At 71.5% G+C, this 115343-nt stretch carries 91 protein-coding genes and 1 pseudogene (2 of these 92 running past the window's edge); 40 read left to right on the top strand and 52 right to left on the bottom strand.

Going from position 1 to position 115343, the window contains the following annotated elements; translation table 11 throughout:
• Window positions 1-297, bottom strand: the beginning of a protein-coding gene (locus AC6CKD_RS15850) for an AIM24 family protein (protein ID WP_498327949.1). 378 nt of this gene lie to the left of the window's left edge; the window shows 297 of its 675 coding nt (coding positions 1-297); its start codon is at window positions 295-297; its stop codon lies beyond the left edge, outside the window.
• Between the two features lie 71 nt (window positions 298-368).
• Between AC6CKD_RS15850 and AC6CKD_RS15845 the strand changes: the two genes are divergently transcribed.
• The 5 genes from AC6CKD_RS15845 (at window position 369) to AC6CKD_RS15825 (ending at window position 6499) form a co-directional block, all read left to right on the top strand.
• Window positions 369-1118 (top strand): aminoacyl-tRNA hydrolase, encoded by a 750-nt coding sequence (locus tag AC6CKD_RS15845; RefSeq protein ID WP_498327948.1) that lies wholly within the window; start codon window positions 369-371, stop codon window positions 1116-1118.
• 136 nt (window positions 1119-1254) lie between these two features.
• On the top strand, window positions 1255-2622 hold the full coding sequence (locus tag AC6CKD_RS15840; protein ID WP_498327947.1) for an MbnB/TglH/ChrH family RiPP precursor modification enzyme: 1368 nt from the start codon (window positions 1255-1257) through the stop codon (window positions 2620-2622).
• Window positions 2619-3665: a TIGR04222 domain-containing membrane protein gene (locus AC6CKD_RS15835; protein ID WP_498327946.1), complete on the top strand. Its 1047-nt coding sequence runs from the start codon at window positions 2619-2621 to the stop codon at window positions 3663-3665. The genes AC6CKD_RS15840 and AC6CKD_RS15835 overlap by 4 nt, the downstream gene beginning before the upstream one ends.
• 84 nt (window positions 3666-3749) lie before the next feature.
• Entirely contained in the window at window positions 3750-4535 is a 786-nt protein-coding gene (locus AC6CKD_RS15830; RefSeq protein ID WP_498327944.1) for a TIGR04222 domain-containing membrane protein, read from the top strand.
• 83 nt (window positions 4536-4618) lie between these two features.
• Complete coding sequence (locus tag AC6CKD_RS15825) at window positions 4619-6499, top strand: alpha/beta hydrolase (protein WP_498327943.1); 1881 nt, start codon at window positions 4619-4621, stop codon at window positions 6497-6499.
• 105 nt (window positions 6500-6604) lie between these two features.
• On the opposite strand, the gene hemQ is transcribed toward AC6CKD_RS15825, so the two are convergent.
• On the bottom strand, window positions 6605-7318 hold the full coding sequence (hemQ, locus tag AC6CKD_RS15820; RefSeq protein ID WP_274550050.1) for a hydrogen peroxide-dependent heme synthase: 714 nt from the start codon (window positions 7316-7318) through the stop codon (window positions 6605-6607).
• Between the two features lie 4 nt (window positions 7319-7322).
• A complete protein-coding gene (gene hemG / locus AC6CKD_RS15815) occupies window positions 7323-8825 on the bottom strand; it encodes a protoporphyrinogen oxidase (protein WP_498327942.1) in 1503 nt (500 codons plus the stop codon).
• A gap of 175 nt (window positions 8826-9000) precedes the next feature.
• Here hemG and AC6CKD_RS15810 point away from each other — a divergent pair, with 175 nt between their 5' ends.
• Together AC6CKD_RS15810 and AC6CKD_RS15805 are read left to right on the top strand one after the other, a co-directional pair.
• Entirely contained in the window at window positions 9001-10044 is a 1044-nt protein-coding gene (locus AC6CKD_RS15810; RefSeq protein WP_498327940.1) for a DUF4349 domain-containing protein, read from the top strand.
• Between the two features lie 64 nt (window positions 10045-10108).
• Window positions 10109-11497 (top strand): FAD-dependent oxidoreductase, encoded by a 1389-nt coding sequence (locus AC6CKD_RS15805; protein WP_498327939.1) that lies wholly within the window; start codon window positions 10109-10111, stop codon window positions 11495-11497.
• A 67-nt stretch (window positions 11498-11564) separates the two neighbouring features.
• Here the strand turns inward: AC6CKD_RS15805 and hemE are convergent, their stop codons facing one another.
• On the bottom strand, window positions 11565-12629 hold the full coding sequence (gene hemE / locus AC6CKD_RS15800; protein WP_498327938.1) for a uroporphyrinogen decarboxylase: 1065 nt from the start codon (window positions 12627-12629) through the stop codon (window positions 11565-11567).
• A 91-nt stretch (window positions 12630-12720) separates the two neighbouring features.
• Here hemE and AC6CKD_RS15795 point away from each other — a divergent pair, with 91 nt between their 5' ends.
• The 13 genes from AC6CKD_RS15795 to AC6CKD_RS15735 all read left to right on the top strand — a co-directional run bounded on the left by AC6CKD_RS15795 (window position 12721) and on the right by AC6CKD_RS15735 (window position 33857).
• Complete coding sequence (locus AC6CKD_RS15795; RefSeq protein ID WP_243331447.1) at window positions 12721-13383, top strand: DUF3000 domain-containing protein; 663 nt, start codon at window positions 12721-12723, stop codon at window positions 13381-13383.
• Window positions 13384-13679: 296 nt separating this feature from the next.
• Window positions 13680-14342, top strand: a complete 663-nt coding sequence (locus AC6CKD_RS15790) for a response regulator transcription factor (protein ID WP_214956508.1) — start codon at window positions 13680-13682, stop codon at window positions 14340-14342.
• Window positions 14343-14475: 133 nt separating this feature from the next.
• A complete protein-coding gene (locus AC6CKD_RS15785) occupies window positions 14476-15795 on the top strand; it encodes an HRDC domain-containing protein (RefSeq protein ID WP_498327937.1) in 1320 nt (439 codons plus the stop codon).
• 139 nt (window positions 15796-15934) lie between these two features.
• Window positions 15935-16684 carry a ferritin-like domain-containing protein gene (locus AC6CKD_RS15780; protein ID WP_498327936.1) on the top strand — a complete coding sequence of 250 codons (750 nt, stop codon included), beginning with the start codon at window positions 15935-15937 and terminating at the stop codon, window positions 16682-16684.
• A 202-nt stretch (window positions 16685-16886) separates the two neighbouring features.
• Entirely contained in the window at window positions 16887-18113 is a 1227-nt protein-coding gene (locus AC6CKD_RS15775) for a thiolase family protein (RefSeq protein WP_112447308.1), read from the top strand.
• Complete coding sequence (locus tag AC6CKD_RS15770; protein WP_498327934.1) at window positions 18110-20242, top strand: 3-hydroxyacyl-CoA dehydrogenase NAD-binding domain-containing protein; 2133 nt, start codon at window positions 18110-18112, stop codon at window positions 20240-20242. The genes AC6CKD_RS15775 and AC6CKD_RS15770 overlap by 4 nt, the downstream gene beginning before the upstream one ends.
• A gap of 364 nt (window positions 20243-20606) precedes the next feature.
• A complete protein-coding gene (locus AC6CKD_RS15765; protein ID WP_498327933.1) occupies window positions 20607-21668 on the top strand; it encodes an LCP family protein in 1062 nt (353 codons plus the stop codon).
• Between the two features lie 262 nt (window positions 21669-21930).
• Complete coding sequence (locus tag AC6CKD_RS15760) at window positions 21931-22968, top strand: hypothetical protein (RefSeq protein WP_498327931.1); 1038 nt, start codon at window positions 21931-21933, stop codon at window positions 22966-22968.
• A 445-nt stretch (window positions 22969-23413) separates the two neighbouring features.
• On the top strand, window positions 23414-25108 hold the full coding sequence (locus AC6CKD_RS15755) for a stealth family protein (RefSeq protein ID WP_498327930.1): 1695 nt from the start codon (window positions 23414-23416) through the stop codon (window positions 25106-25108).
• 11 nt (window positions 25109-25119) lie between these two features.
• Window positions 25120-27858, top strand: a complete 2739-nt coding sequence (locus AC6CKD_RS15750; protein WP_498327928.1) for a bifunctional glycosyltransferase/CDP-glycerol:glycerophosphate glycerophosphotransferase — start codon at window positions 25120-25122, stop codon at window positions 27856-27858.
• A gap of 50 nt (window positions 27859-27908) precedes the next feature.
• Window positions 27909-29345: a glycosyltransferase family 2 protein gene (locus AC6CKD_RS15745; protein WP_498327927.1), complete on the top strand. Its 1437-nt coding sequence runs from the start codon at window positions 27909-27911 to the stop codon at window positions 29343-29345.
• A gap of 47 nt (window positions 29346-29392) precedes the next feature.
• Window positions 29393-32134 carry a bifunctional glycosyltransferase/CDP-glycerol:glycerophosphate glycerophosphotransferase gene (locus AC6CKD_RS15740; protein WP_498327925.1) on the top strand — a complete coding sequence of 914 codons (2742 nt, stop codon included), beginning with the start codon at window positions 29393-29395 and terminating at the stop codon, window positions 32132-32134.
• Between the two features lie 55 nt (window positions 32135-32189).
• Window positions 32190-33857 carry a phosphodiester glycosidase family protein gene (locus tag AC6CKD_RS15735; protein WP_498327923.1) on the top strand — a complete coding sequence of 556 codons (1668 nt, stop codon included), beginning with the start codon at window positions 32190-32192 and terminating at the stop codon, window positions 33855-33857.
• A gap of 83 nt (window positions 33858-33940) precedes the next feature.
• Here the strand turns inward: AC6CKD_RS15735 and AC6CKD_RS15730 are convergent, their stop codons facing one another.
• From AC6CKD_RS15730 to AC6CKD_RS15705, 6 genes are all read right to left on the bottom strand, one after another.
• The gene (locus AC6CKD_RS15730; protein WP_498327922.1) at window positions 33941-35455 is read right to left on the bottom strand and encodes an amino acid permease; all 1515 of its coding nucleotides are present in this window, start codon (window positions 35453-35455) and stop codon (window positions 33941-33943) included.
• 134 nt (window positions 35456-35589) lie between these two features.
• Window positions 35590-37506: a 1-deoxy-D-xylulose-5-phosphate synthase gene (dxs, locus tag AC6CKD_RS15725; RefSeq protein ID WP_389689615.1), complete on the bottom strand. Its 1917-nt coding sequence runs from the start codon at window positions 37504-37506 to the stop codon at window positions 35590-35592.
• Window positions 37507-37758: 252 nt separating this feature from the next.
• The gene (locus AC6CKD_RS15720; protein WP_498327920.1) at window positions 37759-39030 is read right to left on the bottom strand and encodes a sugar ABC transporter permease; all 1272 of its coding nucleotides are present in this window, start codon (window positions 39028-39030) and stop codon (window positions 37759-37761) included.
• Window positions 39027-39815: an ATP-binding cassette domain-containing protein gene (locus AC6CKD_RS15715; RefSeq protein WP_498327918.1), complete on the bottom strand. Its 789-nt coding sequence runs from the start codon at window positions 39813-39815 to the stop codon at window positions 39027-39029. Before AC6CKD_RS15715 ends, AC6CKD_RS15720 begins: the two co-directional genes overlap by 4 nt.
• Window positions 39816-39992: 177 nt before the next feature.
• On the bottom strand, window positions 39993-41108 hold the full coding sequence (locus AC6CKD_RS15710) for a substrate-binding domain-containing protein (protein ID WP_498327916.1): 1116 nt from the start codon (window positions 41106-41108) through the stop codon (window positions 39993-39995).
• 118 nt (window positions 41109-41226) lie between these two features.
• Window positions 41227-42441 carry an ROK family transcriptional regulator gene (locus AC6CKD_RS15705; RefSeq protein WP_498327915.1) on the bottom strand — a complete coding sequence of 405 codons (1215 nt, stop codon included), beginning with the start codon at window positions 42439-42441 and terminating at the stop codon, window positions 41227-41229.
• Window positions 42442-43029: 588 nt separating this feature from the next.
• Here AC6CKD_RS15705 and mgtA point away from each other — a divergent pair.
• Window positions 43030-45750, top strand: coding sequence for a magnesium-translocating P-type ATPase (gene mgtA, locus AC6CKD_RS15700; protein WP_498327914.1), 2721 nt, complete (start codon window positions 43030-43032; stop codon window positions 45748-45750).
• 34 nt (window positions 45751-45784) lie between these two features.
• Window positions 45785-46510, top strand: a complete 726-nt coding sequence (locus tag AC6CKD_RS15695) for an MgtC/SapB family protein (protein WP_498327913.1) — start codon at window positions 45785-45787, stop codon at window positions 46508-46510.
• 9 nt (window positions 46511-46519) lie between these two features.
• On the opposite strand, the gene AC6CKD_RS15690 is transcribed toward AC6CKD_RS15695, so the two are convergent.
• From AC6CKD_RS15690 to AC6CKD_RS15670, 5 genes are all read right to left on the bottom strand, one after another.
• Window positions 46520-47446, bottom strand: coding sequence for a carbohydrate ABC transporter permease (locus AC6CKD_RS15690; RefSeq protein ID WP_478688131.1), 927 nt, complete (start codon window positions 47444-47446; stop codon window positions 46520-46522).
• Window positions 47447-47458: 12 nt separating this feature from the next.
• Entirely contained in the window at window positions 47459-48403 is a 945-nt protein-coding gene (locus AC6CKD_RS15685; RefSeq protein ID WP_498327912.1) for a carbohydrate ABC transporter permease, read from the bottom strand.
• Between the two features lie 43 nt (window positions 48404-48446).
• Entirely contained in the window at window positions 48447-49898 is a 1452-nt protein-coding gene (ngcE, locus tag AC6CKD_RS15680) for an N-acetylglucosamine/diacetylchitobiose ABC transporter substrate-binding protein (protein ID WP_498327911.1), read from the bottom strand.
• 305 nt (window positions 49899-50203) lie between these two features.
• Window positions 50204-52933, bottom strand: coding sequence for an aconitate hydratase AcnA (acnA, locus tag AC6CKD_RS15675; RefSeq protein ID WP_498327910.1), 2730 nt, complete (start codon window positions 52931-52933; stop codon window positions 50204-50206).
• Window positions 52934-53072: 139 nt separating this feature from the next.
• Window positions 53073-54152 carry a LacI family DNA-binding transcriptional regulator gene (locus tag AC6CKD_RS15670; protein ID WP_498327908.1) on the bottom strand — a complete coding sequence of 360 codons (1080 nt, stop codon included), beginning with the start codon at window positions 54150-54152 and terminating at the stop codon, window positions 53073-53075.
• 92 nt (window positions 54153-54244) lie between these two features.
• Here AC6CKD_RS15670 and AC6CKD_RS15665 point away from each other — a divergent pair, with 92 nt between their 5' ends.
• On the top strand, window positions 54245-56206 hold the full coding sequence (locus AC6CKD_RS15665) for an amidohydrolase (protein WP_498327906.1): 1962 nt from the start codon (window positions 54245-54247) through the stop codon (window positions 56204-56206).
• A 79-nt stretch (window positions 56207-56285) separates the two neighbouring features.
• Here AC6CKD_RS15665 and AC6CKD_RS15660 read toward each other — a convergent pair whose 3' ends face one another.
• Window positions 56286-57155 carry a haloalkane dehalogenase gene (locus AC6CKD_RS15660; RefSeq protein ID WP_498327905.1) on the bottom strand — a complete coding sequence of 290 codons (870 nt, stop codon included), beginning with the start codon at window positions 57153-57155 and terminating at the stop codon, window positions 56286-56288.
• 97 nt (window positions 57156-57252) lie between these two features.
• Here AC6CKD_RS15660 and AC6CKD_RS15655 point away from each other — a divergent pair, with 97 nt between their 5' ends.
• The 3 genes from AC6CKD_RS15655 (at window position 57253) to AC6CKD_RS15645 (ending at window position 60460) form a co-directional block, all read left to right on the top strand.
• A complete protein-coding gene (locus tag AC6CKD_RS15655) occupies window positions 57253-57744 on the top strand; it encodes a MarR family winged helix-turn-helix transcriptional regulator (RefSeq protein ID WP_498327904.1) in 492 nt (163 codons plus the stop codon).
• Window positions 57745-57801: 57 nt separating this feature from the next.
• A complete protein-coding gene (locus tag AC6CKD_RS15650) occupies window positions 57802-59331 on the top strand; it encodes a helix-turn-helix domain-containing protein (protein ID WP_498327902.1) in 1530 nt (509 codons plus the stop codon).
• A gap of 250 nt (window positions 59332-59581) precedes the next feature.
• On the top strand, window positions 59582-60460 hold the full coding sequence (locus AC6CKD_RS15645; protein WP_498327901.1) for a trypsin-like serine protease: 879 nt from the start codon (window positions 59582-59584) through the stop codon (window positions 60458-60460).
• 62 nt (window positions 60461-60522) lie between these two features.
• On the opposite strand, the gene AC6CKD_RS15640 is transcribed toward AC6CKD_RS15645, so the two are convergent.
• Window positions 60523-61170 (bottom strand): ADP-ribosyltransferase, encoded by a 648-nt coding sequence (locus AC6CKD_RS15640; protein WP_498327900.1) that lies wholly within the window; start codon window positions 61168-61170, stop codon window positions 60523-60525.
• 293 nt (window positions 61171-61463) lie between these two features.
• Here AC6CKD_RS15640 and AC6CKD_RS15635 point away from each other — a divergent pair, with 293 nt between their 5' ends.
• On the top strand, window positions 61464-62066 hold the full coding sequence (locus AC6CKD_RS15635; protein ID WP_498327898.1) for an excalibur calcium-binding domain-containing protein: 603 nt from the start codon (window positions 61464-61466) through the stop codon (window positions 62064-62066).
• A gap of 128 nt (window positions 62067-62194) precedes the next feature.
• Window positions 62195-63598: a cytochrome P450 gene (locus tag AC6CKD_RS15630; protein ID WP_498327897.1), complete on the top strand. Its 1404-nt coding sequence runs from the start codon at window positions 62195-62197 to the stop codon at window positions 63596-63598.
• Window positions 63599-63664: 66 nt separating this feature from the next.
• Here AC6CKD_RS15630 and AC6CKD_RS15625 read toward each other — a convergent pair whose 3' ends face one another.
• Entirely contained in the window at window positions 63665-65242 is a 1578-nt protein-coding gene (locus AC6CKD_RS15625; RefSeq protein ID WP_498327896.1) for an MFS transporter, read from the bottom strand.
• 84 nt (window positions 65243-65326) lie between these two features.
• Here AC6CKD_RS15625 and AC6CKD_RS15620 point away from each other — a divergent pair, with 84 nt between their 5' ends.
• Window positions 65327-67405, top strand: coding sequence for a S9 family peptidase (locus tag AC6CKD_RS15620; protein ID WP_498327895.1), 2079 nt, complete (start codon window positions 65327-65329; stop codon window positions 67403-67405).
• Between the two features lie 87 nt (window positions 67406-67492).
• Here AC6CKD_RS15620 and AC6CKD_RS15615 read toward each other — a convergent pair whose 3' ends face one another.
• The 14 genes from AC6CKD_RS15615 to AC6CKD_RS15550 all read right to left on the bottom strand — a co-directional run bounded on the left by AC6CKD_RS15615 (window position 67493) and on the right by AC6CKD_RS15550 (window position 84142).
• Window positions 67493-68518: an ABC transporter ATP-binding protein gene (locus AC6CKD_RS15615; protein WP_498327893.1), complete on the bottom strand. Its 1026-nt coding sequence runs from the start codon at window positions 68516-68518 to the stop codon at window positions 67493-67495.
• Complete coding sequence (locus tag AC6CKD_RS15610) at window positions 68515-69549, bottom strand: ABC transporter ATP-binding protein (protein WP_498327892.1); 1035 nt, start codon at window positions 69547-69549, stop codon at window positions 68515-68517. Before AC6CKD_RS15610 ends, AC6CKD_RS15615 begins: the two co-directional genes overlap by 4 nt.
• Complete coding sequence (locus AC6CKD_RS15605; RefSeq protein WP_498327890.1) at window positions 69549-70535, bottom strand: ABC transporter permease; 987 nt, start codon at window positions 70533-70535, stop codon at window positions 69549-69551. Before AC6CKD_RS15605 ends, AC6CKD_RS15610 begins: the two co-directional genes overlap by 1 nt.
• Window positions 70532-71509, bottom strand: a complete 978-nt coding sequence (locus AC6CKD_RS15600) for an ABC transporter permease (protein ID WP_498328134.1) — start codon at window positions 71507-71509, stop codon at window positions 70532-70534. Before AC6CKD_RS15600 ends, AC6CKD_RS15605 begins: the two co-directional genes overlap by 4 nt.
• On the bottom strand, window positions 71506-73257 hold the full coding sequence (locus AC6CKD_RS15595) for an ABC transporter substrate-binding protein (protein ID WP_498327888.1): 1752 nt from the start codon (window positions 73255-73257) through the stop codon (window positions 71506-71508). Before AC6CKD_RS15595 ends, AC6CKD_RS15600 begins: the two co-directional genes overlap by 4 nt.
• Window positions 73258-73452: 195 nt before the next feature.
• Window positions 73453-74163 (bottom strand): GntR family transcriptional regulator, encoded by a 711-nt coding sequence (locus AC6CKD_RS15590; RefSeq protein ID WP_422519208.1) that lies wholly within the window; start codon window positions 74161-74163, stop codon window positions 73453-73455.
• Window positions 74164-74219: 56 nt separating this feature from the next.
• Window positions 74220-75140, bottom strand: a complete 921-nt coding sequence (locus tag AC6CKD_RS15585; protein WP_498328133.1) for an ornithine cyclodeaminase family protein — start codon at window positions 75138-75140, stop codon at window positions 74220-74222.
• A 23-nt stretch (window positions 75141-75163) separates the two neighbouring features.
• A complete protein-coding gene (locus tag AC6CKD_RS15580) occupies window positions 75164-76195 on the bottom strand; it encodes a proline racemase family protein (protein ID WP_498327887.1) in 1032 nt (343 codons plus the stop codon).
• Window positions 76192-77196: a proline racemase family protein gene (locus tag AC6CKD_RS15575; RefSeq protein WP_498327886.1), complete on the bottom strand. Its 1005-nt coding sequence runs from the start codon at window positions 77194-77196 to the stop codon at window positions 76192-76194. Before AC6CKD_RS15575 ends, AC6CKD_RS15580 begins: the two co-directional genes overlap by 4 nt.
• A 20-nt stretch (window positions 77197-77216) precedes the next feature.
• Window positions 77217-78146 (bottom strand): dihydrodipicolinate synthase family protein, encoded by a 930-nt coding sequence (locus tag AC6CKD_RS15570; protein ID WP_498327885.1) that lies wholly within the window; start codon window positions 78144-78146, stop codon window positions 77217-77219.
• An 87-nt stretch (window positions 78147-78233) separates the two neighbouring features.
• Window positions 78234-79697: an FAD/NAD(P)-dependent oxidoreductase gene (locus tag AC6CKD_RS15565; protein ID WP_498327884.1), complete on the bottom strand. Its 1464-nt coding sequence runs from the start codon at window positions 79695-79697 to the stop codon at window positions 78234-78236.
• On the bottom strand, window positions 79678-80013 hold the full coding sequence (locus AC6CKD_RS15560) for a (2Fe-2S)-binding protein (RefSeq protein WP_498327883.1): 336 nt from the start codon (window positions 80011-80013) through the stop codon (window positions 79678-79680). Before AC6CKD_RS15560 ends, AC6CKD_RS15565 begins: the two co-directional genes overlap by 20 nt.
• Window positions 80014-80506: 493 nt before the next feature.
• Window positions 80507-81658, bottom strand: a complete 1152-nt coding sequence (locus tag AC6CKD_RS15555; RefSeq protein ID WP_498327881.1) for an NAD(P)/FAD-dependent oxidoreductase — start codon at window positions 81656-81658, stop codon at window positions 80507-80509.
• 48 nt (window positions 81659-81706) lie between these two features.
• Window positions 81707-84142 carry a collagenase gene (locus AC6CKD_RS15550; RefSeq protein ID WP_498327880.1) on the bottom strand — a complete coding sequence of 812 codons (2436 nt, stop codon included), beginning with the start codon at window positions 84140-84142 and terminating at the stop codon, window positions 81707-81709.
• Between the two features lie 224 nt (window positions 84143-84366).
• On the opposite strand from AC6CKD_RS15550, the gene AC6CKD_RS15545 reads away from it, so the two are divergent.
• Window positions 84367-85695, top strand: coding sequence for an aminopeptidase P family protein (locus AC6CKD_RS15545; RefSeq protein WP_498328131.1), 1329 nt, complete (start codon window positions 84367-84369; stop codon window positions 85693-85695).
• A 54-nt stretch (window positions 85696-85749) separates the two neighbouring features.
• Here AC6CKD_RS15545 and AC6CKD_RS15540 read toward each other — a convergent pair whose 3' ends face one another.
• The 3 genes from AC6CKD_RS15540 to AC6CKD_RS15530 form a co-directional block, all read right to left on the bottom strand.
• Complete coding sequence (locus AC6CKD_RS15540) at window positions 85750-86106, bottom strand: hypothetical protein (RefSeq protein ID WP_498327879.1); 357 nt, start codon at window positions 86104-86106, stop codon at window positions 85750-85752.
• 172 nt (window positions 86107-86278) lie between these two features.
• Window positions 86279-86677, bottom strand: coding sequence for a RidA family protein (locus AC6CKD_RS15535; RefSeq protein WP_498327877.1), 399 nt, complete (start codon window positions 86675-86677; stop codon window positions 86279-86281).
• On the bottom strand, window positions 86674-87915 hold the full coding sequence (locus AC6CKD_RS15530) for an acyl-CoA dehydrogenase family protein (RefSeq protein ID WP_498327876.1): 1242 nt from the start codon (window positions 87913-87915) through the stop codon (window positions 86674-86676). Before AC6CKD_RS15530 ends, AC6CKD_RS15535 begins: the two co-directional genes overlap by 4 nt.
• A 162-nt stretch (window positions 87916-88077) precedes the next feature.
• Between AC6CKD_RS15530 and AC6CKD_RS15525 the strand changes: the two genes are divergently transcribed.
• Window positions 88078-89769: an AMP-binding protein gene (locus AC6CKD_RS15525; protein WP_498327874.1), complete on the top strand. Its 1692-nt coding sequence runs from the start codon at window positions 88078-88080 to the stop codon at window positions 89767-89769.
• Here AC6CKD_RS15525 and AC6CKD_RS15520 read toward each other — a convergent pair.
• Window positions 89732-90773 (bottom strand): annotated as a pseudogene (locus AC6CKD_RS15520) (RNA-guided endonuclease InsQ/TnpB family protein). The gene AC6CKD_RS15525 and the pseudogene AC6CKD_RS15520 overlap by 38 nt on opposite strands.
• A gap of 228 nt (window positions 90774-91001) precedes the next feature.
• Between AC6CKD_RS15520 and AC6CKD_RS15515 the strand changes: the two are divergent.
• The 3 genes from AC6CKD_RS15515 to AC6CKD_RS15505 are packed head-to-tail and all read left to right on the top strand — an operon-like array spanning window position 91002 to window position 93163.
• Window positions 91002-91811: a PaaX family transcriptional regulator gene (locus tag AC6CKD_RS15515; protein ID WP_498327873.1), complete on the top strand. Its 810-nt coding sequence runs from the start codon at window positions 91002-91004 to the stop codon at window positions 91809-91811.
• A gap of 57 nt (window positions 91812-91868) precedes the next feature.
• The gene (locus AC6CKD_RS15510; protein WP_498327872.1) at window positions 91869-92708 is read left to right on the top strand and encodes a GNAT family N-acetyltransferase; all 840 of its coding nucleotides are present in this window, start codon (window positions 91869-91871) and stop codon (window positions 92706-92708) included.
• Window positions 92705-93163 (top strand): hypothetical protein, encoded by a 459-nt coding sequence (locus AC6CKD_RS15505; RefSeq protein ID WP_498327871.1) that lies wholly within the window; start codon window positions 92705-92707, stop codon window positions 93161-93163. Before AC6CKD_RS15510 ends, AC6CKD_RS15505 begins: the two co-directional genes overlap by 4 nt.
• Window positions 93164-93171: 8 nt before the next feature.
• On the opposite strand, the gene AC6CKD_RS15500 is transcribed toward AC6CKD_RS15505, so the two are convergent.
• A complete protein-coding gene (locus tag AC6CKD_RS15500) occupies window positions 93172-95496 on the bottom strand; it encodes a bifunctional salicylyl-CoA 5-hydroxylase/oxidoreductase (RefSeq protein WP_498327870.1) in 2325 nt (774 codons plus the stop codon).
• 4 nt (window positions 95497-95500) lie between these two features.
• Window positions 95501-96328, bottom strand: a complete 828-nt coding sequence (locus tag AC6CKD_RS15495; protein ID WP_498327869.1) for an enoyl-CoA hydratase family protein — start codon at window positions 96326-96328, stop codon at window positions 95501-95503.
• Between the two features lie 262 nt (window positions 96329-96590).
• On the opposite strand from AC6CKD_RS15495, the gene AC6CKD_RS15490 reads away from it, so the two are divergent.
• Window positions 96591-97010 (top strand): ATP-binding protein, encoded by a 420-nt coding sequence (locus AC6CKD_RS15490; protein ID WP_498327868.1) that lies wholly within the window; start codon window positions 96591-96593, stop codon window positions 97008-97010.
• 34 nt (window positions 97011-97044) lie between these two features.
• Here AC6CKD_RS15490 and argF read toward each other — a convergent pair whose 3' ends face one another.
• The 5 genes from argF to AC6CKD_RS15465 all read right to left on the bottom strand — a co-directional run bounded on the left by argF (window position 97045) and on the right by AC6CKD_RS15465 (window position 104240).
• Window positions 97045-98055 carry an ornithine carbamoyltransferase gene (argF, locus tag AC6CKD_RS15485; protein WP_498327867.1) on the bottom strand — a complete coding sequence of 337 codons (1011 nt, stop codon included), beginning with the start codon at window positions 98053-98055 and terminating at the stop codon, window positions 97045-97047.
• 92 nt (window positions 98056-98147) lie between these two features.
• Window positions 98148-99374, bottom strand: a complete 1227-nt coding sequence (locus AC6CKD_RS15480) for an arginine deiminase (RefSeq protein ID WP_498327866.1) — start codon at window positions 99372-99374, stop codon at window positions 98148-98150.
• 95 nt (window positions 99375-99469) lie between these two features.
• Window positions 99470-99937 (bottom strand): hypothetical protein, encoded by a 468-nt coding sequence (locus AC6CKD_RS15475; RefSeq protein WP_498327865.1) that lies wholly within the window; start codon window positions 99935-99937, stop codon window positions 99470-99472.
• Window positions 99938-100137: 200 nt separating this feature from the next.
• A complete protein-coding gene (locus AC6CKD_RS15470) occupies window positions 100138-102756 on the bottom strand; it encodes a polynucleotide kinase-phosphatase (RefSeq protein WP_498327864.1) in 2619 nt (872 codons plus the stop codon).
• Window positions 102753-104240 carry a 3' terminal RNA ribose 2'-O-methyltransferase Hen1 gene (locus AC6CKD_RS15465; protein ID WP_498327862.1) on the bottom strand — a complete coding sequence of 496 codons (1488 nt, stop codon included), beginning with the start codon at window positions 104238-104240 and terminating at the stop codon, window positions 102753-102755. Before AC6CKD_RS15465 ends, AC6CKD_RS15470 begins: the two co-directional genes overlap by 4 nt.
• A gap of 68 nt (window positions 104241-104308) precedes the next feature.
• Here AC6CKD_RS15465 and AC6CKD_RS15460 point away from each other — a divergent pair, with 68 nt between their 5' ends.
• On the top strand, window positions 104309-104554 hold the full coding sequence (locus AC6CKD_RS15460; protein ID WP_498327861.1) for a hypothetical protein: 246 nt from the start codon (window positions 104309-104311) through the stop codon (window positions 104552-104554).
• Window positions 104555-104676: 122 nt separating this feature from the next.
• Here the strand turns inward: AC6CKD_RS15460 and AC6CKD_RS15455 are convergent, their stop codons facing one another.
• Both AC6CKD_RS15455 and AC6CKD_RS15450 read right to left on the bottom strand, forming a co-directional pair.
• Window positions 104677-106221 carry a phosphodiester glycosidase family protein gene (locus tag AC6CKD_RS15455; RefSeq protein WP_498327860.1) on the bottom strand — a complete coding sequence of 515 codons (1545 nt, stop codon included), beginning with the start codon at window positions 106219-106221 and terminating at the stop codon, window positions 104677-104679.
• Entirely contained in the window at window positions 106221-106976 is a 756-nt protein-coding gene (locus AC6CKD_RS15450; protein ID WP_498327859.1) for a peptidase inhibitor family I36 protein, read from the bottom strand. Before AC6CKD_RS15450 ends, AC6CKD_RS15455 begins: the two co-directional genes overlap by 1 nt.
• Before the next feature lie 542 nt (window positions 106977-107518).
• On the opposite strand from AC6CKD_RS15450, the gene AC6CKD_RS15445 reads away from it, so the two are divergent.
• Window positions 107519-107941: a hypothetical protein gene (locus AC6CKD_RS15445; RefSeq protein ID WP_498327858.1), complete on the top strand. Its 423-nt coding sequence runs from the start codon at window positions 107519-107521 to the stop codon at window positions 107939-107941.
• Here AC6CKD_RS15445 and mmuM read toward each other — a convergent pair.
• From mmuM to AC6CKD_RS15430, 3 genes are all read right to left on the bottom strand, one after another.
• Window positions 107928-108839, bottom strand: a complete 912-nt coding sequence (mmuM, locus tag AC6CKD_RS15440) for a homocysteine S-methyltransferase (RefSeq protein ID WP_498327857.1) — start codon at window positions 108837-108839, stop codon at window positions 107928-107930. The genes AC6CKD_RS15445 and mmuM overlap by 14 nt on opposite strands.
• A gap of 14 nt (window positions 108840-108853) precedes the next feature.
• Window positions 108854-109777: an LLM class F420-dependent oxidoreductase gene (locus tag AC6CKD_RS15435; RefSeq protein WP_498328130.1), complete on the bottom strand. Its 924-nt coding sequence runs from the start codon at window positions 109775-109777 to the stop codon at window positions 108854-108856.
• A 179-nt stretch (window positions 109778-109956) separates the two neighbouring features.
• On the bottom strand, window positions 109957-110430 hold the full coding sequence (locus tag AC6CKD_RS15430; RefSeq protein WP_498327856.1) for a nuclear transport factor 2 family protein: 474 nt from the start codon (window positions 110428-110430) through the stop codon (window positions 109957-109959).
• 105 nt (window positions 110431-110535) lie between these two features.
• Here AC6CKD_RS15430 and AC6CKD_RS15425 point away from each other — a divergent pair, with 105 nt between their 5' ends.
• Window positions 110536-110892, top strand: coding sequence for a hypothetical protein (locus AC6CKD_RS15425; RefSeq protein WP_498327855.1), 357 nt, complete (start codon window positions 110536-110538; stop codon window positions 110890-110892).
• Between the two features lie 366 nt (window positions 110893-111258).
• Window positions 111259-111537 (top strand): hypothetical protein, encoded by a 279-nt coding sequence (locus AC6CKD_RS15420; protein ID WP_478690259.1) that lies wholly within the window; start codon window positions 111259-111261, stop codon window positions 111535-111537.
• A 49-nt stretch (window positions 111538-111586) separates the two neighbouring features.
• On the opposite strand, the gene AC6CKD_RS15415 is transcribed toward AC6CKD_RS15420, so the two are convergent.
• The 4 genes from AC6CKD_RS15415 to AC6CKD_RS15400 form a co-directional block, all read right to left on the bottom strand.
• On the bottom strand, window positions 111587-112072 hold the full coding sequence (locus AC6CKD_RS15415) for a DUF6099 family protein (RefSeq protein ID WP_498327853.1): 486 nt from the start codon (window positions 112070-112072) through the stop codon (window positions 111587-111589).
• A 123-nt stretch (window positions 112073-112195) separates the two neighbouring features.
• The gene (locus tag AC6CKD_RS15410; RefSeq protein ID WP_498327852.1) at window positions 112196-112588 is read right to left on the bottom strand and encodes a nucleotide pyrophosphohydrolase; all 393 of its coding nucleotides are present in this window, start codon (window positions 112586-112588) and stop codon (window positions 112196-112198) included.
• Window positions 112581-113834 carry an AAA family ATPase gene (locus AC6CKD_RS15405; protein ID WP_498328129.1) on the bottom strand — a complete coding sequence of 418 codons (1254 nt, stop codon included), beginning with the start codon at window positions 113832-113834 and terminating at the stop codon, window positions 112581-112583. Before AC6CKD_RS15405 ends, AC6CKD_RS15410 begins: the two co-directional genes overlap by 8 nt.
• 706 nt (window positions 113835-114540) lie before the next feature.
• Window positions 114541-114936 carry a cell division protein SepF gene (locus AC6CKD_RS15400; protein ID WP_215026310.1) on the bottom strand — a complete coding sequence of 132 codons (396 nt, stop codon included), beginning with the start codon at window positions 114934-114936 and terminating at the stop codon, window positions 114541-114543.
• A gap of 192 nt (window positions 114937-115128) precedes the next feature.
• Between AC6CKD_RS15400 and AC6CKD_RS15395 the strand changes: the two genes are divergently transcribed.
• On the top strand, window positions 115129-115343 hold the start of the coding sequence (locus AC6CKD_RS15395) for a DUF2470 domain-containing protein (protein ID WP_498327851.1). 505 nt of this gene lie beyond the right edge of the window; the window shows 215 of its 720 coding nt (coding positions 1-215); it begins with the start codon at window positions 115129-115131; its stop codon lies beyond the right edge, outside the window.

The following is a 115343-nucleotide window of genomic DNA, read 5'->3' as shown; positions in this document are numbered from 1 at the left end:
GGGCTCGAACTCGATGACGAAGCAGTGGCCCGCCCGGTGCGCGAACCAGGCCTCGCCCTGCCCGCGTACGGACATCAGCGGGAGGCCCTCACCCGTGACGGCGCGCCTGAGCATGCGGCCGACGCCCTCGCCCTTGCGCTCGAACCGCAGGTTCCCCCGGAAGGCGACCATGGAACCCTGGCGGGCGAGCACCTCGCCGTCGACGGTGTACTTCACGGACTTGGCGTTCTGCAGGGTCATCCCGGGTACGGCGGACGCCTCGGCCAGGTTCTCGGACGCGAACAGGTCGCTCTTCATGCCGTCGATACTCCCCCGTCCCGGGCCCCTCGGGCATCAGCCTGGAGGCGGAAACTGGCATCCTTGGCCGGATGAGCACCCAGGACACGCGCCACGACACCCCGGTACCCGCAGTCGGGTCCGACAGCCCCTTCCGGCAGGAGCGGATCGCCCGCGACGAAGCACCGCAGTACGTCCTCCCGCTGGTGGTGCGGATCGAGAAGACGGAGCCGCCGGCCCGGACCGACGCCCTGGAGACGGCCGCCCGCGCGGTGCTCGTCCTGCTCACCGACGAGCGGTCGGCCGGCGAGGGCGAGTGGGCGGCGGCGGTCCGGGACTGGCAGGACGCGCGGATCCGCAAGGTGGTGCGCAGGGCGCGCGGGGCGGAGTGGCGCAAGGCCGGGACCCTGCCGGGCCTCACGGTGCAGGGCGCTGACTCGGAGGTACGGGTCTTCCCGCCGGTCCCGCTCGACGGCTGGCCCAAGGAGCTGGCCAAGCTCCAGGTGTCGGGCACCGATCTGGACGACCCGGAGCCGGTCGCACCGGCCGAGGCCGGCCTGCCGGTCCTCTGGCTCAACCCCGGCCTGGACATGTCGGCCGGCAAGGCCATGGCCCAGGCCGGACACGCGGCGCAGCTCGCCTGGTGGGAGCTGACCGGCCCGGAGCGGGCCGCGTGGCGGGATTCCGGCTTCCGGCTGGCCGTACGGACGGCCGCGCGCGAGCGGTGGACGGAGCTGTCCGGGAGCGGGCTGCCGGTGGTGCGGGACGCGGGGTTCACGGAGATCGCGCCCGGCTCGTGCACGGTGGTCGCGGACCATCCGGCGCTGCGGGCGCGGCTGTAGCGCGGATCGGCGGGGCCGCGGGGCCGCGGGGCCCGGAACCTCAAATGTTGCTCTGAACGTCCCCCTGGGCGGGTTGGCTCGACTCCGTCGGGGCCATGACATCGGCACACGGACCGATGAGAGGGGGCGAGGGGACATGAAGCCCATGGCACACCTGGGGGTGGGCATCGGCTGGCGGCCGGAGATCGCGGGAGCGGTGGAGGGCCTGCCGGGCTTGGACTGGGTCGAGGTCGTGTCGGAGAACATCTGTCCCGGCCACCTGCCCGAGTCCCTGCTGCGGCTGCTCGAACGCGGGGTCCGCGTGGTGCCGCACGGAGTCTCGCTGGGCATCGGCGGCGCGGACCGCCCGGACCAGGCGAAGCTGGCCGCGCTCGGGGAGCGGGCGGTGGCGCTGGGGGCTCCGCTGGTCACCGAGCACATCGCCTTCGTACGGACCTCCTCGGTGGCGCCGGGACCGGTGCTCGAAGCCGGGCACCTGCTGCCCGTGGCGCGGACCCGGGACGCGCTGGACGTGCTCTGCGAGAACGTGCGGATCGCGCAGGACGCGCTGCCGGTGCCGCTCGCGCTGGAGAACATCGCGGCGCTGGTGTCGTGGCCCGGGGAGGAGCTCACCGAGGCGCAGTTCCTGACGGAGCTCGTGGAGCGGACCGGGGTGCGGCTGCTGATCGACGTGGCCAACCTGCACACCAACCGGGTCAACCGGGGGGAGGACCCGCTCGCCGTACTGGACGGGATCCCGCTGGAGGCGCTGGCGTACGTGCACGTCGCCGGGGGCGTGGAGCGGGGCGGGGTGTGGCACGACACGCACGCGCATCCGGTGCCGGCGGCGGTGCTGGAGGTTCTCGCGGAGCTGCGCTCCCGGGTGGAGCCGGCGGGCGTGCTGCTGGAGCGGGACGACGACTTTCCGGCCGGCGCCGAGCTGGCGGGTGAGCTGGCGGCGATCCGCGGGGTGCTGGACGGCCCTGCGGGGGCTGTCCCCTACCCGCCCTTCCCCCGTTCCCCGGGCGCTGCCCGGACCCGCGCCGCGAACGCCGACGGGGCTGGGACCGGGGCCGACCCGATGCCCGTCGCGAAGGCCGGCGGGGCGGGGTTGGGATCTGCCCGGACTCGGGTCGGGATCGGGCAGGCTGCCCTGTTGTCGGCGCTGGTTGCCGGAACGCCCGTGCCCGAGGGGTTCGACCGGCAGCGGGTGCGCGTACAGGCGCGGGCGCTCGCGGCCAAGCGGGCCGGGGTCGTGGCCAAGCTGGCGCCCGAGCTGCCGGGCATCCTGGGCGGGGAGGACGCGTACCGGGAGGCCTTCCTCGGCTACGCCCGGCACCGGCCCATGGCCGCCGGATACCGGCGCGACGCGCTGGACTTCGCCGAGCACCTGCTGGTCCGGGACCTGCCGGCCGACCCCGCCGCCCGGCGCCGGCTCACGCTCTGGTGGCGGGACCGGGCCCGGGCCCGGCCGCCGCGCCGGGCCGTGCGCTGGGTCCGCGCCCTGGTGGGGAGGGCGGCGTGAGCTTCTTCGACTTCCTCGCCGTGGCCGTCTGGATCGGCGTCATCGCTTCCAGCGTCCTGCTCCTGCGCGGCCTGCGGCGGTCGCGGCGGCCCGCCCTGAGCCCCGCCCCCCGTCTGCACGACCTGTCCGAGGCCGCCTTCATGGCCGGCGGACCCGGCGCGGTGGTGGACGCCGCGCTCGTCTCGCTGCTCTGCGACGGACGGATGCTGGCCGGCGGGCCCGGCATCGTCCAGGTGCGGCCCGGGGTGCGGGGCGGTGACCCGGCCCAGCGGGCCGTGCTCCAGGCCTGTCAGGGTGCCCCGTCCGGATGGCTGTACCAGATCCGCTACGCCGCCATGCGGGACCCGGCCGTGCAGGAGACCGGCGACGCGCTGGCCGCCCGCGGGCTGATCGCCACCCCGGGCGGCCGGCACCGCTGGTTGCGCCACGGCGTGGCCCAGGCCGTGGTGTGCGGGGTGCTGCTGGTCCTCTCGCTGCCGCTGTCCTTCGTCGCCTTCGTGCTCCAGGAGGGGGCCGGATCCGTTCGTGTGCCGTTCATCGTCGAGGTCCTGCCCGTTCTGCTGGGCGGAATCGTCGTGGGCACCGTCGGCGCCTCCCGGGCCCGGCAGCGGATCACCCCGGCCGGGGCCGCGGCGCTGCGCGCGATCCGCGCCCACTTCGGGGCCGACCCGAGCCCGTACGTCCAGACCTCGCTGTTCGGGCTGAGGGGGCTGAGGGACCCGTACCTGCGCGAGCAGTTGGTGCCCGCGGCTCGCGGGACCCGGCTGGCGGCGGCCCAGCCCCGCGGGCGTTCCGGTGCCTCGGGGTCCTCCTGGGGGTCCGGGGACGAGGTGCTCCCGGTCGTCTGGTGCGCGGGTTCCGACGGCGGCGGGTCCGGCGGTTCGAGCTGCGGCTCCGGCGGGAGCGGCTGCGGGGGCGGCGGATCCAGCGGGTCGAGCTGTTCCGGCGGCTCCGGCGGGTCGAGTTGTTCGAGCGGCTCCAGCGGGTCCAGCGGTTCGAGTTGTAGCAGTTCGTCCAGTTCCAGCTGCAGCAGCAGTTCCTGACCGCCCATCACGGACCCGTCACGAGCCGCTCACACCTCGGCAGAGCCCTGTACCCGCCGGTTTCGCATCTTGTAGAACTCGGACATGTTCTGGGTCCTGTTCCTCCTCCTTGCCTGGGCAGGGCTGCTGGTCGCGTGCACCCGCCTCCTGAGGGCCGCCGCCGAACTGGCGGAGCCCCCGCCGGGCACCGCCGCGCGCCACCACCACGACGAGCTGAGCCTGTACGAGGCCGCCTACCTCGCCGGCGGCCCGCAGCGGGTGGCCGAGCTGACGCTGCTGTCGATGGAGCGCCAGCGGCGGCTGCTGCTCGCCCACACCGGCTGGGCGACGGTGGTGGACCCGGTGGGCCGCGATCCGCACGAGTGCTCGGTGCTCGGCGCGTTCGGGCCGGACGGGCAGGAGCCGGTGACCTCCGTACGGGCGGTCGCGGCGCGGGATCCGGCCGTACGGGCCCTCGCGGACCGGCTCGGAGAGGCTGGGCTCGCGCTGCGCGACGGGGCCCAGCGGGAGATCGACGCGGGGATCCGGTCGGTCCGGCAGGCCACCGCGCTGGTCCTCGGCATGGCGGCGGCCGCGCTGTGCGTACCCGATCCGGGGACCACGACCACGATGATCCTGTGCTGGTTCGCGCTGCCGCTGATCCTGTCCCTGGGATGCCTGGCCATAGCCCGCGTCGAGGGGCACGCGCAGTCCGCGTGGGCGTCCCCCGCCGGCCGGCGGCTCCTCGTGGAGCTGGGGCGGGAGCGCGGTGTGCGGGGCTCGCTGACCGCGGTGGCGCTGCGGGGGCTGCGCGCGGTCACCGATCCCGAGCTGCGGGCGGCCCTCACCTACGGCAGGCGGGGCCGGATTCCGGGCCAACGGGGGGATTGAGCGCGACACCGGCCGGCGGTCCTGTACAGGAGGCCGCCCGCCGGATCTCATCGGACGGTCCGATGAGATGAGAGAGGCCCGCCATGCGCCTGCCCCGGGTACCCGCCACGGTCGCGCTGGCCGCCCTCGCGCTGGCCGCTTCCCTGCCGCCGGCCTCCGCCGCGGGGTCTGCCGCAGGGCCTGCCGCCCAGGCCTCTCCCCCGGTCCCGCCCCGGCCGCCGTCCGTCGCCCGCTCCGCCGAGCCGCCCGGCGCCCGGCTCGTATCCCCGCGCGCCGCCGCGCCCCCGGGCTCCGTCGGCGCCGGCCCCGCGCCCGGCTCCACCGCCCGGGCGGCCGCCGAGGCTGCCGGGGCCGAGCTCGTGGCCCGGCGGGCCGCGGCCGCCGCCGCGCTCGCGGGGCTGCCGGGAGCGGGAGGGGATTCGGATTCGGCCCCGGGAGGGGGTTCGCCGCCGGGTCGTCAGGGTGCCCGCGGCGGGCTGGAGTTCGGACCGTGTCCCGTGGCCGAGGGGCTCGGGCCCGACGTGCGCTGCGGCACGCTGCGGGTCCCGGTCGACTACGCCCGGCCCTACGGGGCGCAGACCGGGGTCCTCGTGAGCCGGATCGCCGCCACCGGCGCGGGCGGGGCCCGGCGGCAGGGGGCGCTCGTGTACAACCCCGGCGGACCGGGCGGGAACGGGCTGTTCTTCCCGCTCGTCGCGGACCTGCCCGAGTGGCGCCGCGTCGGGGCCGCCTACGACCTCGTCGGCTACGCCCCGCGCGGGGTGGGCCGCTCGGAGCACCCGCTCTCCTGCCAGGACCCGGAGCGGTACGCCCGGGCCCCGGCCGAGGCCGTCGGCGCGCAGCCGGACGCCGCCGCCAAGGAGGACCGGATCGCGGCCGCGCGGGCCTATGCCCGCGGCTGCGCGGAGCGGGCCGGGGCGGCCCTCGGCTCGTACACGACCCTGAACAACGTCCGCGACCTGCACGTACTGCGCGCCGCCCTCGGCGAGGACCGGCTGACCTTCATGGGGGCCTCGTACGGCACCTACCTCGGCGCGGTCTACGCCACCCTCTACCCGGGCCACGTCCGCCGGATGGTCTTCGACTCGGCCGTCGACCCCGACCCGCGCAAGGTCTGGTACCGCAACAACCTCGCCCAGGCCCCCGGCTTCGAGCGCCGCTGGGCCGACTTCCGCGCCTGGGCGGCCCGCCACCACGCCGCGTACGGGCTCGGCTCCACCCCCGGAGCGGTGCAGGCCAGTTACGACCGGGTGCGGGCCGCGCTGGCCCGCGAACCGGCGGGCGGAGTGGTCGGCACCGGGCAGCTGCACTCCGCGTACCTGCGGGCCGCGTACTACGACGAGGTCTGGCCTGGCCGTGCGGCGGCCCTGGCGGCGTTCCTGCGCGGCGATCCGGGCCCGCTCGTCTCGCTCGCCGCCCCGGACCCGGCTGCGGCCGCCGAGAGCGAGAACGCGACGGCCGTCTACACGGCGACCCTGTGCAACGACGCCCCGTGGCCGGCCGACTGGGAGACCTGGGACCGCGACAACACCGAACTGGCCCGCACGGCCCCCTTCGAGACCTGGGCCAACGCCTTCCTGAACCTGCCCTGCGCCTTCTGGCCGGTGCGCGAGCGGCAGCGGCCGGTGGACGTGGGGCCACGAGCGGGCTCCCCGCTCCCCGGCACGCTGATCGTCGCGGCCGAGCGGGACGGCGCCACCCCGTACGGCGGCGCGCTGGAGCTCCAGCGGCGGCTCGGGCCGCTTGCCGGGCTGGTGACGGAGGTGGGGGCCGGCACGCACGGAGTGGTCGGCGGACGCAATGACTGCGTGGACGCTCACGTGGAGCGGTACTTGCTGACAGGTGACACCTCAGGGTGGCGTGTCACGTGTGCGCCGCATCCGGAGCCCGCACCGGTGTCGCTGGACGACCGGGCAGCGACCGCCCGGGGGCACCCCAGGGCACTGCTGCCGCCAGTCGTCTGAACTTCCGGGCGGGATCTCCGGCTGCGTCGATTCGGGGGCAGAACCTCCCGATCCCCGGAGGACGCCGGTCAGCGGCCCTCCGGTCCTTCCCCCCAGGGGAGGTCTCTAGGCGAGTCCGGCCACCAGATCGGCGACGGACTTGCGGCGCCCGGTGTAGAAGGGCACCTCTTCACGAACGTGCATGCGGGCCTCGGAGGCGCGCAGGTGACGCATGAGGTCGACGATGCGGTACAGCTCGTCGGCCTCGAAGGCCAGCAGCCACTCGTAGTCGCCGAGCGAGAAGGAGGCGACGGTGTTGGCACGCACGTCGGGGTAGCCGCGGGCCATCATGCCGTGGTCCTTCAGCATGCGGCGGCGGTCCTCGTCGGGCAGCAGGTACCAGTCGTAGCTGCGCACGAAGGGGTAGACGCTGACGTAGTCGCGCGGCGTCTCGTCGGCCAGGAAGGCCGGGATGTGGGACTTGTTGAACTCGGCCGGGCGGTGCAGGGCCATGTTCGACCAGACCGGCTCCAGGGCGCGGCCCAGCTTGGTGCGGCGGAACAGGTTGTACGCGGTCTGCAGCTCGTCGGAGGTCTCCGCGTGCCACCAGATCATGATGTCCGCGTCGGCGCGCAGGCCGGAGACGTCATAGGTGCCGCGGACGGTGATGTCCTTGGCGGCCAGCTGGTCGAACAGCTCCTGGACCTCGTCGGCGAAGCCGACGCGGTTCTCGGGGAGCACGTCCTTCAGCTTGAAGACGGACCACAGGGTGTAGCGGATGACCTCGTTGAGGTCCTTCGCCTTCTTCCCCGCGTTGGGAATCTTCTCTGGTGCAGTCATGCGTCTATTGTCCCGTGTGCTGATCAGTGGTCGGTGCCAGGGGTGCCCCACCGGTCCCCAACGTGGCGATCACCACGTCGGCGGCCTTGCCCGCGCTCGCGATGCAGGCCGGGATGCCGACCCCGTCGTACACGGCTCCGCACACCGCGAGGCCCGGCAGGGCCGCGACGGCGGAGCGGATCCGGGCCACCCGGCCGAGGTGGCCGACGGGGTACTGGGGCAGGCCGCCGTCCCAGCGGGTGACGGTGGCGGCCGCCGGGCGGACGGTGGGCGCGAGGCCCACGGCCTCGCCGAGGTCGGCGAGGGAGACCGCGACCAGTTCCTCGTCGGAGCGCTCGAGGTCGCCCTCGTCGCCGTGGCGGCCGACGGAGGTGCGGAGCAGGAAGAGGTCGGGATCGCCCCCGGCCCAGGCCCACTTGTTGCTGGAGAAGGTCGAGGCCTTGATCGTCCGGCCGTCCACGGGCGGTACGAGGAAGCCGCTCGCGCCGCCGTCGGCGATCCCGGCCGGCAGGTCGGAGCGGTGCAGGGCCATCGTGACCAGGGCCATGGAGGCGTACTCGACCCCGCGCAGCTCGGTGGCGGCGAAGGGTGCGACCCGGTCGAGCAGCCGGGCGGCGGGCCCGGCCTGGACGGCCACGACCACCCCGTCGGCCTCGATGACCTCGGCGCCGCCTGTGCCGTCTGGGGGGCCTGCGACCACGCGCCAGCCGGTGGCGGTACGGGTCAGCTCGCGCGCGGGGGTGTCGAGGAGGATCCGGGCTCCGGCCGCCCGGCAGGCCTCGGCGACGGCGAGCGGGAGCCTGCCGATGCCGCCGTCGATGCCGGAGAAGACGGGACCGGTCTGCCCCGCGCGGGCCGCCCGGGCCTGTAGTTCCCGTACGCCCTCGCCGAGGGAGGCGTGGGTACGGGCGGCCTCGAAGAGCTGCGGTACGGCGGCCCGCATCGAGATGCGGTAGGCGTTGCCGGCGTAGACCCCGCCGAGGAGGGGTTCCACGAGCCGGTCGACGACCTCGCGGCCCAGCCGGGCGGCGACGTACTCGCCGAGGGCCACGTCCTCGCCGATCTCCTGGGGTGCCAGGGCGTGTTCGGCTCCGGCGCGGGCCAGGCCCTCGGCGGAGAGCACCCCGGAGGCGGCGAGCGGGCCCAGGTCGCCGGGTACGCCCATGACGTGCCCGCCCGGCAGGGGCCGCAGCACGCCGCGGGTCCACAGGCGGGCGGTGGCGGTGGCCGGCGGCTGCAGGGCCTCGCCGAGGCCCACGGCGCGGGCCAGTTCGAGCGCTTCGGGGCGGCGGGCGAGTACGGATTCGGCGCCGAGGTCCACGCGCAGGCCGGCCAGTTCGCCCGAGCGCAGCTTGCCGCCGAGGCGCGGACCGGCCTCCAGCAGGGTGACGCGCAGGCCCTCGGCGAGCAGCCGGTGGGCCGCCGCGAGGCCCGCGATCCCGCCGCCGATGACGACGACGTGCCCGGCGGGGGCCGGCCGGTCCGTACGCGTGTCCGCTTCGTGCATGGACACATCGTCTCAGACCGCTCACGGGGCGGTCACCGAGGCCTGACCGTGACCGCTTCGGGATCAGCTCGGGACCGCGCGTACGAAACCCGGGACGGGTCCCGGCACGTCGGAACGTCGAGGCACGGACACAAGCGCATCCGACGATTCCGACACCTACCAGGGGGACCCAACGATGCACACCCGGCACAGACGTTACGGACGGTACGGGCGGCGTTCGGCGACGGCCCTGGCCGCGCTCTCGCTCACGGGGGCTCTCGTCCTCACCGGCTGCGGCGCCGACGGCACCGCCTCGGACAAGGCGGCGGTCGCGGAGGGCTCCCAGCGGCAGGACGCCGCCGGACAGGGCGGGGCGGCGGCTCCGGCCCCGGCCGCGTCGGGCGCTCCGGCTCCCGACGCGGACAAGAGCCTGCCGCAGGCTCCCGCCGTACGCACGCAGATCATCCGGACCGCGGCGCTGTCGGTGGAGACGGCCGACGTGCAGAAGGCGACGGCCGGGGCCCGGACGGCGGCGGAGAACGCGGGCGGGTACGTGGGCAACGAGGCCACCGCCCGCGAACCCGACGGGTCGATGACCTCGACGGTGACCCTGCGGGTGCCGGGCGATCGCTTCGACGCGGTGCTGGCCGCCATGGAGGGCAGCGGAAAGCTGCTCGGCCGCAAGGTCGAGGCGCAGGACGTGACGCAGAAGGTCGCGGACGTCGACAGCCGCGTCAAGTCCCAGCAGGCGAGCGTGGTGCGGGTGCGCGAGATGATGGAGAAGGCCTCGGGGCTGACCGAGGTGGTCACGCTGGAGGCGGAACTCGGCAAGCGGCAGGCCGATCTGGAGTCGCTGCTCGCCCAGCAGACGGCGCTGAAGGACCAGACCTCGCTCGGCACGATCACGCTGACGTTCTCGGAGCCGGGGAAGGCGGCCGTCAAGGAGAAGGAGAAGCCGGAACCGGGCTTCTCCGACGCCCTGTTCGGCGGCTGGAAGGTCTTCGCCGCCGCGGTCCTGTACCTGCTGATGGCGCTCGCCGCGGCCTCGCCGTTCCTGCTCAGCGGCGCGTTCCTGCTGCTCGGCTTCCGGCAGTACCGCAAGTGGCGTCCGGCGAAGGAGAAGCCCGGCACGGCGCGGCGCCTTCCCGCGCAGGGCGGGCCGGGGCGGCCGGGACACACGGCCCCCACTCCGGCGGATCCGGCGGACCCGAACCCGACGCCGCCCCAGCTCCAGGACTGACCACCCGTGCGCCCGTAGCGTGGGACCCGCAGGCACACGCGGCGGGGAAGGACGGTAGGGGCACATGGGGAACGGCACGGAACGGCTGGTGGTGGTCGGCGGTGACGCGGCGGGGATGTCCGCCGCGTCACAGGCCCGGCGGCTCAGGGGCCCGGCGGAGCTGGAGATCACCGCCTTCGAGCGCGGGCACTTCACCTCGTACTCCGCGTGCGGGATCCCGTACTGGATCGGCGGCCTGGTCGACGGCCCGGACGAGCTGATCGCCCGGACGCCCGAGGAGCACCGCGCGCGGGACATCGACCTGCGCACGCGCACGGAGGTCGTGGAGCTGGACCTCGCGGGACGGCGGGTGCGGGCCCGGGATCTGGAATCGGGCGCCGAGTACTGGACGGGGTACGACAAGCTCGTCCTCGCCACCGGCGCCCGCCCGGTCCGCCCCCGGCTGCCCGGCATCGGCGCGCACGGGGTGCACGGGGTGCAGACGCTGGACGACGGACAGCGGCTGATGGCGGATCTGGAACGGACGGAGGGCCGCCGGGCCGTGGTCGTGGGCGCCGGCTACATCGGCGTGGAGATGGCGGAAGCCCTGCTCGGGCGGGGCTTCGAGGTCACCGTCCTGCACCGGGGCGAGCAGCCCATGTCCACGCTGGACCCGGACATGGGCGGGCTGGTGCACAGCGCGATGAACGGCATGGGGATCCGTACGGTCGCCCGCGCCGAGGCGACGGAGATCCTCACCGACGGGGAGGGCCGGGCCCGCGCGGTGGCCACGGCCTCGGGCGAGGAGTACCCGGCGGACGTCGTGGTCCTGGGCATCGGCGTCGAGCCGCGCACGGCCCTGGCCCGCGCGGCGGGCCTGCCGCTGGGCGAGTCGGGCGGCCTGCTGACCGACCTCTCCATGCGGGTCCGCGGCCACGAGAACGTCTGGTCGGGCGGCGACTGCGTGGAGGTCCTGGACCTGGTGGCGGGCCGCATGCGGCACATCCCGCTCGGCACGCACGCGAACAAGCACGGCCAGGTCATCGGCTCGGGCGTCGGCGGCGGCTACGCGACCTTCCCGGGCGTGGTCGGCACCGCCGTGAGCAAGGTCTGCGACCTGGAGATCGCGCGTACGGGGCTGCGCGAGCGGGACGCGCTGGCCGCCGGGCTCCGCTTCGTCACGGCGACGATCAGCTCGACGAACACGGCGGGCTACTACCCGGGGGCGGCGGAGATGACCGTCAAAATTCTGGCGGAACGCCGCACGGGCCGGCTCCTGGGCTGCCAGATCGTCGGCGGCGCCGGCTCCGCGAAGCGGGTGGACATCGCCGCGGTGGCCCTGACGGCCGGCATGACGGTGGACCAGATCGTCTCCCTGGACCTGGGCTACGCCCCGCCGTTCTCCCCGGTCTGGGACCCGGTGCTGGTCGCCGCCCGCAAGGCGGTCTCCGCGGTCCGGGCGGCGGGGGTCTAGTCGGCCGAACCCGTCGCGGCGGGCGCGACGAGTTCGGAGCGGATCATCCAGCAGCAGGGTCTCGGGGCTAGACCGCCGTCTGCGTGTGGACGTAGTCCACCAGGCGGGTCAGGGCGTCCGGGTTCGTCGTCGGGAGGACGCCGTGGCCCAGGTTGAAGATGTGGCCCTCCAGGTCCGCCGCGGCGTCCAGCACCTCGCGGGTCTTGGTCTCCACCGCCTCGGTGGTGGAGAAGAGGACCGCCGGGTCCAGGTTGCCCTGGAGCGCCTTGCCGGGGCCGACCCGGTGCACGGCGTCCTTCAGGGAGACCCGGTAGTCGACGCCCATGACGTCCGCGCCGGCCTCGCCCATGAGGCCGAGCAGCTCGCCCGTGCCCACGCCGAAGTGGATGCGCGGGACCCCGTACGAGGCGACGGACTCCAGGACCTTGGCGGAGGCGGGCATCACCGAGCGGCGGTAGTCCGCCGGGGCGAGTGCGCCGACCCAGGAGTCGAAGAGCTGGATCGCGGAGGCGCCGGCCTCGATCTGGACCTTCAGGAAGGAGGAGGTGATCTCGGCGAGGCGGTCCAGCAGGTCGGCCCAGAGCTCCGGGTCCCCGTACATGAGGGCCTTGGTGTGCTCGTGGTTCTTGGACGGCCCGCCCTCGACCAGGTAGCTCGCGAGGGTGAACGGCGCGCCGGCGAAGCCGATCAACGGCGTGGAGCCGAGTTCACCCGTGAGCATGCCGATCGCCTCGGTGACGTACGAGACGTCCTCCGGGGTGAGGTCGCGCAGCTGTGCGAGGTCCTCGCGGCGGCGGATCGGCTGGGCGACGACCGGGCCGATGCCCGGCTTGATGTCCAGGTCGATGCCGATGGCCTTCAGCGGGACCACGATGTCGGAGAAGAAGATGGCCGCGTCCACGTTGTGGCGCCGGACCGGCTGCAGGGTGATCTCGGTGACCAGGTCGGGCCGCATGCAGGATTCCAGCATCTGCGTGCCCTCGCGCACCTTGCGGTACTCGGGGAGCGAGCGCCCCGCCTGTCGCATGAACCACACGGGGGTGTGCGGCACCGGCTCGCGCCGGCACGCCTTCAGGAAGGCGGAATCGTACGTCTGGCTCGGCGTGCCCGTGGGGCGGGTGTTGGCGCTCACGGCTCAAATCTTCGCACGTATGAAGAAGTGCCCGGCCCGGCGCGGGTGTCCCTGCGCCGTACGGGCGCTCGTTCCGCCTAGTCTTCCCCGCATGGCTGCGGCTCAGGGACGATTTTCAGATGGCGCTGACGGTACGGACAGCGCGAAGGACAGCTCCGTCCCACTCCCGTTCCGGCGGGCGGTCGACGGCTTGAAGAAGGCGAGGCTGCGGCAGGGGATCGAGATCGATCCCACCAAACCGCCACAGAGGCTGGCACCCCACGCGTACGCGCTGGAAGCGGCGGTCGTGGACGGCGACGAGGACCTGGCCGACGGCCGGCTCATCCTCTTGCACGACCCGGCCGGGCACGACGCCTGGCAGGGCACCTTCCGGCTGGTGACGCTCGTACGGGCGGAACTGGAGCCGGAGATGGCCGTGGACCCGCTCCTCCCGGAGGTGTGCTGGTCCTGGCTGACGGGGGCGCTGGACGCGCGCGGGCTGACGTACGGGGAGGCGAGCGGGACCGTGACCATGGCCGCCTCGCACTACTTCGGCGGGCTCGGAGAGCGGCGGCCGGCGACACAGATCGAGATCAGGGCCTCGTGGACGCCGCGCGAGGGAGTGGGCGGGGTGCCGGACACCGCCGCACACCTGTCGGCATGGTGCGAACTGCTGTGCCAGATCGCGGGGCTGCCGCCGGTCGGACCGACCGAGACGGTGACCGGCGTGGTCTCGCTGCCCCAGCGGCGCGGTCCGCATCACCCCCAGGGGTAATTCCGCAAGGCCGCGGGCGGCGCCGACCGCGCCGACCCGCGCCGACCTGCACCGATCCATGCCGACCCGCGCCCCGATATCGGGGCCGGATGTCGTTACGGGGCGTCACTTGCGGGCTTCTGATCACCCTATGATCGATCGTGCGTCCGAATTGCCCGAATTGTTACTCACCAAATCGTGATCATTCCCTAAAGCCGGGCGGGTGACGTGCCGAAGGAGTCATAGACCATCCGCACGGTTCGCACCGGCTTCCTTCCCCGAGCCGGCCGTCCCGCCACTCCCCCCAGGAGGCCTAGGTGTCCGTTCTTCTCGAGCAGCCCGCAAGCCTGGTCGCCTACCGCCCGAACAAGCCGACGGCCATGGTCGTCGTGGCCGACCCGCGCGTGCGTTCCACCGTGACCCGCCATTTGTGGGCCCTCGGAGTTCGCGACGTGATCGAGGCTTCGTCCATCGCGGAGGCCCGTCCACGCATCGGCAGCCCGCGCGACATCTGCGTGGCCGACGTACACCTGCCCGACGGCTCCGGTCTCACCCTGCTCTCCGAGACCCGCGCCGCCGGTTGGCCGAACGGCCTGGCCCTGTCCGCCGCCGACGACATCGGCGCCGTACGCAACGCCCTCGCGGGCGGAGTGAAGGGCTACGTCGTCACCGGCACCCGGACCAACATCGGGCTCCCGTCCCGGCCCGGCGCCGCCCCCATCGGCGCCGCCGCGGCCCGTATGCACCGCCGCCCCCCGGGTGCCCCGAGCCACCCGGGCGGCTACCGAGAGCTCTCCGGCCGCGAGGTCGAGGTCCTGCGCCTCGTCGCGGAGGGCCAGTCCAACAAGGCCATCGGCGTTTCGATGGGCCTGTCCGCCCTGACCGTCAAGTCCCACCTCGCACGGATCGCCCGCAAGCTGGGCACCGGCGACCGGGCCGGGATGGTCGCCGTCGCCCTGCGGACCGGGATCATCCACTGACCCGGCCGATACCCCCCGGAGGACCCCGGGAGAACTCCCGGAGAACCCGGGGAAACGTCCGTACTCCCCCCTCGCGCCCGTCGCCGGAACGTTCCGGCGACGGGCGCGTCGTATCCACGGATACCCTTGACCGGTGACCGACGCCCAAGAAACCGCAGCAGACCTGCGCACCACCACCGGGGGCGGCCCCCCGGACGACGAGGTTTCGTCCGACGGGCTGCCGATTCCCTTGCTGGAACCCCGTGAGGGCATCCCTCCGGTGGTCTCCGACGCCGCCGCGCTCGCCGAGGTGGTCGCGGCCTTCGCCGCGGGCACCGGCCCCGTGGCCGTGGACGCCGAGCGCGCCTCCGGCTACCGCTACGGCCAGCGCGCCTACCTCGTACAGCTGCGCCGCGAGGGTGCCGGCTCCGCACTCATCGACCCGGTGGGCTGTCCCGACCTCTCCTCCCTCGGCGAGGCCCTGTCCGGCACCGAGTGGATCCTGCACGCCGCCACCCAGGACCTGCCGTGCCTGCGCGACATAGGCATGGCACCCACCTCCCTCTTCGACACCGAGCTGGCCGGCCGCCTCGCCGGCTTCCCGCGGGTCGGCCTCGGCGCGATGGTCGAGGGGGTCCTCGGCTACGTGCTGGAGAAGGGCCACTCCGCCGTCGACTGGTCCACCCGTCCGCTCCCCGAGCCGTGGCTGCGCTACGCCGCGCTCGACGTGGAGCTGCTCGTGGACCTGAGGGACGCGCTGGAGAAGGAGCTGGACCGGCAGGGCAAGCTGGAATGGGCCCACCAGGAGTTCGACGCCATCGCCTCGGCGCCGCCCGCCCCGCCGCGCAAGGATCCGTGGCGCCGTACGTCCGGCATGCACAAGGTGCGCCGGCGCCGGCAGATGGCCGTCGTGCGGGAGCTGTGGGAGTCCCGGGACCGGATCGCGCAGCGGCGCGACGTGTCACCGGGCAAGGTGCTGGGTGACGCGGCGATCGTCGAGGCCGCCCTCGCCATGCCGCTGAACGTGCAGGCCCTTTCCGCCCTGCCCGGCTACGGGCAGCGCATGGGCCGGCGTCAGCTCGACCAGTGGATGGCCGCCGTGGACCGGGCGAAGGCCCTGCCCGAGGCCGAGCTGCCGATGCCGGGGGCGACCCCGGCCGGTCCGCCGCCGCCGCGTTCCTGGGCGGACAAGGACCCGGCGGCCGCGGCGCGGCTGGCCGCGGCCCGGACGGCCGTATCGGCGCTGGCGGAGGGGCTGAACCTGCCGCAGGAGAACCTGATCACCCCCGACACGGTCCGCCGGCTGTGCTGGGAGCCGCCCGAGCGCCTGGAGGCGGACGCGGTGGCCGAGGCACTGGCGGGCTACGGCGCCCGCCCGTGGCAGATCGAGCAGGTGACGGACGCCCTGGTCACGGCTTTGGCGGCGACCCCGCCCGTGATCGTGCCCGCACCCGAGACCGAGCCCGAGCACTGACCGTCGCGCACGCTCGACACGGGGAAGCCCTCCGGCCATTCGGCCGGGGGGCTTCGCCGTGTCCGGGCCCATGTCCCGGTTCCGCTACAGCCGGCCCGCACTGCTTTTGAACACGCTCAAAGCCGCCTAACTTTTGAACGTGATCAAACATGGGCGGGGATACGAGACCTGGGTGGCCGACTTCGAGACCGAACGGGAGCAGCGGGCCCGGCGGGGGGATCCGCAGTGGAGCCGGGCCGCGACGCTCCCCGCGGAGCTGGTCCGGAGCTTGCAGCGGTTCCAGGTGGGCGAGGACGGGGACGGCTCCGCTCTGATCGGCAAGGCCGACCGGGCCGGCGATCCGGTGTACGCACGGGCCGTACGCCTCTTCGTCGCGGAAGAGCAGAACCACGCGCGGATGCTGGCCCTGCTCCTGGAAGCGGGGGGCGCGGCGCCGCTGGACACCCATTGGAGCGACACCGCCTTCGTACGGCTGCGCAGACCGCTGGGGCTGCGGGTGGAACTGCTGGTGCTGATGGTGGCCGAGGTCGTGGCCCTGCGGTACTACCGGGCCGTGCGGGACGGGGTCGCCGATCCGCTGGCCTCGGAGGTCGCGCGGCTGATCCTCGCCGACGAGGAGCGCCACGTCCCCTTCCACTGCCTGCGCCTGCGCGAGGCCCTGTCGCCGCTGCCCGCCCCCGTCCGCCGATCGGCGCTCACGGCCTGGCGGGCCGCTCTCGCCGCCGCGGCCGCGGTGGTCGCGGCGGACCACGGACCGGCCCTGCGCACCCTGGGCGTCCGGCGCCGCACCTTCGTGGCGGACACCGTACGGTCCTCGGCCGCCATGGCCGCCGACATGGCCGGCGTCGCGCGAGGCGTGTCGGTGGCCGCACCGGGGGTGCCGACGTGATCCCCTGCCCGGGCGACGGCCCTGGACCCGCGCAGGTCCGCGGGCCGGCGCGACGGGGCGGCGGAGTGTGACCTTCGCCGCTCCTCCCAGGGGGGCTGTGCATGCCGGTTACCGACAAGTAGCATGGAGAGGTGAGCGGGCGCTCAGTCCATGGGAGCGCCGCCGCGCAGCAGTGCACACCCGCACCTGGAGGAGAGCCAACGTGCCTCGTACCGTCAGGGACGTCGTCTTCGTCGACGGCGTCCGCACCCCGTTCGGCAAGGCGGGCCCGAAGGGCATCTACAACGAGACCCGCGCCGACGATCTCGTCGTCAAGGCGATCCGGGAGCTGCTGCGCCGCAACCCGGACCTGGACCCCGCGAAGATCGACGAGGTCGCCATCGCCGCGACCACGCAGATCGGCGACCAGGGCCTGACGCTGGGCCGCACGGCCGGCATTCTCGCGGGCCTCCCGCAGTCCGTCCCGGGCTACTCGATCGACCGCATGTGCGCCGGCGCGCTCACCGCCGTGACCGCCGTCGCGGGCGGCGTGGCCTTCGGCGCGTACGACGTCGCCCTCGCCGGCGGTGTCGAGCACATGGGCCGCCACCCCATGGGCGAGGGCGTGGACCCCAACCCGCGCTTCGTCTCCGAGAAGCTGGTGGACGAGTCCGCCCTCTTCATGGGCATGACCGCCGAGAACCTGCACGACCGGTACCCGACGATCACCAAGCTCCGCGCCGACGAGTACGCCGTGCGCTCGCAGGAGAAGGCCGCCAAGGCGTACGCCGACGGCAAGATCCAGCAGGACCTGGTGCCGATCTCGGTGCGCAACAACAACGAGGCGGCCGGTGAGACGGGCTGGGGCCTGGTCACCGCCGACGAGCCGATGCGTCCGGGGACCACCCTGGAGAACCTGGCGGGCCTCAAGACCCCGTTCCGGGTCCACGGCAACGTCACCGCGGGCAACGCCGCCGGTCTCAACGACGGTGCCACGGCCGCGATCATCGCGTCCGAGGACTTCGCCCGCGAGAACAACCTCCCGGTCAAGATGCGCCTGGTCTCGTACTCCTTCGCGGGTGTCGAGCCGGAGGTCATGGGCTACGGCCCGATCCCGGCCACCGAGAAGGCGCTGGCGCAGGCCGGTCTGACGATCGACGACATCGGCCTCTTCGAGGTCAACGAGGCCTTCGCGGTCCAGGTCCTCGCGTTCCTGGAGCACTACGGCATCGCCGACGACGACGCCCGCGTCAACCAGTACGGCGGGGCCATCGCCTTCGGCCACCCGCTCGCCTCCTCCGGCGTCCGCCTGATGACCCAGCTGGCCCGCCAGTTCGAGGAGCAGCCGGAGGTCCGCTACGGCCTGACCACCATGTGCGTCGGCTTCGGCATGGGCGCCACGGTCGTCTGGGAGAACCCGAACTTCACCGCCGAGGGAGACAGCAAGTGAGCACCACCACCACTGAGCTCCTGAAGGGCGCGGCCGAGCTGTTCCCGGACGAGGTCGTCACGCGCGCCCTCGTACGCCACCTCGACCTGCCCTTCGGCGCCGGGCGCTTCGCGCTCATCACGCTGGACAACGGCCTGGACCACACCAAGCCGACCACCTTCGGCCCGCAGTCCCTCGCCAACCTGAACGCGGCGATCGACCAGGTCGAGCAGGAGGCCCTCGCGGGCTCCATCGTCGGTGCGGGCCTGACCGGCAAGCCGTTCATCTTCGCGGTCGGCGCCGACCTCAAGGGCGTCGAGCTGCTGAAGAAGCACGACGAGGCGCTCGCCATCGGCAAGGGCGGCCACGACGTCTTCAAGCGCCTCGCGGCGCTGGGCGTCCCCACCTTCGCGTACTACAACGGCGCGGCGATGGGCGGCGGTGTCGAGGTCGGTCTGCACTGCACCTACCGCACCGTCTCCAAGGCCATCCCCGCCTTCGCGCTGCCCGAGGTCTTCCTCGGCCTGGTTCCCGGCTGGGGCGGCTGCGCCCTGCTGCCGAACCTGATCGGCGCGGACCGCGCGGTCTCGGTCATCATCGAGAACTCGCTGAACCAGAACCGCCAGCTCAAGGGCAAGCAGGTCTTCGAACTCGGCATCGCGGACGCGCTGTTCGAGGGCGCGGACTTCCTGGAGCAGTCGCTCCTGTGGACCGCCCGCGTGCTGAACGGCACCACCGAGGTCGTGCGCGACGAGATCGACCGCGGCGAGGCCTGGGACGCGGCGGTCGCCCGCGGCCGCTTCATCGCCGACTCCAAGGTGCACGGCGCGGCCCCGGCCGCCTACCGCGCGCTGGAGATCATCGAGGCTGCCAAGGACGGCGACCTGCAGAAGGGCTTCGACGCCGAGGACACGGCCCTGGCCGACCTCATCATGGGCGGCGAACTGCGCTCCGGCATCTACGCCTTCAACCTGGTCCAGAAGCGCGCCAAGCGCCCGGCCGGCGCCCCGGACAAGAACCTGGCCCGCCAGGTCACCAAGGTCGGCGTCGTCGGCGCGGGCCTGATGGCCTCGCAGCTGGCGCTGCTGTTCCTGCGCCGCCTGGAGGTGCCGGTGGTCCTCACCGACATCGACCAGGAGCGCGTGGACAAGGGCGTGGGCTACGTCCACGCCGAGATCCAGAAGCTGCTGGGCAAGGGCCGCATCAACCAGGACAAGGCCAACCGCCTGACCGCCCTGGTGACGGGCGTCCTGGACAAGGCCGAGGGCTTCGCGGACGCGGACTTCATCATCGAGGCCGTGTTCGAGGAGATGTCCGTCAAGCAGAAGGTGTTCGCGGAGGTCGAGGCGGTCGCCCCGGCGCACGCGATCCTCGCCACCAACACCTCCTCGCTGTCGGTCTCGGAGATGGCTTCCAAGCTCCAGCACCCGGAGCGCGTGGTCGGCTTCCACTTCTTCAACCCGGTCGCGATCCTCCCGCTGCTGGAGATCGTCCGCGGCGAGCAGACCGACGAGGCCTCGCTGGCCACGGCCTTCGGTGTGGCGCGGAAGCTGAAGAAGACCGCGGTCCTCACCAAGGACGCCCCGGCGTTCGTCGTGAACCGCATCCTGACCCGCTTCATGGGCGAGATCCAGAACGTCATTGACGAGGGCACCCCGGTGGTCACCGCCGAGAAGGCCATCGAGCCGCTCGGCCTGCCGATGTCCCCGCTGGTGCTGCTGGAGCTCGTGGGCCCGGCGATCGGCCTGCACGTGTCCGAGACCCTGAACCGCGCCTTCCCGGAGCGCTTCACCGTCTCGCCGAACCTCGCCGCCGTCGTCAAGGCCGGCAAGCGCGGGTTCTACGTCTACGATTCCGGCAAGCCGGAGCTGGACCCCGAGGTCGCCGCCCTCCTCGTGCAGGGCGATGTCGTCCTGACCGAGGAGCAGGTCCGCGACCGCGTCCTGGACGCGGTGGCGCAGGAGATCGGCCTGATGCTGGAGGAGGGTGTCGTGGCCGAGGCCCAGGACATCGACCTCTGCCTCATCACGGGCGCGGGCTGGCCCTTCCACCTGGGCGGCATCACGCCGTACCTGGACCGCGAGGGCGTCTCCGAGCGGGTCAACGGAAAGAAGTTCCTGGCCCCGGGCCTGGCGAGCGTTCCGGTCTGATCCTTCAGGCCCGATCCTTCCGCGCCCCACATCGGCGCGTCCGGATGCCCGTTCGTGGAACCTCCACGGACGGGCATCCGCCCTTCCCTCGGCGGTGCGGATCGCCGAGGGGCGGTAGCAGCCGTACCCGGCGGGCAGTTGGCCGGCGGCGACGCCTGCTGCCGGTCGCCTTCGCGAGCGCGACAGGGGTACTCCCGTTCGACTTTCGCGTCTGCCTATACTCTTGCCCCGGTGACGCGCCGTGCGGGCGACTCCGGACCCGAACGCGGGTCCACCACACACCAGACCGCCCGCCGCGCCTTCCCCGTGATGGCGGTCACCCTTGCCCGACCGCCGATCTCCGGGACCAGAGGACACCTAAGGTATGACTCAGACGACCGACGCACCGCCGCGTTCCCGCAGGGCTCCCAGCAGGAGAAGCCGCAAGAAGCGGGTGTTCGTCTCCATATCGCTGACCCTGCTCGTCCTTCTGCTCATAGCCGGCGGCGTCGGCTGGTGGGGGTACAGCCACCTCAACGGCAACATCGACAGCGTCGACCTGGACCAGGCGATCGGTGTCGACAACCGGCCGGCGAAGGTTCCCGACGCCGGGCAGAACATCCTCGTCCTGGGCTCCGACTCGCGCGCCGGCGCCAACGGCGACCTCGACCAGGGTGACGTCAGCGGCTCCCGCTCGGACACCAACATGCTGGTGCACATACCCGAGGGCCGTAAGAAGGCCACCGCCGTCAGCATCCCCCGCGACACCCTCGTCACCCGCCCCGACTGCAAGGACGAGAAGGGCAAGTCGGTCGCCGGGGCGAAGCGCGTCATGATCAACGGAGTGATCGGGACCGGCGGCCCGGCCTGCCTCGTCAAGACCGTCGAGCAGATGTCGGGCGTGCGCATCGACAACCTGGTCCAGGTGGACTTCGCCGGCTTCAAGGAGCTGGTGGACGCGCTCGGCGGAGTGACCGTCACCCTGGAGAAGCCCATCAAGGGCGGCCTGAACCTGGACGCGGGCACGCACCGCCTCAACGGCACCGACTCCCTCAAGTTCGTTCGTACGCGCCACGGTTACGGCGACGGCAGCGACCTCGGACGCATCGACCTGCAGCAGAAGTTCATGCTGGCGATGCTGTCCGAGATCAAGAACCAGGACGCCCTCGGCAACCCGGCCCGGCTCTACAAGCTCGCCGACGCCGGTACCAAGGCGCTGACGACCGACTCCGAGCTCGGCTCCCTCAAGGGTCTGACGGACTTCGCCCAGAGCATGAAGGGCGTGGACCCCGCCACCATGGAGACGATCATGCTGCCGGTCGAGTACGACAAGATCGACAAGAACCGCGTGGTCGCCGTCGAGCCGCAGGCGTCGCAGCTGTGGGAGGCCCTCCGCAAGGACGAGCCGATTCCGGCCTCCGCGAAGAAGTCCCCGGCCAAGGGCTGACAGCCGGCCGGGCCCTCCGCGTCGGCCCGTGCCCCTTCGGCCCGCTCAGGCGGCCGCGCCGTCGTGGACGGCGCCGACGGGCCAGGGAACGTGCGTTCGCTCAGGCTTATGATGTGGAGAATCCCGGAGGCGCCTGCTGGCACCGGGCTGGACTCAGGAGGGAACGGCACAGATGCGCGGCAGAGGTGCGCAGGCGGCGGATCGGCCGTCCCGATCCGGTGTCGCCGCTCAGGTGCGGCCCGGCAGCCGATCCCTGACGGCGGTGGCCACCGGGACGTGGCTGCTGCGCGGGAACGACGACCGGCTCGCGGTGTACGCGCTCGTCGAAGGCGGCGTCAACCGCTGGACGGAGACGGCGGTCGGCAGTGCGCGGTGGTCCGGGCCGGCCTTCTTTCCCGCCGAGGGGCTGACCGACCTCGCCGTCGCCCAGGGGGCCAACCACTACGTGCACCTCCTCGGGCGCAAGGAGCTGAGGCAGGCCGGAGGCCCGCCCAAGGTCGAACTCGTCCATGCCGTTCAGTACCAGTCCGGCAGGCCGCTGGTGGACTGGCGCTCGCTGGGCAACCCGTACCGCGACGCGAAGGACGCCGGGACGCTCGGCGTGCCGACCGCCGCCATCGACGGGCGGGGCATCGTGCACGTCTTCGTCTCCGGTGGGGGCGGCGGGGTCATGATGCGCCGGGACACCAAGCGCTCCTGGGAGGGATGGCGGGACCTGCGCGGCGGCGAGACCGCCGGAGCCCTGGCGGCCGCGGCGAATTCCGCCGGGCTCGTCGAGGTCCTCGCGCCGGGCCGCAGGTCGGTCATGCACTGGGTCCAGATGGAGCCGGGCGGCGATCTGCGCCGTACCGAGGACTGCATGCCCGCCCCGGCACCCGGTTCGGCGGCCTTCCTGGAAACCGCCCCCGGCGTCCTCACCGCGTACTGGACCGAGCAGAGCGGCACGGGCGTCTACGCGCAGCGGCCCGGCGCATGGGCCTTCCCCGTGGGCGGAGCCCCGGGGGACGGATCCCACGCCACGCTCCGGGCGGGCATCGACGGCTACGACTGCACGGTCCTGGCCCACCGGGGACACACGGGAACGGCGCTGCTCGGCCTCTGCGGCACCGGCGCCGAGGCCTCCGGCCTGTGGTGGACCGACACCGGGGTGCCCTGTACCGGTACTCCCGCGTTGGCGCTGGACGGGCACGGACGGGTCGTCATGGCCGCCGTGCAGGAGGACCGCAGCATCGTGGTGAGCCGTCAGGGGATGGAACCGGGTCTGGTTCTGTCCGACTGGGACCGGCTGCCGGAGCACTGAGTCCGCAGGCCCGCAGGGCCGGTGACACCCGGCCCTGCGGCAGGCCACGCACGGCAAACGCCCGCTGAACGCGCGATCTTGAAAAGGTTGTACGGGACGATCAGTGATGATCACCACAGTCCATCTGGCGTTCACTAGACGTCTTCACCTGGCCTTTAAGTAAACCTTTATGCAAAGCTTTGTCTGCTACCCGACGTGCGGGTGTGTCGCAAGGGTGTCAGCCCGCGAAGTGATGAAGCGAGCTTCTTCCGTTCCAGGGGACGGCGTCGAACGACGCGGGTTTCCCCTCGAAGGCTGAGCCGCCAGGTATGGACGGGGGAGATCCCTCTTGGGTGGCTCGGGCAATCCCGAAGCCGGTGCGCTGGTTTCGGTGTATCGGTCTACGGTCCCGACCGGAGCGAGGCAGCGTCTGGTTCGCGGTGTGCCGTCACCCGTCCGCCGGGCCGTGAAATCCTCGCTCGATGCCGCCGACACCATGCGATCGGCCACCGTGGTCTGGGCGATGGGCGGCAAGCGCAAGGCGCCCCGTCACAGTGCCGCCTACAACCAGCGCGTCATCCGTGTGGGACGCCGCCACATGCGTGCGCTGAGCGTCGAGGGCGTGACGGACTGGGCCGCTCGCGCGCGCAATCTGAACATCGTCGTCTCCGTTCTGGAAGCGGCCGGCATCGACTACTTCTGCGTGCGGGGCACCGCCAGCGGGCTGCCCACCGTGGCGGTACCCGCCGAGTTCCGCTCGGTCGTGGAAGAACTGCTCCAGCTGGCGTTCGAGCAGGCCCCCGGCTACGTGGGCCCGACGGGCGGCAACGAGGCCCGCATGGAGCCCGGCAGCGACGAACGGTCATGGCGACACCTGCGCAAGCACAAGGTGCTGCGGGTCGCCTGGTACGTGTGCGACCCGACGCAGCAGCTCGTCTTCGGCGCGGCCACCGGATGCGACGTGGAAATGTGGTCCGAACAGGACGGGGAGCTGCGGGCCCCCCGCCCCAATCGGGTCATTACGGCCGTGCCGGCCAGCACCCCCCGCAAATCGGCGCCGCAGAGGCTCTTCAGCCCCATACCCCCGGCCTACCACACAGGCGACGCCCGGACCCTGGCCGAGTTCGCCGTACGGCTCCCCGAAGACCACGCGTTCCCGATCGACGTCGTCTACACCTGGGTCGACGACTCCGACCCCGTCTGGCGACAGTCCCGGGACCGCGCGCGCCAGCTGGTCTCCCCGGGCGGGCTGCACGAGCAGGCGGCGAACGACTCGCGGTACACCAGCCGCGACGAGCTGCGCTACTCGCTGCGGTCGATCCACCAGAACGCTCCCTGGGTGCGCAACATCTACCTCGTGACGGCCGGCCAGACTCCGTCCTGGCTGGACACGCGGCACCCGAACCTCCACGTGGTGGACCACCGGGAGATCTTTTCCGACTTCACCGCCCTGCCCACGTTCAACTCGCATGCCATCGAGAGCCAGCTGCACCATATTCCAGGACTCTCGGAATGCTTCCTCTACCTGAACGACGACGTGTTCTTCGGCCGCCCGGTGACCCCCGAGCGCTTCTTCCACCCGAACGGCATATCTAAATTCTTCACCTCGCCTGCGCTGATACCCGGCGGTGCGGTTTCTCCATCTGATCTCCCCGTCGACGCAGCGGGAAAGAACAGCCGGTGGCTCATCGCGCAGAAGTTTGGACTTGCCATTTCTCAGAAGATGAAGCACACCCCGCACGCACTGAGAAAATCCGTCCTGAGGGAAATCGAAGAGGAGTTTCCGCAGGAGTACGCCACCACCCAGCATTCGCGTTTCCGATCGCCGCGGGACGTTCCGATCGCTTCGTCCCTGCACCACTATTTCGCATACCACTCCGCGCGCGCGACCCTGGGTGACATTCAGTACCGCTACATCGACCTGTCGGCCGACCTGGCCCAAAGGCGGCTGAACACCCTCCTAGCCAACCGGAACATGGACACCTTCTGCCTGAACGACACGGTGACCTCGGCCGACCCGCAGGCGCAGGCGGAAATGCTGCAGCGTTTCCTTGACGCATATTTTCCGGTACCCAGCCCTTACGAGATCACCGAGCACGAAGATGCTCCTGAACTGGGCGCTGCGCCGGAGAACATGCTCGATGCCGCTGAACGCGAGTGAGTCCTGCCGACATGAATTCCTATGACGTCAGCCTCGTGGTGCCGGTCTACAACGTGGAGCAGTACCTCCAGGACTGCCTGGACTCCATCGAGGCGCAGACGGTGTTCGAGCGCTGCCAGGTCCTGCTCGTCGACAACGGCAGCACGGACGGCTCCTACGGCCTCTGCGCCGAGTTCGCCCGCCGGCACGCCAATGTGACCGCACTCGTGCGCCATGGCGGTGGCGCGGGCGCGGCCCGGAACCTCGGCATGGACTGGGCCACCGGTGCGCGCATCACGTTCTGCGACTCCGACGACCTGCTCCCGCCCACGGCCATCGAACGCATGCTGGACGTTTCGCTTTCGAGCGGCGCCCAGGTCGTCATCGGCGCGATGGAGACCTTCCCGAAGAAGACCAACTGGCAGTGGAAAGACCACTTCGGCAAGGGCGACCGGGTCTTCGGGAGCATTGCCGAGATGCCTGAACTCGTACACAGCGCCAGTGCCTGCAACAAGCTCTTCGACCTGTCCTACTTGCGGTCCCACGGCATCAGATTCGCAGAGGGCGTCCACTTCGAGGACGCCTACGTCGGCGTTTCCGCACTCGTTCTCGCCACCCGCCTCGCGCTGGTCGACACGTGTGTCTACAAATACCGCAAGCGCGCCGCGGGGAACTCGACCATGGACGCGATCTGGACGCGGCGGCAGAACTACTGGGATCACCTGTATCTGGTGGAATATCTGCACCGCCTGGGAGAGACCCTACCGGATTCCACACGCGCCGTGTTGAACCTCTTTCTCGTACGGAGCTATCAGGGATTCGCGCTCAGGGCGCCGGAGCTCTTCCAGGGACCAGAACTGGAAGAGCTCTATTCGCGATGCCGGGCGGTCTACTGGAACGTCTCTCCCGAGGTGGTCGCCCGAGCAACCGCCGACGGACGGCACCGGGTGGCCTATTTCGCGTTCATGACCGGAAATTTCGGCCTCTTCGCCGATCGGGCGGCCGTGCTCCACACCGTCTCGGCGCGCGACGGCCGTCCCTATTTCGCCGCCGGTGTTCCGGAGCAGTTGTCCCCCGTGGTGGAAGCCACGCCCTTCACCGCCCATCTCGAGCACGTCCGCGAGGTGCCCGGCACCGGCATGCTGCGGCTCTCCGGACGGTTCGAGGTCTGCGGCATGCCCCTGGTCCGGCCCCTGCCCGGGGGCCTCGGCCTGCGCGTGCGCGGAAGCCGCCTCAGCGTGTCCGCCACGCAGGTCCGCCGTCGGGACATGAAGAACATCCGGCCCGACACGGAGTGGGGCGGCTTCACCGCCGACCTGCCCCTCGAATCCCTGCGGCACGGGATGCACGACCTCGATTTCGTCCTCGACACCGGGGACGGCCAGGTGGTCACCCCGTGCCTGGTCGCCGCGGGCTTCCTGCGCGGGGCGCGGGTCGTCGAACACCGCGGGGTGCGGGTGGTGCCGCACTGGAGGGGAAAGAACCGGGCCGTCCTGATGGTCTCCAGCGCGCCGCGCGGGTCCGGCAAGCGGAGCATCCGCAACGGGCTTCTCGTCAAGGACGCCAAGCACGTGCTGCGCAGACGGCCCTTCTGGAAGCAGCGCCTCGCGCGGCTGCTCACGAAGCCGCTGTTCCTCGGCAGGGACATCTGGCTGTTCGGCGAGCGGGGCGACACGGCGCAGGACAACAGCTCGCACCTCTTCAGGCACGCGCGCACCGACGGCAAGCGGCGCGGGGCATACTACCTCATCCGGGCCGGCAGCCCCGACCGCGCGCACCTGGCGGGTCTGGGACACGTCGTCGCCCACAGCTCCTGGAAGCACAAGCTGCTGATGCTGCACGCGTCGGTACTGATCAATGCCTATGACGTCGACACCTACATGCTGCCGGACGGGTGGGACCGGACCCGCTACCTCAAGCACCTGAACTGGCGCGTGGGTGCCCGCCGGGTGTTCCTCCAGCACGGCGTGACGGACAAGGACGTCAGCAAGGGTCTGCACCGCAACCGCACCGGCGTCGACCTCATTCTCGCCGTCAGCCGGCACGAGGGCCGGTTCCTCTCCGAGGAACTCGGCTACGAGGGTCAGGTGGCCGTCTCCGGCTTCCCCCGCTTCGACGCACTGGTTCCCGACCGCGGTGGGCGCCGGATCCTGTTCATGCCGACCTGGCGCGCCTATCTCACCGTCCCCTCGTACAGCCGCACGGGGGGCGGGCGCGAGGAGGAGCAGGCCGCGCGCGAACGGTTCCTCGCCTCCAGCTACCGGGATTTCATGGTCCGCTTTCTGAACGACCCCCACCTGCTGGCCGCATTGGAGCAATTCGGCTACACGCTGGACTTCCTTCCGCATTACGAGATGCGCGGGATGGTCGGCGAGATGGCGCCCTCGGAACAGCACCGGGTTAGAATCGTGGACCAGAACGAGGTCACGGTGCAGGACGCGATGAGGAGATGTGACCTGTTCATCACGGACTGGTCTTCCACCGCGTTCGACGTCGCATACCTCGGAACCCCTTTGGTGTACGCCCAGTTCGACGCCGATGAATATTGGGGCGGGCATTACCAGAAGGGGTACTTCGACGCCCGGCGAGATGGATTCGGACCGGTCGGCGAATCCGTCGGGGACGTGGTGCGCGAAGTGATTCGCTATATGCAGGTCGGCTGCGAACGGGAGCCCGAGTACCTGCGGAGAGTGGAGTCGTTCTTCGAGCACCAGGACCGGAGGAACAACGTGAGGGCATCGGAAGCGATCGAGCGGCTCGTCCGGAACTGAATTATTCATGCTGCCCGTAAGGAGGAAGTATGTCCCAAGGTAACCCCGACGTGACAATCGTCGTGCCCTTCCGCGACGTCGAGAAGTTCTTCTCAGAATTTCTGGCGTCGGTGGCCGCACAGACGGCCTTCTCGCGGGCCCGTGTCATTCTCGTCGACAACGGAAGCACCGACACCTCGGTGGGCATCGCACATGAATTCATGAGCAGCCACGCCAATGTCGAACTCGTGTCGCAGCCGCAGGGCCGGGCCGGCGACGCGCGCAACATGGGCATGGACATGGCGACGACGCCGTACATCGTCTTCTGGGACGCTGACGACATCGTTCCCGAGCGGTCCCTCGAGGTCCTGCGGAACACCATCGCCAAAACCAGGGCCACGGTGGTCGTGGGCCGTGACAAGCGCATACCGAAGCCGGTCACGTCGCCTTGGCACAAGTACTTCGGCAAGACCGTCAAAACGGTGGGCAGCGTCGTCGACGTCCCCGATCTGATCCACTCGGCATCCTGCTGGAACAAGATCTTCGATCTCGACCTGCTGCGCTCCCGGGGCATCCGGTTCGGTACCGGCACGGCCTTCGAGGACGCGTACGTCTCCCTCCCCGCGCTGCTCGCGTCGGAGCGCATCGCACTGGTCGACGCCCCCGTCTACGAGTACCGCACCCGCGGTGACGGCACGTCCGTCATGGACACCATCTGGGACCTTCCGCAGAACTACGTGGACCACCTGGTGATGCTGGAGTACCTCGGCGCGATGCGCGGGGCGCTCTCGCCGTACCAGCAGGAGACGCTGGAACGATTCCTGATCCGCAGCATGCAGGGCTTTCTGCTGCGCGCTCCGCTGGTCTTCAGCGAACCGGATTGCCGACACCTCTTCGAACGCTGTCGCGCGCTCTACTGGGGCATCACGTCTCAGCAGATCGCACTCAGCACGAACGACACCAGGCACCGCCTGCCCTATCTCGCACTGCACTTCGGGGACTTCGACCTCTTCAGTCGGCCGGCTTCCGTCCTCGGAACGCTTTTCGGGCGCGAGGGTGACCTCTACGTCGACTACCCGGGAACTTCCTGGTCCTTGCCCCTCACCAAGGTCACGTCGGTTTCCGCACGCATTGAGGAAATGTACGACGCCGAGGGTGGCGTCGCCGTCATCCACGGCCGGTTCTCGGTCAACGGCCTGCCCGATGAATCGCTGGAAAAGCTTGAGTTGAAGGTGTGGTTCGAGCGGAGCGGAAAGACCATTCCGGCGGTCAACCACGGGCAGGCCCGCAACGCGGCGGGCCAGTCCGGAGGGACCTTCAGCGTGACCGCCGACGTTCGGGAATTCCCGGCGGGGTCCTTCCCCATCCGACTCGTGTTCTGCACCGAGGGCAGGGACGTCTCACGACCCTGTGCCCTGTACCCGGGGCTGTCCCAGCAGTCCCGCGCCGCGAGGGTCACGGCCGACGGCCCGGGCTCCCAGCTCGTCGTCGAGTCCAACCACCTCTGATCAGGATCCGCTCCAGAAATGGGGTATGCAGGAAGTAGGAGTCATACGTGTTCGAGCCCGTCTACGACGTTGCCGTCGTCGTCCCCATCTACAACGTGGAGAGGTACCTCTCGGAGTGCCTGGACTCCCTGGCCCGCCAAACGATATTTGGCCGCTGCCAGGTGATTCTGGTCGACAACGGCAGCCATGACAGCTCGCCTGCCATCGCCGCGGAGTTCGCTTCGCAGCACCAGAACGTATGGGCCATCATCCACGCCGACGGGAAGGCCGGTGGCGCCCGGAACGCCGGCATGGACCTGGCCAGCGCCCGGTACATCACCTTCTGCGACTCCGACGACGAACTGCCCGCCAACGCGCTCGAAACCATGCTGAACGTCATGGTCAAGGAGGCCGTTCCGCTCGCCATCGGGCGGATGGAGACGTTCCCCGAGCCGACCAACTGGCCTTGGCTCCGCTACATGGGGAAGACCGTCAAGGTGCATCCCGGAATCGAGAACATTCCGGAGATGATTCACGGCGGAAGCGCCTGCCACAAGCTCTTCGACATCGAATTCCTGCGGGCCCACAACATCCGGTTCCGTGAAGGCGTCCACTTCGAGGACGCGTTCTTCTCGGTTCCCGCCATGCTGCTCGCGGATCGCATCGCGACCGTCCCCACCACGGTCTACCGGTACCGCAAGCGTGCCACGGGGGACTCCACGATGGACAAGCTGTGGGAGCGCAAGGCGAACTACTGGGATCACCTCCTCCTGGAGGAGTACCTGATGACGCTCCGCCCCCACCTGTCAGGGCATCGTCAGGAAGTCCTCAACCGGTTCCTGGTCCGCAGCTACCAGGGCTTCGCCCTGCGCGCGCGCGAGGCCATGGGTGACGAGGAGCTGTTCCAGCTGTTCCTGCGGGCCCGCGCGGTCTACACGCAGCTGACCCCCGAAGCGGTCCTGGCCGCCACCATCGACACACGCCACCGGGTGGCGTTCCTGGCGATGTACATGAACTGGTTCGAGCTCTTCGCGCGCCCGGAGCAGGTGGTCAACGGCGTGTACGGACGCGGCGACGACCTCTATCTCGACCTCTCCGTGCCGAGTGCGCTGGTGCCGTTGACGAAGGTCTCCGCCTCCAGCGTCCACGTGGAACGCATCCAGGTCGATCACGAGTCCAACGGGGTCCTCGTCGCCGGGCGCTTCGTACTCAACGGACTCCCGATGAACGGCCCCATGCGCAGCCCCATGAAGATGTGGCTGGAGAACAGCGGCCAGATGGTGGAGGCGCGTCAGGTACCGCGCAGCGACTTGAAGGCGACGCGCGAGGACATGGAATGGGGCGGATTCGAGGTGACCGTCCCCGTGGGGTCCATGAAGAGCGGCGAGTTCCCCATGAAGCTGGTGTTCTGCACCGCCGGACGCGACGTCTCCCGCCCCGCCATGATCACGCTCACGATGCTGCGCGGCGCCCGGGGCATGAAGGTCGCCGGCCGCTGGGTCCTGCCGCTGTCGAAGGGCAAGGACAACGCCGTTCTGGTCGTCCAGGAGGCACGGGGCGGGGGTGGCGACAAGTCCTGGGAGGAGTTCCTCGACGGCATGGACCGCGATCAGAAGAAGCGCAAAGCGCCCTTCTGGCGTGCTCGTGCCATCCGGCGTTCCACTCTCAAGTTCTTCCGGGGCAAAGAGGTCTGGCTCCTCGGTGAACGCAAGGACACCGCGCAGGACAACAGCATGCACCTCTTCACGTACCTGCGGACGCACGAGCGCCGGCGCAAGGTGTACTACGTCATCCAGAAGGACAGCCCGGATTACGCGAAGCTGAAGCCGCTGGGCAACGTGGTGGCGCACAGTTCGTGGAAGCACAAGCTCCTCATGCTCCACGCGGCGCTGCTGATCAACGCCTACGACATCGATTCGTACATGCTCCCCGACGGCTGGGACCGCACGAAGTACCTCAAGCACCTCAACTGGCGCGTGGGGGCCCGTCGGGTCTTCCTGCAGCACGGGGTCACCGGCGCGGACCACAGCATGGGCCTGCACCGCAACCGGACCGGCCTGGACCTGGTGGTCGCGACCAGCGACCGGGAGGCCCAGTACTTCTCCGAGCACATGCACTACGGAGACCGGGCCCGGGCGCTGGGATTCGCGCGCTTCGACGCATTGCTGCCGGACCGCGGCCGTCGCCGGATCCTGCTGATGCCCACGTGGCGCAAGTACCTGACGGTTCCGTCGTACCTCAAGCAGGACGGAGCCGACCTGGAAGCCGCCAACGAGATCTTCCGGGAGTCGGCCTACCGGGAGTTCATGGTGCGGCTGCTGAACGACCCGAGGCTCTTGAAGGCGCTGGAGTACTACGACTACGTGCTCGACTTCCTTCCGCACTACGAGATGCGGGACATGATCGAGGGAGTCGTTCCGAACCATCCCCACGTGCAGCGCCTGGACCAGACGGAGGTGAGCGTCCAGACCGCCCTTCGCCAGTGCGACCTGTTCATCACCGACTGGTCCTCCGTCCACTTCGACATGGCCTACCTCGGCACGCCGCTCATCTACGCCGAGTTCGACCCGGAGGACTACTGGGCGAAGCACTCCAGGAAGGGGTACTTCGATGCGGGGCGCGACGGATTCGGACCGGTCTGCGCCACTGTTGACCAAGTGGTGAACGAAGTGATCCGCTACCTCGGCAACAATTGCGTCCGAGAGCCCGAGTACGACTACCGGGCACGGTCGTTCTTCGCCTTCGAGGACAGGAACAACTGCGCCCGCACGACGGCCGCGCTCGCGGAACTCGCAGCGGCGGACAGGTGACGGAGCGAGCCGCTCGCGTCACCAGTGCTCGGCCGGATCTACAAGGGGAGCACGTTTGAGGGCCTCGTTCGGTACACGGTCCCTGCTGATCGGCCTGTTCGTGGCCGCGGTGGGGATCGTGGCCGCGTTGCTGATGTTCCCGGCGCCGGCGCCCCCGTCGGCCGCGGAGTCCACCGTGTACGGCAGCCACATGCCGTTGGGGTCCGACGAGCTCACCACACAGGCGAGCGCGAAGAGGACGTTGGCGCCCGGCGTCAGCTACCAGACGTTCACCCAGGGCACCGCGTCGGACCGGTGGACCGTCTGGGTGAAGCACGACGGGATCGAGACGTTCGGCACCAAGGCCGCCGCGGAAAAGGTGGTCACCGAGCTGTCGGCCGAGGGCATCGGCTCGACCCTCTCCACGTTCACCTCCCCCGCCTCCTCCGACACCCCCGCCGCGACGATCGGCTACGGAGTGCGCGTCGGCTCCTTCCCTCCCGCGGAGAAGACCTCGGTCGATCAGCTCGCGGACCGGGTCCGGAACGCGGGGTTCGGCGCCCGGGTCGTCTACACCGCGCTGGACGGCAAGCCGAGCACCGGCCCCTGGAAGGTGCACGTCGTCCGTGTCGCTCCGACAGCCGACGTCAGCATCAAGGCGGTACACGGCAAGGACATCTCCACGTCGGAGACGGTACGCAAGATGGCGGTGTCGAGCGGGGCTCTCGCGGCCGTCAACGGTTCGGAGTTCGACATCCGCACCTCGCCCGGGTTCTCCGGCTACGACGGAGTGCCGCAGGGGCTGTACGTGAAGGACGGCGTCGTCCTGGGAGCCGCCAACAACGGGCGTTCGGCCCTGTTGCTGCAGAGCGACGACGCCCGCGTACGGATCGCCGAAGCCACGTCCGCCCTCAAGGTGAAGGCGCCCGACGGCGCGACCCACGCCGTCGACGGGGTCAACCGCGTGGCCGGACGCGTCGCGGGCTGCGGCGGCGTGGGCGGAGACCTGTTCGGTGCGAACGGGACGTGGAGCCCGACGCTCAAGCCGTGGCGCAACCAGCTGTGTCTGGACGACGACGAGATCGTCATGTTCCGTCCGGAGTGGGGTCGCTCGACCCCGGATCCGAGTTCGGGAGCGGCCGACAGCGTGGAGGTCGTCGTGAACGGCACCGGTCTGGTCACCGATGTCCGTTCGCCGGCCGGCGGTCCCATCCCCCGGGAATCCCGTGTGCTCCAGGGCATCGGTACCGGGGCCACGTGGCTGCAGGCCCGGGCGCCGCTCGGAAGCCTGCTCACGTTCGACACGTCGGTCAAGGACACGGCCGGGGGTGCGGTGACCGGCTCCGCGCTGTCGGCGGTGGCGGGCGGCGGCCCCGCCCTGGTGAGGGACGGAGAAATCTTCCTGAACACCGCGGCCAACGGTCTGACGAAGGTCACCGGGGAGCCGAACGGCACGCTGGTCCAGCGTCATCCCCGCACGATGGCCGGTGTCACCGATTCCGGCGAGCTGCTCCTGGTGACCGTCGACGGACGCGCCGTCGACAGCAGCGTCGGTGTCACCTGGCCCGAGGGCGCGGCGGTGATGAAGTGGCTGGGAGCCACCGACGCGATCGGGTTGGGCAGTGGAGGCGACTCGACGATGGTGGTCGACGGGGCTCTCGCCAATCACCCCATGGACGACTGGAGTTCGAAGTCGGCCGAGCGCAAGCTGAGCAACGCGGTGGTCGTGGTGCCCCGGGACTGAGTCCGGCCGTGCGTGGCCGGCCGTGCACCGCCGGCCACGACGAAGGCCGGCGCCGACCTCGTCGGCACCGGCCCTGTCGGACGTCAGCGGCCTTCGCGCGCCGGGTTCGGGGTCATGCCCTCGCCCCGGCCCAGCCGGCTGTGCTGCTTCCCGTAGAGGAAGTAGACGGCGATGCCGACGACCATCCAGATCCCGAAGCGCAGCCAGGTCTCGGCCGGCAGGTTCAGCATCAGCCACACCGACGCGGCGATCGACAGGATGGGGACGAACGGCACCCACGGGGTGCGGAAGGACCGGTGCAGGTCGGGCCGGGTGCGGCGCAGCACCATCACGCCGAGCGCGACGACCACGAAGGCGAAGAGCGTGCCGATGTTCACCAGGGTCGCCAGCTCGTTGATGCTGGTGAAACCGGCGACGATCGCGATGACCACGCCGAGCAGGATCGTCGGCCGGTACGGCGTACGGAACTTCGGGTGGGTCCGCGAGAAGAACCGCGGCAGCAGTCCGTCTCGGCTCATCGCGAAGAACACCCGGGTCTGGCCGAGCAGCAGGATCATGCACACGGTGGTCAGGCCCACGGCGGCGCCGAAGCTGATGATGCCTCCGTAGACCGGATGGCCTGCGGATTTGAAGGCGTCGGCCAGCGGAGCGCTGACGGAGAGCTCCTTGTAGTTCTGCATGCCGGTCACCACGATCGAGACCGCCACGTAGAGCACGGTGCAGATGATCAGCGAGCCGAGGATGCCGCGCGGCATGTCCCGCTGCGGCAGCTTGGTCTCCTCGGCGGCGGTGGCCACCACGTCGAAGCCGATGAAGGCGAAGAAGACCACGGAGGCGGCGGTGAAGATGCCCATGATGCCGAAGTTGGTGGGCGCGTAGCCGAAGAGGAGCTGGACCAGCGGGGCATCCAGTCCGGAGCCGCCCGTCTGGGGTTCGGCCGGCGGGATGAACGGCGTGTAGTTGGACTTCGTGATGAAGAACGCGCCCGCGATGATCACGATGAGCACCACCGTGACCTTGATCGCGACGACCACCGCGGTGATCCGCGCGGACAGCTTCACGCCGACGACCAGGATCGCGGTGAGGACCAGGACCAGGACGAAGGCGAGCAGGTCGAAAGTGCCGCCCGGAACGTCGGGCCCCTGGAGCGAAACGGGCAGGTGGATACCGACGTTGTCCATGAGCGAGCGGACGTACCCGGACCAGCCGACGGCGACGACCGCGGTGCCGAGCGCGAACTCCAGCACGAGGTCCCAGCCGATGATCCAGGCGGGCAGCTCGCCGATCGAGGCGTACGAGAAGGTGTACGCGGATCCGGCCACCGGGACGGTCGAGGCGAACTCGGCGTAGCACAGGGCGGCCAGCGCGCACACGATGCCGGCGGCGACGAACGCGAGGGCCGTGGAGGGTCCGGCGGTCTCCTTGGCGACCTTGCCCGTGAGGACGAAGATGCCGGTGCCGATGATCACGCCGACACCGAAGACGGTCAGGTCCCACGAGGAGAGCGACTTCTTGAGCGCGTGTTCCGGCTCTTCCGTGTCCAGGATCGATTGCTCGACCGATTTGGTACGGAAGGGGCCCTTCAGGTTCCTACTCACCGACGCACCTCCGCGGGAGGGACCACATCCAAACGAAACGGGCCGGAAGGCCCACCCCCTCAGGGTGAACCTCCCGGCCCGTGACGTGCAACCGCAGATGATCAGCCGCGGCGCGGACGCGGCACGGGCTCCGCTCAGTCGACGGCGGCGGCCGGCTCGCTGTCGTAACGCCCGTCCAGCTTGGCCACCAGGCCGGTGACCTGCCGCGCGATGTCCGGAGCGGTCAGGCCGATCTCGGCCATGACCTCCTTGCGCGTGGCGTGGTCCAGGAAGCGCTGCGGAATGCCGAAGTCCCGCAGGGGTACGTCGACCCCCGCGTCCCGCAGTGCCTGCGCGACGGCGGAGCCGACGCCGCCGGCACGGCTGTTGTCCTCGACGGTGACGACCACGCGGTGGCGGTCGGCGAGCGGGGCCAGGGCCTCGTCCACCGGCTTGACCCAGCGGGGGTCGACGACGGTCGTGGAGATGCCCTGCTTGTCGAGCAGGTCGGCGATCTCCAGGCACATCGGGGCGAGCGCGCCGACCGAGACGAGCAGTACGTCCGGACGGGTGACCTCGTCGGCCGGACGGCGCAGCACGTCCATGCCGCCGATCCTGCCGACCGCCGGGACGGCCGGGCCGACGACGCCCTTGGAGAAGCGCACCACGGTCGGCGCGTCCTTCACCAGGACGGCCTCGTTCAGCTGGGCCCGCAGCTGCTCCGCGTCGCGCGGGGCGGCCAGGCGCAGGCCCGGGACCACCTGGAGGATGGACATGTCCCACATGCCGTTGTGGGAGGCGCCGTCGGTGCCGGTGACCCCGGCGCGGTCCAGGACGAAGGTGACCCCGCACTTGTGCAGGGCCACGTCCATCAGGACCTGGTCGAAGGCGCGGTTGAGGAAGGTCGCGTACACCGCGAAGACCGGGTGCGCGCCGCCGGAGGCCAGGCCGGCCGCCGAGGTGGCGCCGTGCTGCTCGGCGATGCCGACGTCGAAGATCCGGTCCGGGTAGGCGTCGGCGAACTTCTTCAGGCCCACCGGCTGGAGCATGGCCGCCGTGATGGCGACGATGTCCTTGCGGTCCCTGCCGAGCTTGACCATCTCGTCGGCGAAGACGGAGGTCCAGCTGGCCGCGTCCGTGGAGACGGGCAGACCGGTGTCCGGGTGGATGACGCCGACCGCGTGGAAGCGGTCCGCCTCGTCCTGGACGGCCGGCTCGTAGCCCCGCCCCTTCTGGGTGAGGCAGTGGACGATGACCGGTCCGCTGAAGCGCTTGGCGCGCTGCAGGGCCGATTCCAGGGCCTCGATGTCGTGGCCGTCGATGGGCCCGATGTACTTCAGGCCGAGGTCCTCGAACATGCCCTGCGGGGCGATGAAGTCCTTGAGGCCCTTCTTGGCGCCGTGCAGGGTCTCGTAGAGGGGCTTCCCGACGACCGGGGTGCGCTCCAGGAGGTCCTTGCCGCGGGCCAGGAAGCGCTCGTAGCCGTCCGTGGTGCGCAGGGTGGCCAGGTGGTTCGCGAGGCCGCCGATGGTGGGGCCGTACGAGCGCTCGTTGTCGTTGACGACGATCACCAGGGGGCGGTCCTTGGCGGCGGCGATGTTGTTCAGCGCCTCCCAGGCCATGCCTCCGGTGAGGGCCCCGTCGCCGATGACCGCGGCGACGTGGTGGTCCTCCTTGCCGAGGACCTCGTTGGCCTTCGCGAAGCCGTCGGCCCAGCCCAGCACGGTGGACGCGTGCGAGTTCTCGATCACGTCGTGCTCGGACTCGGCGCGCGACGGGTAGCCCGACAGGCCGCCCTTGGTGCGCAGGCCGCCGAAGTCCTGGCGGCCGGTGAGCAGCTTGTGCACGTAGGCCTGGTGACCGGTGTCGAAAAGGACCTTGTCCTTGGGCGAGTCGAAGACCCTGTGCAGAGCGATCGTCAACTCGACCACACCGAGGTTGGGGCCGAGGTGCCCGCCGGTCTTGGAGACGGCGTCGACGAGGAAGGTCCTGATCTCTGCGGCGAGCCGGTCGAGCTCCTCCTGGCTGAGCCGGTCCAGATCGCGCGGTCCCTTGATGCGGGTCAGCAGCACCCGTGCCTCCTTGCAGTCGCTTGCTGGTCTGCCGAGTCTAATGTTCGCCACTTGGGCGGCAGTAAAGCGCGGTCCCGGTCAGGTCACACCTTTGTCATACATGTACACATCCGCACGGAGGCACACCCCCCGAAAGGGGCCATACCCGCACATCTGTGCGTACATACCTACGCACAGGTGCCCGGCGCCACACCGAGTGGCACCGGGCACTGTGACGGTTCTAACCGTCCTGTCACGCTCCGCGCACGCCGGTCAGGCGCGCCCGGCCGTCTTCTGCGTCTTACGGGTGATCGAGTCGATCACCACGGTGGCGAGGAGGACCGCGCCGGTGATCATGTACTGGATCGGCGTCGCGATTCCCTCCAGAGCCAGACCGTACTGGATGGAGGTGATGACCATGACGCCGAGGAGGGCGTTCCAGGTCCGGCCGCGGCCGCCGAAGAGGCTGGTGCCGCCGATGACGGCCGCCGCGATCACGTTCATCAGCAGGTCGCCGGCGCCGGCGCTCTGGTTCGCCGCCGCGATCTTGGAGGCCCAGAAGAGCCCGCCGATCGCCGCGAAGGTGCCGGCGATCGCGAAGACCGTGATCCGGACCCGGTTGACGTTGATGCCCGCGCGCCGGGAGGCCTCGACGCTGCCGCCGAGGGCGAAGACCTGGCGGCCGAAGGTGGTGCGCCGCAGGAGGAAGTCCGTGGCGACCAGGGCCAGCACGAAGAGCACGATCGCCAGCGGCAGGCCCTTGTACTGGTTGAACACCATGGCCGGACCGAAGGTGAACACCGCGAGGAGCCCGGTGCGCAGCAGGATGTCACCGAGCGGGCGGGAGGGGATCCCCGCCGCCGCGCGGCGGCGGTTGTCGGAGAACGTGGCGAGGAAGTAGCCCACCACGGCGACGGCGGCCAGCCCGTAGCCGACGGCCACGTCCGAGAAGAAGTACGTGGTCAGCTGCCCGACCACGCCCTCGGAGTCGAGGTTGATCGTGCCGTTGCTGCCGAGGATCTGCAGCATGGCGCCGGACCAGAAGAGCAGGCCCGAAAGGGTGACGGCGAAGGCCGGGGCGCCGATCTTGGCGAAGAAGAAGCCGTGGAGGGACCCGATCAGGGCACCTCCGGCGATCGCCGCGAGGATGGCCAGCCATTCGTTGACGCCGTTGGTGACCGAGAGGACGGCCACGATCGCGCCCGAGACGCCGCTGACCGAGCCGACCGAGAGGTCGATCTCGCCGAGCAGCAGGACGAAGATGATGCCGACCGCCATCATGCCGGTGGCCGTCATCGTGATCGCGATGTTGGTGAGGTTCTCGGCGCCGAGGAAGTTCGAGTTCAGGCCCTGGAAGATGCTCCAGATGATGATCAGGCCGAGGACGACGGGCACGGAGCCCAGGTCGCCGGCCTTGAGCTTGCGGCCGAACTCGTTCACGTACCCGGCGAGGCCCTGCTCGCGGACGAGCAGGCGGGGGTCCACGGCCGGGATGGCGTCGTGGGCGGCGGCCGGGTTGACGGGGTCTATGTGCTGGGTGCTCACTTGCGGGCCTCCCCGGTGCGGGCCGCCCGGCGGGTCACGGCGTTGTCCGTGGCCCCGGTGATGGCGGAGATGATCTCTTCCTGCGACGTGTCCTTCACGGAGAAGACGCCGTTGTTGCGGCCCAGCCGCAGGACGGCCACCTTGTCGGCCACGGCCTTCACATCGGCCATGTTGTGGCTGATGAGGATGACGGCGTGACCGCGCTCGCGCAGCCGCTCGACCAGGTCGAGCACCTGTGCGGTCTGCTCGACGCCGAGGGCGGCGGTGGGCTCGTCGAGGATCACGAGCTGGGGCTCGCCCAGCATGGAGCGGGCGATCGCCACGGTCTGGCGCTGACCGCCGGAGAGCGAGGCGATGGGGATGCGGACGCTGGGTATCCGGATGGACAGGGTGGTCAGGAGTTCGCGTGCGCGCCGCTCCATCTCCACCTCGTCGAGGATGCCGCGCCGCTTGATCTCGCGTCCCAGGAAGAGGTTGCCGACGACATCGATGTTGTCGCACAGCGCGAGGTCCTGGTAGACCGTCGCGATGCCCAGGTTCTGGGCGTCGTGGGGCTTGGTGATCGAGACCGGGCGGCCCTCCCACTCGATGACTCCGTCATCGATGGGGTGCACGCCGGCGATCGTCTTGACCAGCGTGGACTTACCGGCGCCGTTGTCGCCGACGAGGGCGACCACCTCGCCGGAGTGGATCTCGAGTTCTACGTCGGTGAGGGCCTGAACGGCGCCGAACCGCTTCGAGACCCCTCGCAACGCCAGTACGGGCGCAGCGGACACATGAACCATCTCCTTGCCGCCTGACCGGCGGGGATGTCGTGCAAAAGAGCAGGACCACGGGGGATTGAGAGAAACGAAGGTGCGTGAGAGAAGCGATTCTGTCCGGCGCCCCGCCAGTGGCGGGATGGAGGCGGGAGCGCCGGACAGGCATGGGGGCCGGCTCGGCGGACCGAGCGGCGGGGGGCCTTACTTCAGGCCGGCGGCGGCGCAGGCGGCCGCGTACTTGTCGGTGCAGATCTCGTCGACCGTGTAGACGTTGTCGCGGATGACGGTGTCCTTCACGTTCGCCTTGGTCAGCGAGACGACCGGGATCAGCAGGGACGGGACGCCCTTGGTGGTGGGGCTGTCGACCTTGGCGGTCGCGATGGTCGCGATCGGCTCGCCCTTGGCGAGCGCGACGGCCATCTTCGCGGCGGCCTCGGCCTCGGGGGCGTACGGCTTGTAGACGCTCATGAACTGCTCGCCCGCGACGATGCGCTGCACACCGGCGAGTTCGGCGTCCTGGCCCGTGACCGGGGGCAGGGGGCTCACGCCGGCCGCCTTGAGGGCGGTGATGATGCCGCCGGCCATGCCGTCATTGGCGGAGTAGACGCCGATGACCTTCTCCTTGCCGAGCGCCGAGAGCGCGGCCGCCATGTTGGTGTTGGCGTTCTCCGGCTTCCACTCGACGGTGTCGTACTCCTTGCCGACGTTCACGTTGCCGTCGAGGACGGAGTGCGCGCCCTTCTTGAACAGCGCGGCGTTCGGGTCGGTGACGGAGCCGTTCATCATGACGATCTGGCCGTCCTTGGCCTTGTCGCCCAGGGCCTCCAGGAGCGCCTTGCCCTGGACCTTGCCGACCTCTTCGTTGTCGAAGGAGGTGTACGCGTCGATCGGGCCTTCGGCGAGGCGGTCGTAGGCCACGACCGGGATGCCGGCCTCCTTGGCCTTCTTGACCGAGCCGGCGATGGCCTTGGAGTCCACCGCGTCGATGATCAGGACGTTCACCTTGTTGGTGATCATCGTGTCGACCTGCGAGTTCTGCGTGGTCGCGTCCTGCTTGGCGTTGGCGTAGACGACCTCGCCCTTGCCCGCGGTCAGGTCCTTGACCGTCTTCTCGATGAGCGGCTTGTCGAACTTCTCGTAACGCGCGGTCTGGTTCTCCGGCAGGAGCAGACCGACCTTGATCGCGCCGCCCTTGACCGCGCCGGTGGCGTTGTCCTTCTTGTCCCCGGACTCCTTCGCGCTGCCACAAGCGGCGAGCGAGACGGCCATGGTGCCGGCGGCAACGGCGACGGCGACTCTGCGCATACGCGTGTTCATTACTTGAACCTCCCTGACGAGGCCGCAGCACTGCGGCCGAGGTGGATGTGAGTCAACCCCGGCCGCGAGTTTGTCGTCAAGGAGTGAATGCTTAACGAGATGACAACGACGCCATTCGTTATCTAACTGAAGACAAGACGGCGGGAGCTCGCACTCCACTTCCATTTTCCGCCAAAAGCGTCGAATCGCCCATCTCACTCAGTACGAGGGCCAGCGCGCCCAGCACCTCGGCCCGCCCGCCCAGGGACCCCGTGAGCACCGACAACTGCCGGGCGGCACTGGGGATCGCGTACCTCCCCACGGATTCACGGATGGGGGCCAGGACCAGTTCACCGGCGTCCGCGAGCGAGCCGCCCAGAACCACCCGGCTCGGGTTCAGGAGATTGCACAGACTGGCCACGCCGCTGCCGATGTGGCGGCCCACGTCCGTGATGACCCGGCGGCAGCCGGGGTCCCCGTCCCGGGCCAGTTCCACCACCCGTTCCATCGTCAACTCCGGTCCGTGGCTGCTCTGCAGGAGCGGCAGCACGTACCGGGCGGCGGCGAAGGTCTCCAGGCAGCCGCGGTTGCCGCAGCGGCAGACCGGACCGGATTCGTCGAGCGTGATGTGCCCGATCTCGCCGGCCGTGCCGCCGGGTCCCCGGTAGATCTGCCCGTTGATCACGAGGCCGGCACCGACTCCGCTGGCGACCTTGATGTAGGCGAGGTCCTTTACTCCCCGGCCACTCCCCCAAACGAGTTCTCCGAGCGCTCCGAGGTTCGCGTCGTTGTCCACGTACACCGGGACGCCCAGGCGCTGCGAGAGCTCGCGCCGCGGGTTGATCCCGGCCCAGCCCGGCAGGATCGCGGTGGAGCCGAGGGTGCCGGACTCCACGTCGATGGGGCCCGGTACGCCGAGCCCGACGCCGATGACCTTGTCGCGGCCGATCCCTATGCCCTCGACGAGCCGTCCGACCAGGGCTTCCGCCCGGTCGAAGCCCTCGACCCAGGAGGCGTCCACGTCCAGCGGCTCGGACTCCTCGGCCAGCACCTGGTGGGCCAGGTTCCCCACGGCCACCCTCAGGTGGGTGTGGCCGAAGTCGACGCCGATCACGATGCCCGCGTCACCGCTGAGCGAGACGCTGCGCGCCCGCCTGCCCCCGGCGGAGGTGTCCGTGACCTCGACGGTCCCGGCCTCCTTGAGCTCCCGGACGATATTGGAGACCGTGGCCGCCGACAGTCCGGTGCTCCGGGCGATCTCCGCCTGGGTCAGCGAACCCGCGAGCCGTACCGCCCGTACGACGCGCTCCAGATTGGCGCGATGCAGTGAAGACTGCGATCCGGGAGTCTGCACGACTCATCCACTCCTGCCCATAAGCAACGGCAAGCCGTCGCCCCCCGGCCGGGACCGTCAGCGGCTGCGTGCTCCGGCTGACACGAGACCCCGGCGTCTCTCCAACTTGTGAACCTTAAGTCGAGCCTTTGCGCCTCGCGACGTCAAGAGGCCGCCGCAGTACGAATCGGCCACTACCGGTCATAAGTATGAGAGAAACCTCCATCCTGATCGTGCTACGGTCGCCGTGGCGCTGGTCATCACGGTCTTCACGGCCGGATCGGGCGCCCTCTGTCATGCAAGCGCTACGCGAGGAGGTGTTCGGGATGAGTCCCGATCGAAGTCCTTGCAGCGCTCTCTTCGGCTGAGCTCCCTGAGCAGCCGGTCTCTCTTCGAGTGTGCACGCCCGAGGCCCCGCGCCGCCTCCGTGCGTTTCTGCATTCATCTTCGTAACCCCTTCCGCACGCCCTGACGCTTCCGTCCGGCGCGCGTCATCCATGCCCACCGGCGTGCCTCGAGGCCTCACGGGCCCCCTCACGCCGACCCATGATCACTCCACGTGACCGCGCGGCTTCGCGCTGCCCGGACACCGTGGAGGGAGGTTTCGCCATGACCATGCTCACCCCCCGCACCCCCATGAAGCTCGCACCCCCGGGCCGGGCCCGCCGCGAGCGCAAGGCCGCCGAACTGGAGGCCCGCACCCGGACCGCCGGCGAACGGCTCGCCGCGATCAGCGCCCGCCCGGGCGTCCAGGTCCTGCAGGAGGTGGACGCCTCCCGCAACGGCCTCACCCACGCCGAGGCCGCGCTGCGCCTGGAGCGCCACGGCTCCAACGCCGTCGCCCAGGAACGCGCGCCGCGCTGGTACGTCCAGCTGGCGAAGGCGTACGCGAACCCCTTCATCGCCGTCCTGCTCTTCCTGGCCGCCGTCATGTACTGGCAGGAGCCCGGCGATCCGGGCGTCGTCATCCTCTCGGTGATGGTCGGGGTCAGCGGCCTGCTCCGCTTCTGGCAGGAGTACCGCTCGGGCCGCGCGGCCGACGCGCTCAAGCAGCTCGTCACCACCACCTGCGCGGTGCAGCGCCGGGCCGGCAGCGGCGCGGCCCCCACCACCTTCGAGGTCCCGATGGCCATGGTGGTCCCCGGTGACGTGGTCAAGCTGGCCGCCGGCGACCTGATCCCGGCCGACGTGCGGCTGATCACCTCCAAGGACCTGATGGTCGGCCAGGCCGCCCTGTCCGGCGAGTCCCTGCCGGTCGCCAAGGCCGACACCCGCACGGACGACCTCGGCCAGAGCGAGACCACCGACCCCGTCGAGGCCGACAACCTCTGCCTGATGGGCACTTCCGTGACCTCCGGCACCGCCACCGGACTCGTCGTCGCCACGGGCTCCGACACCTACTTCGGCTCGATGGCCGGCTCCCTGGTCGGCGAGCGCCCGGAGACCAACTTCGACACCGGTGTGCGCAAGGTCAGCTTCCTGCTGATCCGCTTCATGCTGGTGATGGTCCCGATCGTCTTCATGATCAACGGCTTCACCAAGGGCGACTGGGAGGCCGCCTTCCTCCTCGGCATCGCCGTGGCGGTCGGACTGACCCCAGAGATGCTGCCGATGGTCGTCTCCGCCAACCTGGCGCGCGGCGCGGTGGCCATGTCCCAGCGCAAGGTGGTCGTCAAGCGGCTCAACGCGATCCAGAACCTGGGCGCCATGGACGTGCTCTGCACGGACAAGACCGGCACCCTCACCGAGGACCGGATCGTCCTGGACCGCTACCTCGACGTGCACGGCGACGACGACAACGAGGTCCTGGAGTACGGCTACCTCAACGCGCACTTCCAGACCGGCCTGAAGAACCTGATGGACCAGGCGGTCATCGACCGCGTGGGCGAGGCCGAGGAGGTTGTCGTCGATGCCCGCTTCTCGATGGTCGACGAGATCCCCTTCGACTTCGCCCGGCGCCGGATGTCCGTGGTCCTGAACCGCAACAGCATCGTGGGCGGCGCCGGCCGGCCCGAACACGTCATGATCACCAAGGGCGCCGTCGAGGAAGTCCTCGCCCTGTGCTCCCACATGACGGACCGCGGGCAGAAGGTCGAACTGACCGAGCATCTCCGGTGGCACGTCTCGCGCATCGCCGAGGACAACAACCGCAAGGGCCTGCGCGTCCTGGCCGTCGCCACCCGCACGATGAGCGCCCCCCGCGACACCTACACCGTCGCCGACGAGGACCAGCTGACCCTGGTCGGCTTCCTGGCCTTCCTCGACCCGCCGAAGGCCGACGCCGCCCGGGCCCTGCAGGGCCTCGCCGACAAGGGCATCGCGGTCAAGGTCGTCACCGGCGACAACGAGCTCGTCGCCGCCCGGGTCTGCGCCGATGTCGGCCTCACCGTCGGCCATGTGGTCAACGGCACCGAGATCGACGTCCTCGAGGACGCGGAACTGCGCGCGCTGGCCGCCCGTACGACGGTCTTCGCCAAGGTCAACCCGGTGCAGAAGGCCAGGATCGTACGGGCCCTGCAGGCTGACGGCCACACGGTCGGCTTCCTCGGGGACGGCATCAACGACGCGGCCGCGCTGCGCGACGCGGACGTCGGCATCTCGGTGGACACCGCCGTGGACATCGCCAAGGAGTCCGCCGACATCATCCTGCTGGAGAAGGACCTGACCGTCCTGGAACAGGGCGTGATCCAGGGCCGGACCACCTTCGGCAACACGATCAAGTACATCAAGATGACGGCCAGTTCCAACTTCGGCAACGTCTTCTCCGTGCTGGTGGCGAGCGCCTTCATCCCGTTCCAGCCGATGCTGGCGATCATGCTGCTGGTCCAGAACCTGGTCTACGACATCGCCCAGCTGGCCACCCCGTGGGACCGGATGGACGAGGAGTACCTGCGCAAGCCCCGCAACTGGGACGCCAAGGGCATCGGCCGCTTCATGCTCTGCATCGGCCCGATCAGCTCGATCTTCGACATCGCGATGTTCGTCATCATGTGGAACGTGTTCGCCGCCAACACCGAGGCGCACGCGGCGCTCTTCCAGTCGGGCTGGTTCATCGAGGGCCTGCTCTCGCAGACCCTGGTCGTCCACATGATCCGCACCCGCAAGATCCCCTTCGTCCAGTCGCGGGCGTCCTGGCCGGTGATGGTGATGACCGTCCTCGCGGTGCTGACCGGACTCTTCCTGCCCTTCTCGCCGCTGGCAGCCTCGCTGGGCTTCGTACCCCTGCCGGCGAGCTACTTCCCGTGGCTGATCGGCGTACTGCTGGCGTACTGCACGCTCACGCAGCTGCTGAAGACCGTGTACATCCGCAAGTTCGGCACCTGGCTCTAAGGAGCCCGCACGAAGAGGAGAAGGGAGAAGGCCGATGACGCTCACCGAATGGGAGATGGCCGGGCACCTGGTCGCGGCGCTCGGATTCGGGGCGGCGATCGGCCTGGAACGCCAGTGGCGGGCCCGGATGGCGGGCCTGCGGACCAACGCCCTGGTGGCGGGCGGGGCCGCGCTGTTCGTACTGCTCTCGCAGTACGGGTTCATGAGCGAGGTCTCGGAGGTCCCGTACGACGGCTCGCGGGTGGCCGCCCAGATCGTCTCGGGGATCGGCTTCCTCGGCGCCGGCGTGATCATGCGCGACGGGCTCAGCGTCCGGGGCCTGAACACGGCAGCCACCCTGTGGTGTTCGGCGGCCGTGGGCTGTCTCGCGGGCACCGGGATGTTCGTCCTGGCGGCCTGCGGCACGGTGGGCGTGGTGGGGACGAACCTCCTGCTGCGCCCGCTGGGCCGGCGGATGGACCGCGAGCCGGGCGGCGGGGCCGAGGTGGCCACCGACTTCCACTTCGAGGCCGTCTGCCTGGAGGCGGAGGAGGCCCACATCCGCCACCGGCTGGTCGACGCGCTGGGCCGGCCGGGCTACCAGCTGCGCTCGATCCGCAGCCAGGACGGCCCGGAGGCCGGCCTGGTGACGGTGTCCGCGCTGCTGACCGCCGAGGGCGAGGGGGGCCGGATGCTCGAGGAAGCCGTCAGCAACCTCTCTCTCGATCCCTCCGTCTCGGCGGTCAGCTGGTCGGTCGTGCCCGACCCGTCCGCTGCCTGAGGAGCGGCGCTACTTGAGCGTGGCGGAGGTCAGGCCCGCCTGGATCTGCCGCTGGAAGGACAGGTAGACCACCAGCATCGGGATCATCGCGATGGTGACGCCGGCGAACAGCACCGGCAGGTCCGTCTCGTAGCCCATCTGGTACTGCAGCTGGATCAGGCCCTGGGTGAGCATGTAGCGCTCGGGGTCCGATCCGGTCTGCGGCTGCATCAGCACGGACGGCAGGATGTACTGGTTCCACTGCCCCAGGATGTTGAATATCCCGACGCTGATCAGGCCGGGCTTGGCCATCGGCAGCATCACCTGGAAGAAGATCCGGGTGTGCGAGGCCCCGTCGATCACCGCCGCCTCGTGCACGGCCGTCGGCAGCGTCCGGAAGAACGAGTGCATGAAGAAGACGGTGAACGGCATCGAGTACGCCACGTACACCAGGATCAGGCCCTGGTACGAGTTGAGCATGTCCAGCCGCTTCACCATGAAGAACAGCGGGACCAGCGCCAGGAAGACCGGGAACATGGCCCCGCTGACGAAGAAGTAGTAGATCGGCCGGTTGCCCTGGAAGGGGTAGCGGGCCAGGACGTACGCGGCCATCGAGCCGAGCAGCATCGTCATCGGGACCGAGAACACCATCACGATCAGCGTGTTGGCGAAGTAGTCCCCGATGCCCTTGTCCCAGGCGCGCCCGAAGGCGTCGAACTCCCAGTGGGCCGGCCAGCTCAGGGCCGAACTGCCGATCTGCACGTCGGTCTTGAAGGAGCCGAGCACCAGCCAGATCAGCGGCAGGACGATCAGTATCCCCCACACGGCGAGGAAGCCGTGCGAGAAGACGTTGAGCACCATGCCGTCGGAACCGCTCTTGCTCCCGCGAGGCTGCCCGGTGGCGGCGGAGCGCTTCTCGGCCGCCGCCTCGCCCGGTGCTTTGATCACAGTGGTCATCGTGGTCTCCCGCTAGAACTCGACGTGCTCGCGGCGAGTGGCCCGCAGCGTGATGGCGGAGAGGATCAGGGTGAGGACGAGCATCACGACCCCCATGGCGCAGGCGTAGCCCGCATTGCCGAAGTAGAGGAAGTTACGCATCAGCACCGTCGCCATGACCTCGCTGTGGTGGTCCGGTCCGCCGCCGAACTGGCCCGAGGTCATGGTCGACACGAGGACGAACATGTCCATCGCGGCGATGCCCAGATAGACCGCGGAGGTCTGCACAGAATCCCACAGCAGGGGCAGCGTGACCTTGAAGAAGGTCTGGGCGCGCCCCGCGCCGTCGAGGAGTGCGGCTTCGTAGATGTCCTTGGGCACGGACTGCATGGCCGCCGAGAACAGGACGAGGTAGAAGCCGACCCCGTGCCAGACGACGACGAGCAGCAGGCACCAGAGGACGAAGTTGGGCTCGTTGAGCCATTCGATGGGGTGGGCCGGGTCGACCAGGCCCAGTTTGGTGAGGAAACCGTTCAGCAGGCCCCCCTCGTCACTGCGGTACACGGCTCCGAAGAGCACCGCGAGGATGGCGAGGGAGAGCACCTGCGGGAAGAAGTAGATCACCTTGTAGAGGGCGGAGCCCGCCACTCCCTGGACTCCGCCGGCTCCGCTGCGCCCGCCGGCGTTCAGCATGAAGGCGAAGAACAGGGCGATGAAGATGGTGACCGTCGGGACGAACACCAGGAGCAGCAGATTGTTCAGCAGCGCGCCGCCGAAGACCTCGTCCTTCAGCAAGGCCGAGTAGTTTTCCAGCCCGACGAAGTCGAAGGTCGGTGACTGACCCGTCCAGTTGGTGAAGGAGTAGCCGAACGTCTGAATGTACGGCCAGATGACAAAGGTCAGGTACAGCGCAAGGGGCAGGATGAGGAAGCCGGCGATGAAGCCGCCCCGCCCCTTGCTGTTCGCTACATGGCTCATGGTGTCCGTCCCTGGTGTTTCCGGGTGCCCGGTGGACGCGGTGTCAGCTGCGCTTGTTGTTCTTGGCGTTCGGGTCCTCGGTCGCCTTGTTTACCGCAGCCTGGGCCCGCTTGATCCATTCCTTGGGCTGGATGCGCTTGGCCATCAGCTCATTGGACGCGTTCTCCAGCTCGGTGCCCATCGCGCTGTACCAGTCGGAGTACCGGTAGTTGAACGTGTTGTCCCCGGCCCCCTTGAGGGCGGCGACGGCCGACTGGGTGCCCGGGCGGAGCTTGACCGTCGGGTCCACGCCGTCCTTGAGGACGGTGAGGGAGTTGGCCTGCTGGGCGAAGAGGGTCGACCACTCGCGGGACAGCATCGAGCGGAGGAACTCCAGGCCGCCGGCCTTGTTGGCGGCCTTCTCCGGGACGATGAAGGGCTCGCCGGCACCGGCGCGGATGGCCTCGAAGGGCAGCTTCGAGTCGGGCAGCACCGGCATCGGCAGGAACTGCATGTCGAAGTCGTCCGGGGTCTGCTTGAGCTGCTCGTTCTCCAGCCAGGAGCCCGAGGTGATGAAGGCGGCCTTGTACTGGTTCCACTGGGTCTGGGACTCGGTGTGCGTCAGGCCGTTGGTGCCCGGCATCAGCAGGTCCTTCTCGACCAGCTCGTAGATCGCCTCGACGGCCTCCAGCGCGACCGGGTTGTCCGCGAAGGCGTTCGGCTCCAGGTTGTCGATCGCCTTCATGGCGTCCAGGCCGCCCTTCTTGGCGATCAGGTCCATGATGGCGACGTTGATGTAGTAGGGGTACTTGCCCTGGTGGGCCAGACCGCCGATGCCGGCCGCCTTGGCCTTCTGACAGATGTCCATGAACTCGGCCCAGGTCTTCGGCGCGGTCCAGCCCTTCTCCTTGAAGAGCTTGCCCGAGTACCACAGTCCCCAGACCGTGTAGACGTACTGCAGCGCGACGAACTTGCCGCCGACCATGCCGCTTTCGACGGTCCCGGGCATCAGCGTGTCCCGGACCTTCTTGCTCGGGTCGTCGAGCGACGGGGCGTCGAGCACCACGGCGAGGTCGGTGAGCTGGTTGCCCTTCACGAGCACGTCCAGCTTGATCTGCTGGGCGCCCGAGTCGTCGACGACGTCCGGCGGGTTGCCGCCGTTGAAGCGCGGCTGCAGCTTGGCGGTGATCTCCTGGGTGGAGAGGTGCGAGGAAGTGGTGCCCCACTTCTTGTCGAACGCGGCTTCCCAGGCCTTGGCGTACTCGTCGCCGTAGCCGCCCTTGAAGACGACCACGTCGAGCTTGCCGCCCTTGGCGACGCCGAACGGGTTCTCCTTGGTGACGGCCACCTTGGACTCGTTGCCCTTGGTCGTGTCGTCGGAGCCGGAGGCACACGCGGACAGGAAGCTCATCGTCGGTACGGCGATCAGGCCGAGTGCCGCGGAGCGCTTGATCAGGTCCCGGCGGCCGAAGCCCTCACCGTTGCTGTTCTCGCCGTGGGCGGAGGTGGATCCCATGCTCAAGTCCTCGCCTTCGTCAGAAGTGTGAAGGAGGAAGGAAAGTGCGACTGCTGCCGCCCAGCGGACATCACCGCAGGTCCCCGCCGTCCCCCCGTCCGGAGCCGCTCGTTTCACGGCGACTCGGACGGGCACAGGTATAGTCCACTTCCGCTCCTGTGAGCAAGATCATGTACCGGTATGGGCCTCTCCTTTTCCGAGTTGAGACCTCACCGTCACCTGAGCCGGACCGTCGGAGCCGCCCGCAGAAACGGAAGGGCCGTACCCCCTTAACGGAGGTACGGCCCTTTGGTGCCGGTATGCGCTTAGCCGCGGATGAGGTTGCGGAGCACGTACTGCATGATGCCGCCGTTGCGGTAGTAGTCGGCCTCACCCGGGGTGTCGATGCGGACGACCGCGTCGAACTCCACGCCGGTGTCGGTGGCGACCTTGACCGTGCGCGGGGTGGTGCCGTTGTTCAGCTCCTCCACACCGGTGAAGGAGAAGGTCTCCTCGCCGGTGAGGCCCAGGGAGGCCGCCGTGGCGCCCTCGGGGAACTGCAGGGGCAGGACGCCCATGCCGATCAGGTTGGAGCGGTGGATGCGCTCGTAGGACTCCGCGATGACGGCCTTGACGCCGAGCAGGGCGGTGCCCTTGGCGGCCCAGTCGCGCGACGAGCCGGAGCCGTACTCCTTGCCCGCCAGGATGACCAGCGGGATGCCGGCGGCCTGGTAGTTCTGCGAGGCGTCGTAGATGAAGGAGACCGGCGCGCCCTCGACGGTGAAGTCGCGGGTGAAGCCGCCCTCGGTGCCCGCCGCGATCTGGTTGCGGAGGCGAATGTTGGCAAAGGTGCCGCGGATCATGACCTCGTGGTTGCCGCGGCGGGAACCGTACGAGTTGAAGTCGCGGCGCTCGACGCCGTGCTCCGTGAGGTACTTGCCGGCCGGGGTGTCGGCCTTGATCGCACCGGCCGGGGAGATGTGGTCGGTGGTGACCGAGTCGCCCAGCTTCGCCAGGACACGGGCGCCCGAGATGTCGGAGACCGGGGTGGTCTCCATCGTCATGCCCTCGAAGTACGGGGGCTTGCGCACGTAGGTGGACTGCGGGTCCCACTCGAAGGTGTTGCCGGTCGGGATCGACAGCGCCTGCCACTGGGCGTCACCCGCGAAGACGTCCTGGTAGGACTTGCTGAACATGTCTTCGCCGATCGCGTTCGCGACGACGTCGTTGACCTCGGCCTCGGAGGGCCAGATGTCCTTCAGGAAGACCGGGTTGCCCTCGGTGTCGATGCCGATGGCGTCCTTGGTGATGTCCACCTTCATGGAGCCCGCGATGGCGTACGCGACGACCAGCGGCGGGGAGGCCAGGTAGTTCATCTTGACGTCGGGGTTGATGCGGCCCTCGAAGTTGCGGTTGCCCGAGAGGACCGAGGTGACCGCGAGGTCGGCGTCGTTGATCGCCTTGGAGATCTCCTCCTCCAGCGGACCCGAGTTGCCGATGCAGGTGGTGCAGCCGTACCCGACGAGGTTGAAGCCCATCTTGTCGAGGTACGGGGTCAGGCCGGCCTTGTCGAAGTAGTCGGTGACGACCTTCGAGCCCGGGGCCAGGGTGGTCTTGACCCACGGCTTGCGGGCGAGGCCCTTCTCGACGGCCTTCTTCGCCACGAGCGCCGCGGCGACCATGACGTAGGGGTTCGAGGTGTTGGTGCACGAGGTGATCGCGGCGACGGTGACGGCGCCGTGGTCGATCTCGAAGGAGGTGCCGTCGGCCAGGGTCACCGCGGTGGGCTTGGTGGGCACACCGTTGGACGCGGCCGGGGAGTCGGACGCCGGGAAGGACTCCTTGCCGGACTCCTCGTCGTCGGAGACGTAGTTGCGCACGTCCAGCGCGAACTGCTGCGAGGCGTTCGCCAGGACGATGCGGTCCTGCGGGCGCTTCGGGCCGGCGATGGAGGGGACGACCGTGGAGAGGTCGAGCTCCAGCTTCTCGGAGAAGTCGGGCTCGGCGGCCGGGTCCAGCCACAGACCCTGCTCCTTGGCGTACGCCTCGACGAGCGCGACCTGCTGGGCGTCGCGGCCGGTCAGACGCAGGTACTTCAGCGTCTCCTCGTCGATCGGGAAGATCGCGGCCGTGGAGCCGAACTCCGGCGACATGTTGCCGATGGTGGCGCGGTTCGCGAGGGAGGTGGCGGCGACGCCCTCACCGTAGAACTCGACGAACTTGCCGACGACGCCGTGCTTGCGGAGCATCTCGGTGATGGTCAGCACGAGGTCGGTGGCGGTGGTGCCGGCCGGCAGCTCGCCGGTCAGCTTGAAGCCCACGACGCGCGGGATCAGCATGGAGACCGGCTGGCCGAGCATCGCGGCCTCGGCCTCGATGCCGCCGACGCCCCAGCCGAGCACGCCGAGGCCGTTGACCATGGTGGTGTGCGAGTCGGTGCCGACGAGGGTGTCGGGGTACGCCTGGCCGTTGCGGACCATGACCGTGCGGGCCAGGTGCTCGATGTTGACCTGGTGGACGATGCCGGTGCCCGGGGGGACGACCTTGAAGTCGTCGAAGGCGGTCTGGCCCCAGCGCAGGAACTGGTAGCGCTCCTTGTTGCGGCCGTACTCCAGCTCGACGTTCTGCGCGAAGGCTTCCTTCGTGCCGAACTTGTCCGCGATGACCGAGTGGTCGATGACCATCTCGGCGGGCGAGAGCGGGTTGATCTTCGCCGGGTCGCCGCCGAGGGCCTTCACGGCCTCGCGCATGGTGGCGAGGTCCACGACGCAGGGGACGCCGGTGAAGTCCTGCATGATCACGCGGGCCGGCGTGAACTGGATCTCCTCGCTGGGCTGGGCCTGCGAGTCCCAGTTTCCGAGCGACCGGATGTGGTCGGCGGTGATGTTCGCGCCGTCCTCGGTACGGAGCAGGTTCTCCAGCAGGACCTTCAGGCTGTAGGGAAGGCGGGCGGAGCCCTCGACCTTGTCCAGCTTGAAGATCTCGTACGACTCGTCGCCCACCTGCAGCGTGCTGCGGGCGTCGAAGCTGTTCGCCGACACGACAGTCTCCTTCATGCATGAATTCGCGCGTATTGCCGCAATCCTGCCGCGAGGCACTCTGGCCTTTCCGCTAAGGTGAGGCTAAGTTAGGTAACCCTTACCAGCGGGGCGGCTGCGGCACGTCCGGGGCAGATATCTCGATGTCGAGATAACTCTAGTACATGCCAGGGGGGCGGGACGAGGTCCGCACCCTCAGCCCCGCCGGTACCGTCAGCCGCCCAGTGGATTCCGCATGTCCGGATTCGATGAGCTTGACCAGGGACGAAACCGCCGATTCGGCGATCCGCTCCGGATCGAAGGTGACGGTGGTCACGGCCGGTTCGTTCTCGGCGTACGCCGGGTCCTCACTGGCGCAGACCAGCAGCAGGCCCTTCTCCCCCGGACCGGCGCCCGGACCGGGGCCGGGGACGGCGATCCCGTGGCGCGCGGCGGCGGCCAGTACCTGACGGCCTCCCGGGTCGTACACGCAGTAGACGGCGTCGGGCCGGTCCGGCCCCGCGAAGTCGGAGTCGAAGGCGTGGCCGGCCCCGTCGTTGGGGTCGAAGGGGATCACGAGCGGAGCGCGGTGCCGCTCGGCGCACCAGTGTTCATAGGCTGACGTGACGGCCCCGGTGTAGAACTCCCGGCCGTAGCCCGCGTGCAGCGCGATCCGCCGGGCCCCGGAAGCCGCCAGGTGGTCCAGTACCTCGCGGGTGGTGGCGGTGTGGTCGTTGTCCACCCATACGTCGGCCGGGCGCGGATCGGCCGGGGGCCCGTCGAAGACCACCGGCAGCCCCCGCGCCCGCAGCGCGCGCAGCACCGGGTCGTCGACCGGGCTGTCGAGCAGCAGCATCCCGTCCACCGCCAGGGTGTGCCACAGCGGCTCGGCGCCGCGGTCGGCGGGCAGCGTGGTCAGGGCGTAGCCGTGGGCGTGCGCCGCCGAGGTGGCGGCGATGAGCAGCCGGGCGTAGTAGGCGATCCGGGCGAAGTCCCAGGCGAAGCCGGCGTACGTGGTCACCGCGATGCCCAGGCTGCGGTTGTGCGGTCCGCGCCGGGCTCCGTAGCCGAGGGCCCCGGCCACCTCGCGCACCCGGCGGCGGGTGGACTCGCCGAGGCGGCCGGTGCCGTTGAGCGCGTGCGAGACGGTCGCGGTGGAGACCTCGGCGGCGCGGGCGATGTCGGCGAGGGTCGGACCGGGCACCGGCGCGGGCGGCGGCATCGGGACGGGGCCGGAGTCGTGAAGGGGGGCGGGCACGGCGCCATCGTACGGATTTCGTCGCCGGAGACGGCTTCTGGTTAAGCCCTTAATCAAACAGCGTCCTGGCCACGCCAACGTTTGGAGTGCGCATGCAGTCTTCTCCTTCCCCCCGGTCCCCGCTGTCCCCCGGCTCCCCCGGCTCCCCCGCCTCCCCCGTGTCCCGCCGGGGGCTCCTCGCGGCCGCCGGTGCCGCGGGCGCGGCGGGTCTGCTGGGCGCGGGGTCCGCCACTGCCGCCTCCGCCGCACCCGCCGGCGGGCGCACCTCGGCCGCGCTGGTGATCCGCAACGCCTCCGTGTTCACCGGGACCGGCCGCCGGGGTCCCGTGCGGGCCGTCGCGGTCGGCCGGGACGGGAAGATCCTGGCCACCGGGACCGACGCCGCGCTGCGCCGGTACCTCGGCCGGGACACCGAGGTGGTCGACGCCGGCGGCAACACCGTGATGAGCGGCATCCACGACGGCCACGTCCACCCGCTCGGGGCCGGCGAACGCTCGCTCTCCCCCTCGCTGGAGAGCGCGGAGACCAACCCGGCCGAGCTTCTGGAGATCCTGACGGGCTTCCTCGCCGACACCGGCGGCGCGGGCGCCGAGCCCGACCGCTGGCTGGTGGTGGAGGACTGGAACCCGGTCGGGCTGCTCCCCGTGGGCACCGCTCCGCACCACTCGGTGCTGGACGCGCTCCCGACCCGGCGGCCGGTCGTCCTGATCGGCGGCGACGGGCACAACTGCTGGGCCAACCAGCGGGCCCTGGACATCGCCGGGATCACCGCGGCCACGCCCGACCCGGTCGGCGGCAAGGTGGTCAGGGGCGCCGACGGGAAGCCGACGGGCGTCCTCAAGGACGACGCCCAGGGGCTGGTGAGGCGCCTGATCCCCGAGCACACCCGCGCCGAACTGGTCGCGGCGTGCGCCGAGGTGCTGGGGCTGGCGGCCGCGTCCGGGATCACCACGATGATGGACGCCCTGGTCGGGCGCGACGAACTGGAGCTGTACCAGGCCCTCTCCGCGGCGGGCCGGCTGCCGCAGCGGATCGTTCCCGCGATCCGGCTCGACGCGGACCAGGCCAAGGACCCGGCGGGCTCGCTGGCCTACGCGCGGGGCCTGCGGCGGGAGTTCGAGGGAGTGCGCGGGCTCCGCTTCGGGATGATCAAGGTGTTCCTGGACGGCGTCATCGAGTACCCGGCGCAGACCGCCGCCCTGCTGGAGCCCTACCTCGACGGGAACGGCAAGCCGACCGCGAACCGGGGCGAGCTCTACACCTCGGCGGCGGACTACGGCCGGCTCAGCGCCGCCTTCAACCGGGCGGGCTGGCAGATGCACGCCCACGGGCTCGGAGACCGTGCCGTTCGTACCGCTCTGGACGGGTACGCGTACGCCCGCGAGGTGACGGGGCAGCGCGACGCCCGCAACGCGGTGGCGCACCTCCAGGTCGTGGACCCCGCGGACCTGCGGCGCTTCGCGCGGCTGGGGGTCGCGGCGTGCATGCAGCTCCAGTGGGCCACCCGGGACACCTGGACGGTGGACGCGCTGCTCCCCTACATCGGGCCGGAGCGGCACCGGTGGCTGTACCCGGCGCGCAGCCTGGAGAAGGCGGGCGCGCGGCTGGCGGGCGGTTCGGACTGGCCGGTGGACGCCCTCCAGGTGTGGAACCAGCTCCGCACGGCGATCGACCGTCAGGGCGCGGAGGGGGCCGGTGCGCTGTACCGCGAGCAGGAGGCGCTGAGCCGGGACACCACGCTGCGGATGCACACGTCGGGGACGGCGTGGCAGCTCCGCCAGGAGGAGCTGACCGGCACCGTGGAGCCGGGCAAGGCGGCGGACCTGGTGGTCCTGGACCGGGACGTGACGCGCTGTCCGGTGGCCGACATCAGCGGGACGGGCGTACGGATGACCCTGGTCGGCGGCCGTGTGGTGCACGACGCGGATGCGGCGTCGGGCCGGGCGGCTGCGGCCCGGCTGGCCCGCGCCGCGGCGGCGGGCGCGCGCCCGGCCTCGTACGCGTCGGTCCACGGCGGTGGCGGCAAGGGCCGGCACCACGCCTGCGGGCACTGACGCGGCTCCGGGGCGGGGACTCGGGAGGGGCCCCGCCCCGGAGCCGCCCGGGAGCCACCCCGGCGCCGCCCCCGGCCGCTCAGCCCGCAAGGCCGTGGCGTGCGGCCCAGGCCGTGACGGCGGCGGCGATCTCCTCGGGCCGGTCCTCCGGGCAGAGGTGGGCGGCGGCGCCGCAGTACTCGCTCTCCAGCGCGGAGATGTTCTCCTCGCTCCACGCGACCAGTTCGGGGCCGACCATGAGGGCGGGCGAGCCGTCGAAGTGGAGCAGGAGCTTGGGCACCTGCGGGCTGGCGGCCAGCCAGGCGTCGTACGCCTCGACCCGGGCGACCACGTCCGCCGGTTCGCCGCCGATCGGCAGGGAGCGGGCCCACCGGAGCAGGGGGAGCCGGCTCTCGGGGGTCGGGTACGGGGCGGCGTAGACGGCGTGGTCGGCCTCGCCCATCGGGTTCAGCACCGTCTTGCCGATGCTGTCCTCGATGAAGAGGTTCCGCTCCAGGACCATCTCCTCCCCCACGCCCGGGGCGCGGATCGCCTCGAACCGGGCACGGGCGGCGGGCGGGTACTCCTCCCAGGTCATCGGCCGCAGGATCGTCTCCATGAAGGCGAGGCCGCGGACCCGCTCCGGGCGGCGGGCGGCCACGTCGAAGGCGAGCGCCCCGCCCCAGTCCTGGCCGACGAGGACGAACGCGTCGAGGCCGAGCGCGTCGAACCAGGCGTCGAGGTAGCGGACGTGGTCGGCGAAGCGGTACGCGCCGCCGGGCTTGCCCGAGCGGCCCATCCCGATGAGGTCGGGGGCGAGGGCGCGGACCCGGCCGCCGATCCGGGGCAGTACTCCGCGCCACAGGTGGGAGGAGGTCGGGTTGCCGTGCAGGAAGACGAAGGGGACGCCGTCGGGGGCGCCCTGCTCCTCGTAGTACATCGTCGAGTCGAGCACGTCGATGACGGGCATGCGAACCATCCGTTTCAATTCGTTTGGGCCACAAACGTTTGTGACACGAACGAACTTAAATCGTTAGTGCCCCGAACGCAAGGGGTACGATCCCGGCATGACCACGGAAGAGGACCAGGGCGCCCCCGCCCTCCCGGCGCGACTGCGCGAACTGCCCAGCCGACTGCTCTCGCAGGCCTCGGCCCACGCCACCCGGCTCGTCACCGAGGGACTGAGTGGGGCAGATGCCCGTAAATGGCACTACGCGACGCTGGTCGCCCTGGAGGAGTTCGGGCCGGCGAGCCAGGCGGCCCTGAGCGGCCGCACCGACATCCACCGCAGCGACCTGGTCTCCGTCATCAACGAACTCGCCGAGCGCGAACTGGTCGAGCGGACCCCCGACCCCGCCGACCGGCGGCGCAACGTCATCACCCTCACGAGCGCCGGCCGGCGCCGGCTGCGCAAGCTCGACCAACTCCTCGCCGCGGCCCAGGAGGAGCTTCTGTCCCCTTTGTCCGCGACGGAGCGGGAGCAGCTCGTCGGGCTGCTCGGCCGGCTCGTCGCGCACCACGCACGCGGCGGCCCCACGATGGGAGCTGACGACCGGTAACACCCGTCTGCCCCACCCAGCGCGAGCGGCATCTCATATCTGAGATACGGTGCATCCATGGCAGACGACTACCTCGCACGCATCGGCAAGCTCATCCGTGACGCCCGGCAGCACCGGGGCTGGACACAGAGTCAGCTCGCGGACGCCCTCGGCACCAGCCAGAGCGCCGTGAACCGGATCGAGCGCGGCAACCAGAACATCAGCCTTGAGATGATCGCGCGCATCGGGGAAGCCCTCGACAGCGAAATCGTCTCCCTGGGCTACGCCGGTCCGATGCACCTGCGCGTGGTCGGCGGCCGCCGCCTGTCCGGCGCCATCGACGTCAAGACGAGCAAGAACGCGTGCGTGGCCCTGCTGTGCGCCTCGCTGCTCAACAAGGGCCGTACGGTCCTTCGCCGGGTCGCCCGCATCGAGGAGGTCTACCGCCTCCTGGAGGTGCTGAACTCCATCGGCGTCCGCACCCGCTGGATCAACGACGGCGTCGACCTGGAACTCGTACCGCCGGCCCGCCTCGACATGGACGCCATGGACGCGGACGCGGCCCGCCGCACGCGCAGCATCATCATGTTCCTCGGTCCCCTCCTGCACCGGATGGACCACTTCAAACTGCCCTACGCCGGCGGCTGCGACCTCGGCACCCGCACCATCGAGCCGCACATGATCGCCCTGCGCCGCTTCGGCCTGGACATCACCGCGACCGAGGGCATTTACCACGCCCAGGTCGAGGCCGGCATCTCCCCGGACCGTCCGATCGTGCTGACCGAGCGCGGGGACACCGTCACCGAGAACGCGCTGCTGGCCGCCGCCCGGCACGACGGCACCACCGTCATCCGCAACGCCTCCTCCAACTACATGGTCCAGGACCTGTGCTTCTTCCTGGAGGCGCTCGGCGTCCGGGTCGACGGCGTCGGCACCACGACCCTGACGGTCCACGGCATCCCGAACATCGACGTGGACGTGGACTACTCCCCCTCCGAGGACCCGGTCGAGGCGATGAGCCTGCTGGCCGCGGCGGTCGTCACGGAATCCGAACTCACCATCCGCCGGGTCCCGATCGAGTTCATGGAGATCGAGCTCGCGGTCCTGGAGGAGATGGGCCTCGACCACGACCGCTCCCCCGAGTACACGGCCGACAACGGCCGCACCCGCCTGGTGGACCTGACCGTCCGCCCGTCGAAGCTCGAAGCGCCGATCGACAAGATCCACCCGATGCCCTTCCCCGGGCTGAACATCGACAACGTCCCCTTCTTCGCCGCCATCGCGGCCGTGGCCCAGGGCCAGACCCTGATCCACGACTGGGTGTACGACAACCGCGCGATCTACCTCACGGACCTCAACCGCCTCGGCGGCCGCCTCCAGCTCCTGGACCCCCACCGCGTCCTGGTCGAGGGCCCCACCCGCTGGCGCGCCGCGGAGATGATGTGCCCGCCGGCCCTGCGGCCTGCGGTGGTCGTCCTCCTGGCGATGATGGCGGCCGAGGGGACCTCGGTCCTGCGCAACGTCTACGTCATCAACCGCGGCTACGAGGAACTGGCGGAGCGCCTCAACTCGGTGGGCGCACAGATCGAGATCTTCCGCGACATCTAGGAGACCTGAGCCCCCGTCGCTCCTTACGGGGAGCGACGGGGGCTCAGGCGTGGGCCGGATGCGCCGAGCGTGCCGGCGAGCGGTGCCGGCGAGCGGACCGCAAATCCTCTCAGCTTTCGCTCACGCAACAGGAGATAGGTCAAGCAACAGCCAAAGAACCCCGGCACTCTTGTCGCACGACCGCCCACACGCTTCACTGTCGATCACCCCACAGGAGAGCCCGAGCCCCCACGACATCGAAGGGTTTCCCTTGACTGCCGCACCCATACGCCTGAGCGCCGTCACCGGCGCGGCCTGCGCGCTCGTCCTCGCCGCAGCCCTGCCGTCCTCGGCGATCAATACGTACAACGCGACGCCCGCGCCGGAACGCACCGAGGTCGGCGCCCTCGTCGCCACCTGGGACGACGACGACGACCCCGCGACCCCCGACCGGGTGGACTGGGTCTGCTCCGGCACCATGATCGACGCGGACACGTTCCTGACGGCCGCGCACTGCACCACCGACTGGCCGGCGAACGTGAAGTTCTACGTCTCGCTCGACCAGGACGTGCAGGCCGGTCTCGACAAGGCCGCCGCCGCGCACCCCGGGGACCCCGCCGCCGTGGCGAAGGCCGTCGCCGTACCGGGCGTCGCCCACAGCCACCCCGAATACCCGGGCCCGGCCTCCGACGGCCACGACATCTCGGTCGTCGAGCTGCCCGCCGCCCAGGTGAAGGCCCGCTGGAGCTTCACCCCGGCGACCCTCCCCAAGGCCGGCGCGCTCGACGCGCTGGGTCCGCAAGGGCTCAACGACCTCTCGTTCTCCGTCACGGGGTACGGAACCGAGGAGGCCCTGCGCGGTCCGGGCGGCCACACGCACCCCGGCGGCGGCGTACGGATGAAGGCCCCCGTCGGCTTCAACGCGCTCAACAACACCTGGGTGCGCCTGGCCATGACCGAGCCTCAGGGCAACGGCGGTGCTTGCTACGGAGACTCCGGCGGCCCGAACTTCGCCGTGCTGAACGGCAAGTTCACCCTGGTGGCCACCACCATCACGGGTGACGGCCCGTGCTACGCCACGAACGTCTCCTACCGCCTGGACGCTCCCGGCGCCCGCGCGTTCCTCTCTCCGTTCGCCAAGCTGCCGTAGCCCGAGCCGCTTCCACGTCGAGTGCCGTCGGGCTCCCCACCCGGCGGCACCGACAAGGCTGATCAGCCCGGGTAGTTGGTGCGCCAGGGCTCGTAGTGCGGGTTGTCCTGGCATTCCTGCATGATCTCGATCTTCTTCACCGTGTCCACCGGGCAGACGGCCACGATGAACGAGCGCTCGATGCCGCCCGGGAAGGCCACCTCGACCTGGGAGGCGTACTTGTGGGTGTCGCCGATGGTCTGGTTGACGTCCACTCCGCCCGGGGCGTCGATGTAATAGTTCCAGCCGCTCTTCCAGGACTTGTACAGGTCGTGGTTGTACGTGGTGGAGACGTACGGGGAGGGCTGGTTGACCAGGACGTAACTCTCGATGTCGTACTGGCCGTTGAGGGTGTCCCTGGGCAGGAAGCCCTCCTCGAAGACCACCGACGGCGGGCGGCCGTCCGAGCGGTAGAGCTGCTTGCAGTTGATCCGCCAGGACGGGGAGGGGGTGATGCGCTCCACCTGCACGCGCTCGTCGGCGGCGGCGAAGAGGTGGTCCTGGACCCGGGGGCAGGAGTTCGCCGGAGCGGCCGCGTGGAGCGATGCGGGGGTGGCGGCGGGCGCGGAGGAGGGCGCGGACGCGGAGGCGGAGGCCGGGGGCAGCAGGGCGGCGGCGAGGGCGGTCGCGAGCACGGCGGCGCGACGGCGCAGGGCGCGAATGGTGATCATGGGCCCACCCTCGCGCCCTCGCTACGCCACCGCGGGCATCCTCACTCGATGGTGAGCGTGTCGCCGATCGCGTCGACTGCCTTTCTATCGACGCGAGTTGGTGGAGTAACGATCCTTCGGCGGGCACCGGCCCCGCGCACCCGCGATCCGCTCCGGTTCCCGGGTTTCCGGGTTTCCGGGTTCGGCGTACGCGCGGCCATGATCAACATATTCTGTGCCGGTTCGACTCGACAACGGCCATGGGGGGTCATATGTTCCAGCGAAGCACGCACCGGAGACGCGGGGGCGCCGTCATGACGGCGATGGCGGGTGCGGTCGTCCTGTCCCTCGCCGGCTGCGGGGGTACGGCCGCGACGGGTTCCGACAAGCCCGGCTCGACGCCCGCGCCGGGCGCGCCCTCCTCGGGCCCCGCGATGCCCGCGCTCGTCGGCAAGAACTCCTTCGAGGCCCAGCTCCTCGTCAAGAAGCTGTCCACCAAGCCGGTCGAGGTCCGCAGCGCCTACTCCGACGTCGAGCTGGCCGAACTCCACACGATGTGGCTGGTCTGCTTCCAGACCCCGGCGGCCGGGGCCCCGTTGCCGCCCGACACCGCCGTCGAAATCTCGCTCACCAACCCGGCCAACCCGTGCCCCGAGCAGGCCGGCGCCGCCCTGCGGCCCGTCAGGACCCCGACTCCCACCCAGACCCCCGGCTCCGGCAAGACGCCGGCCCCCGGTGCGACGGGCAAGGCGAAGCCGCCGGCGTCCTCCCCGACCCCGGCCCCCGCGCCCAAGGACGTCTCCTACAAGAACTGCACCGAGGCGAAGGCCGCCGGCGCCGCCCCGATCCGGCGCGGCCAGCCCGGCTACGGCAAGCACCTCGACCGGGACAACGACGGCATCGCCTGCGACAAGTAGCAGGAGGAGGGCCGAGAAGACGCTCCGGGCGCTGCGGCGATATTCGGCCTGATGCCCCGGCAGCCCTCGCCTCCGGTGGGCGCCCGCCCTCAGAATCGCCTTGTCGGCACAGTTCTGAGGGCGGAGCCATGGCAGCAGCGCAAGAATTTCGGACAGGGACCAGCGTCGGTACGGGGATACCCCGGCTGGAGGGCGCCCCGCTACTCGGGTCGCTCGCCGACCTGAAGTCGGACGCCCTCGCCACGTATCGGCGGGCGCAGCAGCGGCACGGTGACATCGTCCGGATCACGGCCGGTCCGCCGGGACTGCGCACCGAGCTGCACTGCGTGTTCTCGGCGGAGGGCGCACAGCAGGTACTGGCCTCGCAGGCGGCCAACTTCCGCAAGGACAACGCCCTGTACCAGGAGGTCCGCAACGCCTTCGGCAACGGCCTGCTCACCAGCCAGGACGAGGACTACCTGCGCCAGCGCCGGCTCGTCCAGCCGCTGTTCACCAAGCGCCGGGTCGACGGGTACGCGGAGGCCGTGGCGACCGAGACCGCTTCCACCCTCACCGCCTGGGAGGCGGCCCCGGACGGGATCGTCGACGTCGCCGACGAGATGATGACCCTGGCGCTGCGCGCCGTCTCCCGGATCCTCTTCGGCACCGACGTGGACGCCACCGCCGATGTCGTGGACCGGTGCTTTCCGGTCATCACCGCCTATGTGATGCGCCGCGGCTACTCCCCCGTCAACGTCCCCCGGGACTGGCCCACTCCGGGCAACAAGCGGGCGGCCGCCGCGATGGACGAGCTGTACGCGGTGTGCGACGGGATCATCGCCGAGCGCCGCCGTGTGAGTGAAGGGGCGGGTGCGGGAGACGGTGAGGACCTGCTGTCGCTGCTCGCCGCCGCGACCAGCGCGGACGACGGGGAGTTCGACGCCACCGAGCTGCGCGAACAGGTCCTGATCTTCCTGCTCGCCGGGCACGAGACGACCGCCACCTCGCTCGCCTTCTCCCTCCACCTGCTGGCCCGCCATCCCGAGCTCCAGGACCGGGCCCGCGCCGAGATCGCCGCGGTCCTGGGCGACCGGACGCCGGGGGCCGCCGACCTCGACCGGCTCCCGTACCTGACCCAGGTGCTCAAGGAAGCGATGCGGCTCTACCCGGCGGCCCCGGTCCTCGGCCGCCGCTCGGTCGCCGCGGCCGAGGTCGACGGGCACACCATCCCGGCCGGCGCGGATGTGATCGTCGCGCCCTGGGTGACCCACCGCCACCCCGACTACTGGCCGGACCCGGAGCGTTTCGACCCCGACCGGTTCACCCCGGAGGCCGAGGCGGCCCGGCCGCGTTACGCCTGGCTGCCCTTCGGCGGCGGCCCGCGCGCCTGCATCGGACAGCACTTCTCGATGCTGGAGTCGGTGATCGCGCTGGCGATGCTGCTGCGGGACTACGAGTTCGAGGCGGTGGACACCGAGATCTCCGTCGTCGCCGGGATCACCCTGCGCACCACGAGTCCGGCACGCTGCCGGATCCGTCGCCTGGGGGCGTAGGGCCGCCGCCCGCGGGGGCGGGCGCGGGGGCGGGCATCGGACCTCACCGGCGGATGAGCGGTGGTCTCACGGCTCCTCCTTCACCCCCGCGGCCCCCGCCGCCTCCGTCGGTTTGTGGTTGCCCTGGAGCCGGGCGATGTCCGAGGGCCGTACCTGGATGACGACCAGCGCGATCACCGCTCCGACCAGGGTGAACAAGGCCGCCACCACGAAAGCCGCGCTGATGCCCGAGGTGAGCACCTGGTCGCTCCACGGCTTGGGGAACTGCCGGGTGCGCGCGAAGAGCGCCTTCTGTTCGTCGGTGGCCGTACGCATGAAGCCCGCCACCTGGTCCTTGGCCTCGTTGCGGCTGGCCGTGCCGAAGACGGTCACCAGGATGGACAGGCCGAGCGAACCGCCGACCTGCTGCATGGAGTTGAGGAGCCCGGAGGCCGCGCCGGACTCCCGGTCCGGGACGTTGGACAGGGCCATCAGCGTGAGCGAGACGAACTGCAGGCCCATGCCGAGGCCGAAGAGCAGGAGCGGGCCGAGGATGCTGCCCAGGTACGTCGAGTGGATGTCGGTCTGCGTCAGCCAGGCGAGGCCCGCCGCCGAGCAGAGCGCTCCGGCGACCATGAAGGGTTTGGGCCCGAACTTCGGCAGGAGTTGTGAGGTGATTCCGGCGCCCACCGCGACCACGGCACTCACCGGGAGGAAGGCGAGGCCTGCGCGCAACGGGCTGAAGCCCAGCACGATCTGCACGAAGAGCGTGAGGAAGAAGAACATGCCGAAGATCGCGCAGGCCAGCATGAGCATGATCCCGTAGGTCCCGGCCCGGTTGCGGTCGGCGAACATGTGCAGCGGGGTGATCGGCTGCGGCGAGCGCTTCTCGTTGAGGATGAACAGGGTCAGCAGGACCACGGCGGCGCCGAAGGAACCGAGCGTCCAGCCGTCGCGCCAGCCGTCCTGCGAGGCGCGGATGAAGCCGTAGACGAGCGCGACCATGCCGGTGGTGGACAGCAGTGCGCCGGCGAGGTCGAAGTGTCCCGGGTGGCGTTCGGACTCGCGGATCACCTTCCGGGCGAGCACGGCGATGACCACCGCGATCGGGACGTTGACGAAGAGCACCCAGCGCCAGTTGAGCCATTCGACGAGCATGCCGCCCGCGAGCAGGCCGATCGCGCCGCCGCCCGCCGAGACTCCGGCGAACACGCCGAAGGCGCGGTTGCGGTCGGGCCCTTCGCGGAAAATGGTGGTGATCAGGGCGAGGGAGGTCGGCGAGGCGATGGCTCCGCCGACGCCCTGGAGGGCGCGGGCCGCCATCAACTGGCCCGCGTTCTGGGCGAATCCGCCCAGGAGGGAGGCCAGCCCGAAGAGCAGGACGCCGAAGATGAAGACACGTTTGCGGCCGAGGATGTCGCCGGCGCGGCCGCCGAGGAGCAGCAGGCCCCCGAAGGCCAGGGTGTAGGCGTTGACGACCCAGGAGAGGCTCTCGGTGGAGAAGTCGAGGGCGGTCTGGATGTGCGGCAGCGCGATGTTCACGATGGTGATGTCGAGGACGACCATGAGCTGGCAGGAGGCGATGACGAACAGTGCGAGCCCGTTCCCGCTTCCTCGGACCTTGCCGTCGGTCCCGTTTCTGGTCGGCGATGCGTTCCCGTCCACCCTCACGACGCTAAGCCCGCACCCAGAGGGTCACCACTCGAACGGGCTAGGTTATGTGACATTTTACATGTCAAACTACGGCCCATGGATGACTTCCTCAGGCTCTCCGCGAGCACGGCCCGCTTCACCTACGGCGCCCCGCGCGCCTTCTCCTTCGGGGACGACGGCCGCCTGCTCTGGTTCCTCCGCTCCACCGGCCCCACCGACCCCTTCGACGGCCTCTGGGTCCTCGACACCGCCACCGGCACCGAGACCCGGCTTGCCGACCCGCGCGAGCTGTGCCCCGAGCCCGGACACCTCCCCGTCGTCGAGCGCCGGCTGCGCGAACGCTCGCGGCTCGTCGCCGCCGGGATCGGCTCCTACGCACTCTCCGACGACGGGCGCACCGCGGTGTTCGCGCTCTACGGGCGCCTGTTCCAGGTCACCCTCGCGTCCGACGCCGGACAGCCCGCGCAGCCCAAGGAACTCCCCGCCGCCGGGCCCGTCTTCGATCCGCGCCCGAGCCCCGACGCCTCGCGCATCGCCTACGTCACCGGCGACGCCCTCCACACCGTCCCCGGCGGCCGGGTCAGCCCCGACGACGGCGCACGCTGGGGCGTCGCGGAGTTCGCCGCCGCCGAGGAGCTCGACCGGCACCGGGGGCACTGGTGGTCCCCCGACGGGGAGCGGCTGCTCGCCGCCCGGGTCGACGAATCCGCCCTCCAGCGGCGCTGGTTCGCCGACCCGGCGCACCCGGAGCTGCCGGCCGAGGACTTCGCGTACCCCGAGGCGGGCGGCCCCAACGCCGACGTGCGGTTCTGGGTGCTCGGACCGGGCCCGGGCACCGCCGTGCGGCTCGACTGGGACACCGAGACCCATCCGTACGTCTCCGACGCGGCATGGGAGAGCGACTCCGAGATCCTGCTCACCGTGCAGGACCGGCTCCAGCAGAACGTCCTGCTGCTCTCCGCCGACCCGGACACCGGGCGGACCCGGGAGCTGTCGCGCACCACGCACCCCCAGTGGGTGGACCCGATGCTCCCCGGCACCCCGGCGCGCCTCGCCGACGGCCGGATGCTCACCTCGGCCGACACCCCCGGCGGGGTCTCCCGCGCCCTCGCGCTGGACGGCGTCCTCCTCACCGGTGACGGGCTCCAGGTCCGCAAGGTGGCCGGAACCCACGGGAGCCGCCTGCTGATCGAGGCCGGGCGGCGCGACCCCGCCGAGCAGCAGGTGCTCCTGCTGGATCCCGATACGGGCGCGCTGACCCCGCTCGCGGACGGGCCGGGGGTGCACTCCGTCCTGGCCTGCGCCGGGGCGCTGCTGCTGACCTCCGCCGACGCCGACGGGATCCGGCGGGTCCTGCGGACCGCCGACGGGCGGGAGTTCGCTCCGGCGGACCTCTCGCAGCCGCTGCCGTACCGGGTGGTCCCGGTGCTGGAGCGGGTCACCGAGCACGGGGTGCCCACCGCCCTGGTGCTGCCGCGCGGGCACGTGCCCGGCACCCGGCTGCCCGTCCTGATGGACAGCTACGGCGGCCCCGGCATGCAGGACGTCAGTGCCGAGCCGCGCCGCTGGCAGCACCGGCAGTGGTGGGCGGACCAGGGCTTCGCCGTGGTCACCGTCGACAACCGCGGCACCGCGCACGTCTCGCCGCGGTTCACCCACGCCATGTACCGGGGCTTCTCCGAGGTCACCCTCGAGGACCAGGTCGCCGCCCTGCGGGTGCTCGGGGCGCGCCACGCCGACCTCGACCTGGGCCGGGTCGGCATCCGCGGCTGGTCGTACGGCGGGTACCTCTCCGCGATGGCGGTGCTGCGCCGCCCGGACGTCTTCCACGCGGCGGCGGCCGGGGCAGCGCCGACCGACTTCCGGCAGTACGACACGGCGTACACCGAGCGGTACCTGGGTCTGCCCCAGGAGCACCCGGAGGTGTACGAGCGGGACAGCCTGCTCGCCGACGCGGCGGGGCTGCGCCGGCCGCTGCTGCTGGTCACCGGGCTGGCCGACGACAACGTCCATCCCTCGCACACCCTGCGGCTCTCGCAGGCCCTGACCGACGCGGGCCGCCCGCACCAGCTCCTCGCGCTGCCGGGCGTCACGCACATGACCCCGGGCGGGGCCCGGGAGAAGATCACGGCGCTGGAGCTGGAGTTCTTCCGCAGGGAACTCGGCCTGGCCTGAGACGCGGAAGGGCCCCGGAGCGAGATCATCGCTCCGGGGCCCTCCCCCGTTGCCCGGGTTCCCCGCCGGTCACCCGGGCGCCCGCGGCTACGCCAGGTGGCAGGCCACCTCACGGGAGGCGACCGTCCGCAGCAGCGGCCGTTCGGTGCGGCAGATCTCCTGCGCCACGGGGCACCTGGGGTGGAAGGTGCAGCCGGGGGGCGGGGCGGCCGGACTCGGCGGATCGCCGAGCAGCACGATCCGCTCGCGCCGCCGCTCCGCCGCCGGGTCGGGCAGCGGCACGGCGGACAACAGCGCCCTGGTGTACGGGTGCTGGGGGTTCTCGTAGAGCGACTTCTTGTCGCCCATCTCCACGATCCGGCCGAGGTACATGACGGCGACCCGGTCGCTGACCCGTTTGACGACCGAGAGGTCGTGCGCGATGAACACGTAGGCCAGGCCCAGTTCGGCGCGCAGCCGCTCCATCAGGTTGACGATCTGTGCCTGGACGGAGACGTCGAGCGCCGAGACCGGTTCGTCGGCGATGATCAGCCGGGGGCTGGTGGCGAGCGACCGGGCGATGCCGATGCGCTGCGCCTGGCCGCCGGAGAACTCGTGCGGATAGCGGTCGATGTGCTCCGGGATCAGTCCGACGAGCTCCATCAGCTCGGCGGCCCGGCGGCGGGCGTCCGCCGCGCTCGAACCCTGGACCAGCAGCGGGTCGGAGATGATCCGGGCCACCGTCTGGCGGGGGTTGAGGGAGGAGTGCGGGTCCTGGAAGACCATCTGGAGGTTACGGCGCAGGGGGCGCAGGGCGCTCTGGGAGAGCCGGCTGATGTCCTCGCCGTCGAACTCGACGCTCCCGGACGTCGGTTCCAGCAGCCGGACCAGCATCCTCCCGGTGGTGGACTTGCCACAGCCCGACTCCCCCACGAGGCCCAGGGTCCGGCCCGCCTCCAGGTCGAAGGAGACTCCGTCGACGGCACGCACCGGAGCCCCCCGGCGCCCGGTCGCGGTCCGTTTGCCGGGGAAGGCCATCGTGAGGTCGCGCACGCGCAGCAGCGGGGGCGCGGCCCCGCCGCGGGCCGCCGGGACCCGGTCGGTGCGGGGGCCCGTCTGGTTCGCCGTGGTCATCGGGTCACCTCCCGGACGGCGCCCGCGAAGTGGCAGGCCGCCTCGCGGCCGGCCTCGCCGTACGGCCGGAGTTCGGGCCGCACGGTGGCGCAGCGCTCCCGTTCGCCGTCGTCGGCCGCGGCGGCGACGGGGCAGCGCGGGGCGAAGGCGCACCCCGGGGCCGGGGCGAGCAGGGAGGGCGGGGAGCCGGGGATGGCCCGCAGCGGCTCGTCGTCGGCGTCGTCCAGCCTGGGCAGGGAGTCGAGGAGCCCCCGGGTGTAGGGGTGCGCCGGACCGGTGAACAGGTCGTCCACCGGAGCCTGTTCGGCGGCGCGGCCGCCGTACATGACGAGCACCTCGTGGGCGACCCGGGCGACCACGCCCAGATCGTGGGTGATCATGACGACGCCGAGTCCGCGCTCCTGCTGGAGCCCGGCGATCAGCTCCAGGATCTGCGCCTGCACGGTGACGTCCAGGGCGGTGGTGGGCTCGTCGGCGATGAGCAGGTCGGGTTCGCAGGCCAGGGCCATGGCGATCATCGCGCGCTGGCGCATGCCGCCGGAGAACTGGTGCGGGTACTCGCCCGCCCGGCGGGCGGGTTCGGGGATGCCGACCTCGCCGAGCATGTCGACGGCGCGCCGCTTCGCGGCGGACCGGCCGGCCCGGAAGTGGACCCGGAAGTGCTCGGCGATCTGCTCGCCGACCGTGTAGTAGGGGTGCAGGCTGGACAGCGGGTCCTGGAAGATCATGGCCATCTTGCGGCCGCGCAGCTTGGAGAGCTCCTTCTCGGACTTGGTGGTCAGCTCCTGTCCGTCGAGGGCGATGGAGCCGCCGATCTCGGCGCCCCGGTGCAGGCCCATGACGGCGAGGGAGGTGACGGACTTGCCCGAGCCGGACTCGCCGACGATGCCGAGCGTGCGGCCGGCCTCGACGGTGAAGCCGAGGGAGTCGACGGCGCGTACGGTGCCGCGCGGGGTGGTGAACGTGACCTGGAGGTCGCGGACTCGGAGCAGCGGGGCCGCGGGGGCCGCGGCTTCGGGAGGAGGAGCCATCAGTACCTCACCCTCGGGTCGATGACGGCGTACAGGACGTCGACGGCGAGGTTCGCGACGACGATGAAGAAGGCGGCCAGCAGGGTGACCCCGAGCACCACGGGCTGGTCCGAGCTGACCAGGGCCCCGTAGAACAGCCGCCCGATGCCCGGGAGTCCGAAGATGGACTCCGTGATGACGGCTCCGGCGAGCAGGCCGCCGAGGTCCATGCCGAAGATGGTGAGGATCGGGGTCATCCCGGAGCGCAGTCCGTGTTTGACCACGACGGTGCGCTCGGGCATGCCCTTGGCCCGGGCGGTGCGGATGTACGGCTCGGCCATCGCCTCGATCATCGAACCGCGGCTCTGGCGGGCGTACATGGCGGCGTAGAGCAGGGCGAGCGCGGTCCAGGGCAGGAGCAGGTTGCTCGCCCAGGCCAGGGGGTTGTCGGTGAAGGCCTGGTAGGTGGGGTAGGGCAGGAGCCCGGCGATCCGGATGACTCCGTAGATGAGCATCACGGAGGTGAAGTACACGGGCAGGGAGGCGGCGGCGACGGCGCCGACCATGAGGACCTTGTCCGTGGCCGTGTCCTTGCGCAGGGCCGCGGTGACTCCCGCGCCCAGCCCGAGGACGAGCCAGAGGGCGGCGGCGCCCACGGCGAGGGAGGCGGAGACCGGGAGCCGGTCCATGAGCAGGTCCCATACGGGCAGGGAGTTCTCGTAGGAGTAGCCCAGGCAGGGGAAGTCGCACTGGACGGCGTACTGGCCGGTGCCCAGGGTGCGTCCGGTGAAGATCCCGGTGAGGAAGTCGCCGAACTGCCGCCACAGCGGCTGGTCGAGGCCGAGGTACGCGCGTACGTCGGCCAGCCGCTCGGCGCTGCACGTCTTGCCGCAGGCGGCCGCGGCCGGGTCGGAGGGGAGCACGTAGAAGATGAGGAAGGTGACGGCGGCGATGGCCAGGAGGACGCCGGCGAGGGCCAGCAGCCGGCGCGCGAGGTAGAGGATCACGTGCGGCCGCCCCTCGGGTCGAGGATGTCGCGCAGGGCGTCGCCGAGCAGGGTGAAGGCGAGGACCGCGAGGAAGAGGAAGAGGCTCGGGATGACGAAGTACATGGGGTCGGTCTCGTAGAAGGCCACGGACTCGGCGATCATCTGGCCCCACGAGGGGGTGGGCGGGCGGACGCCCACGCCGAGGTAGCTGAGCGCGGCCTCGGTGCTGATCATGCCGGGGATGAGCAGGGTGGTGTAGGCGATGACGGGGCCGGAGACCCCCGGGAGGATGTCGCGGGTCAGGATCCGCCAGGAGCTCGCCCCGCCGACGCGGGCGGCGTCCACGTACTCGCGGTGTTTGAGCGAGAGGGCCTGGCCGCGGACGACCCGGGCGACACCGGGCCAGCCGAAGACGCCGATGACCACGGTCATCAGGACGATGCGGTTGACGTCCTTGGCCACCGACAGCATCGCGATCATGAAGATGAGGGACGGGAAGGACATCGTCAGGTCCATCAGGCGGGACAGGACGGCGTCGGTGCGGCCGCCGAAGTAGCCGGCGGCGATTCCGGCGGCGGTGCCCGTCACGACGACGATGGCGGTGGCGGCGAAGGCGATGAGGAGCGAGACCTGGGCGCCGTGCACGACGCGGGCGAACAGGTCGCGGCCGGTGACGGGTTCCACGCCGAGCCAGTGCTCGGGGCTGATCCCGCCGAAGGAGCCGAGCGGCTGGCCGCCGAGGTAGGGGTCGATGGCGGACTTGTCGAACTCGTCCGGGGACCAGCCGCCGAGTGCGCCCAGCCAGGGGGCGGTGACGGCCATCAGGACGAAGAGGAGGACGACGCAGAGGCTGACGCGGACGGCGGGGCGGCGGCGGAGTTCCCGCCGGGCGAGCTGCCAGGGGCTGCTGCCCGGGGGGATCTCCTTGACCGCCGCCGCGTCCGCCGCCTCCGGGGAGCCGGGGTCGGCGGCGAGGGCGGCGGTCATGGTCAGCCCTGGCCCTGGCTCTTGGCCGGGTCCTTGAGGCCGATGGTGGCGTAGTCGAGCTGGCCGACCCAGACGGGGTGGCCGAAGGCGCCGGCGATGTTGGTGCCGACGAGCAGCGGCTTGCGCTCCAGCAGGACCGGGACGGCCGGGGACTTCTTCATGATCTCGGCGTCGAGGTCGATCCAGGCCTGGTTGGCCTGCTTGGGGTCGGCCATGGCGTGGATCTCGTCGATCCGCTTGATCGTCGCCTCGTCCTTGAACTGCGCGTAGTTGCCCGAGTTGCCCTTGGCCTTGATGGTGCGGCCGTCGAAGACGAAGGGCAGGAAGGTGGAGCCGGAGGGGTAGTCGGGGCACCAGCCGCTGAGGACCAGGTCGGGGGCGGTGGTGGTGTCGCCGATGACGTCGTAGTAGGCGCCCGGGTCGACGGTGTCGATGACCACCTCGACGCCCGCGCGGGCCAGGCCCTGCTGGATGGCCTCCGCCTTGCCCTTGTCCCCGGTGGAGACGGCCAGGGAGACCTTCAGGGTCTCCTTGCCCGCGGCCTTGAGCAGTTCCTTGGCCTTGGCCGGGTCGCCGGCCGGCGCGATCTTCAGGGTGTCGGCCTGCTTGCCGCCGGAGAGGGCCGGCGGCAGGTAGGCGGTGGCGACCTCGTTGAGCGCCGGACCGCCGCCCGCGGTGACCACGGCCTCCTTGTCGAGGGCGTACTGCATGGCCTCGCGGACCTTCGGGTCGTCGAAGGGGGCGCGGGAGTTGTTCATCTGGAGCATCTCGGTACAGCCCTGAGACTCGGCCAGCAGCCGCGACTTGATCTCCGGCTTGGGCAGCACCTTGGGGGCGCTCTCGGGCCGCATGTCGGACCACTGGACGGAGGAGGCGTCGGCGCCCTCCCCGGCGATGATCCGGTCGTCGATCTGGCCGCCCTTGAGGCCCATGACGACCACGAACTTGTCGGGGTAGGCCTTGCGGACGGTGTCGGTCTTGGCGTCCCAGTGCTCGTTGCGGACCAGGACGAGCTTCTTGTCGCGGTCGTACGACTCGATCTTGTACGGGCCGGAGGAGAAGGGGCGGGCGTCGTACTGCGTGCCCTTCTCCTGCGACGCGGGGACCGGGGCGAAGGTGGGGAGGGTCGCGGTCGCGGAGAACTCGGCGACGGGCCGCTTCAGTTCGAAGACGATCGTGCGGTCGTCGGGGGTCTTCACGGAGTCGAGGTGCTTGCCCTGGAGCGGGCCCTTGTAGCCGTCGGCGCCGGCGAGGTACTGGGCGGCGTAGTCGGGGCCGCCGGTGAGGTCGGGGGCCATGGAGCGCTCGACGTTGTACTTGATGTCCTGCGCCTTGATGGGCGAGCCGTCCTCGTACTTCACGCCCTCCTTCAGGGTGAAGGTCCAGGTGCGGCCGCCGTTGGAGGAGGTGCCGAGGTCGGTGGCGAGGTCGGGGACGAGCTCGCTGCCGCCCTTGCCGGGCTCGGCCTTGAAGGTGACCAGGGTGCGGTAGAGGAGGCGGGTGCCGAAGTCCATCGTCGGCATGACCCAGTTGCGGGCGGGGTCGAGGTGGGCGAAGTCCTGGTTGGACAGGACGGTGAGGGTGCCGCCCTTGACGGGGGTGCCGCCGAGGATCTTCCCGTCGTTGGCGGAGGCGGGGTTGGAAGCGCCGGCGCCTGCGGCGGAGCCCTTCTTGGGGTCGGAGCAGCCCGAGGCGCCGAGTGCGAGTGCGGCCACCAGGGCGGTGGCGAGGGCGAGTTGGGTGCGCTTGGTCATGGGTCACTCCAGTGAAGGGCCGCGCTCTATGATGTGACCGGTAACATAGTAATGTGAAATTGTACTGACAAGGGGTTGGACCCACCGTTATCCAGCCGTGTCCAAATCGGGGCGGGCGGAGGGGTGTTGGACATGCCGAAGCACCGGGTGCGCTACCGCGCCGCCCGGTGTCGGAGGGGGTCCGGCGGCCCGGGGCTAGAGGCCGGAGCCCAGGCGGCCCTTGGTGCGGCCCACCGGTTCGTCGCGGCCCTGGGCCCAGAGGGAGCGGACGTGGCCCAGGTGACGGGTCATGCAGGCTTCGGCCGCCTCCGCGTCGCCGGTGAGCATCAGGTCCAGGAGCTCGATGTGCTCCTCGGCGGAGGAGACCAGCTTGCCGGCCTCGTCCAGGCCCGTCAGCCCGTACAGCCGGGAGCGCTTGCGCAGGTCTCCGACGGTCTCCACCAGGCGGTCGTTGCCCGAGAGCCCGAGGAGGGTCAGGTGGAAGCGGCGGTCGGCCTCCAGGTAGCCGATGAGGTTGTGCTCGCGCGCGCTGGTGACGATCTCCTGCGCGATGGGGCGCAGGGCCTCCAGCGCCTCGGGCGTGGCGATCTTCGTGATCCGGCCGATGGTCGGGACCTCGATCATCGTGCGCAGCTCGGTGTACTGGTCGAGATCGCGCTCGCTGACCTCCGTGATCCGGAAGCCCTTGTTGCGGACCGGCTCCACCAGGCCCTCGCGGGCCAGGTCGAGCATGGCCTCGCGCACCGGGGTGGCCGAGACGCCGAGCTCGGCCGCGAGGCCGGGAGCGGAGTAGACGCTCCCGGGGCGCAGTTCACCCGCTATCAGGGCGGCTCGGAGAGCGTGTCCGACCTGGTCGCGGAGCCGTTCCTGAGCCTTGATGAGACTGTGCTGCTTCAGGTCACCCATTGCATTTCCTCCGAGACCGCTCACACCATCGGCGCGCGAAGGAACAGCGTACAATGTCACGTTGTGCTGTTCCCCCCGGCGGCCTCGAACCAGGCGACCGCCACAGCGAGATCTTCCCAGGCCATGCCCACACTCTTGAAGAGCTGTGGACAACTTCCCGCCCCGGCGCCCGGCATCCGGCCCGCGACCAGGTCGGCCAGCGTGCCGGTGATGTGACCGGGCCCGATCGCCCCTTCCGCCTCCGGCACCAGCAGGTCCCCCGCCTCCCGCAGGGCCGCCGCACGCGACTCCACGTAGACGGCCGCGCGCCGCACCAGCGCCGTGTCCACCTCGCGGGCCTCCGGCTCGTGCGAGCCGACCGCGACCACCGTGGCGCCCGGCGCGATCAGCCGGCCGTCGAAGAGGGGCTCGCGCGCCGTCGTGCAGCAGATCACGAGGTCGGCGTCGGCCACCTCCGCCGCGACCCCCCGGCGGGCCGGGACTCCGAGGTCCCGGGCGTGCGCCGCGAGCTTCTCCCCGGCCTCCGGCGAGCGGGCCACGACGACCACCTCCGCCAGCTGCCGCATCGCGTGGACCGCTTCGAGGTGCCCGTACGCCTGCGGCCCCGATCCGAAGACCAGCAGCCGCAGCGGCCGCCCGGCCGGGACCAGGTGGCGCAGCGCCAGCGCCGAGACCGCCGGGGTGCGCAGGGTGGTCAGCGCCGCCCCGTCGAGCAGGGCGAGGGGGCGCAGGGTGGGGCCGTCCAGGAGGAGGTAGGACCCGGTGATCCGGGGGAGCCCGAGCGCCGGGTTGCCCGGGGCCACCCCGGCGATCTTCACGCCGGCGTAGGACCCGGTGGCGGCCGGCATCAGCAGCAGCTCCCCGCCTCCGGGTACGGGCAGGGCGCTGCGCGGCGGGCAGGTCTCCGGGTCCAGCCCGGCCAGCAGTACGCCGGCCAGCGCGTCCGCGGCGGCGGCCGGGGTCAGCAGGCCGGCCATCTCGGCACCCGACAGCTGGGGGATCACAGGAGGAACCCCGTGCCGAGCGCGTCCTGCGGGTCGGCGCTGAAGAGGTGTTCGCCCGTGCGGTACGCGGTGCCGGTGACCTCCGTGACCACGCCGCCGGCGACCCGCGCGGCGACGCGGCCCGTGAACACCGTGCCCACGACCGACTCGTGCAGCAGGTCCTCCCCTTCCCCCAGCCGCCCGTCCTCGGCCAGCAGCGCCAGCCGCGCCGAGGTGCCGGAACCGCAGGGCGAGCGGTCGATCTGCCCGTCGGCGAAGACGGTGACGTTGCGCTGGTGCGGCCCGAAGGGGGTGTCGGGGAGCTCCTCGTACAGGGTCACCCCGTACACCCCGGAGAGCAGCGGCCCGTCCGGGTGCCAGGTCCCGGGGTGGGTGGCGAGGGCGGCCCGGATCTCCTTCCCGGCCCGCACGAGCTCGGGCAGGGACGTCAGGCTCACGTCGAGGCCGAGGTCCCGGGCCGGCAGGGAGGCGTAGCAGGCCCCGGCGTGCGCGATGTCCACCTCGGCCATGCCCAGGGTGGTGGCGACGGGCACCTTGCGGGCGCTTGTGCGGGCCGGGACGTTGCGGAAGGTGACCCCGGTCGTGCGGCCACCGGCGCGGTGCACGGTCGCGCCGACCCGCCCCGAGGGCACGTCGATCCGCACCTGGACGTCCCCGTCGTCCGGGGCGGCGACCCGGCCGGTGTCCACGGCCCAGGCACCGAGCGCCATGGTGCCGTGGCCGCAGGCGGTGGAGTAGCCGTCCTTGTGCCAGAACAGCACCCCGAAGTGGGCGCCGTCGTCGTCGGGCGGGACCACGAAGCCCCCGTACATCCCGGCGTGCCCGCGCGGCTCCTGCACGAGGAGCCGCCGTACGTCGTCCAGGGCGCCGCGCCGCGGGGCGGTGCCCGATCCCCCCGGCCCGATGGCGGTGGCGCAGCGCTCGGCGACGGTGTCCCCGGGCACGGGCGGGGCGCCCCCGGTGGTGAGATCGACGATGCGGAAGGGCTCGCCCGCGGTGTGGTAGTCCACGGTTCGTACGACGGTCACAGGAGGAACCCTCCGGGGAACGGGTCGGACGGGTCGAGGAAGTACTGGGCGGTGCCGGTGATCCAGGCCCGTCCGGTGACGGTGGGCACGAGGGCCGGGCGGCCGCCCACCGTGGTCTCCGCTACGAGGCGGCCGGTGAACTCGGTGCCGATGAAGGACTCGTTGACGAAGTCCGTGTCCAGGGGCAGGAGTCCGCGGGCGTGCAGCTGCGCCATGCGCGCGCTGGTTCCCGTACCGCAGGGCGAGCGGTCGAACCAGCCGGGGTGGATGGCCATCGCGTGCCGGGAGCGGTTGGCGTCGGATCCGGGGGCGGCGAGGTAGACGTGCTTGACCCCGCCGAAGGAGGGGTTCTCGGGGTGGACGGGCCGGTCCGGGGAGGCGTTGACCGCCTCCATGACGGCCAGGCCGGCGGCGAGCAGGTCGTCGCCGCGCTCCCGGTCGAAGGGGAGCCCGAGGGAGTCCAGTTCGACGAAGGCGTAGAAGTTGCCGCCGTAGGCGAGGTCGTAGGTGACCGTGCCGTAGCCGGGGACCTCGGCCTTGAGGTCGAGCCCGACGCAGAAGGCCGGGACGTTGGTGAAGGTGGCGGCGGTGGCCGCCCCGTCCTCGACGCGGACGTCGACGCTGACCAGCCCGGCCGGGGTGTCGAGCCGGACGGTGGTGACCGGCTCGACGACGGGCACCATGCCGGTCTCCACCAGGACGGTGGCGACCCCGATGGTGCCGTGCCCGCACATGGGGAGCAGGCCCGACACCTCGATGTAGAGGACGCCGAAGTCGGCGTCCGGGCGGGTCGGGGGCTGCAGGATGGCGCCGCTCATCGCGGAGTGGCCGCGCGGCTCGTACATGAGCAGGGTCCGGAGGTGGTCCAGGTGCTCGATGAAGTGGAGCCGCTTGTCGGCCATGGTGGCGCCGGGAATCACCCCGACTCCCCCGGTGATCACCCGGGTGGGCATGCCCTCGGTGTGCGAGTCCACCGCGTGGTAGATGTTTCGGGTGCGCATCAAGTTCCCCTCGGACTGAGTTAGTTGAGGCCCTCGGCGAGCGCCTTCTCGGTGGCGGCGCGGACGCCGGCCTCGATCTCGCCGGTGAGCGGGAAGCGGGGCGGGCGGGTCGGGCCGCCGGGCCGGCCCGCCAGGTCCATGGAGAGCTTGATGGCCTGGACGAACTCGGTCTTGGAGTCCCAGCGCAGCAGGGAGTGCAGGGACTTGTAGAGCGGCAGGGCGGTGTCGAGGTCGCCCGCGACGGCGGCGCGGTAGAGGGTGGCGCAGGCCTGCGGGAGCGCGTTGGGGTAGCCGGCGATCCAGCCGACCGCGCCGGCCAGGGCCAGTTCGAGCAGCACGTCGTCGGCGCCGATCAACAGGTCGAGGCCCGGGGCCAGTTCGGCGATCTCGTAGGCGCGGCGCACGTCGCCGCTGAACTCCTTGACGGCGACGATGGAGCCGTCGGCGTGCAGCCGGGCCAGCAGGGCCGGGACGAGGTCCACCTTGGTGTCGATGGGGTTGTTGTACGCCACGACGGGCACGCCGACGCGGGCGACCTCGGCGTAGTGGGCGCGCACGGTGTCCGCGTCGGCCCGGAAGGCGTTCGGCGGCAGCAGGAGCACCGATCCGGCGCCGGCCTCGGCGGCCTGCTCGGCCCAGCGGCGGGATTCGGCGCTGCCGTAGGCGGCGACTCCGGGCATCACGCGGGCGCCGTCGCCGGCGGCCTCGACGGCGGTACGGACGACGCGGGCGCGCTCCTCGTCCGTGAGGGTCTGGTACTCGCCGAGGGAACCGTTGGGGACGACGCCGTCGCAGCCGTTGGCGATCAGCCAGGCCACGTGTTCGGCGTAGGCGTCGTGGTCGACGCTCAGGTCTTCCCGCAGGGGCAGGGTGGTGGCGACCATGATGCCGTGCCAGGGGCGGGTGCGGGTGTCCGTACCGGCGGGCGCGGGGGTGTGCGCGTGGGTCATGAGAGTGCTCCCTAGGGTGATGTGTGACATTTTACTAGTGGGTGTGACGTGGCCACAAGAGGTGCGGCCGCCCTGTCGGCGGTCCCGTCAGGGAAGTTCGGATGAAAGCGCGGCCGGAGGCTCCTCGGGAAGTGCGGCGAGGTGCCGAAGGGGGACCGGGCAGGACAGCGGCCTGCGGTCGGGAGCCGGCTCCGTCCCGGCGAGGGCGGCCACGGCCGGGCCGCACATACGGCCCTGGCACCAGCCCATGCCGGCCCGGGTGAGGAGCTTGACCGTACGGGCGTCCCGTGCCCCCAGGTCTTCGACGGCCTCCCGGATCCGGCCCGCCGGGACCTCCTCGCAGCGGCACACGTCGGTGTCCTCGCGCAGCCAGCCGGTCCAGCCGTCGCCCGGGCGGTGGGCGCCGGCCATCGCGGCGGCGAACGCGCGCAGCCTCGTACGGGTACGGTCCAGGCGCGCCGGGACCGGCCGGCCGGCGACGGAGTGGGCGGCGATCTCCCCCTCGACCAAGGCCAGTTGGGCTCCACCGATGCCACCGGTCTCCCCGGCGGACCAGACCCCGGTGACGGAGGTGCGCTGCTCCGCGTCCAGTTCCAGGGCGACGGTGGCGTCCGGGCTCGGGCGGGTGGCGCAGCCGAGGCCGGTGGCCAGCTCCAACTGCGGCACGAGCCCGTGACCGACGGCCACCGCGTCACAGGGGATGCGGCGGGCGGTGCCGGGGAGCGGCCGCCAGTCCCGGTCGAGGCGGGTCACGGTGACGGCCTCGACCCGGTCGGTGCCGTGGGCCTCGGTGACGGCGTGCCGGGTGAGGAGGCGCACCCCGTGGCGGAGCAGGGCCCCGCCGTACGTGGCGCCTTCGGCGAGCTTGCCGGGGTTGCGGAGCAGGGCCGGAGCGTGGGCGGCGTAGCCGGTGTACGCCGCGGCCTCCACGACCGCGGGCACCCGGGCTCCGGCGGCGGCGAGCGAGCCGGCCACGGCGAGCAGCAGGGGCCCGCTCCCGGCGACGACGACCCGGCTGCCCGGGAGCACGAGCCCGCCCTTGAGCATGGCCTGCGCCCCGCCGGCCCCGACGACCCCGGGCAGGGTCCAGCCGGGGAAGGGGAGCTGGCGCTCGTAGGCGCCGGTGGCGAGCAGGACGGCGCGGGCGCGGACCGTGGCGGGGGCCTCGTCCGGGCCCGCGACGGCGTGCAGGGTCCAGGCGGGGCCGCCGCCGCTGTCCGGGGTCACCGTCCAGACGTGGTGGTAGGGCAGGTACGTGATCCGGCCGGCCGACGCATGGGCGCGCAGGGCGGCTTCGCGCGAGGCGAAGGCGGACCATCCGTGGTGCAGGACCTCGGGGCGGGCCGCGCCGAGTCCGGGCGCGGGATGACGGTAGTACTGCCCGCCGGGCCGCTCCCCCGCGTCCAACAGGGTGACGCGCAGGCCCAGGCCGGCTGCCGTCACCGCGGCGGCGAGGCCGGCGGGGCCGGCGCCGACGACGGCGAGGCCGGCGGGGCCGGCGCCGACGACGGCGAGGTCGGCGGGCGGGGATTCAGACGGCGAGGTCGTCATGTCCGGTCCCTTCCTGAGTGGTGACGTGGTCGCCCGGGCGGGCGGGGACGAGGCACGCGCGCTGGTTCGGGCGGCCGTTGACGGTGACGAGGCAGTCGTAGCAGCTCCCGATGCCGCAGAACGCTCCGCGGGGGGCGGCGGTTTCGCGGGTGGTGCGCCAGGCGAGGATGCCGGCGGACCAGAGGACGGCGGCGATGCTCTGCCCGGACTGGGCCGGCAGTTCACGGTCGTCGAAGCGGAGGCTCCAGCTCTCGGCAGCAGCCCCGCCCACCAGGTCGCGGGGCGACCTCCGCCGGCCCCTCGTAGCTTCGCTCATCGCTTCCGTCCTCCTAGTTCCTCTACCTCGGTGCACGTTCCGCACTGCGGTTGCCCTGCGGGGCCGTCCCCTCCCCCCCTTCCACCGTGCCCAGGGCCGGCCCTGACCCGGCCCTCAAACGCCGGACGGGCTGAAAGCAGGCCCCCGAGCTGCGCCCGGCCCCTGGGGCTCCGCCCCAGACCCCGGTCCTCAAACGCCGGACGGCTGAAAGATCAAACCCCGGCGGGGCTGGATGCGGCGGGCCGGGGACGGGGGCGGGGTGGGGTGTCGGCCGGGACGTAAAGCGTGATTTGTGGCGCGAAAGAAGCCCATCCCACTCGAAGCGGATCACAGGGCGCCCAAATCATGCAGTCCAGGCCGACACCCCACCCCGCCCCCGGCACCGGCCCCACCCGCAGCCAAGACCCACCAGGCCAACCCCAGCCCCGCCGGCGTTTGAGGCGCAGGGGTCCGGGGACCGGTCCCCGGCAACGGCGCCGCACCGCGCCCCCGGTCATCGCGGAGGCTCCGCGAAGCGCGCCGGGTCGAAGGGGCCCGGGTCCAGGGCAGGCGCCGCCCCCGTCAGGAACGCCGCGATCAGCGCACCCGTACCCGGCGCCAGCCCGATGCCCGCGCCCTCGTGGCCACAGGCGTGGAACAGGCCCGGGACCCGCGGGTCCGGACCGATCGCCGGAAGGTGGTCCGGCAGGTACGGGCGGAAGCCGTGGTACGTGCGCACGACGCGCACGTCCGCCAGGACCGGGAAGAGGGCCGCGGCCTGCGCCGCCAGCCGGCGCAGCGCCTCCGTCGACAGCGAGCGGTCGAAGCCGACCCGTTCGCGGGTGGCGCCGATCAGGACCGGCCCCGCCGGGGTCCCCTCGACCACCGCCGAGGACTGCAGCGCCGCCGACCCGCTCGCGACGTCCGCGATGTAGTCCGCGGCGTAGACCTTGTGCCGCACCACCCTCGGCAGCGGCTCCGTCACCAGGACGAACCCCCGCCGGGGCAGCACCGGAAGGCCGACTCCGGCCAGCGCGGCCACCGCCCCGCCCCAGGTGCCGGCCGCGTTGACCACCGCCGGGGCGAGGAGGTCGCGGCGGGGCGTGCGGACTCCGCGGAGTTCGCCCGCCGGGCCCCGGAGGAGCTCCGTGACCTCCTCCCCGAGGTGGACCGCGACACCCGGCGCCGCGGCCAGCAGCCGCGCCGCCGCCTGGGCCGGCTGGACCTGGGCGTCCTGCGGGTAGTGGAAGCCGCCCGCCAGGTCCGGGGCGAGGTGGGGCTCCAGTTCGCGCAGCTCCCCCGGTCCGACCTCGACCGCGTCGACCCCGGCCGCGCGCTGGCCGTCCGCGAAGCCCCGCAGGGCCTTCACGGTGGCCTCGGACGCGGCGACGACCAGGCCGCCCTTGGCCTCGTACTCGATCTCCCGCGGAAGATCGAGCGCGAGCCCGCGCCAGAGCCGCGCCGACAGCAGCGCGAGGTCCAGTTCGGGGCCCGCCTCCTTGTCGGAGACGAGCAGGTTGCCTTCGCCGGCGCCGGTCGTGCCGCCGGCGACCGGGCCGCGGTCGACGACGGCCACGCGGAGTCCGGCGCGCGCCGCGTAGTACGCGCACGCGGCTCCGACGACGCCGGCGCCGATGATCACGAGGTCCGCGGAATGTCTGGCCACGACAGTAATATGTCACATTTCTTTAAAGGGGGACAGAGCCGGTCGAGGTCAGCCGCGCAGCGGGCCCTCGCAGCTGTAACTCGACGTTCCCGCCACCCGGTTGGTCCAGATGTCCAGCGCACCGAAGGAGCAGTTCATGTCGGCCAGGTTGTTCGAGGCCGCGCCCGCCCGGTCCAGGATGAAGTAGTCGACCGTCTCGGACATGTCCTTGAAGTTCTGGTCGTCGCTGCGCCAGTCCTTCAGGTTCGCGGTGATCATGCCGGTACAGGTGAACCGGCGCTTGCCCGGCTCGCCGTTCTCCACGCAGTCCGGGGCGCTGTACGTGGCCGTCGCGAAGGTGGACTTCACGTCCGCGAGCGCCGCGTCGCGCAGCTGCGCGTTCGGGGTGAAGGAGGTGTTCGGCACGAACAGCTGGTCGACCTTGGCGATCTGGGCGTCCAGGAACCGGTCGTAGCCGCTCTGGACGGCCGCGTCCCGGCCCATGCGGCTCCGCCAGGCGTCGAAGCCCGCCGGGTCGTCGGCCCGCAGGTACCCGTACATCTCCCGCAGCTTCGAGGGCTGCTCGGCCCACAGGAACTCGAAGAAGGCACCGGCGTACCCGTAGAAGCGGAAGCCGTCGTTGGCGTACGTGGCGTGCAGCAGCTGGTTCACCGACATGCGCGGGCCGCCCGCCGCCGTGTCGTTGATGATGCTCTTGATCAGGGACTTGCGCACGGCGATGCCGTTGTCGCGGGTCGCGCCGTCGAAGAACTCGGCGGTGCCCTCGTCCATGGCGGTCGTGCGGTCGCCCTGGTACCAGGCGCCCTGGCCGAAGGAGCCGGGGACGGCGAAGCGGCCGTTGAGGTAGTGCACGTACTCGTGGCGGAAGAGCTCTTCCAGGGTGAGCTGGGAGTCCTGCGGGACGCGGCGCTGGTAGGTGTAGAAGGTGGCGCCGTTCTCGATGTAGATGCCGCCGTTGTTGGTGCCGTAGCCCGTGAGGACCGGGTGGTAGTTCACGTAGTCCGCGCGGGAGGCGTAGAGCACGATGTTCAGGGTGGGGTTGGGGTCCCCGGCGATCGGCTGGTCGGCGCCCACGACCCGGTGGTACTGGGTCTTGACCTGCTTGCTCGCGTAGTAGAGCTGGTCGACGGTGGCCTGGTCGAGGGCGGTGCGGACCTTGATGGCGCCGTTGTCGTACGTGAACGTGTGGGGGAAGAGCTCCCTCTCGATGTCCTCCTTGCACACCCCGTACGGCTTGCAGGCCTGGTAGAAGTTGAGCCAGGAGACGGCCTTCGCCCACGGTTCGCCGCCGTCGCCGAAGGCGGCCCGGGCCGGGCCCAGGAGCGCGCCGAGGTCGGCGACGGTCCCGTCCCTCAGTCCCGCGATCTGGCCGAAGCGGCCGAACTCGGCGATGGCGTCGCGCGCCACCCAGGCGTTCGCGGTGCCCTTGAGGTGGGCGTACGTCGCGAAGTTCTTGAAGGTGGCGCGGTACGGGCCGTCGGCGGCGGCCGCCGCGTGGAACGCGGTGTCGTTGTTGTACACGCCGAGGTAGTTGACGGAGAGGGCGGCGAGCGCCGCGCCCGCCCAGGCGGTGTCCAGGTGCGTCGCCGTGTGCGACGGGTCCATGGCGGCCAGGACGTTCTTGATCAGGCCGAGCTGGTGCTGGCGCAGGCCGGGGGCGGAGCCGGCGTAGAGGGCCTCGCGCAGGGTGCGGGCGTTGGAGGCGGTGGCGTCGAAGGTGCGGGCGGCGCCCGCGAAGGCGGCGACGGCCTGGCGCATCGCGTCGACGGTCGGGGCGTCGGTGACGTCGATCTCGGTGCGGGAGTGGTCGTGGTAGGCCACGGCGTGCAGGTAGGTGAACATCTCCTCCAGGTGGGAGGAGTTCAGGCCGTCGTGGGAGGCGGCCAGGGCGTATATCCGGCGGGAGACGGCCTGGACGTGGACGTCCGACATGACGGGGGCCAGGCGGGCGTCCCAGGTCCAGAGGAGGCCCGAGAGGCAGCCGCCCTTGGCCGCGGTGACGGCCGGGTCGGCGAGGAAGTCGGCGAACCGCTCCGGGGCGAGCCCGGTGATCCCGTCGAGGGTGCAGGGGACGCCCGCGGCGGTGCCCGGGGCGGCGGCGGCCTGCCTGCCGCTCTTCGTGGCGGCCGCGGGCGCGGTGGCGGTGGCCGGCTCGGCGACGGCGCCGGGTACCTTGCCGTCGGCGACGGCCGGGCCGCCCGAGCCCTGGCCGCCGGGGGACGGGGCGGGGGCGGGGGCGGCCTGCCGGGCGTCGGCGAGGCGCTCGACCTCGTCGAACGGGTTCGCCCCGGCCTCGACGCCCGGGGCCCCGCCGAGGGGAGCCGTCGCGGAGCCGGTGAGCGTACCGGGCGCGGTGGCACCCGGAGCGTCGGCGCGGGTGCCGGCCTCGGAGGCCCGGGTCACCGCCTGGCCCGCCGTGGTGAGGAAGGCGACCGCGACGGCGGCGGTGAGGAGGGACGTGCGCACGACTCTGTGCTGGGACACCAAGTACTCCTGGCTGGGAGGGGCGGTGGGGAAGGGTGCGGAACTGCCCTGCTTCACGCGGCGTTCGACGGGGATTAACGGGGCGCGGTGTGAGCTGTAACATAGTAATGTGAAATTGCACTGACAAGACCCGTGCGCCCACCAGTTCGCATCTTCTTGAGGGAGCCCCTGTGACCGACACCCCCTCCCGCCCCACCGCCGGGCTCAACATCGGCAGTCACGACATGCCGGTGTCAGCCGAGTTGTCCCGCTTCATGGCGTCGGACTGGGCGGCCTCTCCGCTGCCGGACGCCGATCGCGTCCCCGCGTACGCGGTCACCCCGGCCCGCCGCGCGCGCCTCTCCGCCCGCTTCCCCGGAGAACGGCTGGTCATCCCCGCGGGCGAGCTGAAGGTCCGCAGCCACGACTGCGACTACCGCTTCCGCCCGCACAGCGCGTACGCCTGGCTGACCGGGCTCACCGGCGAGGACCAGGTCGGTCACGTCCTGGTCCTGGAACCGGCCGGCCCGCACGGGCACGAGGCCGTCCTCTACCTGCGCCCGCGCTCACCGCGCACCGGCGGCAACGAGGAGTTCTACCGCGACCGCCGCTACGGGGAGTTCTGGGTCGGCCGGCGCCCCGACCTCGCGGAGGCGGAGCGGCTCTCCGGCATCCGCTGCGCCCATCTGGACGACCTGGGCGCCCCGTCGGGGCGCTACGCCCCCGCGGACAAGGAACTCGCCGCCGCCCTCTCCGAACTGCGCCTGGTCAAGGACGCGTGGGAGGTGGCCGAGCTGCAGCTCGCCGTCGACCACACCACCGCCGGGTTCGAGGACGTCGTACGGGACCTCCCGCGCGCCCTGGCCCACCCGCGCGGCGAGCGGTGGATCGAGGGGGTCTTCAACCGCCGCGCCCGCGCCGAGGGCAACGGCACCGGGTACGAGACGATCGCCGCGTCGGGCGCGCACGCCTGCGTGCTGCACTGGATCCGCAACGACGGCCGGCTGAACGCGGGCGACCTGCTCCTGATGGACGCGGGCGTGGAGACCGACGGCCTCTACACGGCGGACGTCACCCGCACCCTCCCGCTGTCGGGCCGGTTCTCCCCCGTCCAGCGCCAGGTGTACGAACTGGTCCTGGCCGCGCAGGACGCGGGCATGGCCGCGCTGCGGCCGGGCGCGAGCTTCCGCGACTTCCACCGGGCCGGGATGCGGGTGATCGCGGAGGGGCTCGCGGAGTGGGGGGTGCTCAAGCACGCCGAGGGCGATCTCCACCGGCGCTACACCCTGTGCAGCAGCGGGCACATGCTCGGGCTGGACGTGCACGACTGCGCGCAGGCGCGCGCGGACGCCTACCTGGACGGAGTCCTGGAAGAGGGCCAGGTGCTCACCGTGGAGCCGGGACTCTACCTCCAGCCCGACGACGAGACCCTCCCGCCGGAGCTGCGCGGCATCGGCGTCCGCATCGAGGACGACCTGGTGATCACGGCAGAGGGCGCCCGGCTGATGTCGGGCGCCCTGCCGCGCACGGTGGCGGGCATCGAGGAATGGATGGGGAACCTGCTGGAGGGCTAGGTCCTCCAGGACCGGTCGGCGGCGGCTACCGCGAACGGGGTGGAGTCACTGGAGTCAATTGTTCCAGCCGCTCCAGTCGTGGCGGCCGTCGTTCCACCCGCCGTCATGCCGGTTGTCGTGGTTCCGGTTGTCGTGGCCCCAGTCACCGTTGCCGCCGCGCCCGCTGTCGTTCCAGTTGTCGTGGCCCCAGTCACCGTTGCCGCCGCGCCCGCTGTCGTTCCAGCCGTCGTGGTGCCAGTTGCTGTGGGAGCCGTCGTGGTACCAGCCCCTGACATCGTCCCAGCACCAGCTGGGGCGGTCGTGCCCACGTGAGGGATCGCAGCAGTCGCGCCACCAGTCGCCTCCACGCCAGTCGGAACACCGGTCGTACGTCTGTGGCAGACCCGAGGCAAAGGCACTGCTGACCGGCATCAGGCCGATCGTGATACCGGCGGCTCCTGCCACAGCCGCCGCAACGAACCCACGGCGCATAGTCATGCACCTCCGAGAATGAGAGGGTGAATTACCGCTATTTCGGGGCATTTCCACCCTCCACCCTCCCCCGCCCACTGTCAAAGGCACCCGCTCCCACCTGCGGAAAGGCCTACGGGAGCACCGCCAGCCCGTCCAGCTCGACCAGCGCCGCCTCGTCCCACAGCCTGACCACGCCGACGACCGCCATCGCCGGATACTCCCGGCCCGCCAACCGCCGCCAGATCCGGCCCAGTTCGGCCGCGCAGGCCCGATAGTCGGCCACGTCCACGGCGTAGACGGTGACCCGGGCCAGCTCCGCCGGCGAGCCGCCCGCCTCCGCCAGCGCGGCCAGCAGATTCGCCAGTGCCCGCTCGAACTGCTGCGGCAGCGTCGCCCCCACCACCTTCCCCGCGCCGTCGAGCGCCGTCTGCCCGGCCAGGAACACCAGCCGGCCCCCGCTCGCCACGACGGCGTGCGAGAACCCCGTCGCCGGAGACAGCTCCTCCGGGTTGATCCGCTCCAGGCTCACTCTTCCCCCGCCTTCCGCATCTCGGACCTCTCCGACCTCTCCGACCTCTCCGACCTCTCCGACCTCTCCGACCTCTCTCGCGCCTCCCGGTAGAGCTCCTTGGCGATGATCGTGCGCTGCACTTCGCTCGCCCCCTCGTAGATCCTCGGCGCCCGCACCTCCCGGTACAGGTGTTCCAGCAGGTGGCCCCGGCGCAGGGCGGCCGCCCCGTGCAGCTGTACCGCGTGGTCGACGACGTACTGGGCCGTCTCGGTGGCCAGCAGCTTCGCCATGGCCGCCCGCCGCGGCACCTGCGGGGAGCCCGCGTCCGCGTCGTAGGCCTCCGCCGCCGCGTACACGAGGAGCCGGGCCGCCTCGGTCCGGGTGGCCATCTCGGCCACCCGGTGCGCCACGGCCTGCAGGTCGCCCAGTACCCCGCCGAAGGCGGTGCGGGCGGCCGTGTGCGCCACCGTGGCATCCAGGGCGGCCCTGGCCATGCCGACGGCGAAGGCGCCCACGCTGGGGCGGAACAGGTTCAGGGTGTCCATGGCCACCCGGAAGCCCCGACCCGGCTCCCCCAGCAGGTCGGCCGGGCCCACCGGGACCCCGTCGAAGGCGAGCGCGCCGATCGGGTGCGGGGAGAGCATGTCGAGGGGCTCGCCTGAGAGCCCCGGCCGGTCCGCCGGGACCAGGAAGGCGCTGACGCCCTTGGCCCCGGGGCCTTCTCCGGTGCGGGCGAAGACGGTGTAGAAATCGGCCTCGGGCGCGTTGGAGATCCAGCACTTCTCCCCGCTGAGCCGCCAGCCCCGGCCATCGCCCCCACCCCCTCCCCCGCCCCCGCCGTCGGGCGCCGCTTCGAGCGCCAGCGCCGCGGCGTCCGATCCGGCCCCCGGCTCGCTCAGCGCGAAGGCCGCCACCGTCCGCCCGGCCCGCACACCGGGCAGCCAGCGCTCGCGCTGCGCCCCGCTCCCCGCGCGCAGGACCGGGTAGGCGCCCAGCCCCTGGAGGGCGAGGGCCGTCTCCGCCTCCGTGCAGCCGTAGGCGAGGGATTCGCGCAGCAGGCACAGGTCCAGCGCGCCCGAGGTGAACACCCGCCCCAGCAAGCCCTCTTCACCCAGCGCGGCCAGCAGCCGCCGGTTGACCCGGCCAGGTTCCCCCTTCTCCGCCAGCGGCCGCAGCCGCTCCGCCGCCAGTGCGCGCAGTCGCGCGCACCACTCCTCCTGGTCCGCCCCGAGCGCGAATCCCGTGGATCGGGTCATCCGTATGCCCCAGCCTCTATCGCGTCCTGTTGACTCCCGTCACCATGACGATACGCTCGTGCTGCGTTCGCACGGCCCGGCTCTTCCACTTCGGTCCACAGTCCATACGCAGGGTCCGGCCCCCACCCGGGGCGCGGGCCGTCGCAAGGGGGCGAACCCGCCTTGGAGCTCAAGCCTTCCGCTCACCGAGACACCTTCGCGCGCGACCACCTGCCGCCCGCGCACGCCTGGCCGCGGCTCCTCTTCGAACTCCCCGGGCTGGCCTACCCCGACCGGCTCAACTGCGGCGTGGAGCTGCTCGACGCCACCATCGCCCGGCTGGGGCCCGACCGCCCCGCCTTCCGCGGCGCCGACGGCACCGTGTGGACGTACGGCGAGCTGCACGCCCGCGTGGACCGGCTCGCGCACGTCCTCACCGCCGACCTCGGCGTGGTCCCCGGCAACCGGGTGCTCCTGCGCGGCCCGACCGGCCCCTGGCTCGCCGCGTGCTGGCTGGCGGTGATGAAGGCGGGCGCGGTGGCCGTCACCGTCCTGGCCCAGCAGCGTGCGCAGGAGCTGGCCACGGTGTGCTCGATGGCCCGGGTGAGCCACGCCCTGTGCCAGGCGGAGGTGGTGGACGACCTGGTGAAGGCGGGGGTGCCGGGTCTGCGGATCACGGCGTACGGCGGCGCGGACCCGGGAGACCTGCTGCGGCTGGCCGAAGCCGAACGCCACGCGGAGCCCTTCCCGGCGGTGGAGACCTCCGCCGACGACGTGGCGCTGATCGCCTTCACCTCGGGCACCACCGGGCGCCCCAAGGGCTGCATGCACTTCCACCGCGATCTGCTCGCGGTGGCCGACACCTTCTCCCGGGAGGTGCTGCGCCCCCGCCCCGACGACGTCTTCGCGGGCAGCCCGCCGCTCGGCTTCACCTTCGGCCTCGGCGGCCTGGTGGTCTTCCCGCTGCGGGCCGGCGCCTCGGCGCTGCTGCTGGCGGACGGCTCCCCGCGCCGGCTGCTGCCCGCGCTGGCCGAGCACCGGGTGTCGGTGCTGTTCACCGCGCCCACCGCGTACCGGTCGATGCTGGACACGCTGGGCCCCTACGACACCGGCGCCTACGACCTCTCCGCGCTGCGCCGCTGCGTCTCGGCGGGCGAGAACCTGCCGGCCGCCACCTGGCAGGCCTGGTACGAGCGCACGGGCCTGCGGATCATCAACGGGATCGGCGCCACCGAGCTGCTGCACATCTTCATCTCGGCTGCCGACGAGGACATCCGGCCCGGGACGACCGGCCGCGTGGTGCCGGGCTGGGAGGCCCGGGTGGTGGACGAGGCGGGGCTGCCGGTCGCGGACGAGGTGCCGGGGCTGCTGGCCGTACGGGGGCCGGTGGGCTGCCGCTACCTGGCGGACCCGCGGCAGGGCGAGTACGTACGGGACGGCTGGAACGTCACGGGCGACACCTACGTCCGCGACGCGGACGGCTATTTCCGCTACGTGGCCCGGGCCGACGACATGATCATCTCGGCGGGGTACAACATCGCGGGCCCGGAGGTCGAGGAGGCCCTGCTGCGCCACCCCGACGTGCTGGAGGCGGCCGTGGTCGGCCGCCCGGACGAGCGGCGCGGGCAGATCGTGGTCGCGTACGCGGTCCCCCGGGAGGGCGCGGTCCTCACCGAGGACGCCCTGCGCACCTTCATGCGGACCGAGCTCGCCCCGCACAAGTGCCCGCGCACGTTCGTCTTCCTGCCCACCCTGCCCCGTACGGCGACGGGCAAGCTGCAGCGCTTCCGGCTCCGCGACCCGGGCGGATCCGGTCAGGACGCTCTCGGCCAGTCGGTCACGGACACGAATTACATTGAATCCTCCCCGCCCTAAGGACGGGGATTCCTGGCTCACGCTGGCTGTGGACCAGCGGTCCGTCAGCTCTTACACGATCGGCACCAGCCGGGTGGAGACCAGCCCGAGCCAGCATCACGCGGGCGGAGTTCTTGTCCCTGGGGGACACGGCTCCGCACGCGGTACACGAGTAGGTTCGTTCCAAGGTGCACGATGCGCCCGTGCTTGCGAGCCATGGCGATCAGCTCGCGCTTGGTCGCACCGATCGCGGCGTCGGCTGCTTTACGGGCCATGGTGGATTTGGCGAGGAAGCGCGGGTCGCGGACCACGGTCTTGGCCCACTTGCGGGCGGTGTCCTGGCGTTGCCGGGCCACCCTCTTGTGGAGCTTCGCCGTCGGCTTCTTCGCGGCTCGGTAGCCCCTCGAACCGGGTGTGCCCTTCGCCTGTTTCCGGCGGGCCATCATCCGCTGATAGCGGGCAAGCCCGGCGGCGGCCTTCCGCCCGTGCTCGGCGTGCGGAAGGTCGTGAGCGTCGCTGGTGGTGGTCGCGGCCTCCCGCACTCCCCAGTCGATCCCGATCACCGCACCCGTCTCCGGGAGCGGCTGCACTGCGGTAGGGACGACGAAGGACGCGTACCAATGACCGAGGCTGTCGCGGTAGATCCGCACGGAGGACGGGTCCGCCGGGAGGGTACGGGACCACACCACGGTCAGCACGATGCCGCCCGCGAGGTGCAGGCGACCGTCCTTGATCCGGAAACCGCGCCGGGTGTAGTTGGGCGTCGGGTCTGCCTTGGCTTTCTTTTTGTACTTCGGCATGCCTGCCCGCTGCCGCATCGGCAGCCCGGCCTTGATGTCCTTCAAGGCCTTGGCACGGGACTTCCCGAAGTCCCGCACCAACTGCTGCTGCGGAACGCTGCTGCCGTCACCCAACCAGGCGTTGTGGTTGCGGGCCTCGGTCAGCATCTTGTCCAGCCTGGCCGGACCGCACTTCTCGTCCGCGGCGTGGGCCTTCGTCGACCGGGCGCAGCACTCGTTCCAGATCCACCGGCACCGGTCCCACTCAACCGACAACTTGGTCCGGGCCGCAGACGACACATCTCCTGAGATGCCCCCGCCATGCGATCAACCTAACCGCGCCCACTGACAACGCTCAGAAAGCGCAGGTCAGGACAGATCCGAGAGAGATCCATCTCTCCGCGCCTACGATGGCGGGACCCGTCCCTCCCCGGGCTGAAGCCCCGGGCATTCTCGGAGAGATCCGGTGAAGCCGTGGTCGAGCAGCACACCCCGCGATCTCTGATCGTCACGTTCTACGGTGCCTACGGGCGGGCCTTCCCGGGCCCGGTCCCGGTCTCCGCGCTGGTCCGCCTGCTGGGCGCGGCCGGCGTGGACGCTCCGTCCGTCCGCTCGTCGGTGTCCCGGCTGAAGCGGCGCGGCTTCCTGCTGCCCGCGCGCACCGGGGACCGCGCGGCGGGATACGAGCTCTCCGAGGAGGCGCACCGGCTCCTGGAGGACGGCGACCGGCGGATCTACGGGGCCGCCCGCCCGACCCGGTCCCAGGAGTGGCTGCTGGCCGTCTTCTCCGTCCCGGAGCAGGAGCGGGCGAAGCGGCACCTGCTGCGCTCCCGGCTCGCCGGGCTGGGCTTCGGCGCGGTGGCGCCGGGCGTGTGGATCGCCCCCGCCCACCTGGACGGGGAGACCCGCCGCACCCTGGAGCGGCTGCACCTGACGGCGTACGTGGAGCTCTTCCGGGGCGCCCACCTGGCCTTCGCCCCGACAGCGGAGTCGGTGGGCCGGTGGTGGGACCTGGCGGCGCTGGCCAAGCAGCACGAGGAGTTCCTCGACCTCCACGAGCCCGCCCTGCGCGCCCTGCGGGCCGACGCGGCCGCCCCGACCCCGGAGGCCGCCTACCGCGGCTACCTCCTCGCCCTGGACACCTGGCGCCGGCTCCCGTACGCCGACCCGGGCCTGCCGCGCGAGCTGCTCCCCGCGGACTGGCCGGGGGACCGCTCGGCGGCGGTCTTCGCCGAGCTGCACGAGCGGCTGCGGGACCTCGGGGCCGGCTTCGTCGAGCCGTAGCCCCGGGCGGGCGGGAAAAGGGCTGTACCGCGCGCCGGACCGGGGTGATCATGTGCCATGACGTGGACCTTCACCCCTGACCTGGCGGCCTGGCTGGCCGCCGTGCGCCCCGCCGTGGCGGCGCAGCCCGTGCCCAACACCGAGTTGCTCACGACCATGGACGCGCTGGAGCGCCTCGGCCCGCACGCCTTCGGGTCCGAGCCGCCCTTCTTCGGGTCGTGGACGGGGGCGGACGGGCGGGTCGCGGGCGCCGTGGTGCAGTGCCCGCCGCACCCGCTGCTGATCGGCGCGCTGCCCGCCGAGGCGGTCCGGGCGCTGGGGGCCGCGCTCGCCGCCGAGCCGCTGCTCGCCGGGGTCGACGCGCTCAACGCCCGCCGCGAGGACGCCCGGGAGCTGGCCGTCTCCTGGGGGAAGCCGACCGAGGTCGTGGAGGAGAACCGCCTCTACCGGCTCGCCGGCCTCATCGCCCCCGATCCCGCTCCGGCCGGGCGGGCCCGCCCGGCCGCGGAGGCGGACCTCCCGCTGCTGCTGGAGTGGGTGACCGCCTTCCGGCAGGAGTCCGGCGAGGGCGGGGCCGCCTCCGAGCAGGCCCTGCGCGACCGGATCTCCTACGGGGGCATGCTGCTCTGGGAGGACGCCGGGGTGCCGGTCTCGCTGGCCGGGTTCTTCCGCCCGGTCGACGCGGTGACCCGGATCGGGCCGGTCTACACCCCGCCGGAGCTGCGCGGCCGCGGGTACGCGGCCGGGGTGACCTACGCCGTGACCGAGGCGGCGCACGCGGCCGGGGCGCGGGAGGTGCTGCTCTTCACCGACCTGGCGAACCCCACCAGCAACGGCGTCTACCAGCGCCTGGGTTACACCCCGGTCGAGGACCGGGTGGAGGTGGCACTGGCATGAGCACGCTGGCGGACGGCGAGAAGCCGGCCGAACCGCTCGAACCCGTCTGGATGCTGGCCGCGAACGTGGTCCTGTGGCGCCGCTACGGCGAGGGCGGCCAGGGCCGGCGCCCGGGCACCGAGATGTTCAAGGGCGGGTCCAAGATGTACGTCCACGACCGGGTGAGCGGCTTGGAGGACTGCCAGGTCGTCGGCCCGCCGCGGCACGGCCGCGGGTACCGCTGGGCGTACCTGGCCATCCGCCACCTGCACGGCTTCCGGCCCGTGCTCGTACGGTCTCCCGCCGTGCTGCGGATCGCCGAGGGCTCGGTCTTCTCGGACACGGTGGACGCGGAGGACCACGCGGCGCTCATGGAGTACCGCGCCTGGGAACTCCGCTCCGGCGCCTGGCCCGACTGGCCGCACCCGGAGCCCTGCCACTGCCACGAGTGCCTGACCCTGCGGCCGCACCGGTAGGCCGGGGGCTACCCCCGCCCCGTCGGCGGCTTGCGGCTGCCGGCGCGGTAGGGGGCGGGCCAGGGCGCGGCCGGGCCGGTGTAGGACTGGTCGGCGGCCGCGTGCAGGGTCCAGTGCGGGTCGTAGAGGTGGGGGCGGCCGAGGGCGCAGAGGTCGGCCCGGCCGGCCAGCAGCAGGGAGTTGACGTCGTCCCAGGAGGAGATCGCCCCGACCGCGATCACCGGGACGTTCAGGGCGTTGCGGATCCGGTCGGCGTACGGGGTCTGGTACGCGCGCCCGTACTCGGGGGCCTCCTCCGCCACCACCTGGCCCGTCGAGACGTCGATGGCGTCCGCGCCGTGGGCCGCGAAGGCTCCGGCGATGGCCACCGCCTCCTCGGGCGAGGTGCCGCCGGGGGCCCAGTCGGTGGCCGAGAGGCGGACCGTCATCGGCCGGTCGGCGGGCCAGACGGCGCGGACCGCGTCGAAGACCTCCAGCGGGAAGCGGAGCCGGTTCTCCAGCGGGCCGCCGTAGGCGTCGGTGCGGTGGTTGGTCAGCGGGGAGAGGAAGCCGGAGAGCAGGTAGCCGTGCGCGCAGTGCAGCTCCAGCAGGTCGAATCCGCATCTCGCTGCCCGGACGGCGGCGGCCGCGAACTCGGAGCGGACGGCGGCGAGGTCGGCGGCGCCCATGGCCCGGGGCACGGCCGAGACTCCGGGGCGGTAGGGCAGCGCGGAGGCGGCCACAAGGGGCCAGTTCCCCTCGGGCAGCGGGTCGTCCATGCCCTCCCACATCACCCTGGTCGAGCCCTTGCGGCCCGAATGGCCGAGCTGGACGCCGAGGGCGGTGCCGGGCGCCGAGGTGTGCACGAAGTCGGCGATCCGCGCCCAGGCCGCCGCCTGCTCGGCGGTGTAGAGGCCGGTACAGCCCGGGGTGATCCGGCCCTCGGGGCTGACGCAGACCATCTCCGTCATCACCAGGGCGGCCCCGCCCAGAGCCCGCGCGCCGAGGTGCACGAGGTGGAAGTCGCCCGGTACGCCGTCGCCCGCGGCGCCCGATGCCGAGTACACGTCCATCGGGGACACCACGACCCGGTTGCGCAGGGTCAGCCCCCGCAGGGTGAACGGGGTGAACATCGGCGGGGTTCCCGCCCCGTCCGGGCCCCCGTCCGGGCTCCCCTCCGGGGCCTCGGGGCAGCCGAAGTCGCGCTCCACCGCGGAGGTGAAGCGCGGATCGCGCAGCCGCAGGTTGCCGTGGGTGACCCGCAGGCTGCGCGTGAGGAGGTTGAAGGCGAACTGCCGGGCCGGCTGGTCCACGTACCCGGCGACCTCCTCGAACCAGCGCATGCTGGCGGCCGCCGCCCGCTGGGTGGAGGCCACGGCCGGCCGCCGCGCGGCCTCGTACGCGGCCAGCGCGGTCGGGACGTCCGCCTCGCCCTCCACCGCGCGCGCCAGTGCGAGCGCGTCTTCCACCGCCAGTTTGGTGCCGGAGCCGATCGAGAAGTGCGCGGTGTGGGCGGCGTCGCCGATCAGCACCGTGTTGCCGTGCGACCAGCGCGCGTTGGCCACCGTACGGAACTGCGTCCACGCGGAGCCGTTCCCGCGCAGCGGCCGTCCCCGCAGCGCCTCGCCGAAGATCTTGGCGCAGCGCGCCGCCGATTCCGCCTCGTCGCAGAGGTCGAAGCCGGCGGCGTGCCAGACCTCTTCGCGCATCTCGACGATCACGGTCGAGGAGTCCGCCGCGTAGGGATAGGCGTGCAGTTGCACGACCCCGTGCTCGGTCTCCGCGATCTCGAAGCGGAAGGCCTCGAAGGGGAAGTCGGCGGCCAGCCAGATGTACCGGCACCGCCCGCCCCTCACCGTGGGCCCGTAGTGCTCCGCGGCGGCCTCCCGGATCCGGCTGTGCACCCCGTCGGCCGCGACCACCAGGTCGTACGAGGCCGCGAGCGCCCCGGGCTCGGGGGCCGGGGTGCGGAAGCGGAGCCGGACCCCGAGGCCCGCGCAGCGTTCGTGCAGGATCTCCAGGAGCCGGCGCCGCCCGAGGGCGGCGAACCCGTGGCCGCCGGAGGTCAGCAGCCGGCCCCGGTGCGCGATGTCGATGTCGTCCCAGCGGACGAACTCGGCGCTCAGGGCCGCGTAGACCACGGCGTCGGCCGCTTCGATGCCGCCGAGGGTCTCGTCGGAGAGGACCACCCCGAAGCCGAAGGTGTCGTCGGGGGCGTTCTTCTCCCACACGTCCACCGCGTGCCCCTGCCGGGCCAGCAGCGCCGCGGCGTAGAGCCCGCCCGGGCCCCCGCCGACCACGGCGACCCGCAAGGTGGCGGCCGTCCGGCCGGTGCTCATCGCGCCGGTGCTCATCGAACTACCTGCCCTTCCACCGGGGCGGCCGCTTCCCGGTGAAGGCGGCGTGGAACTCCCGGTAGTCCTCGCCGTTCATCAACAGCGCCTGGGTGTTCGCGTCGAGTTCCACCGAGGCGGCGAGCGGCATGTCCAGCTCGGCGGTCAGCAGTGCCTTGGTCTGCGCGTACGCGAGCGCCGGACCGGCGGCGAGGTGCGCGGCGAGCTCCGCGGCGCGTACGGAGGCCTTGCCCTCCTCGGTGACCTCGCTGAGCAGCCCGATCCGCTCGGCCTCCGGCGCCCTGACCTGCTCCCCCAGCATCAGCAGCCGGGTGGCGTGCCCGAGCCCGACGACGCGGGGCAGCAGGTACGCGGCGCCCATGTCCCCGCCCGAGAGGCCGACGCGGGTGAAGAGGAAGGCGAAGCGGGCGGTGGGGTCGGCGATGCGGAAGTCGGCGGCGAGCGCGATGACGGCCCCGGCGCCCGCGGCGACCCCGTGGACGGCGGCGATGACCGGGAAGGGGCATTCGCGCAGGGCGCGCACGACCTGTCCGGTCATCCGGTTGAAGTCGAGGAGCTGGGCGGTGTCCATGGCGAGGGTGGCGCCGATGATCTCGTCGACGTCGCCTCCGGAGCAGAAGCCGCGCCCTTCGCCGCCGAGCACGAGGGCGCGTACGGACCGCTCCCTGGACAGTTCGGCGAGCAGGTCGCGGAGGTCGGCGTAGGCCCCGAAGGTGAGCGCGTTGAGCTTCTCGGGGCGGTCGAGGGTGACGGTGGCGACGCCGTCCCGCCGGTCCACCCGGAGGTGTTTCCAGCGTTCGGTCGCGGGTGTGGAACCGAGGAAGGGACTCACCCTCCCGAAGGTATCACCGGTCCATGACTGTCGTCAGGGAAGCGCGATAACTGTGGGTCCGCGTCGGGGCCGGGACGCCACACGCACCGAACGTCCCCAGCCGATGTGCCCGACGTCCCTTGCGCTCACGGCGGGGTGCCCTACGGCCGGACATTTCCACTTCGTATCGTTGAAAGCAGGATTTCCCCCGCCGTACCCCGTAGGGCCAGCCCTCCCTGCGACCCGTACGCCTTCGCGACCCCACGGAACGGACGGTCCCGCCTTGCCCGACGCCTCCGCCTGGCGGATAGCCCTGCCGCACACGACGGCGGCCGTACCGCTCGCCCGCGCCCTCGTCCGTACGGCGCTCGCGGACATCGACGCGCCCGCCGACAGCGACACCGCCGAACTGCTCACCGCCGAACTGGTCGCCAACGCCGTGGAACACACCCCCGGCGACGCGCCCATCGAGCTCGTCGTGGAACTGCTGGCGAACGGCTGCCAGGTGGAGGTCCACGACGGGGATCCGCAGCCCCCCGCCGACCTGACCGCCCCCGGTCCGGACCGCTCCCCTCCGGACCCCTGGCAGGAGCACGGCCGCGGCCTGCTGCTGATCCGGGCCCTGAGCTCCGCCTGCGGCCACCGCGCCACCCCGCACGGCAAGGCCGTGTGGTTCACCCTGCCGTCCCGGCCGGCCTTCTAGCCCCCGACGGGCCGATCGGCCCCCCGGCGCATGACTATGCGGCCGGGTCCGCCAGGGTCGCGACGAGCACGGCCTTGATGGTGTGCAGCCGGTTCTCGGCCTCGTCGAAGACGACGGAGTGCGCGGACTCGAACACCTCGTCCGTCACCTCCAGCGACTCCAGCCCGTGCCGCTCGTGGATCTCCCGGCCCACCTTGGTGCCGAGATCGTGGAACGCCGGCAGGCAGTGCATGAACTTCACGTCCGGATTACCGGTGGCGCGCAGCACGTCCATGGTGACGGCGTACGGGCTCAGCGCCTCGATCCGCTCGTCCCAGACCTCCTTGGGCTCCCCCATGGACACCCAGATGTCGGTCACCACGAAATCGGCCTGCCCGACGCCCTCAGCGAGGTCCTCGGTGAGCGTGACCCGGGCGCCGCTCGCGGCCGCCAGCTCGCGCGCCGCGGCCACCACGGAGGCGGCCGGCCAGTAGTGCCGCGGTGCGACGATCCGTACGTCCATGCCCAGCAGCGCCCCGGTCACCAGGTACGAGTTGCCCATGTTGAACCGGGCGTCGCCGAGGTAGGCGAAGGCGATCCGCTCCAGCGGCTTGGCGCAGTGCTCGGTCATCGTGAGCACGTCGGCCAGCATCTGGGTGGGGTGCCAGTCGTCGGTGAGGCCGTTGAAGACCGGCACGCCGGCGTGGGCGGCGAGCTGCTCGACGGCGTCCTGCGCGTCACCCCGGTACTGGATGCCGTCGAACATCCGGCCCAGGACCCGCGCGGTGTCCTTGACCGACTCCTTGTGGCCCATCTGGGAGCCGGAGGGATCGAGGTACGTGGTGTGGGCGCCCTGGTCGGCGGCGGCGACCTCGAAGGCGCAGCGGGTGCGCGTCGAGGTCTTCTCGAAGATCAGGGCGATGCTCTTCCCCTGGAGCAGGCGCCGCTCGGTCCCGGCCTTCTTGGCCGCCTTGAGTTCGGCGGCGAGCTCGACCAGGCCGCGGAACTCGGCGGCGGTGAAGTCGAGCTCCTTCAGGAAACTGCGGCCGACGAGATCGGTGGCCATGGGGACTCCAAAGTCACGGTGACGGAATTCTGGAAGTCTATACGATGCTCTGCATTGATATACAGGCCCCCCGGGCACCGTCCCGGACGCCGCTACGTGGCGTCCCGCTCCACCGGGCAGCTCATGCAGCGCGGCCCGCCCCGCCCCCGCCCCAGCTCGCTGCCCGGGATCTCGATCACCTCGATGCCCTGCTTGCGCAGGTGGGTGTTGGTCGTGACGTTCCGCTCGTACGCGACGACCACGCCCGGCTCCACGGCCAGCACGTTGCATCCGTCGTCCCACTGCTCGCGCTCGGCGGCGTGCACGTCCTGGGTGGCCGTGAGCACCCGGATCGCGTCCAGCCCGAGGGCGGCGGCGATGGCCCGGTGCATGTGCTCCGGCGGGTGGTCGGTCACCTTCAGCTCGCTCGGTTCGACACCCGGCTCGATCGTGTAGGAGCGCAGCATGCCCAGGCCCGCGTACTGGGTGAACGTATCCGCGTCGACCATCGTCATCACCGTGTCCAGGTGCATGAACGCCCGCCGCTTGGGCATGTCGAGCGCCACGATCGACGTCGCCGACCCGGCGGCGAACAGCCCGCGCGCCAGCATCTCCACCGCCTGCGGCGTGGTCCGCTCGCTCATCCCTATCAGCACGGCGCCGTTGCCGATGACCAGGACGTCGCCGCCCTCGATGGTGGACGGGTAGTCGGCCTGCCCCTGCGACCAGGTGTGGAACGGCCCGGAGCCGGTGAAGAGCGGGTGGTGCTTGTAGATGGCCTCGAAGTGCACGGTCTCGCGCTGCCGGGCCGGCCAGCGCATCGCGTTGATGGACACCCCGTCGTAGATCCAGGCGGAGGTGTCCCGGGTGAAGAGGTGGTTGGGCAGCGGCCCCAGCAGGAATCCGTCCAGGTCCAGGGCGTGGAAGCGGACCGACACCGGCTCCGCGTGCCGCTCCAGGAACTCCCGCTTGGTCATCCCGCCCACCAGCGCCTCGGCCAGGTCCGCCGAGGACAGCCCGTCGAAGACCGCGCGCAGGTGGTCGGTGGCGAGCGGACCGTACTCCTTCTCGTCGAAGACCCGGTCCAGTACGAGGTGCCTCGCCTCCGGGATGTCCAGGGCCTCGACCAGCAGGTCACCGAAGAGGTGGACCTCCACGCCCCGGTCGCGCAGTACGTCGGCGAAGCCGTCGTGCTCCTGGCGGGCCCTGCGCACCCACAGCACGTCGTCGAAGAGCAACGCGTCCTTGTTGCTCGGTGTGAGCCGCTTCAGCTCCAGGTCGGGCCGGTGGAGGATGACGCGGCGAAGCCGCCCGGTCTCGGAATCGACATGGAATCCCATGCCGTACACGTTCGCAGACCGGGCGGCTTTTTGACGTGGCGTCGGCCCAGCGGGTCCGTTCCGCCGGATCCGACGGCGGGCGGCGGCCCGCCGGTTCAGCGCAGGCCGAGCAGGGCCTCCGGGGTACCGGTGAGCTCCGGGGCGATGACGCCCAGCGCGGGGGCCGTCACGTTCGGCAGCCCGTAGTTGGACGCGTCGGGCATGGTCAGCGGGGAGCCGACGAGCAGCCCCGGGGTACGGGTGCGCACGGTGGTCGCGGGTGCGTCCAGCGAGCCCTCGCCGTCCGTCTCGGGCTTGCCGGCCAGGTTCGGCACCGGCGAGGTGAGGAGGGTGTTCCCGAGCTCGGTGCCGATCGGCACCGCCGGCAGCAGCGGGGTCGGCAGCATGTCGCCCTTGTGGTGCACGGGCACCTGGGGTGCGCCGACCACCGGCACCGGGACTCCGGTGGCCAGGTGCGGGACGTCCACGCCGAGCGTGGTCCGCACCGCGTCCAGGGGGACTCCCACCGGCACCGCGTCGGCCATGGCCGGGGTGGCCGCGCCTGCCGCGGCCATACAGGTCATGAGTGCCGCAATGCTTCCGCGCGCGGTCATCTTCATAGGTGACGTTCCGTCCTTCCAGGGTCGCGGACATTCCGCTGCCCTGGATGAACGATCCCGCCGGTGGTTTTCCCGGAGTTCTCCGCGAAAGTTCCCCCATACGACCTAATGAGCGGCCGTACGGGGGCCCTTCCTTGACGCCGGGCGCTTCCGGCCCGACACCGTCAGAGCCGCGGGTCCACCGGCTCCGACTCCAGGGCGAGGACGGCGAAGACCGCCTCGTGGACCCGCCACAGCGGCTCGCCGGCCACCAGCCGGTCCACGGCCTCCAGGCCGAGCGCGTACTCGCGCAGGGCGAGGGAGCGCTTGTGCCCGAGGTGGCGCCCGCGCAGCCGCTCCAGGTGGTCCGGACGCGTGTATTCGGGACCGTAGATGATCCGCAGGTACTCGCGTCCGCGCACCTTCACCCCCGGCTGCACGAGCCGGCCCTTGCCGTCCTTGGCGTACGCCTGGAGCGGTTTGACGACCATGCCCTCGCCGCCGGCGGCCGTCAGCTCCAGCCACCAGTCGGTGCCCGCCCGCACCGAGGCCTCGTCGGCCGTGTCCACCAGGATCCGGCCGGTGCGGCGCAGCAGTCCGGTCCCGGCCGCCTCGTCGGCGGCGACGAGCCGGTCCAGCCAGAACAGCTGCTCGTCGTGGGGTACGGCCGCCAGCGAGCGGCCCGCCGCCGCCAGCAGCTGGAACGGGGCGAACCGTACGCCGTCCAGCCCGTCGGTGCTCCAGCAGTAACGCCGGTACGCCTCGGTGAACTTCGCCGCGTCGGCGGCCCGCCCGCGCTGGCGCTCCAGGATCTCCCCGGTGTCGACGCCCCGGGCCGCGGCCGCCTCCAGGGCGGCGATGGCGTCCGGGAACACGGCGCCGGAGGCCGCGCCCACGGCGGCGTACTGGTTGCGCAGCAGGCCGGCGGACTTCAGCGACCAGGGCAGCAGTTCGCCGTCGATGAGCAGCCAGTCGCCCGCGCCGGAGGCGCTGTCGGACTCGGTGAGCTCCTCCCAGAGCCCGGCGTCGGTGACCGCCGAGCGGAGCCGGGCGAGGACCTCCTCGGTGACCTCCGGGTCCTTGAAGAAGGGCCTCCCGGTGCGGGTGTACACCGCCCCGGTGGGACCGTCGACACCGAACCGCTCGCGGGCCGCGTCGGCGTCCTTGCAGAGCAGCACGGTGGCGCGGGAGCCCATGTGCTTCTCCTCGCAGACGACCTGGGCGATGCCGTCCTTGCGGTACTGCGCGAAGGCCTCGGCGGGGTGCTCCAGGTAGCCCTCCTCCGAGGAAGCGGCGGTGGGCGCCATCGTCGGCGGGAGGTACGGCACCAGGCGCGGGTCGACGGCGAAGCGGCTCATCACCTCCAGGGCGGCGGCCGCGTTCTCCTCGCGGACGTTGACGTTGCCCAGGTGCCGGGTCTCGACGATCCGGCGGCCCTGCACGTCGGCGAGGTCCAGCGGACGGCCGTCGTGGCCGCCGGGAACCTCGGTGACGAGCGGCCTGACCGGCTCGTACCAGACCTTCTCGGCCGGTACGTCGACCAGTTCGCGCTCGGGCCAGCGCAGCGCCGTCATCTTCCCGCCGAAGACGGCTCCGGTGTCGAGGCAGATGGTGTTGTTGATCCAGGCGGTGTTCGGGACCGGCGTGTGGCCGTAGACAACGACGGCCTTGCCCCGGTAGTCCTCGGCCCACGGGTAGCGCACGGGCAGCCCGAACTCGTCGGTCTCGCCGGTGGTCTCCCCGTACAGCGCGTGCGAGCGCACCCGGCCGGAGGTGCGGCCGTGGTACTTCTCGGGCAGCCCGGCGTGACACACCACGAGCTTGCCGCCGTCGAGGACGTAGTGGCTGACCAGGCCCTGGATGAAGGCGCGGACCTCTTGGACGAACTCCGCCGGCTCCCTTTCGAGCTGCTCGATCGTCTCGGCGAGGCCGTGGGTCCGCTGGACCTTGGACCCCTTGAGGTGGCGGGCGAGCTTGTTCTCGTGGTTCCCGGGCACGCACAGGGCGTTGCCGGAGCCGACCATCCCCATCACGCGGCGGAGCACGCCCGGACTGTCCGGGCCGCGGTCGACGAGGTCGCCGACGAACACGGCGGTGCGGCCCTCGGGGTGGGCGCCGTCCTCGTAGCCCAGCTTGGCGAGCAGGGTCTCCAGCTCGGAGGCGCAGCCGTGGATGTCACCGATGATGTCGAAGGGGCCGGTGAGGTGGGTGAGGTCGTTGAAGCGCTTCTCCAGGACCACCTCGGCCGACTCGACCTCCTCGGGCGTCCGCAGGACGTGCACCTTGCGGAAGCCCTCGCGCTCCAGTCCGCGCAGTGAGCGCCGCAGGTCGCGGCGGTGGCGCTGGATGACGGCGCGCGGCAGCTTCGCCCGCTCGGGGCGGGCCGCGTTGCGCTCCGCGCAGACCTCTTCGGGCAGGTCGAGGACGATCGCGATGGGCAGGACGTCGTACTGCCGGGCGAGCTGGACCAGCTGCCGGCGGGACTCGGCCTGGACGCTGGTGGCGTCGACCACGGTGAGGCGGCCGGCGGCGAGCCGCTTGCCCGCGATGTAGTGCAGGACCTCGAAGGCGTCCTTGCTGGCGCTCTGGTCGTTCTCGTCGTCGGCGACCAGGCCCCGGCAGTAGTCGGAGGAGATGACCTCGGTGGGCTTGAAGTGGGTGCGGGCGAAGGTGGACTTGCCCGAGCCGGTGGCACCGATCAGGACGACGAGGGACAGGTCGGTGACGGGAAGTACGCGCGTGCGGCCGGTGGGAGCATCGCCGGCGACGGATGTGTCGGTGGTGTCGGTGGTGTCGGTGGTCATGCTGCCTCGCCCTCCTTCGGGGTATCGGTGCCGGCGGTGGTGCCGGTGTCCAGGGTGAAGACGGCCATCTGGGTCGGCGGCCCCACCTCGGGGTCGTCGTCCCCGACGGGCAGGTACGCGACGGAGTAGCCGTGCCGGGAGGCGACGCCCCCGGCCCAGGCCCGGAACTCCTCGCGGGTCCACTCGAAGCGGTGGTCGCCGTGGCGGACGTGCCCGGCGGGCAGGGTCTCCCAGCGGACGTTGTACTCGACGTTCGGCGTGGTCACCAGGACCGTGCGGGGGCGGGCCGAGCCGAACACCGCGTACTCCAGCGCGGGCAGCCGCTCCAGGTCCAGGTGCTCGATGACCTCGCTGAGCACGGCCGCGTCGTAGCCCGTGAGCCGCTTGTCGGTGTAGGCGAGCGAGCCCTGCGTCAGGCGGACGCGGGAGCTCTGCCGCTCCCCCATCCGCTCCAGCCGCAGCCGCTTGGCGGCGATGTTCAGCGCGCGGACGGACACGTCCACGCCGACGATCTCGGTGTACGCCGGCTCCTTGAGCAGCGCCTGCACCAACTGGCCCTGGCCGCAGCCCAGGTCGAGGACGCGGGACGCACCCGCCGCTCCCAGCGCGTCGAGGATCGCCTCGCGGCGCAGCACCGCGAGCGGTACGGGCCGCTCTTCGGTGTCGCTGGTCTCGTCGACCGCGTTGTCGAGCTCCTCCACCTCGCTGCCGTCGGCCTCCGCGAGGCGGACCAGCTCCAGCCGCTCCAGGGCGTCCTGGGTGAGCCGCTTGTGGCGGGCCAGGTAGCGGGAGGTGATCAGCCCGCTCTCCGGGTGCTCGGCGAGCCAGCCGTCTCCGGCGCGCAGCAGCTTGTCCACCTCGTCGGAGGCGATCCAGTAGTGCTTCGAGTCGTCGAGGACGGGCAGCAGGACGTACAGGCCCCGCAGCGCGTCGGAAAGCCGCAGCTCGCCCTCCAGGACGAGGCGTACGTACCGGGAGTCGCCCCATTCCGGGAAGGTCTCGTCGAGCGGGACCGGGGTGACCGTGACCGACTCCCAGCCGAGCGGGCCGAACAGCCGGCGCACGAGTTCGGCGCCGCCCCGGGCGGGCAGCACCGGGACCTCGACGCGCAGCGGTCGCACCTCGTCCGGCAGCTCGGGGCGAGCCGCGCACTGCCCCTTCAGCGCACTGCGGAACACGCCGCTCAGGGCGACGGCCAGCAGCGAAGAGGCGGCGTACGGGCGGTCGTTGACGTACTGCGCGAGTGCGGCGTCCGGGGTGCCGCCCTGCCCCTTGCCCTGACCGCGCCGCACGAGCGCGACGGGATCCACCTCCAGGAGCAGACCAGCCGTGCACCGCTCGTCCGTGGCTTCGGGGTAGAAGACGTGGGCGGTGCCGTGGGAGGTGGAGAACGCCTGCGCCTTACCGGGGTGCTTGTGCAGCAGGAAACCCAGGTCGGTGGCGGGGCGCTCGGCCGTGCCGGTCGTGGAGATCGTCAGGAACATGCGAGCGATTCTTGCTGGTCACCGGCGTTGCCCGCGCCCCATTTTCCGCGGGCGCCTACCGTCGAAACATGAGCGGCATCGTCGTTGTGTACGAGCTCGACCAGCCGGTGGCGGGATCCGTCCACCGGGTGCACGCCGCGCCCACCGCCCCCGGGGGCGGCTCCGAGCGCGGCCCGCGGACCATGTGCGGCAAGGACACCTTCGCCATGGAAACGGCCGACTGGAATCCGGCCGAACATCCGGACGCCTGGTGCCCGCCGGAGCACGCCGCCGCGGCATGCCCCGGCTGTGAGGCGGTGATGAGCGAGGACTGACCACCTCTGAGGCCTGCCCGCGGCTCCCGTAGCCCGGCCGCCCACGCATGATGCCCGGAACGCCGAAGCGCTCCGGGCATCATCGCCTGTGCGAGCTGCCACGGTCGACCCGGGCCGCAGCGCTACGGCAGGGTGCCGCCGGGCTTGCCGTAGCCGCCGCGGGTTATGTACACCGCGTCGGCCACGGGGCGTTCGACCCGCTTGTAGACGTCGCCCTGCTTCTCGATGTCGGTCATGCCCGTCTGGCGCTTCTCCAGGGTGTACATGGTGGTCGAGCCGCCGCCGTCGAGGTTGATCGCGTCGAACACGCCGAGCTCGGGCAGCTTGAGGATCTCGGCGAACTCGTACAGGAACGCACCGTCGACGCCGGAAAGATCAGAGGTGCCGCTCGGATCGGGGAGGTCTCGTGGCCCGGTGATGGTGGCCATCACCGTACGGCCCTTGGCATCGACGCCGAGGGCGGTGCGCGAGTCCCGGCAGATGTGGCCGGCTGCCGGCTTGTAGCCTTCCGACGGCGTGACCTTGTTGCCTGCCCCGTCGAAAATACGCGCGCACGTCCAGGCCGTGGTGTCTACTACGCCGTCGTCCAGCAGGCGGTGCGCCATTCCGGAGATGATGTCCACGGACTCGTTGAGCGCGATGTGGTTGTCGGGGAACTCGAGGTCGGCGACCTCGTTTTTGAGCTTGAGGGTGCGTCCCGGGGTCAGGTTGGTCTGGAGCCACTGCTCGGCGGCCGTGCCCACGGCCTGCAGCACGAATCCGCCGGTCGCGACGTTCTTCCCGCCCCGGGCCTCCCACAGTCCTGTGGCAGCGTTCTTCGGGGGGAGCGTGAACGCGCCGGTGTTGTCGACCGTCACCTCGTACCCGTCGGCGTCGTCCGTGGTGACATCGGGGTGGGTGTCACGGTTCTTGGGCGGCGTAGTGAGGTTGTACGAGTCGTTGAAGGCGACGATCTCGTCCCCGTCGAGGAAGATGTCCAACTTTTCGTTAGGGGGGTACGTGACCTCCTTGCTGACGTCGTCCTCGTCGCGCCGGCAGCCCACACCGCGGCCGGGGTCACGGTTGACGTCGTCGAGCGGCCGCTCGACGACGACGACGCCGGACGCGTCGACGACCTGGAGCGTCACTGTCGCGCGGACTTTGGAGATGTACGGCAATCCGTGCTGGAGCACGACCGCCTGGCTGCCGTTGAGGCAACCGGTGCCGTTGACCTGTCCGTCACGGACGGCGCTTCCCAGGAAGTGGAGGCTGTCGCGGTGCGGGGGTTCTCCCTTGAAGAAGCTGCCGTTGATCCCGGCGAGGGGCCGTTCCGGCTTGACCGCGGCGAGCTGGTCGGCGACGGTCTCCGCCTTGGCAGCGGCGCCGCCCACGGTGCTTTCCAGGCGTGTGGCGCCCAGGGCCGGATCGGCGACGACCACGTTCAGCTCACGCGGGGCGGTGCGTCCCTCGGTCTTCGTCCGCTCCCTGTAGCGCGTGTACGTCACGCCGGTGGCCAGCGTGTAACGCTTGATCTCCACCCAGCTGGTGAGCAACGTGGGCTCGACCGTCGCCGCGCTGGTCGCGCCCGACGAGGAGACCAGCAGGGCCGCGCTCAGGACGATGGCCGCAGCGGCGGCAGGGCCTCGACGGCGCGCCCGGGAAAGGCGCGCGGGCATGTCGGTCGTCATCAGCAGGCGTCCTTGTCCGGGGTGAGCACGTGGGAGCGGAAAGACTGGGTGAACGGCTCGGGGAGCGTGGTGCTGTCGCCCGGCATCACTTTGTACGCAATGTAGGAGGTGCCGTTGGCATCACTCCAGCCGCCGCGAGGTTCGGTCGAGGAGACGAAGTAGGCGGAGTAGAAGCAGGCGTAAAGGGATGTGTTGTTGACGACGGAGCGGACGCGGTCGTGCCAGACGGGCGAGTAGCTGTGGTTGGAGTCGACGGTCGAGTACATGCCGCCCCTGGCCCGCTCCTCCGCGAAGATGCAGAGCTTGCCCGGCGTGGCCGGCGTATTCGGCGTGGCCGGCGTGGGCTGCTCGCACCGTTCGAAGCCGGTGAAGCAGTGGCCCTTGGAGGGAGCCAGCTTGTACGAGCTGACGTTCCCTTGCAGCGCGCCGGTGAGATTTCCCTCGTACTCCGGCTTCAACGCCTCGAGGGTGCCGCCGTAGTAGGCGTCGGCGTAAAGGCACAGCCAGGACGTGGTGTTGTTGTGGACGGAGCGAGCCGTCGAGTTCCCCTTGTTACTGGACAGGGAGATGGAGAGGAGGGACCGGGTCGTGGACTTCTCCAGCGCGCCCTGGCCACTGTCCTGGTCGTAGAGGCAGAGGGTGTTCGTGTCGCAGCCCTCGTACGCCGACGCGGTCGTCGGTACGACGAACAGCAGGGAACAGAGCAGCGCCAGAGCTCCCAGAACGAGTGAGCCTCGCGATATGGTGATCTTCACGGCAGGCAGTCTGACAGACCCCTCTTCCTCCCCCCTGAGCAGGTATTACTCGTTCAAGGGGCCGGCGCCCCGAGAGCCGGATCCCACCCCCGGGAAGCCGTCCAGTACCGGCGGCGCGTCCTTCCCGTGCTCCTCGCCCGGCTGACCCCGCCACGAACCTCAGTCCCTCTTCGCGGGCCATGGCTACGGCCATGAATCGCGGGCTGCCCGCGGCTGGATGAATCCTGCTCGTCAGTCCGCCCCGGGACCTGCCGAGCAGGGCTTCCGTCAGACGGAGCTTGCGTCGGCGGGGGCTCGCCGGCGCACGGGCTGTCCGTTCCGTTCCTCCGGGCAAACTCGGCGGACATCTTCCGCCACTGCCCGCTGAAGCCGGCAACTGATCACGACTTCACACGGTCCCTGGACCGCGACACCCTCCGCGGGAGGCGGTCCCAAGGGTGATGACGTATTCATCATGACAGGTCAGAGGCGGTTTTCGTAGGACGGACGGCACAGCCGATCAGCCTTGTCCGGGGCCCCGCGCGGCTCACAGAATCTCCCTCATGAATCCCACGGAGAACATCAATCACGACGCCGTGCTGCGAGCCCGGGTGGCGCTCCTCGGATCGGGCACGCTGCCCGTCCGGGAGCGGGTGGCCGCCTATCGCGTCCTCGTCCGGGTGAGTCCGTTGGCCTATCTGCCCCTGCTGGCGGCCGCGTTGTTCGCGTACAGCCGTCAAGAGTTCGCCCACCGGCCCGGGATGGCGCTTGCCCTGCGCGCCGAGTCCGTGGCCGCCGCGCGTCGGATGTGCGCGCTGGAGCCCGAGGAGACCCAGCTGCTCCTCACCTCGCTGGTGCACTACCGCGAACAGCTGCTCCTGATGGAGCGTCCGGAGGAACTGGCCTCCGTGGAGGCGGAGATCACCGCGCTCGCGGCTTCGGGCGGCGGGTCGATCGGCGTGCGCTGGGACCTCAGCGGAGCGTAGCGGCCAGTTCCGCGATGCGGCCGGGGCCGATGCGGCAGCAGCCGCCGATGAGGCGGGCGCCGGTCCGGCGCCAGGCGGCCGTGGGCCAGGGGACGGGGGTGGCCGGGGCCCGCCAGGTCCCGGTCGCCGCCTCCCACACCGAGCCGTCGTTGGGGTAGGCCAGCAGCGGTTTGGCGGTGACGGCGGCGGCCGCTTCGAGGGCGGGCAGCACCTCGGCGGGGTCGCAGCAGTTCACGCCGACGGCGATGACCTGCGGGGACCCGGCGGCGAGGGCGAAGGCCTCCGGGAGGGGCTGCCCGGCCCGGGTACGGCCGCCCGCCACGGTGTAGCTCAGCCAGGCACGGGCGCCGGTCTCCGCGAGGACGGTGAGCAGGGCTTCGGCCTCGGTGGCGTCCGGCACGGTCTCCAGGGCCAGCACGTCGGGGCCCTCGGCGAGCAGAGCCGCGATCCGGGGCCGGTGGAAGTCGGCGAGTTCCCGCACGCTCAGGCCGTACCGGCCCCGGTACTCGGAGCCGTCCGCCAGCACCGCCCCGTACGGGCCCACGGACGCGGCGACCCACACCTCGCACTCCGCCGCCCGGGCCGCCGCGTCGGCCAGCCGCACGCTGCGACGCAGCAGGGCCGTCGTGCGTTCCGGGCCGTAGCCGCGCCGGGCGAAGGCGGCGTACCCCACCTGATAGCTCGCGGTGATCAGCACCTCGGCGCCGGCCCGCGCGTAGGCGGCGTGGGCGGCCGTCACCTGCTCCGGCCGCTCGGCGAGGACCCGGCCCGTCCAGAGGCCGCCGGACAGGTCGCACCCCTGGTCGGCGAGCTGGTTGCTCAGCCCGCCGTCGACGACCACGGTCCGCCCGCCGGGGCCGGCCAGGGCTTCGGCGAGCGGCTGGGACGCGCGGGGCACGGTCGCCGTCCCCGTCAGCCGAGCTGGGACTGGACCCGGGAGGAGATCAGCTCCAGGTGGTCCAGATCGCCGAGGTCGAGCAGTTGGAGGTAGAGGCGGGAGGAGCCGACCGCCTCGTAGGCTCCGATCCGGTCCACGACCTCGGCCGGGGAGCCCGCCAGGCCATTGGCCTTCAGTTCCGCCACGTCCCGGCCGATGGCGGCGGCCCGTCGGGCCACCTCGGCGTCGTCCTTGCCCACGCACACGACGAGGGCGTTGGAGTACACGAGGTCGCCGGGCTTGCGGCCGGCCTCCTCGGCGGCCGCGCGGACCCGGCCGAACTGCCGCTCGCTGTCCGCGATCGAGGCGAAGGGCATGTTGAACTCGTCCGCGTACCGGGCGGCCAGGCGCGGGGTGCGCTTCGTTCCGTGGCCGCCGATCAGGACCGGGATCTTGTCCTGGGCCGGCTTGGGCAGCGCCGGGGAGTTCTCCACCTGGTAGTGGACGCCCGTGTAGTCGAAGGTGGCGCCGGGCTCGGTGGCCCACAGGCCGGTGACGATCGCCAGCTGCTCCTCCAGCCGGGCGAGGCGCTCGGCCGGGAAGGGAATGCCGTACGCCTTGTGTTCCTCCTCGAACCAGCCCGCTCCCAGGCCGAGTTCGATGCGGCCGCCCGACATCTGGTCGACCTGCGCGACCTGGATGGCGAGCACCCCGGGGAGCCGGAAGGTACCGGCCGTCATCAGCGTGCCCAGCCGGATCCGCTGGGTCTCGCGCGCCAGGCCGGCCAGGGTGATCCAGGCGTCGGTGGGACCGGGCAGACCGTCGGCCGCACCCATGGGCAGGTAGTGGTCCGAGCGGAAGAAGGCTCCGAAGTGGAGGTCTTCGGCGGCCTTGGCGACGCGGAGCAGGGTCTCGTAGCTCGCGCCCTGCTGGGGTTCAGTGAAGATCCGGAGTTCCATCACTCCATAGTGCCCGTCCACCGTGCAGACCTCGTGTGGCTGCGCACGGCCCGCCGCGCCGGGACGTGGCATGCCGACAACCTCGCAAGCCACTTACCGAACCGCTGTTCGATTCTGCGCATCGTCCTCCGTCGCCCGCGTGGCCCAGACCATGGCCGTACGACCGTCCACGCGCTCCCTCATGACCGGCCGGGGCCGTCGAGGCGTTCCGTGGGACCGGCGAAGGAGAGGAAGAGGGTGCGCGTGGTGAGCAGCCAGGTGCTGTCCACCTTGCGGAACCTGTCTTCGTAGTGACCCACCTGGACCGGGGGCCGCGGCGGTACGAGGCCCTCGCTGTAGCCGTCGACACGGTAGGTGGTGAAGTAGGTGGTGGCGGCGGCGGTGTCCGCGGAGGTCACGGTAACCAGGATGTTGGTGCACATACGGCGTGACAGCCGGTCTGCGGGCCGGTTGCCGAAGTAGGCGCGCAGGGCGTCGTGACCCGCAATGCGGCGGTCGCCGGCGGGCCATTCCCAGGTGCCGTCCTGCGTGAAGAGGTCTGCCACCGAGCCCGGGTCCCCGAGGTCGAGCCGATGGACGAATTCGACGACCAGCCGCTCACAAGCCCGCTCTGCGAGCAGGCGCTCCATCGGGTCAAAGGTTTCGGCATGCATGATCAACTCATATCAGGTCGCCCCTGGCCGAGCCTTATGCGAGCTGGGCCCCCCTTGCCCGTACCGAGGGACCGGCACCCCTCACGCCCGGTCGGCCGAATCCTTATGATCATCCGCGCCGGGGGGGAATCGCGCGACGTCCTGCACACCTGCCAGCCGGCGGCGTCGCACCAGGGGGTGGCCACCGGCCGGCAGGTCTGGAAGACCGGACTCGACCACACCCAGGGTGCCGGCCTGAACCTCCACGACGGCAAGGTCACGGTGATCGTCGAGACCAGCCCGACCTCGGCGCTCGGGAACAAGGACCTGTACGTCCTCGATGCCGCCACCGGCCAGGAGCGCGATGTCCGCAGCTTCCACGACCGCGTCTCCACGGCCGGGATCTTCGAGTACAAGGGCCTGTTCATCGGCGCCGGCCTGAGCGCGACGGACCCGCCGTTCACGGCGTACGAACGCTCGTGACCCTGCTCGAACCTCTACAGCGGCGCATGGACGTGGTTCCGACGCAGCCGAGTTCGGCAGCGGCCGGGTGATCGGGCAGAGGTCGCGGTCCTTCTAGGCCTTGGCGATGCTCGGGAAGGTGTCGTAGCTCGCGCCCCGCTGGGGTCGGTGAGGATGCGGAGAGCCTTGTCCCCATCCTGTCTTTCGGCCCCGGCCGGGTGAATCTGAGCCAACCGGGCGGTCGCCGCCGCCCGCGCCAGTGACCAGCCCGGATGGGGATCGTTGGCTCGGACGGAGCCGGACCGCACGGCCCGCGCGCCGGCGGCCTTCGCCAGTGCGTCCACCGCCCCCTTCCGCCCTGGAAGGGCCAGGGCCGAGGAGGCCGCCATGTCCCAGGAGTCCGCGCCGGAGATCCGCCGTCAGGACTGTCAGACCGGGCAGGCAGCGCACGACCACGCACGCCAGGAGTCCGCGGTGCCCGCCCAGGGCGGCGCGCCGAAGGGCCTGCTGCAGCAGATGGAAGAGCTGATGGCAGCGCTGAACGCCGACCTGTCACAGCTCGACGCCGACCTCCAGTCCTCCACCGATCGCAGCCCCGGCACCGCGCTGCCCCAGGGCGGCCGCACCCGGGAGAGCGAAGACCGCCCGTCCTACCGGTCCTCCTGACCGGCCGGGTCCCGTCGCGCGCGGCGGGACCCCACCGACACACCCCGGCTCAGGCCACTCCGGAGGCGGATCCGCGCTCGCGCACGGACATCCGCCGCAGGATCGCCCGGACCCGGTCGCTCGACTCGTCGGCCGCGTCTATCGACTCTATGCACTGCCAGTACAGACCCTCGTCGTCCGTCCCGCAGGCCACCCCGACCAGCGCTATGCCCACTTCGCCGAGCAGCGCCTGGAGCCCGAGCAGCGCCTGCCGGGCGTCCGTCACCCCGGTCAACTGCGCCGCCCGGGGCGGTAGGTCGGGCGCATAGCCCTCGCCGCGCAGAGCCGCCCGGTCGAGCACCCCGCAGCCTCTGCCCCCCGCTTCACCCAGCCCCCGCGCCTCCGCTCTCAGCTCCGGCGGCCCGTTGACCGCCAGCCAGCTCCCTATGCCCTGCGCGAGGGCCTGTGCCTGCCAGGCCTCGCCCACGATGTCCCAAGCAGCCCCGCTCTGCGCCAGCGCGTGCCGGCCGGCTGCGATGAGCCGTACCGCGTCCATATGCCGTCCCCCGTCCGCACGACATCTCGCCGTTCTCTCCACTACCCAGAGTGAGGGCAACGGGCCGGTAAAGCCAGGGGTATTCGGAAATTGTGGACACAAACATGGTTGTGGATAACGCCATCACTCCGAAGAGTGACGATCTGTCCCTGGACCGCCCGGGACGGGAAAGCGCAGCTCGTTCCGCTCGATCTTCGCGGCGAGCGCATCCAGCACATCCACCCCGAGGACCTCACAGAACTGCAGCAGGTAGGCGAGCACGTCGGCCACCTCATCGGCCACTCTGTGTGCGGTGTCCGGCTCCTCCATGACCTTGGCTGACTGTTCCGGCGTCAGCCACTGGAAGATCTCCACCAGTTCGGCCGCCTCGACGCTCAGCGCGACCGCCAGGTTCTTGGGCGTGTGGAAGGGCTCCCACCCGCGCGCCGCCGCGAACTCGGCGAGCCTCCGCTGGAGCCGGTCGATCCGCTCGCCGGCCCCCTTGTCTTCCCCGGTCGCTCCACGCTCTTCACTCATGCCCCAGGTCTACCACCGAGACCCCCGCGACCCCCCGGGCGGCCGTCGCGCAGGCCTCCCCGGCCGAGGCCGCCAGCCTGACCTGCCCGCGCCCGCACGCCAGTACGGCCAGCCGCAGCAGTTCGGCGGTCTGCCGGCCGTCCAGGTCCCGGTCGAAGCCGTCCGCGAGCACCGTCAGTGCCTGTCGCGCGGAGGGCAGTTCGGCCGCCGGATCCACGTCCAGGACCCCCGGCCCGGTCAGCAGCACCAGCGCCAGGGCGAGGAAGCGCAGCTCGCCCGCGCCCAGCCGGGCCAGCTCGGTGGCGGGCCTCCCCGGGCCGCGGTCCAGCAGTCCGGTGACCGGGCCGCCCTCGGGATCCCGTACGTCCAGTCCGGCCACCCAGCCCGCGCAGCCGGTACGGGCTGCCCCGGTCAGCAGCCCGTACCGGGTGCCGCACTCCAGGCGGGTCCGGCGCAGCACGTCGGCCAGGTTGGCGCAGTCGCCCAGCAGCCGCCCCCGCCCCGGCGCGACCGGCTCCCGCATCCGCTCCGGGCGGGGGTCGCAGGGGAACACCGAGCGCAGCGCGACCACCACTTGCTCGGCGGCGGCCAGCACCCGCCGCTGCCCCTCGGTGGCCCCGGCCACGCGCAGCGGGAGCAGCGCGGTGCCGAGCCGGTCGTCGGGCAGCGGGGCCCGGGGGACCCCGGCGGCCCCGCCCGTCAGCCAGGCCGCCTGGACGGACCGTCGCCCGGGGTCGCGCAGAGCGGTGGCGAGGAGGACCTGCCCGTCGACCGAGAGCCGTTCGCCGACGATCCGCAGCGTCGGCTCCGCCTGAACGGCGAGGTCGAGCCGGACCGGCCCGGCGGGGCCGTCGACCGTACAGCCGATCCGGAACCCCCGGCGCCGCTCGGCGTCGGGCACCGCCCGGTCGGGGATCCGGGCCCGGGGATCGGGGAACACCTCCTCCAGGGTGGCCCCGCCACCCAGGGCGGCCAGGGCCGCGTAGGCCTCCAGCGCCTGGGACTTGCCGCTCCCGCTCGGCCCGGCGAAGAGGGTGACGGGACCGAGCGCGAACCGGGCCCGGCGGTGCGTTCCGTAGGCGGAGAGCCGCAACTCGGTGACGGCCGGCCGCAGATGCGGGGCGCCTGCGGCGAGCGGAACCTGGACCGCGGCCGGGGCCGAAGCCTGCGCCGGAACCTGAACCGCGGCCGGGGACGGAACCTGGGCCGGCCCAGGCGCCGGAGCCTGCGCCGGAACCTGACCCAGGGGCGTGGCCGAGGCCGGAACGGGGGGCGGGACCGGAACCTGAGACAAGGCTGGGGCCGGAGCCGAGGCCGGGGTTGAGGCCAGAGCCAAGGCCAAGGCCGGGGCCGGGGTTGAGGCCGAGGCCGGGATTGAGGCCGGAGCCGGAGCCGAGGCCGGAGCCGGAGCCGAGGCTGGGGCCGCTGCCGGGGACGGAACCTGGGCCGGCGCAGGCACCGAAGCCTGGGCCGGGACCTGAGCCGAGGCCGGAACCGGGGGCGGGACCTGAGCCGAGGCCGAAGCCGGAACCGGGGACAGGACCGGAACCTGAGCCAAGGCTGGGGCCGGAGCCGAGGCCGAGGTTGAGGCCGCTGCCGGAGCCGAGGTCGGAACCTGAGCCGAGGCCGAGGCCGCTGCCGGGGACGGAACCTGGGCCGGCGCAGGCGCCGAAGCCTGCGCCGCAACCTGAGCTGGGGCCCACGTTGAGGCCGAGGCAGGAGTCGGGGCGGGCGCCGGGGTTCGGGCCGGGGATAACCCCGGCCCGGCGGGCGCGGGCGGAGTTGTGGAGGTGGCGGGCTCGGTCGACGCGGCGGCGGGGGCCGCGGAAGACGTGGGCGCCGTCAGCGTGGAGGGGGCCGTCGGGACGGCAAGGCGCGAGGTCATGCGCGGGACGGTACGGCCCGCCGGACCCCCCGTGGGGCCGGCGAACCGTTCCGCCCGCGGGCACTTCCTACGATCGGGGGACGACCGCGGCCGCGATCCCCTCCACCTCGGTCCCGACGGGCGCCAGCAGGAAGACGTTCCGGTCGACCCGGTGCATCCCGCTGCCCAGCCCGAAGACCACGCCACTGCTGAAGTCCAGGATGCGCTTGGCCACTTCGCCGTCGGCACCCGTGAGGTCCAGCAGTACCGGGATCTGGGCGATCAGGTACTCCGCCACCTCCCGCGCGTCCGCGAAGACCTGGACCCGGATCACCACGAAGCGCCGCTGCTCCGCCGCGGACGCCCCCGGAACCGTGGGGATCGTGCGGTGATCCACCCGGGAGGGCCACTCGTTGCGGCTCCGCAGGGGGACCACCTGCGCGAGCCCCTCCCACTGTTCGTCGGTGACGTCGTACCTGCTCACCAGGCCGCCTCGGCCTTGCGCTTCATGTGCATCCCCCCATCCTCTCGCGTTTCACCCGTTCAGCCCAACACCGACACGAGGCAGCCGAGACGCCCCGCCGGCCGCCCCCGCTTACCCCTCACCCGCGGAGTGGGTTAGGTTAGGCATACCTAAGTACGTACCATCTCACCACTCGGGACGACGGAGATCCACATGCACCTGCCCCTGCCGCTGCCCACCGACGCCGAGCGGGTCCGGTCCGTCCTGGCCGCCGCCCACTCCATGACCGTCGTCACCGACGGGCAGCGCACGGAGATCCGCCACCTCGACGGCACCGATCCCCTCGGCCGGCTGCACCTGCACCCCGCCGAGCCGGGCGGCCGCGCCGAGCACCGACCCGCGATCCGGCTGGAGTTCACGGACATCGC

It is taken from the genome of Streptomyces sp. GQ60 (genome assembly GCF_059758875.1).
The sequence above is the reverse complement of the archived record's forward strand: the minus strand, read 5'-3'. Positions and strand labels throughout refer to the sequence as shown.

Coding starts and splice junctions, on each gene's coding strand:
- AC6CKD_RS15845 (WP_498327948.1), top strand. CDS start 369: ATGAGCACCCAGGACACGCGCCACGACACCCCGGTACCCGCAGTCGGG.
- AC6CKD_RS15840 (WP_498327947.1), top strand. CDS start 1,255: ATGAAGCCCATGGCACACCTGGGGGTGGGCATCGGCTGGCGGCCGGAG.
- AC6CKD_RS15830 (WP_498327944.1), top strand. CDS start 3,750: ATGTTCTGGGTCCTGTTCCTCCTCCTTGCCTGGGCAGGGCTGCTGGTC.
- AC6CKD_RS15825 (WP_498327943.1), top strand. CDS start 4,619: ATGCGCCTGCCCCGGGTACCCGCCACGGTCGCGCTGGCCGCCCTCGCG.
- hemQ (WP_274550050.1), bottom strand. CDS start 7,318: ATGACTGCACCAGAGAAGATTCCCAACGCGGGGAAGAAGGCGAAGGAC.
- hemG (WP_498327942.1), bottom strand. CDS start 8,825: ATGCACGAAGCGGACACGCGTACGGACCGGCCGGCCCCCGCCGGGCAC.
- AC6CKD_RS15810 (WP_498327940.1), top strand. CDS start 9,001: ATGCACACCCGGCACAGACGTTACGGACGGTACGGGCGGCGTTCGGCG.
- AC6CKD_RS15805 (WP_498327939.1), top strand. CDS start 10,109: ATGGGGAACGGCACGGAACGGCTGGTGGTGGTCGGCGGTGACGCGGCG.
- AC6CKD_RS15795 (WP_243331447.1), top strand. CDS start 12,721: ATGGCTGCGGCTCAGGGACGATTTTCAGATGGCGCTGACGGTACGGAC.
- AC6CKD_RS15765 (WP_498327933.1), top strand. CDS start 20,607: ATGACTCAGACGACCGACGCACCGCCGCGTTCCCGCAGGGCTCCCAGC.
- AC6CKD_RS15750 (WP_498327928.1), top strand. CDS start 25,120: ATGAATTCCTATGACGTCAGCCTCGTGGTGCCGGTCTACAACGTGGAG.
- AC6CKD_RS15715 (WP_498327918.1), bottom strand. CDS start 39,815: ATGGTTCATGTGTCCGCTGCGCCCGTACTGGCGTTGCGAGGGGTCTCG.
- AC6CKD_RS15710 (WP_498327916.1), bottom strand. CDS start 41,108: ATGAACACGCGTATGCGCAGAGTCGCCGTCGCCGTTGCCGCCGGCACC.
- mgtA (WP_498327914.1), top strand. CDS start 43,030: ATGACCATGCTCACCCCCCGCACCCCCATGAAGCTCGCACCCCCGGGC.
- AC6CKD_RS15695 (WP_498327913.1), top strand. CDS start 45,785: ATGACGCTCACCGAATGGGAGATGGCCGGGCACCTGGTCGCGGCGCTC.
- AC6CKD_RS15690 (WP_478688131.1), bottom strand. CDS start 47,446: ATGACCACTGTGATCAAAGCACCGGGCGAGGCGGCGGCCGAGAAGCGC.
- AC6CKD_RS15685 (WP_498327912.1), bottom strand. CDS start 48,403: ATGAGCCATGTAGCGAACAGCAAGGGGCGGGGCGGCTTCATCGCCGGC.
- ngcE (WP_498327911.1), bottom strand. CDS start 49,898: ATGGGATCCACCTCCGCCCACGGCGAGAACAGCAACGGTGAGGGCTTC.
- acnA (WP_498327910.1), bottom strand. CDS start 52,933: ATGAAGGAGACTGTCGTGTCGGCGAACAGCTTCGACGCCCGCAGCACG.
- AC6CKD_RS15665 (WP_498327906.1), top strand. CDS start 54,245: ATGCAGTCTTCTCCTTCCCCCCGGTCCCCGCTGTCCCCCGGCTCCCCC.
- AC6CKD_RS15660 (WP_498327905.1), bottom strand. CDS start 57,155: ATGCCCGTCATCGACGTGCTCGACTCGACGATGTACTACGAGGAGCAG.
- AC6CKD_RS15655 (WP_498327904.1), top strand. CDS start 57,253: ATGACCACGGAAGAGGACCAGGGCGCCCCCGCCCTCCCGGCGCGACTG.
- AC6CKD_RS15650 (WP_498327902.1), top strand. CDS start 57,802: ATGGCAGACGACTACCTCGCACGCATCGGCAAGCTCATCCGTGACGCC.
- AC6CKD_RS15640 (WP_498327900.1), bottom strand. CDS start 61,170: ATGATCACCATTCGCGCCCTGCGCCGTCGCGCCGCCGTGCTCGCGACC.
- AC6CKD_RS15635 (WP_498327898.1), top strand. CDS start 61,464: ATGACGGCGATGGCGGGTGCGGTCGTCCTGTCCCTCGCCGGCTGCGGG.
- AC6CKD_RS15630 (WP_498327897.1), top strand. CDS start 62,195: ATGGCAGCAGCGCAAGAATTTCGGACAGGGACCAGCGTCGGTACGGGG.
- AC6CKD_RS15620 (WP_498327895.1), top strand. CDS start 65,327: ATGGATGACTTCCTCAGGCTCTCCGCGAGCACGGCCCGCTTCACCTAC.
- AC6CKD_RS15615 (WP_498327893.1), bottom strand. CDS start 68,518: ATGACCACGGCGAACCAGACGGGCCCCCGCACCGACCGGGTCCCGGCG.
- AC6CKD_RS15610 (WP_498327892.1), bottom strand. CDS start 69,549: ATGGCTCCTCCTCCCGAAGCCGCGGCCCCCGCGGCCCCGCTGCTCCGA.
- AC6CKD_RS15595 (WP_498327888.1), bottom strand. CDS start 73,257: ATGACCAAGCGCACCCAACTCGCCCTCGCCACCGCCCTGGTGGCCGCA.
- AC6CKD_RS15590 (WP_422519208.1), bottom strand. CDS start 74,163: ATGGGTGACCTGAAGCAGCACAGTCTCATCAAGGCTCAGGAACGGCTC.
- AC6CKD_RS15585 (WP_498328133.1), bottom strand. CDS start 75,140: ATGGCCGGCCTGCTGACCCCGGCCGCCGCCGCGGACGCGCTGGCCGGC.
- AC6CKD_RS15575 (WP_498327886.1), bottom strand. CDS start 77,196: ATGCGCACCCGAAACATCTACCACGCGGTGGACTCGCACACCGAGGGC.
- AC6CKD_RS15570 (WP_498327885.1), bottom strand. CDS start 78,146: ATGACCCACGCGCACACCCCCGCGCCCGCCGGTACGGACACCCGCACC.
- AC6CKD_RS15565 (WP_498327884.1), bottom strand. CDS start 79,697: ATGACGACCTCGCCGTCTGAATCCCCGCCCGCCGACCTCGCCGTCGTC.
- AC6CKD_RS15560 (WP_498327883.1), bottom strand. CDS start 80,013: ATGAGCGAAGCTACGAGGGGCCGGCGGAGGTCGCCCCGCGACCTGGTG.
- AC6CKD_RS15545 (WP_498328131.1), top strand. CDS start 84,367: ATGCCGGTGTCAGCCGAGTTGTCCCGCTTCATGGCGTCGGACTGGGCG.
- AC6CKD_RS15540 (WP_498327879.1), bottom strand. CDS start 86,106: ATGCCGGTCAGCAGTGCCTTTGCCTCGGGTCTGCCACAGACGTACGAC.
- AC6CKD_RS15530 (WP_498327876.1), bottom strand. CDS start 87,915: ATGACCCGATCCACGGGATTCGCGCTCGGGGCGGACCAGGAGGAGTGG.
- AC6CKD_RS15510 (WP_498327872.1), top strand. CDS start 91,869: ATGACGTGGACCTTCACCCCTGACCTGGCGGCCTGGCTGGCCGCCGTG.
- AC6CKD_RS15505 (WP_498327871.1), top strand. CDS start 92,705: ATGAGCACGCTGGCGGACGGCGAGAAGCCGGCCGAACCGCTCGAACCC.
- AC6CKD_RS15500 (WP_498327870.1), bottom strand. CDS start 95,496: ATGAGCACCGGCGCGATGAGCACCGGCCGGACGGCCGCCACCTTGCGG.
- argF (WP_498327867.1), bottom strand. CDS start 98,055: ATGGCCACCGATCTCGTCGGCCGCAGTTTCCTGAAGGAGCTCGACTTC.
- AC6CKD_RS15480 (WP_498327866.1), bottom strand. CDS start 99,374: ATGGGATTCCATGTCGATTCCGAGACCGGGCGGCTTCGCCGCGTCATC.
- AC6CKD_RS15475 (WP_498327865.1), bottom strand. CDS start 99,937: ATGACCTGTATGGCCGCGGCAGGCGCGGCCACCCCGGCCATGGCCGAC.
- AC6CKD_RS15470 (WP_498327864.1), bottom strand. CDS start 102,756: ATGACCACCGACACCACCGACACCACCGACACATCCGTCGCCGGCGAT.
- AC6CKD_RS15465 (WP_498327862.1), bottom strand. CDS start 104,240: ATGTTCCTGACGATCTCCACGACCGGCACGGCCGAGCGCCCCGCCACC.
- AC6CKD_RS15460 (WP_498327861.1), top strand. CDS start 104,309: ATGAGCGGCATCGTCGTTGTGTACGAGCTCGACCAGCCGGTGGCGGGA.
- AC6CKD_RS15455 (WP_498327860.1), bottom strand. CDS start 106,221: ATGACGACCGACATGCCCGCGCGCCTTTCCCGGGCGCGCCGTCGAGGC.
- AC6CKD_RS15445 (WP_498327858.1), top strand. CDS start 107,519: ATGAATCCCACGGAGAACATCAATCACGACGCCGTGCTGCGAGCCCGG.
- AC6CKD_RS15435 (WP_498328130.1), bottom strand. CDS start 109,777: ATGGAACTCCGGATCTTCACTGAACCCCAGCAGGGCGCGAGCTACGAG.
- AC6CKD_RS15430 (WP_498327856.1), bottom strand. CDS start 110,430: ATGCATGCCGAAACCTTTGACCCGATGGAGCGCCTGCTCGCAGAGCGG.
- AC6CKD_RS15425 (WP_498327855.1), top strand. CDS start 110,536: ATGATCATCCGCGCCGGGGGGGAATCGCGCGACGTCCTGCACACCTGC.
- AC6CKD_RS15420 (WP_478690259.1), top strand. CDS start 111,259: ATGTCCCAGGAGTCCGCGCCGGAGATCCGCCGTCAGGACTGTCAGACC.
- AC6CKD_RS15415 (WP_498327853.1), bottom strand. CDS start 112,072: ATGGACGCGGTACGGCTCATCGCAGCCGGCCGGCACGCGCTGGCGCAG.
- AC6CKD_RS15410 (WP_498327852.1), bottom strand. CDS start 112,588: ATGAGTGAAGAGCGTGGAGCGACCGGGGAAGACAAGGGGGCCGGCGAG.